Raw genomic sequence first — 112,172 nt, 5'->3', positions numbered from 1 at the left:
GCCCGCACCCGTGCAGGCGTCCGCGGACCCGCTGGTCGATACCACGCCCTTCGGCGTGGATGCGCCACCGCCTGCTACGGCCGCTGCCCCCGGCAGCACCGAAGACGGTGACGCCGCGCTCTTCGGCCTGCTGTGGCCGCTGGGCGAGTCCGTGAAACTGGATTCGACCATCGACCGCCGCACCCTGCGCGCGCAGATCGCCCGCCTGGGCGAGCTGGGCTACGCGCTGGACTTCAAGACGCAGGAGTGGAGCCGCCAGGCCGAACCAAAACCTGCGTGATCGCAGACGCCGCATGCGCGGTGTTCTTCATCCACCCGCCGGGGTTCCTTTCCCATGCGGGGGAGGCCCTGGCCATTTTCTGGAGGTCTCCATCATGTCCACCATCGCTTGCGATACCCCGCGTTCAACGCTGGATGAACCCGCGTGGCGGGACCTTTGCAAAGCGGCCGCCGCACACGCCCAGCGCGGTTGCGGCTTGTCCTACGACCACTACGTGACGCTCTTCAGTTCGGCGATCGACGCACAGGCCAATCGTTTGCCGGATGAGCAACGTGCTCAGGCTCTCGAAATCGCGGCCCAGGAATGGGACTACGCAACACCTGCCGAACGGCAGGAAACCCAGGACTGGAATGCGGAGCATGGCTATTGCTCGCACGGGATCGAGTTCGGCTACTGCCCGGCCGGTTGTGATCGAGACGATGACGACTGGGATTGAGGGCGACGCATAGGTTCCTTCGCCGCAGATGCGGCATTCCATCACCCGCTGGGGGTTCTTCCCCACGGGGAGGCCTTCAGCTCAACTTTTCGAGGAGGCCTCTCATGGGCTGGTATTTCTCAAACCAATCGCGGTCCGAACTGATCGCGGAACTGATCGCACCGCAAGAGACCGAGCGCGCCAGCGTCAAGGTCATCGCTCACACCCTGCGCGGCAACGTGCTGTGGTCCGTCGCCGAAGTGACCGCCAAGGTCGAAGGCGTGCATCGTGATCTCGCACCGGGCCAGTCCCTGCGCTACATCCGCTGCGATCTGCTTGAACGAAGCGGCGGCCAGTGGGGCTACAAGTCCTTGGACGAGTCCATGCACCCGTACTACTACACGTGCCCGCTGTCCTATCTGGACCTCGCACCGGAGCAGTCCGCCGACTGGCGTGCAGGCGTTCGCGCCTACCACGCCCGGCGGCGCACACCCACGGCATCCGCGGCATCCGCCGCGGCGTCGATGGCCTGAGCCAGGAGGAACCGACATGGACCCGATCCTGGCAACGCTTCCGCCCTCGTTGCTGGCACTCGTTGAAGGGAGTTTGTCCAACGACGAAGTGTCCTCCGACGAGGAAATGCTGGCGTACTTCATCGACAACGGCCTCACCGAGGACCAGGCACGGCAGGCACTGACCTACCGCGACCAGTACCTCAACAACATCTACCTGGAAGGCTTCACGCCGATCACTTCGGCGGACGAGCCGCTTCACTTCAACCCGCACACCCGGCAGTTCGAGCCGGACTGAGCGGTTTTCTTCCACCCCCTGGGGCAGTACTTGCCCCAGCGGGCGGTGCTGTTCCCGTTCATCCGAGGACACCACCATGCCCGCAAACACTTCTTCCACGCTGTACCGCATCGACGAATGCCCGGACGTGATGGCCGACGCCTGCGTCGGCGATGACCAGGGCAACCTGATCTTCCTGTCCATCTGGGCGCGGGACACCGCCGTCCAGCAGTTCCTCGCTCGCCTGACCCTCGGGCGCGACGAGCAGGGACTGGACCAGTTCCACGTCATCACCGACCAGGGCGGCAGCGTCCCGGTATTCATCGGCAACGTCGATCGCCTGGAAAAGCGCATCACGCGCGCGTACCGGCGGACGCTGTTCGGCTCGCTGTCCAACGTGTGGCTGTTCGACCGGCGCTGCGTCAAGCCCGACAAGGCCAACGCCAGCGCATTGGCACTGCTGCCACGCGACAGCGCCCACAGGCTTGACCGCCTGTGGATGCTGGTGCGGGACACCTGCCCGTTGCCGCTGCTCGATCACTGGCGCGAGACCGTGCTGGAACTGCTGCAAACCCGCGAGATGCTGGCCCGCCTTCCGTTCGCCCTCGGGCCGCTGGAAGGCCATCGGCTCGCCATCGACGTGCCGGCGCTGACCCTGGCGCTCGGCTCCCTGATCCGCAGCGACGCGCTCACCGCCTATCCGTATCCGGCCAAGATTTGGACGCCGGAAGCGGTAGCGGCTTGACCCACCCTCGGAGGCACGCCTTGGCGTACTTCCGTGTTTCATCCCCGCCAACCAGGAGACTTCCATGGCCCTCATGTTCCCGCGGCTCGCCCGCAATTTCGTCAAGAACGGATATTTCCCGACCGACGAACCCACGCTCGAAAGAGCGCTCAACGCACTGATGCCCAGCGACGGGCCGATGTGCATCCTCGATCCCTGCGCCGGCGAAGGCGTGGCGATCGCCGAAGCCGCCCATGCCCTCGGGCGCGAGCAGGCAAAGGCGTTCGCCGTCGAGTTCGACGCGGAGCGGGCGCGCCATGCCCGCGGCCTGGTCGATCACTGCCTGCACGCGGACCTGATGGACACGATGGTCTCCAAGCAGTCCTTCGGGCTGCTCTGGCTCAACCCGCCGTATGGGGACCTGTCCAAGGACGTCAACGGCAACATCGGCTATCAGGGCCAGGGCCGTGCCCGCCTTGAAAAGCTGTTCTACCAGCGCACGCTCTCGCTGCTGCAATACGGCGGCGTGCTGGTTTTCATCGTCCCCGGCTACGTGCTCGACGCGGAGTTGGTCGGCTGGCTGACGCGCCACTACACGGACCTGCGCATCTACCGAGCGGTGGAGACGCAGTTCAAGCAGGTGGTGATCTTCGGACGCCGGGTGCGCCAGCGCGAGCAGGTGCCCGATGGCGTCAAGGCCGTGCGCAATCTGCTGTTGCAGGTAGGGCAAGGCGAAGTCGAAGCCGAGGAACTGCCGAGCGAGTGGCCGTTCCTGCCGTACATCGTCCCCGCCAGCCCGGCCGAGCCAGAGCATTTCTTCCGCGTGACGATGGAGCCCGAGCAGTTCGCCGATGAGGTTGGCAGGCTGCAAGGCTTGTGGCCATCGCAGGACACGCACCTGGGGGCTGCGCAGCAATCGCTGCGTCCACCGGCGCGGGCCTTGTCCCGCTGGCATCTCGCCCTGGCTCTGGCCGCGGGTGCGATCTCGGGGGTTGTGCGCTCCAAGACCGGGCGCGTGCTCGTCGTCAAAGGTGACACCCACAAGGACAAGACGCTCCAGCGGGAGTTCACCGAACGCGAAGACGGCTCCATCGCCGAGACCCGCATCCTCACCGACAAGTTCGTTCCCGTCATCCGCGCGTGGGACATGACACCTGGCTCCGCGACACGGGGCGAGGTGTTGACCATTCGCTGATCCACCGGACGCGCTGCCGTCCTGCTGTACCAACTCGAAGGAGAAACACCATGATCCCCAATCCGTTCAAGCGGCCTGCGCCGCACAAGCAACCGTTGTTCGCACCGAGTACGTTGAAGTTGAGCGAGAAGGTGCATTGGCTGGCCCGGCGAGGCCTGATCGACCCCTTGGCCTATGTCCAGCGCCATGTGCGCGGGGACTGGGGCGAGATCGATGAGGCCACACGCCAAGCCAACGACGTGGCGATCCAACAGGACAACCTAATGATCTCGCAGTTCAGGATCACGCCGGACCTGGCGCTGATCGTCAAGACCAGCGAGGACCACCAGACCACGGTGGTCCAGCTTCCCGAAGAGCGGGACCTGATCTGAGGCCCCACATCGTCATCCTCATCCACCTGACGGAGCCACTTCACTCCGGCAGGGGTGTCGTGGCTCAATGACTCATCAAGGAGGAGCCCATGGCATCGCATCGCATCGAAACCTACTGCCAGCGGCTGGCGTTCCCCATCGGGGCGCTCATCTTCAGCAGAGGTGTAGACCGCCTGGTCCGCGCGGGTCGCCTGGACCCGATCCCGTACTTCAGGCGCCACACCCGTGGCGACTGGGGCGACGTCAACATCCAGCAATGGCAGACGAACAGCAGCGCGCTTCAATCGGGCGCGTCGCTGGAATCGCACTACGTGATCCATCCGGGGCTCGCCATTCGCATCGTCACCGATTCGCAGCGCTGCGCAACCGTCATCGTGCTTCCGTCCGAAGACTGAGCACGGTTCACCTGCGGGCCGCCCAGGCCAGCACCTTCAACCACCCTCAGCCACGCGTCGATTCTCTTCCCACCACGGGGCATGCCATTGCCCCGCTGGGGGTGGTGCATGCCCCATTTTTCTTTGGAGCATCACCATGTCCCTCGATCTCGAAACCACTGCCGCTGAATCCGCGCCCGTACAGGGCGAACTGCTCGACGCGGAATCTTCCCCTCTGACCCTGAGCCTTCAGGATTTTGTCGGCGAGTTCGGCGACGAACTACTCGACGCCCTCAACAGCGCTAATCCGCCGGTCTATACCGGCCAACCGCAGGCGCACCGGCAACTGGTGGTCGCCAGCCTCAAGCGCAAGCTGTTCCCAGCCCAGGCCGAAGTCGTCCACGCCGCCGCCGAGCTGCTGATCGACCGTGGCGAACGTGCTGCGATCGTCAATGGCGAGATGGGCTGCGGCAAGACGACCGTCGGCATTGCCACGGCCGCCGTGCTCAACGCCGAAGGCTATCGCCGCACTCTGGTGCTGTCGCCGCCCCACCTGGTTTACAAGTGGCGGCGCGAGATCCAGGAGACGGTGGCCGGTGCCAAGGTGTGGGTACTCAACGGGCCGGATACGCTCGTCAAGCTCATCAAGCTGCGCGAGCAGTTGGGCGTGCAGCCCACGGGCCAGGAGTTCTTCGTCCTGGGGCGCGTCAGGATGCGGATGGGCTTTCACTGGAAGCCTGTCTTCACCACGCGGCGCACCCGCCACGGCGACGTGGCGGCCTGCCCGGACTGCGGCACGGTCATCACCGACCTCGACGGCGAGCCGGTCAACCCGATCGCGCTCCAAGCCGAGGAGTGCCGCAGGAAGTGCGGCCACTGCGCCGCGCCCCTGTGGACACTGATCCGCCCGCGCAGTCTGTCCGGCAGCGACCAGTCCTCGGCCGTGCTCAAAGCCTTAAAGCGCATACCGACCATCGGAGAGGTCACCGCGCAGAAGCTGATGCAAAAGTTCGGTGACGGGTTCCTGGCGTCGATGCTCGGCGACAACATCCATGAGTTCATCAACCTCATGGATGGCAACGGCGAGCTGGTGTTTTCCGACCGTCAGGCCACGCGCATGGAACGTGCGATGGCCAACATGGAGTTCGGCTTTGGCGAGGGCGGCTATCAGCCGTCCGAGTTCATCAAACGCTACCTGCCGCAAGGCACGTTCGACCTGCTCATCGCCGATGAGGCACATGAGTACAAGAACGGGGGCAGTGCCCAGGGCCAGGCCATGGGCGTGCTGGCGGCGAAGGCTCGCAAGACCTTGCTGCTGACCGGCACGTTGATGGGCGGCTACGGGGACGACCTGTTCCACCTGCTGTTCCGAGCCCTTCCGGGGCGGATGATCGAAGACGGCTACCGCCCGACCACGAGCGGCAGCATGACCTCGGCTGCGATGGCGTTCATGCGCGATCACGGGGTGTTGAAGGACATCTACTCCGAGAGCACCGGCACGGCGCACAAGACGGCCAAGGGCACCAAGGTATCGGTGCGCACGGTCAAGGCCCCGGGGTTTGGCCCCAAGGGCGTGCTGCGCTGCATCCTGCCGTTCACGATCTTTCTCAAGCTCAAGGACATCGGTGGCAACGTCCTGCCGCCGTATGACGAGGAGTTCCGTGAAGTCGCGATGGACACGGCGCAAGCCGCGGCCTACCGCGATCTGGCGGGTCGGCTGACCGCGGAGCTGAAACAGGCTCTGGCGCGACGCGATACGACCTTGCTGGGTGTGGTCCTCAACGTGCTGCTGGCCTGGCCGGATTGCTGCTTCCGGTCGGAGACCGTGGTGCATCCGCGCACGCGCAACACCTTGGCGTTTGTCCCGGCTCAGTTCAACGAGTTCGAGATCAGCCCCAAGGAGCGTGAGCTGATCGACATCTGCAAAGAGGAGAAGGCGCAGGGCCGCAAGGTCCTGGCCTACACGGTCTATACCGGCACGCGCGACACCACGTCGCGCCTGAAGGTGTTGCTGGAGCAGGAAGGCTTCAAGGTGGCGGTGCTGCGCGCGAGCGTGGATGCCAGCCGCCGCGAAGACTGGATCGCCGAGCAACTGGACCGTGGCATCGACGTGCTCATCACCAACCCCGAGTTGGTCAAGACGGGGCTGGACCTGTTGGAGTTCCCGACGATCGTGTTCATGCAGTCGGGCTACAACGTGTACTCGCTCCAGCAGGCGGCACGCCGCTCCTGGCGCATCGGGCAGAAGCAGCCCGTGCGTGTGATCTACCTCGGCTACGCCGGTTCCTCGCAGATGACCTGCCTGGAGCTGATGGCCAAGAAGATCATGGTCTCGCAGTCCACCTCGGGCGACGTGCCCGAATCCGGGCTCGATGTCCTGAACCAGGACGGTGATTCCGTCGAGGTCGCACTGGCCCGGCAGCTTGTCGCCGCATGACACGTTCCACTTACGGCCCTTCGGGGCCGTTTTTTTTGCCGCTCCCGGTAAATCGGACGCTGCCTGGTTCGCATTGTTTGCTGCCGCTCGCGGCCTGAGCGGCGATGGTGAGGGCTGGATGTTTCAGGACGCCGAGCTATGTGCCCCTCTCCACCGTGGTTTCACTATCCCGAACGCCGCCTTCTGGCGGGATTTCTCGGCCTGCTGTGGTCGGTGCTGGCCGGTGGCTGCGCGACGACGACTGCGCCGGTCGCGCCCGACACCATCGCGGAAGTCTTGGCCGCGCCTGAACCCGAGGCTTCCGAGTACATCCCGGTCGTGCGCTACGCCCGCTACACACTGGTCGAACTGGCACCCATGGCGGCGCAGCGCGACCTGTTGTTGCAGACCATCGACGTGTCCATGCCCGAGGATGCCCGCGCCACGGTCGGGGATGGGCTTCGGCACGTGCTCAAACGCAGCGGCTATGGCCTGTGCCAGACCGCGCATGCCGTGATCGAGCTGTACGCGCTGCCGTTGCCGGCGGTACACCTGCACCTCGGCCCCATGACCTTGCGCGATGCGCTGCTCACGCTGGCTGGCCCGGCCTGGGAACTGCACGCGGATGACCGCGCACGGCAAATCTGCTTCGAGCGGCCCGGCGATCGCGCGGTCGCCGAGTCCCCATCCGAGCCACCCGCCACCGAGGCGGTGCAGACGTTCCCGCTGGCACCCATGGTTTCGGGAGGCCAGCCATGAACGCCCCGCAACCTGCCCAGCGATCGACCGCCGCCGTGGTGGTGCAGAGCCTGATGTGGCTCTGGTTGATCTTCCTCAGCGTCTTGGCGGCCCTGGGCTACCAGGCCCTCAGCGACCAGGCCGACCAGGAGCGGCTGGATTCCCGCCTGCAACGCCTGGAAGCGCAGGCAACTGGCTTGGCCGAGACGATCGAGGCCATCCAGCAGCGCCCGGCCGTCGCGACGGACGCTGACCTCAAAGACACCCGCCAGATTCTGGAAGCACGCGCGGCCCAGGTCGAGAAATCTCTCAGTGGCTACGCAGCGGCCGACGACCTCCAGGCGCTGCGCGCGGAGGTCGAGCAGATCAAGGCGCGCCAAGCCGCCGCGCGTGCCACCGCACCCGCCCAGCGGCGCGCATCGCGCACGTCCGCCGCCTCCAAGACCGAGCTGCCGCCGCTGCCATTCCGCGTCGTCGGCGCCGAACTGCGCGCCGGCCAGCGCAGCGTGTCCGTCGCGCCGAGCATCGGGGACTTCACGCCCGCCCAACTTCAGGTGCTGCTGCCCGGGGATGCGGTCGGCCCGTGGCGCCTGCAGGCGATCGAGGGCAACACCGCAGTGTTCCAGGCCGGCAACCAGACCCGCCGCGTGGCGATTCCCTGACCGGAGCACCCCATGAAGCCGTCGATCCTCCTTTTCGCGGTCCTGGTGGCGTCGTCGCAATGGCCCGCCTGGGCGCAGCAGCCCGCAACGACCTCGGCGCGCAACGCACAGAGCCAGGAGCGCCCGCTGGCCGCCCGCGTGCTGGACGACCGGGTGGCAACCGAATGGGGCTTGCAGCCACAAGAATGGGCACGCTACCGCGAGCTGATGGATGGGCCGCTGGGTATCTACTCGCCCAACCTGGACCCGCTGTCCGCCCTGGGCATCGAAGCTCGCACGGACGAAGAACGGCGCCGCTATGCGGAACTGCAGGTGCAGGTGGAAGCGCGCCGCGTCGAGAAGCTGCTCGCCTACCAGCGCGCCTACGACGAGGCCTGGCAGCGCCTGAATCCGGGGATGCAGCGCGTGAACCTGCCCGACGACAAGCCGGGCGCCGGCCCATCCAGCAGTCCCTTGCGCGGCAGCGGCCGCATGGCGGTGTTCGTCAAGGACGGCTGCGCAGCCTGCGGACAGCTCGTGCAGCGCCTGCAATCCTCGGGCGCGGAGTTCGACCTGTACATGGTGGGCAGCCGCCAGGATGACGCGCGCATCCGCGACTGGGCCAAGCGCGCGCAGATCGACCCGGCGCGCGTGCGCGCCGGCAGCATCACGCTCAACCACGACGGCGGCCGCTGGCTGTCACTGGGCCTGCCCGGCGATCTGCCCGCCGCCGTGCGCGAAGTGAACGGCCAATGGCAGCGCCAGCCGTAGCCATGCCCCTGCGCGCACTGGTGCTCACTGCCGGCCTGTATGCCGTTGCCGCCCTGGCCCAGGAGGTTCCGCCACCGGCTTACCAGCTTGCCGCCCAGCGCGCAGGCATCCCCTCGACCGTGCTCTACGCCGTGGCCTTGCAGGAGAGCGGCATCCGGCGCAACGGGCGCCTGGTGCCGTGGCCGTGGTCCCTCAACGTCGCCGGCCAGTCGCGCCGCTTCGCCACGCGCGCCGACGCCTGCGCTGGCCTGCAGCAGGCGATGCGCGCCACGCCGCACACGCGCATTGATGCGGGCCTGGGCCAGATCAACCTCGGCTACCACAAGCACCGCTTTACCGGCGCGTGCGACCTGCTGGATCCGTATCGCAACCTGGCCGTTGCCGCCGAGATCCTGAAGGAGCAGCACACCCCCGGCGAGGACTGGCTGCTGGCGATCGGCCGCTACCACCGCCCCGCAGGCGGCGAGCCCGCCGCCCGCTATCGGCGCAGCGTGTCGCGCCACCTTGCCCGCGTGCAGGGCACGCGACCAGCCGCCGCGGTCCTCGCGGCGCGCCAGGAGACCTCCCCATGACGAAACCCCATCCCGCCCATCTCGCGTTCACGGGCCTACTCATGCTGCTGTCAGGCCTGCCGCTGGCCTCGCGTGCCGGCGAGCCACTGATCGTTGTCGAGGACCGTGGCGGCACGTCGGCATTGCCGTACTACGAAGCCCTGAATCTCCAGCCGCGCGCCAACGCACCGGCGCGGCCGTCCATCCCGACGCCCCAGGTTCCTGCCACACGGGCGGACGAAGCCGCGATGCTGCCGGTGCGCAGCGCCAAGCTCACGCCCGGCACCGTCGCGCGACGGGTGATCGAAGCGCCCGGCCTGCGGCCGTTCGTGGTCATCGGCGACGACGAGGCTTCCCGGGCCTGGTTGCAGCGCCGCGCCGCCGCTTTGCGCGAACGTGGCGCGGTCGGCCTGGTCGTCAACGTCGAGACCGCGCAGGGCCTGGCGCGGCTGCGCGCCCTGGTGCCGGGCGTGCCGCTCGCGCCCGTGGCCGGCGACGACCTGGCCGATCGCCTGGGCCTGCGGCACTACCCGGCGCTGATCACGGCCACCGGCATCGAGCAATGAAGCCATGTCGGGCAAACAGCCGGTCGAGGTTCTGCTACGCCCAGCGGTGGAGCTATACACCGTCGCGGCGTGTGCAGGCGCCGCGTTTCTGTGCCTGGTGGCCCCATGGTCGCTCGCGCTGAGCCCGGCCATGGGCATCGGCAGCGCCTTGGCGTTCGGCGCCTACGGCGCGATCCGCTACCGCGATGCCCGCATCATCCTGCGCTACCGGCGCAACATCCGCCGTCTGCCGCGTTACGTGATGACCAGCAAGGACGTGCCGGTCAGCCAGCAGCGCCTATTCGTGGGGCGCGGCTTTCTCTGGGAGCAGAAGCACACGCATCGGCTGATGCAGACGTACCGGCCCGAGTTCCGCCGCTACGTCGAGCCGACGCCGGCCTACCGGCTGACCAGGCGCCTGGAGGAACGGCTGGAGTTCGCGCCATTGCCGCTCTCGCGCCTGCCGAAGCTCACCGGCTGGGACGCGCCTTTCAACCCCGTGCGCCCGTTGCCGCCTGTCGGCGGCCTGCCAAGGCTGCACGGCATCGAGCCCGACGAAGTGGACGTCAGCCTGCCGCTGGGCGAGCGCGTCGGGCACTCGCTGGTGCTGGGCACCACGCGGGTGGGCAAGACGCGCCTGGCCGAGTTGTTCGTCACGCAGGACATCCGTCGCAGGAATGCTGCCGGCGAGCATGAGGTCGTCATCGTCATCGACCCCAAGGGGGATGCCGATCTCTTGAAACGGATGTACGTCGAAGCCCAGCGCGCTGGCCGCGAAGGCGAGTTCTACATCTTCCACTTGGGCTGGCCGGAAATCAGCGCCCGCTACAACGCCGTGGGCCGCTTCGGTCGGATCTCGGAAGTGGCGACACGCATCGCGGGGCAGCTCTCCGGCGAAGGCAACAGCGCGGCGTTCCGCGAGTTCGCATGGCGCTTCGTGAACATCATCGCCCGCGCCCTGGTGGAACTGGGGCAGCGCCCGGACTACATGCTGATCCAGCGCCACGTCATCAACATCGACGCGCTGTTCATTGAGTACGCCCAGCACTACTTTGCCAAGACGGAGCCCAAGGCCTGGGAGGTGATCGTCCAGATCGAGGCCAAGCTCAACGAGAAGAACATCCCAAGGAACATGATCGGGCGCGAGAAGCGTGTGGTGGCGCTGGAGCAATACCTCTCCCAGGCGCGCAACTACGACCCTGTGCTCGATGGCCTGCGCTCGGCGGTGCGCTACGACAAGACCTACTTCGACAAGATCGTTGCATCGCTGCTGCCGCTGCTGGAAAAGCTCACGAGCGGCAAGATCGCCCAGCTCCTGGCGCCGAACTACTCCGACCTGGCCGACCCGCGCCCGATCTTCGACTGGATGCAGGTGATCAGGAAGCGCGCCGTCGTCTATGTCGGCTTGGACGCGCTGTCCGATGCGGAGGTCGCCGCAGCGGTCGGCAACTCGATGTTCAGCGATCTCGTCTCGGTGGCTGGGCACATCTACAAGCACGGAATCGACGATGGCCTGCCGGGCGCATCGGCTGGTGCGCGCGTGCCGATCAACGTGCATGCGGACGAGTTCAATGAATTGATGGGTGACGAGTTCATTCCGCTCATCAACAAGGGCGGTGGCGCGGGCCTGCAAGTCACCGCCTACACGCAAACGCTTTCGGACATCGAGGCCCGCATCGGCAACCGCGCGAAGGCCGGCCAAGTGATCGGGAATTTCAACAATTTATTCATGTTGCGCGTGCGCGAGACGGCCACCGCGGAACTGCTGACGAGGCAGTTGCCGAAGGTCGAGGTCTATACGACCACCATCGTCTCGGGCGCGACGGACAGCTCAGACATCCGCGGCGCGACGGACTTCACGTCGAACACCCAGGACCGCATCAGCATGGCCAGCGTGCCGATGATCGAGCCGTCACACGTCGTCGGTCTGCCCAAGGGCCAATGCTTCGCGCTGCTGCAGGGCGGCCAGCTTTGGAAGGTGCGCATGCCGCTTCCGGCGCCAGACCCCGATGAAGTGATGCCGACGGACTTGCAGCAACTGGCCGGGTATATGCGCCAGAGCTACAGCGAGGCCACGCAGTGGTGGGAGTTCACCAGTTCCGCAGCCTTGCCGCATGCAGCCTTGCCCGACGACCTGCTGGATGACGCCGCTCCAGCCGAGCCTGACGCGGTGGCCACCGGCGCCGACGACAGCACCGGCGAGGCCGCACCATGAAGGATGCCGCCTCGACCGCGCAGCGGGAGCAGAACCAGCGCCAGGGGCTGATCGTCGGCACCATCACCTTGCCGTTCCGGCTGCTCGGGGTGCTCATCGGCTCGCTGCTGTTCTCGATCGTGGTGGAGTGCGTCGGCATGCACCTGTTCTGGAAGGACCAGGGCTGGCGCCACTCCCAGCAGATGCTGCAGTACGAACTCGGGCACCTGTCCAACCACTTCACGCGCAGCGTGGTGGTGCAGGAGCCCGGGCGCACGGCGCACGAGCTGGTGGATACCGGGTACGAGTGGGTGTTCGTGCGCTCGGGGTTGCTGGAGCGCATGAGCCAGACCGCCGAGCGCGCCCGCGCGGCCAGCCACGGGCAGAGCCGCAACTTCCGCTACTACATCAGCCAAGTCTATGTCTGGGCCGAAAGCTACCTGATCGCTGCGGCCTTCACGACGCTCACCTTCCTGGTGCGCCTGCTGGTCCTGGTACTCACGCTGCCGCTGATCCTCACTGCAGCATTCGTCGGCCTGATCGACGGCCTGGTGCGACGGGATGTGCGCCGGTTCGGCGCGGGCCGCGAATCCGGCTTCATCTACCACCGCGCGAAGGCCAGCCTGATGCCGTTGGCCGTGCTGCCTTGGGTCACCTATCTCGCACTGCCCATAGCGGTGCATCCTCTGGTCATCCTGCTGCCCAGCGCGGCGTTGCTGGGGATGGCAGTCAGCCTGACCGCAGGCAGCTTCAAGAAGTATATATGAGCGCCTCCCTTTGCCAAGCAATCGTAGCGATGACGAACAGGATCGATTGCAGCTATATATCCGGCCTTGACGTGGTGAGTCCGTCCGCCACGGGCCCTAATGGAATCCGCTGACCCACACCTCATTACCTCTGCGAACTCAAGGTTCAATACTTCTTTCAGGTTTGGTGAGTCCCGGTCTGACCTGTTTTGCCATTACGTACGTTGCCTGTGCAACCTTCCTGCGTTCAACTCCCGATATCGTTCAAGCAGTCTTCACACACACATGTTCGCTGTCGTACGGCTGTCCATGAGCCAGCACAGCCCAGATTGTCCGTGCCATCTTGTTTGCCAAAGCCACCGCAACTACGTTGATCGGCTTTCGTTCTCTGAGCTGCGTTACCCACGCACTAGGCTTTTTGGCATGCAGCAAGACACTATGGGCGCCATTGACCAACAGTGTCCGCAGATATCGGTCGCCGCGCTTGCTGATCCCATGCAGGTTGATCTTGCCACCAGAGCCGACCTGTCGAGGCGCCAAGCCCGCCCATGCTGCAAACTCACGAGCGGAGCGGAATGCGGAGGCGTCGCCCATTGATGCCACTGCCGCCGTTGCGGTCAATAGCCCAACGCCAGGGATCTCGCTGATAGCTTTGACGGCCGGGTTGTTCTTGCTCAGTTCCCGTATCCGTCGTTCTAGAGCATCAATCCTCTGATTTACCGTGTCGATCTCGCTGAACTGCTCACGCAGGCTGTCGATCAACACGGTGGGTAACCGTTCCGTTAGCCGGGCGAGTATCTCGGGCATTGCCTTTGCAAGGCTCGCTGCGCCAGTTCCCATCACTTCGCCATACTCGGCCAACAGGCCGCGCAAGGCATTGGTCTGCATCAGCCTGAACTTCATCAGTTGCGAGCGCATGCGATGCAACGCCAGCATGGCTTGCTGCATCTCGGTCTTCACCGCCACGGCTTTGCTTGGCTGCTGAACCGCCCGCCATATTGCGTGGGCGTCGGCCATGTCGTTCTTGTTGCGGATATTGAAAGCCTTTACGAATTCGCCTGGCATCAGCTTCACTTCGTGCCCCATGGCCATGAGCCGCCTCGCCCAATGATGGGCGCCGCCGCTAGCTTCCATGCCGACCAGGCACGGTGTGCGATTAGCGAAGAACTCCAAGAACTTGGCCCGCTTGATGGCCTTGTTCACGACCTCTCCGGTTTCTTCGTCTACGTAATGAACCTGAATGATGCTCTTAGCGATATCGACACCGACTGGCATGGGCTTCATGTCCGCTCCTTGGGCTGAGTTCACAAATACCTGCGTAGTGGTTGAAGTTTCGCACTTTGATGCGAGCGAACCACAACACAACCCCCGCTTCCGTCGCGTGCGGGGTGGGAGGCGCTCATACCATTACTTATGAGGTGACACGGGCGGCACTGCTCTGCAAAGCCGTGTGCCGTTCATCGGTTCTGCAGGGTATCAAGAGCAGCATCCAACGCCGTAACCGCCTCGACGACCGTTCTTACCGTCGCCCGATCGAACTCATGATCGCGCTGAGCGTCGTGCACACCGCTATTGAGGTAACCCCATTCAATACTCGTACCGCTGACATTGAGCAGCCTGACCAACGCCCCTACGGCATCCGGCGCACCCGCATGTTGCGCCGCGATACGCTCGACGGCCGACCGCAACTTGGTGCATTTATTGTTCAGCTCCCAAGGCGCGCGGGGCCCGCTCAGCTTGATGTCGATCCGGCCGTCCGCCCGCCGACCCAGCCACGTCCACAGGCGGTCCGTCAGACTCTCCAGCGCCGGCCGGGCCTGGCGCAGTGCCTCGCGTTTCTCGTCAGCCGCCAACGCCTGCTGGGCCAGAAGAACATAGTTCTTCGCTGGCGGGTCGCTGTCGACCCGCAGTTCGTGCTCTCCCTGATGCGGGAGAAACTTGTAGCGCTTGATGGCCGCGGCGCGGCGCACGCCCAACTCCTGCTGGATGCGGTGCAGGAACTCCTCTGCGTGCGAGGTGAGGATAACCTGCTTGCCGTGGAGCAAACCGTCCTCGAAGAAGGTACGCCAGATGCCATCGCGATGGTCGTCGTCTATCGCATTGACGACGTCATCGAAGATGACCACGGGGCAGCCCTGCGCGAGGTTCTTGGCAAGCAGAATCGCCAGACCCAAGCATTTGATGTGCCCTTCGCTGAAGACGATCAACGCGTCGTAGCGCACGCCCGGCTCGCCGGCGAACTCCACCTCGATCTTGCCGTTCTCGGCCACGGGCAACCACAGCGCGTGCAGCAGATCGCCGGGCGGATCGGCCCGGTTGAATGCGTTGTAGAGATGGCGGGCTTGGTCTCCCAGCCCCTGTAGCAGAACCCCCGGCAGAGCGGTCAGGTATGCCTGAATCTCGGGTAGGAAGCCGTCGTAGGCGGCCTTGACCCGCTGATGGTGCACCACCACCGGCATTTCGTCCGTGGCCGCCTGGATCAGGCCGCGGTTCGCGTCGTCGAATTGGGCCACGGTTTGGCGGGCGGCCGCCAGCTCCTGATCCGCAGTCGTGCGCATGGTCCGCAGCCGTTCGATCTCCAGCTGATGCTGTTGCAGGCGGTCCCGCTCCTGGGCCATCGCGCCGCGCTGGGCATGCACGTCGCGCGCCTGCGCGTCGAAGCCTTCGATGATCTGTGCGATCCGTAAGAGGGCTTGCCAGGCGCGCTGGTCCCCATTCACCCAGCCGCCGAGCCAATTGCCCGCCGACGTGGGAGGCAGCAGTGGCAGGCCCGCGGCCTGCGATTCGGCAGGACAAGCGACCCCAGCCGCCGCCACCACGCGGCGCATTTCGTCCCACAGCGCTCGGACCGCCTCGCTCAACTGCGTCCGATGCCCGGCCTCTTGCTGCTGCAGGACGGCCAGTTGCGCGAGCTGCTCCAGGCCCATTCGCGCCCTGGCGAACGGGTCCTGTGCCACAGCGGCCAGTCCGGTTCCACATGCCGGACACGCGGTCGCCCCGTCCGCCAACGCTTGCACGGCCTCGTAGAGCTTCGCGTACGACACCTCGCCCGCGCGGGCCGCGAGTTGCGCGGAAGACGCTTGCCACAGTCCCTGGACGCGGTAGGCCTCTGCCAGCAACGCTTGCAGGCGGGCCTGGGTCACCTCGTGAATGGCAGGCGGGTTGGCGTCCAGCTGAGCCTGGACATACGGTAGCCGTCCTTGCTGCTGCGGCGTACCCAGCAGCCAGTCCACGCAGGCTTGATAGGTCGCGCCAGGTGACATGCGCTGCGCCAAAGCTTGTTCCAGGCCCTCGACCGCTGCGATCTTCTGCGGGTAGGCGGCGATGGTCTGTTCGGAGTTCGCCAACCGCAGGCGACGCTGCGCCAGCTGCGCCGCCTGCACGCCGGCAAGCATCAGGTCCTGATCGAGCGAGGGGTTGAAGCCGCGCACGAACTCGCTGAACTGGTCCACGCCGAACAGGGTGGCGATGAGCTGGCGCTGATCGCTCGGGGTCCGCGCGGCGATTCGGGCGAAATCGTCGAGGCGGTTCTTCTCGATGAAGCAGAAGCGATACTCAGCTTCGTCGGGCTGGACGGCCTGCGCTTCGCCTGCCGCCGTAGACGACAGGACTGGCGCGACGTGGCGGCGCAGGCGAGCGTTGTTGCAGTACGTCCGCTGGTCGACCCGCTTGGCCTGCGCTTCGCTGATCGAACCGAGCATCGCCACTTCCAAGGCTTCGCAGAAGCTGCTCTTGCCGGTGCCGTTGGCACCGTAGACCAAGGTGATGTCATGGCTGAGGTCGAACGTCTCCTGCCGCATGAATCCTCGAAACGGCCCGACTTCGAGCTGGTGCAGTCGCCCGAGCGCCGGCCCGTTTTCGGGGCCGCGCGCGTCCCCGTCGTAGGCGACAGGCATCTGCGCCAGATGCGCGATGGCCAGCGGCGCCAAGCGCGTGGAGCGCCCCCGGCGTGCAGCACCGACCTCGGCCAGTGGCTGCAGGTGATCGAGCACCAGGTGCGCCAGCCGGCGCACGTCGTCGTGCACGTGCCGCTGCGCCAAGTGCGCCAGGAACCGGTGGTACTCCGAACGTATGCTTGCCACAGCGCCCCCTCACTTGGTCAACCACTGACCGTAAGCCTCCACATCGATCATGGGGACCGTTCCACTGAACTGAAGCTGCGCGATCAGCTTGAAAAGAAACGCGGTCGCCGGCTTGTTTTCGTTGGTGTAGCTGTACGCGCCGCTGGCTTGGTCATAGAAAAAGTGCCCGTGGGCGGCAACGCATCCGATGTCCAGACGCCCCTCGGTGAGGTTTGCGTTCAGCGCCTTGTCCATGGATGGACCCAATGCAGGACTCCATTCGCTCTCGAAGGTGAGCAAGCCACCCAGAATCGGAATCAACGGCTTCGCTGGGTAGGTCCCGCCAGCGTGCGGGATCGGCAGGCTCGTGCGGTGCAGCCTGCGCACACTGGCGACCTTCTCCTGGGCATAGGCCACAAGCCCCGCGTCAGCCGTCTGCTTGGCCTCGAAAACGGCGTACACGCTTTCGGCTGGAATGATCGTCTCGTTCTCGTAGGTGAAGATAAAAGGCGAATATTGCCGATCAAACACCACCACATCGATCTGCTGGCTGAAGTTCCCCAGGCTGTCCACCACATGCGCCTTGGCCGCCTGGTACCGTTTGGGCAGATAGGTATCCAGCATGTCGATCCAGACGTTCTCGCTCGCATCCCCCTTCGTACCCGGGTGACCGAAGGTCTTGCGTACTACGGACAAGCGCTGCTGGATGTCCTCATGCAGGGACGACAGGAGCTGGGAAAGCGACCACTGGGACATGCTGTACCTCGATGGGACGTGTATGGAAGCCGATGGAATCAGGACAGTGGGAACTTGGGGCCAAACAGTGCGCGCCAGGCGCGAAGCGCTTCGATATTGCGACCACGACGCGCGTGGTCGATGGCGATGCTTGCGTCTTGGCTCGCCTGGAACAGCAGCTGCTGCGCGCGCTGCTTGCGCGCGGCATCCATATCGTTGCTGATCGCCGGGCCAAGTCCGGCGGGATCCGGCCACTCGTCATGAACTCGATCGGCAAGCGTGGCAAAGAACGACTGGATCTCGCGATCGAACGATCCTCCCCAGCCGCCGTAAAGACACTCAAGGGCCATTACCTCGATCAGGAACGAGGGCTTCACCGGCTTCAGATCGCCGTGCTTGGGATTGTTGTTCCAGTACTTCACCATGCGCACGAGACCTTTCCACTCATTGCCATAGGCTTGGTGCGCTGCGGTCGCCTTGTCCTTATGGATCTCCGGGTCCGTCTTGATCCACTTTCCGGACGCCGTATCGGGGATCTCATACTGGTCGCCGGTATCGAATGCGGGCACCGCATCCACGCTGACCACCCGGTAGTCCGTGTTGTCCTCCGCGTCGATGTGAACACCGAAATCCACGTTGATCGAGCGCGCCTGTTTGCGCACGGCCGCCGAACCGTATTTCTCCACCAATGCAGAGTGGAAATCATCCAGCACTACCGATGCGGCCTTGCCGTGGTAATGCTTCTCCGAGTCCTTCAGCACGAAGAAGATGTCGATATCCTTGAGCGGCTTCGTCTTCGTGTATCGAGCATAGGAACCGGTCAGGAAGCTGCGCGCAATGCCGAACTTGGTCTGCAGGTAGTCCCGCACTTCGTTCTGGCGTTGCGAGGCATTCTTCTGTTCGCGTTCGTTGAGTTCCAGACGCGACTTGAACTTGCGAAAAGCTTCATCGATCGACAGCATCAGCGTTGCCTCCAATATCCGGCCTGACCCGCCAGGCCGCTGTGTTCGACAGTCGAGCCTAGGCTCTGCTTGACCATTCCATCCGTCGAGCGATAACTTCCTTTGCTCCATCCCTCCACATCAGGTCGCCCTGGCTTTGTATCGAGCATTAACTTGTACTTGGCCTGCGATGGCAGCAGCCCAGCTTTCTTGATCGCGTACTTCAACTGCTCGGTATCTGTCCAGAAGCTGCCGTCGCCATCGGACCACCCATACACGATGTCGATATCCCATCGGGTCACGAGCTTGTCGGTTGCCGGGTTGTAGATCTCCAGAATCACCTTGCGCAGATCACCGGTCCCGAGCCACGTCTTGATGGCTCGGGTATTGCTCTCCCAGCGATCCGCAAAGTGCTCAGGGTCCAGCCCACTGAGCAGGATGATGTCTTTCAAGCTCTTGAGGATGTTGTCGGTCACATAGGTAACCGAGTGCGTGTACGAGTAGGTGGCGACGGTGCTCATGACTTGAGGAAACCTCCGAGGTCGAGCGACAGCGCTTGCCCAGCATCGGCCTGCGCCTGCGTGGCAATTCCTTGGCTCAAGTCCCGTGCAATGATGCGAGAACTGTGCTTTTTGAGCGCGCTTTGCACCCAGCCGAGCTGCTCCTTCGGACACGGCAGCGAGACTCCCCAGTCTCCCTTCAACGGCTCGAACCCCAAGACTTCTTCGTTGGCATCATCACCATAGATCGCGTCTTCGTCGAAGAGGCAGTAGATCCTGGTCCGTGGTCCATCGCATGTCGCAACGATGGGCGCGCTCTTGGGTGCCTGGTCGGCGATCAAGCTGGCGGCCACGCCCGTCACGGCCCTGAGTTCAGAGCGAGCCGTGCCGTCCTTGCCCTGAGTGAGCAGTTCGACAATGGCATCCCATGTCTGCAACGCATCGCGGTGCGGCGAGCTGCGAAACGTCCGGCTGACAACGGTGGTCATTTTTGCTTCCCTCCTTGAAGGCGCATTTGCTTTGCCTGTCGTATCGCACTGCGCAAGTGCTCTACGGAAAGCTTGTTCGGATCGATAGCCACTTGCGGGTCGGCCGCGAGGGCGTTGGCTACGACCTTGCGAATGGCCCGACCATCCAATCCGACGCACTCGCCAGCGCACGCGTCGAACTGGTGAGCCGAGGAAAGCTTGCCAATCCCCGGAAATGTCTTTGCCAGGCCATTCAGGCAGTCCACTAGGATCTGCTTGCAGGCATCCTTGCCGGGCAGTGGCACCTCCATCACCATGTCGCAACGAGATAGGAAGGCACTGTCGACGGCCTGTGGGAAGTTGCTGGTGGCCACGAACAGCAGATGCGGGTTGCGTTCGGCCAACATGTCCAACTGCACCAACACCGCGTCGGTGGCCCGGTGCACATCAACCGGGTTGGCTTCCAGGCTGAGCTTCGCTCGATCAGCCGCAAGCGTTTCGACCTCGTCCAGAAGGACGATCGTCGGGCCCGCCGCTGCGGATTCTGCGATCGATTGCGAGAACAGGTCTGCCACGGCGCGTTGAGTCTTTCCCATTGCAGAGCTCGTCAGCGTGTGAGGCTCCACTTCCAGCAATCGAAACTTCGCAGAAGAAAAAGATTCGGCCACACGATGCGCCAAGCCCCGTGCCAAGGAGGTCTTCCCAGTCCCCGGCGGGCCGACCAACAAGATCACGCCGTGCAGGGGGAGTACCGTGCGCTCCACCTTGGGGCGCACCGTGAAGTTGACGATCGCTTGTGACAGCAACTGTTTTTTGATGGCTTCGTCCATCACGATCGAATCCCACAAGTCACCCAGCGACTTATCCGGCAGCTTCCAGCTTCGATGGATGCCTTTCGGCAAAGTGGCGTCTGATGAAGGATTCTTGGTCATCCGTGGCTCTCGGCGGGTCAGAGAATGGTGCGATAGGTCGCCAGCACCTTGGTCGTTTGCACAAGGCCTTGGCGCAGCAGGATTTCGAGATAGCGGTCCACATCGATCGGCGGATGCTTGAGTTGGGCACGCTGGCGCTGCGCAGCCGACACTACGGCGGCCGCATCCAGATCCAGCAGGTTGTCCACAAACTCATCGGGGTGCTGCGATTCGATGCCGTACGGAGCCAGCAGATCGTTCGGGAAATCACGTTCGTTGAACGTCACAATCACGCTCGCACCGCAGCGAATCGCCGCAGCCAGGACGTGCCGATCGTTCGGATCGGGTAATGTCAGGCCTGCCACGAGCGCTTCGTAGCCCTCCACCAAGCCGTCCGGAATGGCCCTGTCCATGAGATCCGACGTCCTGTCGACCTGAACCCGGGTGAGATCGGGGCGGTTGATCAACAGATTGCGTTTCCACTCCTCATGAATGGCTTGGCTCCACCGCGCCCGGAAGCGGCCAGACAGGCCGAGCCACATCAGGAAATCCCGCAGTGGCGCGGGATATAGAACGCACGCGTCGTAGACGGCGGTGAATGGGGAATGCCTCATTCGTATCCCATTCCCAACTCTTGCGACTGCTGAGCGAGTTCGGCCATCGCCTGCTCACTGGCGCGCTCGCGCGCTTCCTTGTACTGCATCAGATCGGCGAACCTCACCCTGCGGTGCTTGCCGGTGCGATGAAATGCCAACACCCCATCTTCTAGCAGCTTGACGAAATGGGGACGGGACACGTTGAGCAAGTCCGCCGCCTCTTGGGTCGTCAGCTCTGCATGGACGGGCACCACCTTTACTGCATTGCCATCGGCCAACTCGGCCAGGATGTCGACCAGCAGGCGTAAAGCCGAGGTAGGCAGTTCCACCTGATGAGCCTGTTTGTGGTCATCAAAGATCTGGATGTGCTGCGTCTCGAACTGGGTTGCGAGGTAAGCCGCCAAGGCACGTTGACCCTGGACGGCTGCCTTAACCTCTCCCGCGGCGGGAAGGGTCATCTTGGATTGGGCAGTGGCGGTGGTCATGGGTAGCTCCTAAGCGAAAACGGTTGCAGAGCCGATCATATTCGAAACACTCGAAAAACGCAATAATCGAAACTCCACCCGGGCTTTTGTAGGTTCGCTCGCGGTATGCCCAATCCGGTCGTCCGCCAGTTCCTATTGTTTGCGGCCTAAAACAGCCCTGATCTCCACGATCACCCCATTGCTGATCACACAGGAATGGCGCGATGGTGGCTTCGATCTGGCTGCGCGCCGCGCATCGCGGCGTGCCCACTTTTCTCGTGACGGCCCTCCTGCTGGGTCAGTCCCAGATGGCCTTGGCCGAGTCTCCGGCACAGCGCCAGGAGCTGGTCGCCGCACTGCGCCAGCTCGACGCGCTGGAGCGCACCGTCGCGGACAGCGCCGCGCATGCCCCCATCCAGCCGGGCGAGCGCTACCACTTCGACTACCCGCGGCTGCTGGCTGACCTGGCGCGCGTTCGCGCCGGCATCCAGTTTCACCTGACGCCATCGCGCGCTCAGCCGCGCGACCCCTCCGAACTGGCCGGCGACTACCGCACCGAGCGGGCGGCCGAGCCGCTGCCGGCGACGACTGCGGGGGGCAAGCAATGAACGGCGCCCAGGTCTCGGCATTTCAAGCCAACAGCGGCATCGCGCCTTCGGCGATGGCGACCGTCCTGGTCGGCGCCGTGTTCGCGGTGCTCCTCGTCTGGGGCGTCTGGGCCATCCGAACGGCCTACGTGGGGTGGTCCGAGAGCCGCCTCAACCAGCGCCAGTTCCTCGGCGTCTGCATCCGCTTCGTCGCGATGTACCTCGTCCTGAGCTTCTTCCTCCTCTCCTGACCTGAAAGGCACGACCATGCAAAACCGCATCCTCCATTCCCGCCTTGCCCAGCGCGCCGCTGTGGCACTGGGCTCCGCCGCGCTGCCCGCGCTGTCGTTCGCGCAAGGCTTGCCGCAGTTGGAAAACCCGACCCGCGGCACCGGCAACGGCATCATGGAAACGATCAGGAACTACGGCTACGACATCATCATGCTCGTAGCCCTCCTGGTCGTGGCGTCGATGTTCATCGGCGTCTGCTACCACGCCTACGGCACCTACGCGGAAATCCACACCGGCCGCAAGACCTGGGGCCAGTTTGGCCTCACCGTCGCGATCGGTGCCGTGCTGCTCGTGATCGGCATCTGGCTGCTCACCGAAGCCACCGGCATCCTGTAAGGCGAGGCCGGTATGTCCGAGCAGCAGCACGTCCGTGCGGACGGGACGGTCACGTTCCTTCCGCATCGGCTCAACCGCCACCCTGTTGTCGTGCGCGGCCTCACCGCCGACGAACTGTGGATCTGCTGCGGCCTGTCCGGCGCCGCCGGCCTGCTGGTCGGCGCGCCGCTGTCCTGGGTGTTCCGCACGATCGCCATCGCGCCGACGTTCGTCGTCCTGGGCGTGGCCCTGGGCGTCTTCATCGGCGGCGGCATCCTGCGCCGGCTCAAGCGCGGGCGCCCCGACACCTGGCTGTACCGGCAACTGCAATGGCGCATCGCCACGCGCCATCCACTGATGGCGGGATGGGTAGGCGGCCACGTGCTGATCTCGCGCTCCGGCTTCTGGTCCACCCGAAGGTCCGTTGCAAGGGGGGCACGATGAGCCGCTTCAAGAACGAGATCACCCACCTGCAGGCGCACATCAAGACGCTTCGCCTGGGTGCTGGTGCGCTGGTCATCGTCGCCCTGGTCATGGGCGGTGGCTGGTGGAGCGCGCCGCGCGACCTGACCATCCACGTCCCGCCCGACCTGCGCTCGGGCAGTACCCGCAAGTGGTGGGAAGTGCCGCCCGAATCGGTCTATGCGTTCACGTTCTACGTGTTCCAGACCCTCAACCGCTGGCCGACGAACGGCGAAGAGGACTATCCGCGCAACCTCCACACGCTCTCGCCGTACCTTACCCCGTCCTGCCAGGCCTTCCTGCGCGCGGACTACGACTACCGCCGTTCCACGGGCGAGCTGCGCCAGCGCGTGCGCGGGATTTATGAGATCCCCGGCCGCGGCTACGGCGACGACCCCACGGCGCGCGTGCGCGTGGTCTCCGACCGCGACTGGGTGGTGACGCTCGACATCACCGCCGACGAGTACTACGGCGCCGAGCAGGTCAAGCGCGCGCTCGTGCGCTACCCGGTGAAGGTCACGCGGGTGGACGTCGATCCCGCCCGCAACCCCTTCGGCCTGGCGCTGGACTGCTACGACGGCGCGCCCCAGCGCATCAGCGCACCGGAGCCGACTCGCCCGGCACCTGGCGGCCTGTCTCCGCAAGCGCCCCAAGGAGGAAACACCCCATGAAGCATCCTGTACTCGTGCTGCTGGGGCTGCTGGCCGTGGCCGCGGCACCCGTCTCCCATGCTGTGGAGATTCTGCGGTGGGAACGCATGCCGCTGGCGGTGCCGCTGAAGGTCGGCCAGGAGCGCATCGTGTTCATCGACCGGAACGTCCGCGTGGGCGTGCCCGCAGGCGTGGGCGAACGCCTGCGCGTGCAGAGCGCAGGTGGCGCGGTGTACCTGCGCGCCAGCGAGCCGATCGAGCCCACGCGGCTGCAATTGCAGGACGCCGACACGGGCGCGCTGATCCTGCTCGACATTGCGGCCGAGCCGCCCAAAGACGGCGAAGCCGAGCTGGAGCCGGTGCGCATCGTCGAGGGCAGCAGCACCCCTGCGCGCTACGGCGATCAGCCAGGCGGTGCCGATGAGGCCCCGGCACGCGCCCAGGACCAAGCAGGTACGCGGGCGACCCGGCGCGAAACCCCGGTTCCGGTCGTCCTGACGCGCTTCGCCGCGCAGAACCTCTACGCGCCGCTGCGCACTGTGGAGTCGCTGCCTGGCGTCATGCGGGTGAACCTGCGCCGTGACCTCGACCTCGGCACGCTGATGCCGACGCTGCCGGTGCGCGCGGTCGCGCTCGCGTCGTGGCGTCTGGAAGACCAGTGGGTCACGGCCGTGCGCCTGACCAACAGCAGCAGCGGCTGGGTCACGCTCGACCCGCGCGTGCTGCAAGGCGATTTCCTCACCGCCACCTTCCAGCACGAAGCGCTCGGACCGCGCGGGACGCCCGAGGACACGACCGTCCTGTACCTGGTGACGCGCGGGCACGGCCTCGCGCAATCGCTGCTGCCGGCGATCCACCGCTTCGACCCGGCCGTGCATCTGCCGCAGCGGGAAGCTGAAGCCGACGATGGCAAGGAGGCCCGCCATGCGCAGTAACGGCTTGCTCAAGTGGCTGATGATCCCGGTCGCCTTGCTGGTGCTGTTCGTTGCCATCCGGCTGTTCTCCGGTGGAAGCACGTCGGCACCGCCCGCCGCGGATGCTGGCTCCAAGCTCACGCCCGAGGAAATGAAGGCGCTGGGCATCGAAGGCGATACCCCGCGCGATACCGTGGCAACGCTCGTCGCCCAGGTGAAACAGTTGCGCACCGAGCTTCAGACCGCGCTGACCGACAACAAGTCGCAGCGCGAGGAAAACCAGCGGCTGCGCCAGCGGGAGAACTCCATTGATCAGCGCATCAATTCGGCCCTCGAATCCGAGCGCTCCAACCTGCGCCGCGACCAGGAACAGGCGGCCAGCGCGCGCCAGCAGACCGAGGGGCTGCTCGCCGACCTGCAGCGGCGCCTGGACAGCATTGGCGGGCGCGGCGGCGGTCACGCTGATCTGCCGGTGGGCCTGGGGCTGCGCGGCGGCGACGAGGCCGGCATGGAAGGCGGCATGCGCTGGGTCGAACCGGACGACGCGAAGAAGGCCGAGGGCCGCAATGGCAGTCGTGGCGCAGGCAGCGGCATGAGCTTCCCGACGAGCTTCGGCCCGGCACAAAGCACACTGGAAACCACCGCGGAAACCGTGGCGAACGCCGGCGCAGGTGCGGCAGGCGTCAAGAGCGCCAAGCCGGTCTATACCGTGCCGACCAACTCGACACTGATGGGCTCCGTGGCGATGACGGCGCTGATTGGGCGCGTGCCGATCGACGGGACGGTGAACGATCCGTACCCCTTCAAGGTGCTGGTCGGGCCGGACAATCTGACTGCCAACGGCATCGACATTCCCGACGTGGCCGGCGCGGTGTTCTCCGGAACCGCATCGGGCGACTGGACGCTCTCGTGCGTGCGCGGCCAGGTTCGCAGCATCACCTTCGTCTTCAACGACGGCACGATCCGCACGATTCCCGAAGACCGCGAAGGCAACCAGCAGAACAACCAGCAGCGCGACGGCCTGGGCTGGATCAGCGACCCGCACGGCATCCCGTGCGTCAGCGGCGAACGGCGCAGCAACGCCCAGCAGTACCTCGGGTCGCAAGCTCTGATCACCGCGGCCGGAGCCGGCGTGGCCTCGCTCATCGAGAGCGACAGCGGCCGCATGTCCTACGTCGGCTCGGACGGCGCCATCGGCACCGTGGGCATCAGCGGCAAGGAAGCAGTCGGCCAGATCCTCGCGGGCGGCGTCCGGGACATGTCGACCTGGGTCAACAAGCTCTACGGACAGGCTTTCGCCGCCGTCTATGTGCAGCCAGGCGCCAAGGTCGCCGTCCACCTCGAAAAGCCGCTGGCCATCGATCACGACCCCGAAGGCCGGCGCGTCGATCACCGTGCAGGAGAAAGCCATGCGCTCGAACTCGATTAAGGGCCTCGCGCTGGCCGCGGCCGTCGCCGTGCTCAGCGGTTGCGCCACCAGCAAGGAAGAACTGCTGACCCATAGCGACCGCACCATGATGGACATCTGGCAGCAGGAAACGGGTGGCGGCGGCAGTGGCACCGGCCAGGTCGCGCGCCGGCAGTTGCTCGACGCGCGCCAGAGCCTGCGCCGGCCGCTGACCGACGCCGATGTGCAGGCTGCGCCCGTCGAGCAGATGCGCTACACGCGCACGGCGCGCAACGAGGTTTATCGCCAGTTCCAGCGCCTGCCCAACCCCGATCTCGTCATGTATGTGTACCCGCACCTGGCGGGCACGGACCCCGTGCCGGTTCCGGGCTACACGACGGTCTTCCCCCTGTACCAGCGCGTGCAGTACGCCATGCCCGGTGAACGGCTGGAGGACTATTGATGCGCTGGGAACTTCCCTGGCCGAAGCTGGCCGCATCCGGCACCGGCGACGAAGAGAAGCCGGACGGCTGGCAGCGCCACGTCGAGGCCTTGCGCCAGGCCGGCGTCCCTGAACCCGGCGCAGCGGTCCAGGGCCGCAGGCCGGCGACGGTAGCCGACGAGCAGGCGCTGTACGACGTCGCGCCGTCGTTCGCGGAACTGCTGCCTTGGGTGGAGTTCTTGCCGCAGTCGAAGTCCATGCTGCTGGAGGATGGGCAGTCGGTCGCTGCCTTCTACGAGCTGGTGCCGCTGGGCACCGAGGGGCGGGAGCCCGGCTGGCTCGCGCATGCCCGCGATGCCTTGGAGAACGCGCTCCAGGACTCGTTCGATGAGCTGGACGAAAACCCCTGGGTACTCCAGCTCTATGCCCAGGACGAGCCCAGCTTCGACCAGTACATGCAGACCCTGCGCGACTACGTGCAGCCGCGTGCCCGCGGCACCGCTTTCACCGAGTTCTACTTGCGCTTCTTCGGCCACCACCTGCGCGCGGTCGCCAAGCCGGGCGGCCTGTTCGAGGACACGGTGGTCACGCGGCTGCGCTGGCGCGGCCAGACGCGGCGGGTGCGCATGGTGATCTATCGCCGTGCAACTGGGCAGGCAAGCCGCCGCGGCCAGACGCCCGAGCAGATGCTGAACATCGTCTGCGACCGCCTGTGCGGCGGCCTGGCGAACGCCGGCATCCAGGCACGGCGCATGGTCGCAGCCGACGTCCACGACTGGCTGCTGCGGTGGTTCAATCCGCGCCCGGCGATGCTTGGACCGAGTGCAGAGGACCGGGAGCGCTTCTACGCGCTGGCGCGCTACCCCGACAGCACCGAAGAAAGCGAGGCCGGCGAAATCGAGCTGGCGAGCGGGCGGGATTTCAGCCAGCGGCTGTTCTTCGGCCAGCCACGCTCCGACGTGGAGCACGGCACCTGGTATTTCGACGGCATGCCGCACCGCGTGCTGATCACCGACCGGCTGCGCATGCCGCCCGGCACCGGACACCTGACCGGCGAGACCCGCAAAGGGGATGCCATCAACACGCTGTTCGACCAGATGCCGGAAGACACCTTGCTGTGTCTCACGATGGTCGCCACGCCGCAGGATGTCCTGGAAGCGGATCTCAACCACCTGGCGAAGAAGGCCGTGGGCGAGACGCTGGCGTCGGAGCAGACGTTGAAGGACGTGCAGGAAGCCCGCTCCCTCATCGGCAGCGCACACAAGCTCTACCGGGGGACGCTGGCATTCTACCTGCGCGGACGCGACGAAGCGGAACTGGACCGGCGCGGCCTGGACCTGGCGAACGTGATGCTCAATGCTGGCTTGCAGCCGGTGCGCGAGGACGACGAGGTGGCGCCGCTCAACAGCTACTTGCGGTGGCTGCCATGCTGCTACAACCCCGGCCAGGATCGGCGCAAGTGGTACACCCAACTGATGTTCGCTCAGCACGCGGCGAACCTGTCGCCGGTGTGGGGCCGCGCTCAAGGTACGGGGCACCCGGGCATCACGATGTTCAACCGCGGTGGCGGGCCGATCACCTTCGACCCGCTCAGCCGCCTGGATCGGCAGATGAACGCCCATCTGTTCCTGTTCGGCCCCACCGGCTCCGGCAAGAGCGCCACGCTCAACAACCTCTTGAATCAGGTCACGGCCATCTACCGACCGCGGCTGTTCATCGTGGAGGCTGGCAACAGCTTCGGCCTGTTCAGCGACTTCGCACGCATGCTCGGGCTGACGGTAAACCGGGTCAAGCTGGCCCCAGGTTCGGGCATCAGCCTCGCGCCATTCGCAGACGCGCGTCGGCTGATCGAGACGCCCAGCGACGTGCAGACGCTCGACGCCGACGCGCTGGATGAAGACCCGCCACCAGATGCCTCGGCCATGGAGGCGGACGAGCAGCGCGACGTGCTCGGCGAACTGGAGATCACGGCGCGGCTGATGATCACGGGCGGAGAGGACAAGGAGGAAGCCCGGATGACGCGGGCTGACCGCTCGCTGATCCGTCAGTGCATCCTCGACGCCGCCGAGCACTGCGTGGCCGACAAACGCACGGTGCTTACGCGCGACGTGCGCAACGCGTTGCGCGCCCGCGGCCAGGACCCGACGCTGCCCGAAATGCGCCGCGTGCGGCTGCTGGAGATGGCGGATGCGATGGACATGTTCTGTCAAGGCACGGACGGCGAAATGTTCGACCGCGACGGCACGCCGTGGCCCGAAGCCGACATCACCTTGGTTGACCTCGCGACATACGCCCGCGAGGGCTACAACGCGCAGCTCTCCATCGCTTACATCAGCCTGATCAGCACGGTGAACAACATCGCCGAGCGCGACCAATACCTGGGACGCCCGATCATCAACGTCACCGACGAAGGCCACATCATCACGAAGAACCCGCTGCTCGCGCCCTACGTCGTGAAAATTACAAAGATGTGGAGGAAATTGGGGGCCTGGTTCTGGCTCGCGACGCAGAACATCGACGACCTGCCGCGCGCCGCGGAGCCCATGCTCAACATGATCGAGTGGTGGATCTGTCTCAGCATGCCGCCCGATGAAGTTGAGAAGATCGCGCGGTTCCGCGAACTCTCGCCCGCGCAGAAGGCGCTGATGCTTTCGGCGCGCAAGGAAGCGGGGAAATTCACCGAAGGCGTCATCCTCTCCAAGAGCATGGAAGTGCTGTTCCGCGCCGTGCCGCCGTCCCTGTACCTCGCCCTCGCGCAGACAGAACCCGAGGAGAAGGCCGAACGCTACCAGCTCATGCAGCAGTACGGCTGCACCGAACTGGAAGCGGCTTTCAAGGTGGCCGAGAAGATCGACCAGGCCCGCGGCATCGAGTCGCCGGCCCTGGAACTGTCGTAAACCGGAGAACGCCATGGAACAGAAACGTCCTTCCATTCCGATGCAGGTCCAGGCGTTCCGCCGTCGCCGCTGGCGGCCTCGCTGGCCCTGGGTATTGGCTGCTGCGCTGGTCGCGCTGCTGCTGATCTGGCTGGTGTCCCGGACGCCCGGCGAATCCTCAGCGCCGTCGCGCGCGCCGGTCAGCACGGCGCAGGTCGCTGGGCCACCCTGGCAGATGGGCAACCCGGAAGGCCGTTTCACGCTGACGCTCTATGCCGACCTGGAATGCCCGTTCTGCCGGGAGTATTTCCCGCAGCTCAAGCGCTGGGTCGGCAACAACACCGACGTGGCGCTGCAATGGCATCACCAGCCGCTGGCCGCGCACGAGCCTGCCGCGTCGGCCGAGGCACGTCTGGCCGAGTGCGCCGCCGAAGCGGGCGGGCATGCGGCGTTCTGGCAGGCGGTCGAATGGGTCTATGCCCACACGCGCAGCGACGGCCAGGGCTTGCCCGATGGCTTGCGTTACCCCGAAACAACGTCAGCCATCGAACAGTGCATGGCTAGCGAGCGCCCCAACGTGGCCATCCGCGCGCAGGCCGCGGAAGCCACCAAGAGCGGCGTGACCGCCACGCCGTCGCTGCGACTGCTCGATCGCCAGACGGGCCAGGCCATCCTGTTGCAGGGGCCGATCGAGGGCGATGCCTTGCTCTCGGCCATGGACCTGCTGGTGGCCGGGGAAATGGCCAGCGACGCGCCGGGTTCGCCCGCCACCCCCACATCCGAAATGCCTGCCGACGTTGTCGGCGACATGCCCAGGTAGCCCTCGGTCTTGAAGGCTACGGCGCGGCTCGCCGCGCTGACCGCTACCCGTTCGCTTTCGCATCCTGGCCGCGAACAATCACCGCCGCGCGGTGATGGATGCACCTTGTTCCGCTGTTTCCATCCCCAGGAGGGCTTGCCCTCCCAGGGTGGCGCCCTCCGCTCACTTTCTGGAGGTCCGCCATGTCTCTCGTCGCCAACGACTCCTGCGTGGAGCCACGTTTTGCCCCCATGTCCCAATCCGATGACTGGATCATCCGGCAAGCCATCGCGCTGCTGGAGCAGCGGGTCTTCAAGAAGGGGCCATCCCTGGAGAGGCCTGCCGCCGTCAAGGACTACCTGCGCCTGAAACTGGCCGCCGAGCCCAATGAAGTCTTCGCCATCGTGTTCCTCAACAGCATGCACGAGGTGCTGGCCTACGAGCCGATGTTCAGAGGCACGATCCATTCGACCTCGGTGCATGCGCGTCCGATCGTGCAGCGTGCCTTGGAACTGAATGCGGCAGCGGTCATTTTTTCTCACCAACACCCTTCGGGCTGCACGGAGCCGTCGAGCGCGGACCGTGCGTTGACCCAAACGCTGAGGGCCGCGTTGTCGCTGATCGACGTGAGGGTGCTGGATCACCTCATCGTCGGCCAGGGCACGCCGTACTCGTTCGCGGAATCCGGCCTGCTGTAGCGACGGCATCGGCTCCCTGATCCACGCGGAGGCTTCGGCCTCCGCTTTTTCATGGGCGCGAGACAAGCAGGTATGCGGGCAGTGCGCGATGCGCATTGTTTGTTGGGGCCGCGTCGGCTTCGCGTTTGACTACTGCTCTGATCAACTTCAAGGGCACGCGACATGACAGCATCCCTTTCCAGGTTCGCGCCGGGCTGGCGAACCCTCGGCCGGGCCGTGGCGCTGCCGGCAGCCCTGGCCGTTTTCAGCCCGGCCACCTTCGCCGCCGACGTGGTGGTCGTCACCGACAGCCGCCACCCGGTCAAGACCATGGGCGGCGAGCGGCTGATCGAGCTGGACGAAGCCCACAGGATTGAAGCGGAGCTTTCCGCGGGACTGCCCACCGACCCCGAACAGGCGACGGCCATCGTCAAGCGCCGGCTGAATGGCGGCGGTGCCGATCTGCAGCGACGCATCGCTTCCGCATACCAAGGCGTTACCGACGCATGGAGCCTCGGCATCACCAGCCTCCCGGCCGTGGTGGTGGACAGGCGCTATGTGGTCTATGGCGAGCCGGATGTGGCTCGCGCTGTCGCGCGCATCGAGCAGCACCGGAGGACCCAGCCGTGACCCGACCATTCGACCTGATGCGCCGCCTGCGCGCTGGCGTGGCTTCGTTGCTGCTGCTCAGCGCCACGGGCAGCTACGCCCTCAATACAGCGACCATCATCGGCTCGGTGGCATCGCCCGATTGCCTCGAATACCGCGTCGTCGGCATCTGCTACTGGCTCTACTGCACATGGACGGGCTGCACCGTGCGCACGTCGATCAAGGTGCGCCACTACATCCCCGATGCAGTGGTGTCGTCGTACTCGAATACCGGAGAAAACCCCTGGGTCGAAGTCCAGGCAATGAGCACGCCCAACCCGTCCGCCCAAGCTGGCGGCGACGGAACGACGAACGAGGATCACGAAAACAGCCTCGCCAAATTCAAGAACGCGGATGTCATCGGTCACCCCGGCGCAGAGGTGTTCAACCAGTTCGTCTCTTCGTCAGGCTACTTCTGTGAGGGCGCGGGCACGGCGTTTATGCCGTACTTGCTCAGCACCCTGGATACGCTGGCCTGGCGCTACAACGTGCCCGAGATGGCCTACCCGGAAGCGCTGATTCCGGGCCGGCGCGAAGTCGGTGCCCGTACCACGATGAATCTCTGGGGCAACGTGTATCCCCGTGGCGGCTTCCTGCACCAGACCGACGACTTCAAGGCCGGCGCAGTGGTGGCCCAGCGTGCGGGCGATGTGGTCACGCGCCGCGGGCAGATCCACGTCTATCAGCCGTTGCTTGCCAACTCCCGTGACGGCTACTGGCCGGCCGGCGCGCTGATGGAGGGCGAGGCCTCGACCGGCAAGTGGCAAGAACTCACGCCCGTCCTGTCCTCGTCCTGCACGGTCTTCCCGCGCAGCGGCTTCCTTACCCAGGCCCAGCAAGGCGACTACGCATGGGCGCTGTGGCGGCCGTATGCCTGCTGCGAGCGCCGGGGCCAGGTGTTCCTGGGCAGCGTCGATTTCCTCTGAGGGGGTGCCATGAAGTTCCGTCCTGCATTCAATCCGTTCTCCCGCCGGGTACGTCGCACGGAGATCGTCCTGGCACTGGCCGGCGCGCTCGCGCTGGGCAGCGGCGTGGCCTGGGGTCAACTGGGATACCAGACCAGCGGCAGCGTCATCGGCGATGACGTCATGTACTCGATCGGTGGCGGCAACGCCGTGTCGATGGGACGTGCAGCCGGCATGCGCTCCATCGGTGTCGGCGTGGGTTGGAACAGCAACTTGATCTGCGGCGACATGAGCATCCAGACCACGTTGAAGAACCAACTTAACGGCATTACCAACGGCTTCCAGCAAATCATGTCGTCGGTGATCCAGAGTGCCACCAGTGCGGTGGCATCGTTGCCCGCACTGATCATCCAGCGGGCCGATCCCGGTCTGTACAACCTGCTCACCAATGGCGTGCTGCAGGCGCGGCTGGATTTCGACCGCAGCAAGCTGACGTGCCGTGCCATGGCCGAGAAGATGGCCGAAACGGCGGGCGGCCAACTCGGCTGGAGCCAGATGGCCGAAGGGCTGGCGCTGCGCGATGCCGTGTCGAGCACGGATGCGGTCTCGGCCATCGAGCAGGCCGAGACGCGCCGCGGCAATGACGGCGTGCCGTGGGTCGGGGGCAGCAACGCGGGCGGCTCCGGCCAGCCCGCGATCAAGGTCGTCGGCGATGTCACCCGCGCTGGCTACAACCTGGTCAACGGCCGCGGCGTGACCGACACCTCGTCCATTGCGCCGGCCAGTTGCAGCAGTCTCTCGTGCCAGACCTGGACCTCGCCGCAGGCTGCCGTCGAGTGGGCCACGCGCGTGCTCGGCGAGAAGGAGCAGCGCACGTGCGATGCCTGCACCAAGACCGAGACGACGCCGGGCGTCGGGCTCACGCCGCTGATCCAGGAGGAGTACGACGCCAAGCTGCAGGCGCTCCAGGACCTGGTAACCAAGGCCAAGAACACGACGCCGGAGAACCTGCGCGAAGCTGGCAGTGCGTCGCTGCCGATCACGCGCGGCGTGATCGAGGCGCTGCGCGACGAGCCCGACCAGCACCTGCTGTCGCAGCGCCTCGCGTCCGAGGTCGCGCTGGCATCCGTGCTGGAGAAAGCGCTGCTGCTGCAGCGCACGCTGCTCACGGGCAAGAAGGAGCCCAACGTCGCGGCGAACGAACTTGCCGTGGAGGCGGTGAACCACGAGAGCGACACGCTCGACCGTGAGATTCGCAACCTCAAGACCGAACTGGAGCTGCGGCGCGAACTGGCGAACAACTCGCCCATGGCGATCATCCAGCGCCACGGCGCGCGCGCGGCCGGTTCGCGCGGCATCTACGAGGGCGATCCTGTGCCGGACCGTCTCGACCAGCTCCAGAAGGGCAATCCGGGGAGTCGGCCATGAGCCCGGCGCGCATGGCCTGGCGGCCGCTGCGCTGGTTGTTCAGCCGGCGCGCGGCGAAGACGCTGCTGTGGCTGGTGCTTATCGTTGCCGCCGCAGTGGGGGCGAACGTCGCGGGCATCAACCTGGTCGGCAGCGTTGCAGGCTGGGAACGGTGGCTGGCGGCCTCCGCAGGGTATTTCTTCATCTGGCGGCTGTGCGTGTACGCGGCAACGGCCTATGGATGGTTCTGGATGCGCCGCCGGGTGCTGGCCCGCGAAGACCAAAGCGGGACAGATGGGCAGGCGCGGCGCCGGCTGATCCGTACCGAGGTCGCCGGCGTCGTCGCCATCGTCGCGCTGGAAGCCAGCCTGTTGATGCAGGCCGCTTGAGGGGAGATCGGGGCCATGACGCTCTTCACGACCGACTATCTGGAGTACTACCTCACCCTCGTGTCCTGGATCGTCAACAACGGTATCTGGGCCGTGCTGGTGTCCAGCGGGGTGTTCGCGCTGCCTTTCGTCGCCATCGTCGTGCAGGAGTGGCTGAAGGCCCGCGCGGAAGGCGCTGACGAGGGCAACAAAGGCGTTCTGAGTGCCGCCCGTATCGAGAACCGGGTGTTCGTCGCGATCGTGGTGGTGATGTTCGCGGGCATTCCGTTCATCGACGTGGACCTCAGCACCATCCAGTACGACAGCTCGCGCTCGGCGCAGTGCCAGGTCAGCGTGCCGCAGCCCACGGAAACCGGCTGGTCGCAGTCCTTCAGCACCATCAACAACCAGTCGGCGAAGGTGCCGGTCTGGTGGGCTTTCATGCACGCGCTCTCGCGCGCCGTCACGAGCGCCTCGGTAGCGGCGATCCCGTGCGGTACGGACCTGCGGCAGATGAGGATGGAGATCGACGCGACCCGCATTGACGACCCGGTACTGGCTCAGGAGGTCGCGGACTTCTCGCGGGATTGCTATGGGCCTGCGCGGGCCAAATTGTTCATGCAGCGCCCGGATCTCGATGAGCAGCAGATGCACGACGTAACCTGGATCGGCTCGCGCTTTTTCACGGACACGGGTGGCTACTACGACAGCTACCGCTCCAGCACGGCGCGCGAGGCATGGCCCTATGACGACACCCGCGATGCAGGCCTCGCGCAGGTTGCCAATGGTGGCGGCTACCCGACCTGCAGGCAGTGGTGGTCAGACGGCAGCAACGGCCTGCGCGCGCGGCTGCTGGGGCAAGTGGACCCGACCCTGCTGAATCGCCTGGCGGGCTGGGCCGGGTTCCTCAGCCGGGCCGAGGTGGACGATTCGGTGATCCGCGCCATCGCGTCACCGCGGCAGCAGAAACTGAACCAGGGCAGCGTCTATACGGACTACGGCGGCCAGATCGACAAGACCCTGCCGAACATCGTGACGCGCGCCACGGGCGACGTGGGGATGGCAGTCGGCGCGATTGCCGCGTTTCCTGCCATGGATGTCGTGCGCCAATCCCTGCCCATGATCCTCGCCTTACTGAAGATGGCGCTGGTCATCTGCATCCCGCTCGTGCTGGTTGTGGGCACCTACGACCTGAAGACGGTCGTCACCGTCAGCGTCGTGCAGTTCGCGCTGTTCTTCACGGACTTCTGGTTCCAGCTCGCACGCTGGATCGATTCAACGATTCTGGACGCGCTTTATGGCTGGGGCTTTGGCTGGAACCGGCCGCACACCAACTTTGACCCGCTGGTAGGGTTGAACAACGCCTTCGGCGACATGCTCCTGATGTTCGTCATGGGCACGATGTTCCTGGTTCTGCCGGGATTCTGGCTGGCGAGCCTTACCTGGGTTGGGATTCGGGCCGGGCACGTCATCCAGGGACTTTCCGATGGCAGCAAGAGCGCCGGCCAAGCTGGCGGCAAGGGTGCCGGGGCGCTCACCGGAGGAAAACTGAAATAGCGCGAGGCCGGTCAGTCGTCGGTGTACAACTCGTGCGACGTGTCGTTGTACAGGTTGGGATCGTAGCCCGGCGTCTTGCGCAGCTCGGTGAGGTCGGTGAAAGGCCACTCGTCCTCATCCGAAGTATTTGCAGCAGCAGCCCATCCCGCCGCCGCAACGCCCAGCATCACGAGTGCAAACCAAAACGCAACGTAGAGCAGCACCCCCAGTACAGCCAGCTTGGCTACCCACACGAGCGCGGTAGCGCCAGCTCGCGGCATGCCCTTGGACACCAACCAGTTCGACGCCCGCCGTTCGCGTCGCGCATAGGCACGCCATCCGCGGCCAAAGGCGCGGCCGAGGCGTTCTGCGGTGCTGGTGCGGGTCGTCGTGTTCATGGTCGTCTCCTGCTGTTGAGGAATGCCTATTCCAGTTTGCTCCACTTCATTCGGTTTGCGGCTTCAATGTGTTTTCTTGCTGCTTCAGGACGCTTCGTCATCCGGCCCCACCGGGCCGGGGTCGGGTTCAACGCCGATGCGGTAGGTAACAACGAAACGCGGCCAGTCCACATGGTCCACCAGGTCGATGTCCTCGATGACGCCAACCTTCGCTCCCGCACGCTCGAACAGGGCGATGCTCTTGGCGGGATAGTTGTTGCGCGACGGATAGAGCACCCCGTCGAACAGCGCCTGGCCATCATCTCCGAGCATCGCATGCACCTGGGCGGACACCCGCTGTGTGTGCGTGTAGTCGCGGCTGGCCAACTGCTCCAGGTTCAGGCCGAAGTAGCCCGCTATGACGCCCTGCGCCGTGAGATCGGCCAGAAACACGTCGTCCATCACGCCTACTGCGCGCACCATCCGGGCTTGGACTTCTTTCAGCGCGATCGAGCGTTGCGTGTCCGCAAGCCACTGGTGCTTGTGAAACACCGACTCCATCAGCGCCGTGGGCAGGTCGCGCCCCAGGTAGAGCACGCCGTAGGCCCCCGCTGGGTCATCGTAGCGATTCGTGCTGCTGCGGCCATAGTACAGCGGGCTGCCCCGATAGACGACGCGGCTCACATGCTGGAGCAGTTCACCGGCATCGATCAGGAACGAAGGCAGCTCGTGGCTCATGGCGGTCTCGCTTCAATGCACCTGGACGCCCAGCACGTTGAACACGGCCTCGGCCACGTCATCGATCGTGCCATGCGTCACCGCATCCACGGGCGAGCGACCACCCAGGCCTTCGAGGGGTTCGGACAGCGCGCGGTAGATCGTCCAGTGGTCGATGCCCTCGACCTCCTGGAGCACGGTTTGGGTCAACTGCTGCTTCACCGGGTCGAGCTGCCAGTCGGGCAGCTTCTGGCCGCGCGGCCCCACGTTCAGCGCCAGCAGCCGACGGGCGAGGATGTCCTTGTAGATTTGCTGGCGCGACTTGTCCGCCAGCTTGGCGAACTCGGCAGGCGGCAGGTTGTCCGGCTGGTTGAAGGCTTCCAGCAGCAAGGCGCGGCCTCGCTGGACATCGGTTTCAGCCGGTGTCCAGCGCGTGTCGGAGCGCAACGCGGCCGCCTTGCGCTGCAAGGCCTGCGCCACCGTTTCACCTTCCAGGTTGGCGGGCAGCGTCACCGCCTCCACGCGCTCGTGGATGAACGCCTGCAACTCAGCCGCGAACGCCGGTGCATCCCGGATTTCGACGGTATCGGCGAAGCGTCGCACATCCTCCACCGTGACTCGCGGCAGCCGGTCGGCAATGAATTCGATCGCAGTGGGCATGGTCAGCTCCCAGGTAGGTTTGAGACAGGATTCACTCTAGTCTCCTTTGTCGCATTTGTCAACTTAGTCGCCCGGGTGGGAGCCTACCTGGCGGTGTAGCGCCCCGGCAGCATAGGCCGGGGCCCAGCGCCAGGTCGCCGTCTAATCCATTCGTGCGGGTTCCGCATTGACGCTGGAGCCGCAGCCCAGGCCCCGCTATACCGAAACGGTTAAAGGCCAAAGGGTCGAAACGGCAAGGGAATGGGGTGCAAGGGGAAAGGCCCTACCTTGAAAAGGCCAAAAGGCCTCCCGCCCGGCCCGCCATCAGGACACCGACATGCTCTCCCTGTTCCAGCGAAAACGGCCCCCGGTCGCTGCCGCGCCGTCGCCAGCACCCGCCACCGACCTCCCGAAAGGGTTGATGCGGCCGGAGTCGGCCGCATCGTTGCTCGCCACCCCGCGCCGGCAGAAGCTGCTGGAACACATCTGGCAGCGCACCTCGCTTTCGCGCAAGCAGTTCGCCTCCCTGTACCGCGCGCCGCTGGAGCGCTACGCCGAGCTGGTCCAGGCCTTCCCGGCTTCCGAAGCGCATCACCATGCCTACCCGGGCGGCATGCTCGACCATGGCCTCGAAATCGTCGCCTACAGCCTAAAGCTGCGGCAGTCCCATCTGCTGCCCATCGGGGCCAGCCCCGAAGACCAGGCGGCGCAGGCCGAAGCCTGGACTGCGGCCGTCGCCTATGCCGCACTGCTCCATGACATCGGCAAGGTGGCCGTCGATCTGCACGTCGAGCTGGCCGACGGCAGCACCTGGCACCCATGGCACGGCCCGCTGCGCCAACCGTACCGCTTCCGCTACCGCGACGACCGCGAGTACCGGCTTCATAGCGCCGCGACAGGCTTGCTGTACCAGCAATTGCTCAATCGCGATCTGCTGGACTGGCTCAGTGGCTATCCATCCTTGTGGGCGCCGCTGCTCTACGTCTTGGCTGGGCAGTACGAGCACGCCGGGGTTCTGGGCGAGCTTGTCGTGCAGGCCGACCGCGCCTCCGTCGCCCAGGAGCTGGGCGGCGATCCCGCGCGCGCCATGGCCGCGCCCAAGCACTCGCTCCAACGCAAGCTGGTCAACGGGCTGCGCTACCTGCTCAAGGAAGAGCTGAAACTGAACCAGCCGGAGGCCTCCGATGGCTGGCTCACCGAGGACGCGCTGTGGCTGGTGAGCAAGACAGTCTCGGACAAGCTGCGCGCGCACCTGCTGTCCCAGGGGGTCGATGGCATCCCCGCGAACAACACGGCCGTGTTCAACGTGCTACAGGATCATGCCATGTTGCAGCCCACCGCCTCCGGCAAGGCCATCTGGCGCGCAACTATTACCAGTGAGAGTGGCTGGTCCCATGCCTTCACGCTCCTGCGCCTGGCCCCGGCGCTGATCTGGGAGCCCTCGGAGCGACCCAGCCCATTTGCGGGAACCGTGACCGTGGACAACGCCGGCGAGGCCGAGGACGGGCCGCGCCCGTCCGCACCCGACGCTGCATTGCTACCTGGAGCAGCGGTGGCAACGGAGAAGGAGCCCGCAGCAAGCAGCCGTCCAGATCAGTCGGGCGGAAGTCACGCCATACCTCCCAGCACGCAGCGCAATCCGGCCGACCCACTGGAAAGCATGCTGGCGATGTTCGAGACAACGCCTGAGCCGGAGCAGTCCGTCGAAGCCCCGCCAGAGGGTGCCGACGATGCAGCGGTGCCGCTCGACCCTCCCGCATCGGCCCCAGGTCCTTCGGCGCCGACCGCCGCGCCTGCGCCGCACGATTTCGCCTCATTTACCGGGCGGCCATCGGGCGAGCATTTCATGGCCTGGCTGAAACAGGCCGTCCAGACCCGCAAGCTCATCATCAATGACGCCAAGGCCCTGGTACATACCGTGTCCGACACGGTTTACCTGATCAGCCCTGGTGTTTTCCAGCGCTACGCACAAGAGCATCCAACCATTGGGCCGCTTGCGAAGGACGCGGCCCTGCAGGACTGGCAGTGGGTGCAGAAGCGCTTTGAAAAACTCGGACTCCACAGGAAACAGCCATCGGGTCTGAACATCAGGACGTGCGAGGTCATGGGACCGCGCAAAACGCGCCAGGTGCATGGCTATTTGCTCGAAGACCCATCGCACATATTCGATGCCGTTCCACCGAACAATCCTTATCTGTCGCTCAAATAGCCGACTAAGAGGGGAAGTGCCACACGTTCTGTTTGAACGGGTGGCAGGCTTCAGTCGATCCGAAGAGGCTCGAACGACTTGACGAGTTGGTCCACCGCCTTGACCTGCCGCAGCAGCGGTTCGAGCGTGTCCAGTGGCAGAGCGCTGGGTCCGTCACAACGTGCATGCGCCGGGTCGGCGTGTGCTTCGAGGAACAAACCGCCAATGCCGACCGCCATGCCGGCCCGCGCGAGTTCGGGCAACTGTTGGCGACGCCCACCCGAAGCCAACGCATCCGCTTCTCGCCGCTGCAGGCTATGGGTTACGTCGAACACCAGTGGCAGGCCACTGCTGGCAACGCTCATTTCGCGGAAGCCCAACATGTCCACGACGAGATTGTCGTAGCCGAACTGCGTGCCACGCTCGCACAGCAGGACGCGCGGGTTGCCAGCCTCGTGCAGTTTGTGGACGACATGCCTGATCTGGCCCGGGCTGAGGAACTGCGGCTTCTTGACATTCACTACCCGACCGGTGCGGGCAATGGCGGCCACCAGATCGGTCTGCCGGGCCAGGAAGGCCGGAACTTGCAGTACGTCGGCAACGGCAGCGACCTGCATGGCCTGCTCAACCTCATGCACGTCGGTCAAGACTGGGCATCCGAACCGCGACTTGACCGCATCGAGGACCCGCAGCCCTTCCTCCAGGCCGACACCTCGGAAAGAATGGATCGACGAGCGATTGGCCTTGTCGAACGACGCCTTGAAAACGAAGGGTATCCCCAGCTTGCGCGTCACCTCCGCGAAGTGCTCAGCCGCAGCCAGGGTCGTATCGAGATCCTCGATGACGTTGATGCCGCCGAACAGCACGAACGGCAGGTCGTTGGCGACTGTGATGCCCTCGGAAATGGCGACGTGCAGGGAGGTGGCTGATGATGTCGATCGCATAAAAATTCCTCTCGTGATGTCAACGACCGCAGGCGAAAGCGCCGAGCGTCGTCGGCGAAGAATGCCTCACGGTCTTGAGCTTTGCGTGCAGACGCGTCCACAACAGCGCTTACAGGGTCCGACCGGGGTCCGCACCGGCGACTCCGCCCGTGACCACGGTCTTCCTTCAGCGGCTCACTGAAGACCGAGCGCCTTCATCAGCCTCGGCTTCTGGCTCGCGAAGGTGCCATAGAAGACCTCGTCGCCGACGATCGTGATCGGGGCCACGCGCACGCCGGTTCGTGACTTGGCCTCCGCGGAAATCTTCGGGTCGGTCAGGTCGCGCTCTTCAAACGCGATGCCCTGCTGGGACAACCACTCCTTTAGTGCCCGGCAGTCCGGGCAAGTTGGAGTGCTATAGATGAGGATGCGCGGGGTGTTGGCTTGGTTCATGGTCGTGCCTTCACTTGCCCCGAGCGACAAGCCAACTCTTCATCATGGCGATCTCGCCTTCCTGCGCGGAGATGACCTCCTGAGCCAACTTGCGGACCTCCGGGTTCTTGCCGTACTGCAGCGCCACCTTGGCCATGTCGATCGCACCCTGGTGGTGCGGGATCATGCCGCGCATGAAGTCCACATCGGCGTCGCCGCTGAAGTCGATCATCATGTCCGCATGCATGCGGTCGTTGCCGGCACGGTAGGCGGCCGTCGAGGCATCGCCCGAGCTGCCGGCCGCCGCCTGCTGGCCGTTGTCGCCCAGCCACTTGTTCATCATGGCGATCTCGCCTTCCTGCACGGTGATGACCTCCTGGGCCAGCTTGTGAACCTCCGGGTCCTTGCCGTACTGCAGCGCCACCTTGGCCATGTCGATCGCGCCCTGGTGGTGCGGGATCATGCCACGCATGAAATCGACGTCGGCGTTGCCAGTGAACTGCGCTCCCATCCCGGCGTGCATCTGGTCGTTCACGGCGCGATACGCGGTCGTGGAAGGACTGTCATTGGCCGAGGCGCTGGAGGGCATCGCGTGCCCTTGGTGACCTCCGCCCGCACTGGCCTGCATCGCTTCACCCGACGGGACGACCACCTTCTTCTGGACGGCCATCAGGCCGGCGGCGACCACGACGGCGCCCGCAATGAACAAGAGGCTGAACTTGTTGACCTTCATGAAAAAACTCCTTGAATGAGGTTGATGGGTTCACTGTAGGGCCTCCCATTGTTGGAAGGTCAAGCCCTTATTTCGCCCGTCACTTGGCGCTGCACGGCGGTGTGCCCATGCCCATTTCAGTTGCAAGTAATTCTCAACAAAGGTAGGATGTTAGGACGTTAATAGCGAGAGTCCAGGATCATGTCCCAGCAACCGAAAGTTCACGACACCAGCGATTTCCCCATCGTCCGCTTCGACGGCGCAAGCATCTACAACGGATACAGCAGCGCCTGGTGCGCGGAAATGGATGAACTCGTCGCCTGCGGAAAGCCCTTCGTGCTTATCTACGTCGCGGGAGGGCCAGAAGAGACTCTCGACGATCGCGCTCAGCGCGGCGTCTGGCTGAAGACTCACAAGGAGACGCTTGGCGGCACATTGCTCGCGCTCATCCACGTCGAACCGGATTCGGATAAGCGAGCCCAGTTGGAGGCCATGCTGCCAAAGCTCGTCCAGGCTTTCGGTACACCGCAGTCCACCCGGGCCACCCACGCCGATGCCGAGGCGCTGGCCCGGTATGTCCTGGCGGGTGGTCGCGTCGAAGATTCGATATGAACAGCACCGTCCGGTCGCTGTAGCGCACCAAGGGCCTATCCATGAGGACCGGCTACCGCGTGCTCTCCGGGAAACAACCCGCGTTCCGATCAACGGGGCCGGCGACCGGCTGCTCGATGGAAAGCGGCATTGCCAGCGCGGGAGTCGCGCTCGGATCAACCCGATTTCTCAAGTGCCGCAATCAGCGGAGCGACCACGTTCCGCACAGCCGCCGCAGCTGCTTCTCCATCCTGGCGCTCGATAGCATCCACGATCGCCTCATGGGTCGCGAGACCCGGCTCGGGCAGTTCCTTGTCCTTCAGCGCAGTCAGCGTGTTCATGCGGACCGAGTTCGCGAAGTAGCGGTACAGCTCAGCCAGCGCGCCGTTGCCGCACATCCCGGCGATCGCGCAGTGGAAAGCCGTATCGGCCTCGGCAAAGGCCGCGCTCGATGCGTGTTGCTCCTGCTCGCCGCGGGCCTTCAACAGTCGGCGCAGCAGCCCAACGTCCGCCTTGGACCGATGCACCGCGGCCAACCTGGCCGCCTCGGTTTCCAGCATGCAGCGCAACGCGAAGTGCTCTCGCAAGCCGGAACGCCCGACACGGCGCATGACCTCGGCCGGATCGATATTGGTTCGCACGTAGGTGCCATCACCCTGGCGGACTTCCAGGACCTGGCCGTGCGAGAGCACGCGAATGGCTTCCCGCACCGTGTTGCGGCCAACCTCCAGCATCTCGGCCAGTTCCTGCTCCCTGGGGATGCGCTCGCCGACCTTCCAGGCGCCTCCCTCGATCTGGCCGCGGATCAGCTCAATCGTCGAATCGACGAGCGAACGCCGCGGCGCCTGTGGGAGTGTGAAGCGGTTATTCATCGCGGTTCTCAAATGACGTAGAGACGGGAGCCCATCGGACCTCGATTGTAGCAACTCAGGCCTTATACATAGGATGATTCTATGTATTTGACAAAAGAGCAATTGCCGACGGCCTGTGCTTCGTTGCGCGCGACATGCGATTTTCCACCACGCCCGTGCGAGCGGGATTTTTTTCAACACCTTTTGGAGTATTTCGACCATGAACAACATGCAGCACGCCCTGTCATTCAGGCCCCTTCGTTCTTCAGACGGCTTGCGCTGCCGTCCGGTGCAGGCTTTGGGAGCGATATTCCTCGGGCTGGTTTCACTCGCCTATAGCGTCACGTCGCAGGCGGCAGATGAGCCAGAGAACGTGAAGGTGGTCCAGCAATACCTTGACGCCTGGAATGGCGGGCGAACCGACGCGATGGAAAAAGTGCTCGATTCCAACGTCGTCTATTTCAATACCAGCAATGAAGCGTCCCGCACTGGGCCTCAAGCCATTACCGAAGTCTCGCAGTTTCTGATGAAAATCCTGCCCGACCGAAAAATGAAAATCCGTTCGCAGCCGGTTGCCTCCGGCGATGGTGTGGCGATCGAGTGGGAATTCACCGCCACCAAGAACAGCAATGGCGGGACGTCGCCCTCCAGTTCGACCATCAGTTATTTCGGCGCGAGCTTCTTCCGTGTTTCGAACGGAAAGATTGTCTATGCCAGCGACTACTACAACCACAACACCATGCAGAAGCAGCTTCAGCAGTAACGTAAATCCGCAAACAGGAAATCACCGACATGTCCCGCTTCATCATGCACAAGCCCTCGGCGCCGCCAGCGCAGCGGTGAGGCAAGCGCTTTTCCTCAATCCAAGGTAATTGCGCTGGTGACTTGATGAATATCTGACACGCCGGTTATCGAGCCTTGTCTCGATGAAATAGAAATCCCGAATGAAACTACCAACCACGAAGCAGGAACTCCTTGACAAGGTTCGCGCCAGCCACCGAAAGCTCGGGGTAGAAGCTGCCACCATTCCCGCCAGCCACTACCGGCACACGGCCATGATCTGGCAGGAGCCGCGCCTGCATACCAACGCTGCGATGGTCCTGGTGGACGTCATCGTCTGGAACACGATGATCCTGCAGTTCGCGCATGATCGGACGCCTGGACCTTCGGCGTCCTTTTACTCGCCGAGTGCGATGGCGCAGCGGGCCGAGCGTCTTTCTGCCGGCTTCCAGCGCCGTTTCGCGGGCAGAGACCTTCGCGAGCTGGAAGCCATGCTCACGGAGGGACAGGACCGGGTGCTCGACTGCGTGGCGCACCATTCGAACGCCTCGCTTTTCGATCCCGCGTTGAGCCCGATGAAGACCCTCGGGCGCAAGATCCAGTTCTTCACCTCCACCGCCTACGACGACGCGCTGTCGAGGCTGCGCCAGTGGAAGCAGGTGCTGTAGCGGCCGAGGCGACCCACTGCGCGGAGCGCCTCTTGCACCGCTCCGATCAGACCGGAGCTGGCAGCGCCGGCTTTCGCGCGGCCTGCCACAGCAGCGGCACCAGGATCAGCGCCAGGGCCGGGAAGATCATCCAGTTGACCGCCTGCCAGCCCGAGCTGTGCAGGATCGATCCCGCGAGGAACGACACGGCCGCCGTGGCGGCGAAGACGAAGAAATCGTTCATGCCCTGCGCCTTGCCCCGCTCGGCCGGGGTGTGGCAGTCGGTGACCATCGCCGTCGCGCCGATGAAGCTGAAGTTCCAGCCGATGCCCAGCAGCGCCAGCGAGCCCCAGAAGTGGGACAGGCCGAGCCCGCCCAGGGCCACCACCCCGGAGGCGGCGAGCAGCACCATGCCGACGGCGGTCACGCGCTCCTTGCCGTAGCGCACCATCAGTCGCCCGGTGAAGAAGCTCGGCCCGAACATCGCCAGCAGGTGCCACTGTATTCCTAGGGCGGCGTTGTCCACCGAATGCCCGTGGTTGACCATCGCCACCGGCGCGGCCGTCATCACGAACGCCATCACCCCATAGGACACCACGCCCGCAGCCACGGCCAGCAGATAGCGCGGCATCGCCAAGAGCTGCAGCACCGTCCGACCGCTATCGGCGACTGCTTCGGCCTGGGTCTGGCTCGGCGTGCGCAGCATCAGCAGGATCGGCAAGGCGATCAGCGGCAGCAGCGCCTGGCTGAGGAAGCTGCCAACGTAGGGCGTGCCCGCTACCGCATCGCGCGTGAAGATCACCAACTGCGGCCCGATGATGGCGCCCGCGAGACCGCCCACCATGACCCAGGAAATGGCCTTGGCCTTAAGCGCGTCCTCGGCGGTGTCGGCGGCTGCGAAGCGGTAGCTCTGCACATACGCGCCGTAGAAGCCCGCCAGGAAGGTGCCGGCGCAGAAGATCCAGAACGAGGCCAGCATGATGCCCAACGCGGCGATCAGGCCCGAGGCCACGCCGAAGCCGACCCCCACCACGTATCCGTTGCGGCGGCCATGGCGCCGCATGATGAAGGCGGCAGGCAAGGTGCCGATGGCAAGACCCAGGCCGAACAGACTCACGGGCAAGGTGATCCAGGCCGAATTCTTGGCAAGCTGCTGGCCGACCAGCCCACCCAGCGACATCACGATGGGCGCGCTGGCGCCGCCGAGCGCCTGCGCGGCGGTGAGAACGCCGATGTTTCGGCGCGTGATGCTCTGGTCGGTCATGGGCGTCTTTCTTATTCGTTTGTCTGGCCGGAAATATTACACGCATGAATATATATTCAGTTATATGGACATGCGATGCTCACGAACCATCGCGAGCCGGTCCATCCTCGGAAGCCCCGGCGGAAGCAGCACCGTGCAGGGCCAATGCGAGCAGGTGCTCTTTCACCTGGATCAGTTGCTCCATGCGTTCCTCAACACAGGCGAGATGGCCTTGGACAGCCTGCCTTAGCAGCTCAGGTTCCAGGAACCCCTCATGTGCCCAACCCAGTAGGCGGCGCACGTCATCCAGGCCGATTCCCGAGGCACGGTAGTTGCGAATCAGGTGAAGCCGTTCGACATGGGCCGGGCCATAGCGCCGATAGTTGTTGCGTGACCGCTCCGGGGCTTGCAACAGGCCCTCCCGCTCGTAGAACCGAATGTTCTCCGGGGGGTGCCCGTCAAGCGCGCAAGTTCACCGATCCTCATCCGGTTCTCCGTGCGCAACGATGGGGAACGCCGCCGTTGCGCATAGCCCTTATCCCGGCGACCGGGCGGATGGTTGCCCGGTGGCGCCCGATTGCACCGTGTGCTCAGTCCAGCCGCCACCCAGCGCCTTGTAGAGGTGGATGAGGTTGTTCAGCCGCGTCAGGCGCGTGCGCACCAGGGTCTGCTGCGCACCGTACTGTGTGCGTTGCGCATCGAGCAAGGTGAGGTTGTCGTCCACGCCTTCCTGGAAGCGTTGCTCGGCTAGTTGGTAGGCTTTCTGGCTAGCCGCTACCAGGAGCTGCTCCGAGCGGATCTGCTCATCAAGCGTGCGCTTGCCCGCCAAGCCGTCAGCCACCTCAGCAAAGGCCGCCTGGATAGACTTCTCGTAGTTGGCGATTTCGATCCTCTTTTGTACCTGTGCCACGTCCAGATTGGCTCGCAACGCGCCGCCGCGGAAGATGGGCAGCGTGATCTGCGGCAGGAAGCTCCAGGCCCGCGAGCCCGAATCGAACAGGCCGTCCAGCGAAGCGCTGGCCGTGCCCGCCGAGCCCGTGAGGCTAATCGTCGGGAAGAACGCGGCCCGCGCCGCGCCGATGTTGGCGTTGGCGCCGATCAGCATCTGCTCGGCGGCGCGGATGTCCGGCCGACGCGCGAGCAGTTCGGACGGCAGGCCGCTCGGCAGGTCGGTCGGCACGATGTCGTCCGGCAGCGCCACGGCCTCGTCAAGCTGCCGGGACAGCTCCGGCGTCAGCGGCTGGCCCAGCAGCAGCACCAGCGCGTTGCGGTCCTTGGCCGCCTGCCGCGTGTAGGCGGCGCGGTTGGCCTCGGCGGTGCGCAGCGCGATCTCCGCGCGGCGCAGGTCGAGCTGCGTGGAATTTCCCGCTTCCACCAGTTGGGTGGTCAGGTCATAGGAGCGCTTCTGTGTGGCGAGGGTGTCGCTCGTCAGGCGCAGCAGTTCCTGGTCGGCGCGCAGCGTGAGGTAGGCGCTGGCCACCTCGGACACCAGGCTCATCTGCGTGGCGATGCGGGTCTCGTCGAGGGCCAGGTAGGACGCCAGCGCCCGGTCGTTGAGGCTGCGGATGCGGCCCCACAGGTCCAGCTCCCAGGCGGCCGTCACCCCGGCCACGTCGTAGCGCCGGAGCACGTCGCTTTGCCCCGTGGTACTGAGGTCGGCCGGTACGCGCTCTGACGCGCCGCGGGCGGAAACGCCCAGGTTCGGCAGCATCTCGGCACGCTGGATACGGTACAGCGCCTGAGCCGCCTCCACGTTGAGCGCGGCTTTGTGCATGTCGCGGTTGTTCTCCAGCGAAATGCCGATCAACTGCTGCAGCAGCGGGTCGCGGAAGAAGTCCCGCCAACCGATCTCGGCCGTGATCGCGTCGTCGGGCGTCGCGGCCGCCAGTTCCACATAGGCCGCGCCCGAGGGATAGGCCGTGTCGATCGGCGCTGCGGGCCGGTCATACTTCGGTGCCATGGAGCAGCCAGCCAGCGCCGCCGCGAGGGCGAGCGGCGCCAGCGTCCTGGCGGGTCGTGTGAATGCGAAAGATGTTTTCATGTCGTATGTCCTCCTGGCCGTCATGCGTGCTGGTCGGTCATGCCGCCACGGGCATGGCGCGCTTCGCGGCGCAGCGCCAGCTTGCGCACCACAACGTAGAACACCGGCGTCAGCACCAGGCCGAATACCGTCACGCCCAGCATGCCGGCGAACACCGCGATGCCCATGGCGTGGCGCATCTCGGCGCCCGCACCGCTGGCCAGCACCAGCGGCACCACGCCAGCGATGAAGGCGAACGACGTCATCAAGATCGGGCGCAGCCGCAAGCGCGCGGCTTCGAGCACGGCTGCCAGCGGATCGGCCCCTTCGCTTTCCTTCGCGCGGGCGAACTCCACGATCAGGATCGCGTTCTTGGCAGCCAGGCCGACCAGCACCACGAAACCGATCTGCGTGAAGATGTTGTTGTCGCCCCCAGAGAGCCAGACGCCGGCGATCGCCGAGAGCAGCGCCATGGGTGCAATCAGCAGCACAGCGAACGGCAGCGACCAACTGTTGTACTGGGCCGCCAGGAACAGGAAGGCGAGCAGCACCGCCAGCGCGAAGATGTAGATCGCCGTGTTGCCAACCCGTTTTTCCTGGAAAGTCAGGTCCGTCCATTCGTAGGTCATACCGTCCGGCAGCGATTCGCTCACGATCTTCTCAATCGCGGCGGTGGCCTGGCCGGACGAGTAGCCCGGCGCTGGCCCGCCGCTGATGTCGGCCGAGGGAAAGCCGTTGTAATGCATCACCCGGTCGGGGCCGGAACTGCGCTCGATGGTCGCGATCGCGCTCAGCGGGATCATGTCGCCCGCTGCATTGCGCACCTTGAGCATGCCTATGTCCTCAGCCTGCATGCGGAACTGCGCATCGGCCTGGGCCATGACCCGGTAGGTGCGACCGAAGCGGTTGAAGTCGTTGACGTAGAGCGAGCCAAGGTTGACCTGCAGGGTGTCGAACACCTCGGTCAGCGATACGCCCTGCGACTTGGCCTTCACCCGGTCGATGTCCACCTGCAACTGCGGCGCATTGGTCTGGAAGCTGGCGAGCATGTTCGCCAGCTCGGGCGCCTGCATGGCCTTGCCCATGATCTGGCCCTGTGCCTGCGCAAGCGCCTCGGGACCCAGGCCCGCCCGGTCCTCGATCTGCAGCTTGAAGCCGCCCATCGAACCCAGGCCCGGCACCGGCGGCGGCGGGAAGATGCCAACGAAGCCGTCCGGGATCTGGCTGAACTTGCCCATGAGCTTGCCCTGGATGGCGAAGGCCGACAGCGACGGGTCCTTGCGCTCATCGAAGGGCTTGAGCATGGCGAACATCAGCGCGGTGTTCGGCTGGTTCACCGGTCCATTGACCGACAGGCCCGGGAAGGCCACCACGCTCTCGACGCCCGGCTCAGCCAGTGCGATCTTGGTCATCTCCTTGACGACCGCCTCGGTGCGATCCAGCGAGGCGCCGGTCGGAAGCTGGGCGATGCCCACGAGATAGTACTTGTCCTGGGCCGGCACGAAGCCCGCAGGCACCTTGTGGAAGCCCAGCCAGGTCAGGCCCAGGAAGCCGACGTAGAGCAGCAGCACGATGGCGCTGCCGCGCACCGCGCGGCGCACGCCCCCGACGTAGGAATTCGAGGCGCGATCGAAGAAGCGGTTGAAGCGGCGGAAGAAGCCGCCGAACACGCCGTCGATGATGCGCGTGAGACGATCGGGCTTGGCCGCGCCGTGGTGCGGCTTGAGCAGGATGGCGGCCAGCGCTGGCGACAGCGTAAGCGAGTTGATCGCCGACAGGATGGTCGAGAACGCGATGGTCAGCGCGAACTGGCGATAGAACTCGCCCTGCAGCCCCGACAGGAACGCCGAGGGGATGAAGACCGCTGCCAGCACCGAGGTGATGGCCAGGATCGGGCCAGTCACTTCATCCATCGCCTTGCGCGCCGCATCCTTGGGCGATTCGCCCAGCGCCATGTGGCGCTCCACGTTCTCCACCACCACGATGGCGTCATCCACCACGATGCCGATGGAGAGCACGAGGCCAAACAGCGACAGCGTGTTCAGCGAGAAGCCGAACATGTGCATCACCGCGAACGTGCCGACCAGCGAGACCGGCACGGCGATCAGTGGAATGATCGACGCGCGCCAAGATTGCAGGAACAGCACCACCACGATCACCACCAGGAGGATGGCCTCCAGCAGCGTGACGGCGACGGACTGGAGCGAGGCGCGCACGAAGACTGTGGGGTCGTAGGCGATCTTGTACTCGATGCCTTCGGGGAACTTGGCCTGCAGCCGCTCCATCGTCGCGCGCACCGCGCTGGACGTGTCCAGGGCATTGGAGCCGGGCGTCATCAGGATTTGCAGGCCGACCGCGTTCTCGCCGTCGAGCTGGCCGCGCATGGTGTAGTTGTCCGAGCCCAGTTCCGTTCCAGGCGTGCGACGTCGCGCAGGCGGGTCACCTGGCCGTTGGCGCCGGCCTTGATCACGATGTCGCCGAACTGCTCTTCGGTGGTCAGGCGCCCCAGCGCATTGACGCTGACCTGGAAGGCGGCCGACGCATTCGGCTGCTGGCCGATCGAGCCGGCTGCGACCTGCACGTTCTGCTCGCGGATGGCGGCGACCACATCGCTGGCGGTCATGCCCCGCGATGCGACCTTCTCGGGGTCGAGCCAGACGCGCATTGCGTACTCGCCTTCACCGCCGATGATCACGTTGGCGATGCCCGGCAGGCGCGCCAGTTCGTCGCGCACGTTGAGCATCGCGTAGTTGGACACGTACAGCGGGTCGTAGCGGTCCCCCGGCGAGAGCATATGCACCACCATGAGAATATCGGGCGCGGTCTTGTCGGTGACCACGCCGATGCGCTGGACCTCGGGCGGCAACCGGGGCAGCGCGCGTGAGACGCGGTTCTGCACCTGGATCTGCGCGACGTCGGGGTCGATGTGCTGCTCGAACGAGATGGTCAGCACCATCCGCCCGTCCGTGGACATCTGGGACTGCATGTACATCATGCCTTCCACGCCGTTGACCGCCTGCTCCAGCGGCGATGCCACGGTGTCGGCGATCACCTGCGGGTTGGCGCCGGGATAGCTGGCGGTGACCTGCACCGTCGGCGGCGTGACCTGGGGGTACTCGCTCAGGGGGAGCTGGAAATAGCTGATCGCGCCCGCGATCAGCATCAGCACCGACAGGACGATGGCGAAGATCGGCCGGTTGATGAAGAAGCGGGGGAAATTCATTTGCGGGCCTCCGCCGAGCCGGCCGCGCCGTCAGCCTTGGCGGGGTCCGCGCCACCGGCCTTGGCAGGCGCCGCAGCGGGAGCCGGAGCGTTTGCCGCAGCCTTGGTCGCGCCGGTCGCGCCGGCGGCCGGTGCCGCGGGCGCCTGCATGGGCACCATGCGCGGCGTGACCGCCATGCCGGGGCGCACGAGGCCCTTGATGATGATCTTCTCACCGGCCTGCAGGCCGCCGTTGATGACGCGCAGCCCGTCCACCACCGGCCCCAGTTCGATGGGCCGGTACTGGGCCTGGTTGTTCTCGCCCACGACCAGCACGTAGTTGCGCCCTTGGTCGGTGCCCACGGCCTGATCGTCGATCAGGACGGCCTCGCGCGCCGCGCCGGTGGACAGCTTGGCCCGGGCGAACATGCCGGGTGCCATGCGCCCATCCGGGTTGGGCACAACGGCGCGCGCGCGGATCGTGCCGGTGCTTCGGTCAATGGTGTTGCCCACGAAGTCGAGCGCGCCCCTGTGCGGGAAACCCTTGTCCGTGGTCAGCCCGACCTGCACGGGCAGCGAAGCCTTGCTACCGGCGCCCGCAGCGGGCCGCGAGCGGCTGACGACGTTGAGATAGGTGGCCTCATCAATGTCGAAGTACACGTGCAACGGGTCGATGGATACGATCGTGGTCAGCAGCGTGGCCGCGCCGGCGCCGCCACCGCTGACCAAGTTGCCCTCGGTCACGAGCACGCGGTCGACGCGCCCGGCGATGGGCGCAGTGACGCGGGCGTAGGACAGGTCCAGCTGAGCCGCAGCAACGGCGGCCTTAGCCGCCTGCACCTGAGCCTGGCGCGCGTTGCGTGCGGAGGCGGCATCGTCATAGGTCTTGCGCGCGACGGCGCCGGTCGCCACCAGGCGCTCGGCGCGGTCAAAGTCGGCCTGGGCCTGGCTGGCCAGCACCTCGGCCTGACGCAGTTGCGCCACGGCCGTGTCGAGCGCAACCTGGAACGGCCTCGGGTCGATCTGGAACAGCAGTTGGCCCTTGCGCACGAGGCTACCTTCGGGAACGCTCACCGCATCGACGGCGCCGCCGACCCGCGAGCGCAGCTCGACGGTCTTGGGCGCGGCCAGGAAGCCGGTGTACTCGGCCGATGGCGCGACCGTGCGGGTAATGACCTCGGCCACGGGCACCTGCGGCGCCATCGGCGCGCCCGCCGGGGGCGCCGCGGCCTTGCCCTCGTCCTTGGCGTCGCGGGCAGCGATCGCTATCCCCCCGACGGCTGCGATGACGCCTGCCACCACAATGATTCTGATTTTTTTACGCATGGAAGTGACCCTTTCTTGGATGCAGGACTCCGGCCCTTCCGAAGCGCTCTGCAGACATTTGTGTGGAGGCTAGGCGTTACAACGACGGCAAGGTCAAGCCCTCTTGTTGCCTCAGCGGGCAGACGGCACGGACAAGGTGGTGGGACGCCCGGCGTCGTCGCCGTGGTTGGCCTCCGGCGCGCCCTTGAAGCGCAGCAGGCGCAGTGCGTTCAGCGTGACCAGGGCCGTGGCGCCGGTGTCGGCCAGCACGGCAACCCACAAGCCGGTGATACCCAACACGGTGGTGACCAGGAACAAGCCCTTGAGGCCAATGGCGAATACGACGTTTTGGTGAATGTTGGCCATCGTCGCCCGCGACAGGGCCACCAGGTGGGCCACGTCCGTGACGCGGCTCTTGAGCAGCGCGGCATCGGCGGTTTCCAGCGCCACGTCCGTGCCGCCGCCCATGGCGATACCCACGTCGGCGGTCGCCAGGGCCGGCGCGTCGTTGATGCCGTCGCCGACCATCGCCACCTTGGCATCACGCTTCATCTCGTTGACCAAGCGCAGCTTGTCCTGCGGCAGCAGCTCGGCCTCCCACTCGATGCCCAGCTTGCCGGCGATCGCCTGCGCGGTGCGGCGGTTGTCGCCGGTCAGCATGACCGAGCGCACGCCCATGGCGTTGAGCTGGGCCACGCCTTCGCGCGCGTCGCGGCGGGGCTCGTCGCGCAGGGCCAGCAGGCCCAGAACGTTCTTGCTGGCTTCGTCGAACAGGACCACCACGGTCTTGCCGCCATCCTCCAGCTTGTCGATTTCCCTGCGGTGCGCGGCTGTCAGCGTGGCCGTCTGTTCCGCATGGGCGGGCGATCCGACAGCGAGCGCACTGCCGTTCACGGTGGCGCGCACCGCCTTGCCGGCAATGGCCGATGCGCCCGTGGCCTGGGGAATCGCCACGTCCAGGCTCTTGGCATGGGCGACAATGGCCTTCGCCAAGGGATGGTTTGAGCCGGACTCGACAGCGGCGGCAAGCGCAAGGACCTGTTGATGCTTGAACAGCCCGAAGGGCAGGACCTCGGTGATGCGCGGCTTGCCCTCGGTCAGCGTGCCAGTCTTGTCGAAGGCAATGGCGCGCACGCGGCCGATGGTTTCCAACGCGTTGCCACCCTTGATCAGCAGGCCCCGTCGCGTGGCCACCGCAAGGCCCGAGGCGATGGCCGCCGGTGTGGAGAGCACCAGCGCACATGGGCAGGCAATCAACAGCAGTGCGAGGCCGCGGTACAGCCAGGTACCCCAGTCGCCACCCATGGCAAGTGGCGGAACCACCACGATCAACGCCGCGATGGCCATGACGGCAGGGGTGTAGTAGCGGCTGAACTTTTCGATGAAGCGAGCCGTGGGCGCCTTGGAGGACTGCGCCTGCTCCACCAGTTGGATGATGCGAGAAATGGTGTTGTCCGATGCCGTCTTCTCGACTTGTACTTCGAGCACGCCATCGACGTTGATGGAGCCGGCGAACACGTCGGCACCGATAGCCTTTTGACGCGGTACGGACTCGCCGGTGATAGGCGACTCGTCCAGGCTGCTTTCACCGCGGAGGATCTTGCCGTCCGCAGGCACCCGGTCACCAGGGCGCACCAGCACGCGGTCGCTCACGCGCAGGGAAGCGGCGGGCACTTCGCGCTGCCCGCCCGCGGCATCGAGCAGTACCGCCGTCTTAGGCACCAGGGAGGCCAGCGCCTTGATGCCGGCGCGCGCGCGGCCGGCGGCCACGCTTTCCAGCAGCTCGCCGATCGCGAACAGGAACACCACGGCAGCAGCTTCCTCGGCCTCGCCTATCACGAGCGCGCCCAGCGAGGCGACGACCATCAGCGTTTCGATAGAGAACGGCGAGCCTGACACAGCCAGCGCGAAGGCTTTGCGAGCGAACGGCAGCACGCCCGCGATCACCGCAGCGGCGAAGATCCATTCAGCGTAGCCAGGAACGAACTGCGCGATCGCGTAGGCCGAGCCCATCAGGCCGCCCAGGCCCAGCACGTGCTTGCCTTTCTTCGTCTGCCACCAGCGCTGATGGCGCGCCGTCGATGCTGCTGCTGGGGCCGCGGGTGCTGAGCCATCATGGCGGCGCACGTCGGAGACGCCGAAGCCCAGGCTCTTGATGGTCTTCTCGATGTGGCCGAGCTGCGTGGGGCCGCCAGACGCGAGCGTCAATTCCAGCGTTTCTGCGGTGAAGTTTATGCGGGCATCGGACACGCCATCCATGCGAGCGAGCGCCGTTTCGATCTTGCCGACGCAACTGGCGCAGTCCATGCCCTCGACGCGCATGGACACGTTGGGGGGCGTGCTGGGTGCTCCACGGGAGGCAGAGGCCGGCGCATGGTCATGCCCGCTGCAGGCCCCGTGATCGTGACCGTGGTCATGGGCATGGCCGTGAGCATGGCCATGCCCATGGTCATCACCGCACGCTTTGCCGTGCGAATGATCGTGCCCGTGGTCGTGGGCATGCCCATGGTCATGGTGGCCGCCGCAGCCGGCGTGGTCATGCGCGTGGGCCGCATGGCACGGTGCAGGTGCTGCGGACATTTCGGACGCGGGCAGTGCCTGCACGTCGAAGCCCAGGGACCGGATTTTCTTGGCAATGTCGCGTGCAGTATTTCGGCTACTTGTGCTGCGCGTCAACGTCAGCGTCTCATTTGTAAAATTAACCTGTACATTTGATACGCCATCAATTCGACCAAGCGCTGTTTCAATCTTGCCGACGCAACTGGCGCAATCCATACCTTCGACCCGAAAGCCCAGTTGTTCGTCCTGCGCTCCTGTGCCGTCCAATGTTTCCAAAGACATATCAATCTCCTGGTTCTCTGAGTAATCGCCGTGGCAGGACGCACAAATCAGCGATCGGAATGTTATGCAAACAAATGAACACTTGTTTGTATGTTTATTCAAAAAAAAGAAAGAATCTCTTTCTGGCTGAACCATCCGACCGCTGCTTTATGCAGCTGCCATTAAGTCATTTTTTGTTGCGCAGCATCTGGTAGGTTTCAAATGCGGTGCGGTAGGCATCACTATAGGTATCAGGCGTCTGCTCACCAGCCCAGAATCCAGCCATTCCCGCAACCTGCCAATCTGCCAAATCACTCTTTACTTGAGCACGAGTCAATGCCACCGGAGCCTTGTAAGCCGCACCCAGCTTGAGCTGGAGATAGCTCTCGTAGGCTTGTTGGTAGGCTTGGGTGTGCGAAGCGGTGGTGATTCCGCGCGAGGTGAACGCGTGCATGCCGGAGATTTTCCACAGTTCCAAATCAGCCATCACTTCAGCACGAGTCTTTCCTGCTGAGGGCGCCTGATACATATCACCTTGGGTCAATTGCAAGTAGCGCTGAAAGGCAGCCTGGTATTGAGGGCTGAACGTATCCGGGCCGCTTTCGCCGCGAGACAACGCTTCCAACCCAGATTGCCTCCAAGCAGCCAGATCCTCCTGGACCTGTTGCCGTGTCATATCTGCGGCGAACGGTTGAGCGTTTACTCCAGCAGCAAAAAGTGCGGAAAGCAGAACAGCAAAGCGAATTTTCTTGGACATGGTCAATACTCCTTGACGTTAAAAATAATGGCGTGGTCCTTACGCCTTTCGGATACCCCGTAGACAAATAATAACACACATGAAGATATGTTCAAGTGTTTATTTTTAGAGTGCTTTTTGCTTGGGGTCTTCTAGGCATTCAGCAAGGCGCGCCGGTGTCTCTCTAGATTAATAGCCAAAAAAAGCCTACCCCTTGAAGGCGTAGGCCGGCGCGCACTCACATGTTCAGTCAATCGTCGTGTCTGTCCTCCGAAATGTGAACCGCCATGTCCTGGAGTACCTGGCTGACGTGCTGGTCGGCAATGCCGTAGAAGATGTGCTTGGCTTGGCGCTCGCCGCGCACGAGGCGCGCGCCGCGCAACAGGCGCAGGTGATGGCTGACCAAGGACTGCGACAGGTCTAGCGAGCCAGCAATGTCGCCCACTGCGACCGATCCGCGCATGCACTGCAACAGGATTTTCAATCGCGATTGGTCGCCCAGCAGGCGGAAGGTCTCTGCCAGAACAGCGACGTCACTTTGCGATAGTGCGAGGACATCAGTGGTCGTGCCGTGGTTAGAGGTCGAACATTGCACAATAGCGGCGCTGGTGGTTTTGCGGGATGTCATGGATTCAAACCCTCAAGTGAACTGCGAACCGTCTAGCACGGCCTCAATGCTTGTGACCGGGAGCGGAGTGGTCATGGTCATGATTGTGCTCACTGTGGTCGTGGCCGCTGTGGTCCTGACGGCCTGTCGTGGGTTGCAGGCTGCAGATGTTCTCGTCAGCCTCCGAGTTCCAGTCGATTCCGACTGTGGCGTGTTCGATGCTGAACTGCTCTCGCAGCACCGCCTCGACGCGCTTGACCACAGCTCGCGCCTCCTCGTCCACGTTGGGTCGAACGTGTAGCGTGGCCATCGTGCGACCGGAAGTGAGTTGCCACACGTGAACATGGCTGACAGCCGCCAGGCCGGGCACAGTGCTCATCAGGCCTTGTTCCACCTTTTCCGGCGAAGCGTCCTCTGGCGCACCCTCCAACAGGATATGGATCGACTTGGCCAGGAGCTTCCAGGCGCTGCGCAGAATCAACGCCGCTACTAGAACCGACAGGATGGGGTCGATCGGAGTCCAGCCGGTGAAGTAGATGACGATCGCTGCAACGATGGCGCCGACAGAGCCGAGCAGGTCACCCATCACGTGGAGGATGGCACCTTTCACATTGACGTGATCGGTTTCGCCGCGGGTCATGATCCACAGCACGAGGACGTTGATCAGTAAGCCGAGCACGGCGACGATCATCATCGGGCCGGCGAGGATGACGGGCGGCGCCTGCAGCCGCTCCCACGCCTCGTAGGCGATCCATGCGACGATCGCGAACAGGGTCACGGCGTTCAGGAAGCCGGCGATGACCTCGAAGCGCAGGTAACCGAATGTGCGTTTGCTGTCGGCTGCGCGGCGACCGAATCGGAAGGCAGCGTAAGCCAGGGCAAGTGCCACGGCGTCGGTCAGCATGTGGCCAGCATCGGCAAGTAGGGCTAGCGAGCCCGACAGCACGCCGCCGACAGCTTCCACGAGCATGAAGCCGAAGATCAGGAAGAAGGAAACCAGAACCTTGCGCTCGTTGGCGCTCGTCACTGTGGGGGTGTGGTCGTGATCATGGTCGTGACCATGGTCATGTGCATTGGATTGGGACATGGGCGCCTCTGCTGGTTGAGTGTTTGACTATGGCGAAATATAACACATGAATATGTGTTCATGTGATATATTTTCGCTCACCCTTCTCAGCCTCCGAAGCCATGCGTTGTGATGCCGCAACGAGAAAATGTGCCTATCCTTTCGGCCAGATACGGTGCAGGTCATCCAGAATCAGCTGGTGATGGTGCCTGCCTTGGTCTGCGTGTGTGCGTAAATGAGGGTGATCCGGCGGCAAGCTGGGGTGGTCATGCGCCACGTCAGAAGGGTCGCTGGCCGGCCACAGCCAGAGCGTCAGCGCCACGCCGGCCAAGCCGACCAGGGACATGACAATGAAGGTCGATGGCAAGCCCATGACCGCGCCGAAGCGGCCGGCAAGTGGGTAGCAGATGAGCCAACAGGCGTGCGACAGCGCGAAGTGTGCCGCGAAGATCGCAGGACGGTCCTCGGCATGGGCCGAGCGGCGCAGAAGACGGCCGGATGGCGTTTGCGCCACGCTGTAGCCAAAGCCGATGATCAACCACAGCGGCAGCAACAATGCATAGCTCGGCAGCAGTGCGCCGATCCCCGTGCCCACGACCAGTACGGTAGCGCCGGTGAGCATCGCGGTTCGGTCGGCCACCTTTTCCAGTAAGGATGGCAGAACGAAGGCTGCCACCATCGAACCGCCTCCGAATGCCGCCAGTGCCGACGCCACTTCGACCTCGCCTAGGCCAAAGCGCGCCTTCACGAGAACCACCGTGTTCACGATCACCATGGCGCCCGCCGCCGAGACGGCCAAGCTGATCGCCAGCAGGCCCCGCAGGCGTGGCGTAGCGAGATAGATGCGTGTGCCGCGGGTCGTGCGATCCCAAATGCCGCGGCGCGGTCCGGGAATAGTTGTGGGCAACCGCACGCTGACCACGAGCGCGGCTGAAACGAGGAAACCGAGCACTGTTCCCGCGAACAGGTTGTGAAAGCTGATGACGGTCAGCAGCGCAGCAGCCAGCATCGGGGAAATCAGGCTTTCCAGGTCATAGGCCAGCCGGGACAGCGACAGCGCCTTCGTGTAGTCCTCTTCATCGGGAAGGATGTCCGGGATAGTGGCTTGGAAAGTCGGCGTGAAGCCGGCGGATGCCGCTTGCAGGACAAAGATCAGCAGATAGATCTGCCAGACCTCGGTGACAAAGGGCAAACAGATCGCGACAACCGCTCGTACCAGGTCCAGCGCTACGAGCAATGACCGTCGCGGGAACTGGTCGGCGAAGGCCTGTGCGACTGGAGCGACTCCCACATAGGCCAGCATCTTGATAGCCAGCGCCGACCCGAGCACCGCACCTGCATCGGCCCCGGCCAGCTCGTAGGCAAGTAGGCCGAGCGCTACCGTCATCAGGCCTGTGCCGACGAGTGCGATCACCTGCGCGGTGAACAGGTGGCGGTAGGTGCGGTTCTTTAGGACGGAGAGCATCGAGAGACCTCAGAGCAGTCTGGTTAGCGCCTTCATTTCGGCTAGAACGGAGTCCTCATCATGAGATAGGCAGTGGTCGATGTGGTCATGGATCAGGACGCGCTTGGCCGCTGTGACGGCGCTCTCCACCGCAGCGAGCTGGCGAGCGATGTCCAGGCAGGTTTCTTCTCCTTCGATCATCCCGATGACGTGTCGCAGATGACCCTCGGCGCGCTTGAGCCGTTTCACGAGATCTGGGTGGCTGGTGTGCTTGTGCATCTCTTTCATGCAGCAATCATATCCCCCCCCGGGGGATATGCTCAAGGAGTCTGCATAGCTGTTTGCGCAGTGGATTAGCCCCACCTCGCCTCTCGATGTCTTGCGCCCGACGCCCTCTCTAAGGCGATTGGTGCTCAAAGGATGTAAGGTTTTCTTTCCCATTCATATGAATAGATATACAATTGTTCATATCTAAGCCAGTGAACAGTGGCTTTTCAACGACAAGCACTTGCTCGGAAAGAGAACACCCAGCCGGGGGTAAGTACTGATGCAACACCGATGGAGAATTGAATGCTTCGCAAAGACATACGCAAGGGATGGATCTGGGCGGTATCCACGCTTTGGGCCGGCACCGTGCTAGCCCAGCCAGTAGCCGCCCCTCACGTCCCATCCAGACCAGACAGCCACATGGTCGCCCAATTGTGGGAGTCAGCTTGGCAGCGGCAGCCAGAAGCCGCTGGAGAAGGCGCCTGGCAGCAGGCCGCCCAAGCACGCCAAGAGACGGCCGGCAGTTGGGTGGCAGGTCCGATGGCGCTGGAAGCCTCCACCAAAACTGATCGGTTCAACAACCGCAACGGACAGCGCGAATATGAAGTCGGGGTGGCTATTCCCCTTTGGATGCCTGGTGAGCGCGCCTCGTCGGCACGCTGGGCGGACGCGGAAAGCCTCGCGCTATCCAGCCGGATGCTGGCCGCCAAGCTACGCACGGCCGGACAGGTTCGCCAGGCATGGTGGGCATGGCAGCGTGCCCAGGCCGAATTGGTGGCGGCGCAGGATCGCACCCGCAGCGCGGACGAGTTGGCGCAAGATGTGGCTCGCCGGGTTCGCGCGGGCGACCTGGCGCAAGCCGACAGAAACCAGGCCGATGGCGCCTTGGCGTCGGCTCGTAGTGCCCTGGCCATTGCTCAGGCCGAAGAAATCACGCAGCGCGAGGCGTTGTTGGCACTGACCGGCATCGAGAGTATCCCGTCGCAGGCCGATTCCGCGCAGCCGGAGCAGTCAGGTGTCCGAGTTCAACCGGCATCGGCACAGCCGTCCGGCGCGTTGTTGGGTAACCACCCTGCGCTGCTGGAACTGCAGCACAAGGCGCTGGCGGCCCGCCGCTCTGCGGAACTGGTGTCCCATCAGAAGTACGCCAACCCCGAACTGACCCTGGCGACCACGCGGGATCGGGGCGGCTACGGCGAACGCTACAACCAGACGATCACGGTGGGTGTGCGCATTCCCTTCGGTACGGGTAGCCGTCATACCGAGCAATTGTCCAGCGCCAATGCGCAGGCACTGGAGGCTGAGTCGGCACTCGCGGCCCAGCGCACCCGGCTACTCTCGGAAATTCGAACTGCCCAATCGCGCGAACTGGCAACCAGCACCCAGATGCAGGCCGCTTCGGAGCGCCAGCGACTAGCCCAACAAACGCGCACCTTCTACCAAAAGTCGTTCGCGATGGGCGAGACGGACATGCCGACACGCCTTCGCATCGAGCAGGAGGCCACCGAGGCCGAGCGCGCGGCGCTGCTCGCCAAGGTGGAGCATGCCGCGGCCATCTCGTCCCTGTTGCAGGCACAAGGCACGCTGCCGCAGCCGACCGAGACTTTCACTGACATCTCCGGCACGCGCTGATCGGCGCGCGCTCAACCATCCTGGAACCTTAGAAATGTCGCAATCCTCTTTCTGGCGTGCAGCTGCCTTGTCCAGCCTCCTGCTTGGCAGTAGCGCAACGTGGGCCGGCGACGGCCATGACCATGGCGAAGCCGCTCCTGCCCCCGCAGCGGCCGCGCTTCCGCGCTTTGCCGCAGTTTCCGATGACTTCGAACTGGTGGGTGTGCTGAACGGCCAGCGTCTCACACTCTACCTCGACCATGCTGCCGACAACCGGCCGGTGACCGATGGCGAGCTGACCCTCGAGCTGGGTGGTCAACAGGTAAAGGTCAGCTCACACGGGGTTGGAGAGTTCGAGGCCGATCTGACTGAGCCGCTATCCGATGGCGAGACCTCAATCATGGCCACTATTACTGCGCAGGGCCAATCGGACCTGTTGACGGGCGTTCTCGATGTTCATAGCGAAGACGCCGAACACGAGCATGCCGTCGCATCCGGCCGTGTGGTCGTACTAGGTGGCGGTGCCGCAGTCCTCGGCGTCGGTGTCCTAGCGTGGGCGCTGCGCAGACGTACACGCACCAACGGTGCACTGCGAGGTGCAGCATGAAGCGCAACTTCCGTTTCCTAATGACGACGGCCATGGCGGCTGCATTGGCTCTGGCTGCTCCCGCGTTCGCTCACGACGGCCATGACCACGGCGACGAAGCGCCGGCTGCGTCTTCCAATGGCCCCCAGCGCCAGCCTGATGGCAGCGTGTTTCTTCCGAAACCGTCGCAACGTCAGATCGGTGTACGCACCCAGCTGATCAAGCAGGAGCCCTTGGCCCGCAGCCATGAACTGGCTGGCAAAGTAATCATGGACCCGACGACAGGCGGCAAGGTCCAGGCAATGGTAATGGGCCGGCTGGTGCCCGGGCCGGATGGTCTGCCGCAGATCGGCCAATCCGTGCGCAAGGGCCAGGTGCTGGCTTACATCGAACCGGCCAGCGGTGTGCTGGAGCGCTCAGGCCAGATGGCCCAGGTTGCCGAGCTGCGTGCGGGCCAAGCGCTCGCGCAGAAGCGCTTGGCCCGGCTGCGCGAGCTGTCGGAGACCGTGCCCCGCAAGGAGATCGAAGCAGCCGAAAGCGAAGTGAACAGCCTGACCGAACGCGCCCGCGCCTTGAGCGGGGGCCTCGCCGGCAGGGACGTACTGAAGGCCCCAGTCAGCGGCGTCATCGCATCCAGCCCCGCAGTTGCCGGGCAGGTCGTGGATGCGCGCGAACTGGTGTTTGAGGTGGTCGATCCGACCCAACTGCGCATCGAGGCGCTTGCCTACGATCCGGCAATGGCACAGAACCTGGCCGGTGCTGCACTCGCAGTAGGCGGTCAGAAGGTGCCGCTGAGCTTCGTCGGTGCCGCCAGCAGCCTGCGCGAGCAGGCCCTGCCCATGCTGTTCAAGGGCACCAGCGAAAGCCTCTCGCGCTTGGCGGTCGGTATGCCGGTGGTGGTCTTCGTGCAAGAGGCGACGACGGTACCTGGCTACCGCGTGCCTTCCGGTGCGCTGATGAAGAACCCTGCCAACCAGAACATCGTCTGGGTCAAAGACCAGGCCGAGCGCTTCGAGCCGCGTGTCGTGAACATCACTCCTTTGGATGGTGCATCCATCGCTGTCACTTCGGGCCTGGCGGACGGCGACCGCGTGGTTGTCGAGGGCGCGTCCCTGATCAATCAAGTTCGTTGAGGGGCACCATTCCATGTTCAAGTGGCTTCTCGAAAATAGCTTACGAAACCGGCTCCTGGTCATCATCGGGGCGCTGGTGCTGATGGCGTATGGCGCGTTCACCCTGACGCGCACGCCGGTAGATGTCTTTCCCGATCTCAACAAGCCGACCGTCACTCTCATGACGGAGGCTGGCGGCATGGCTGCCGAAGAAGTCGAGCAACTCATCACGTTCCCGCTCGAAACGGCCATGAACGGCCTGCCCAGCGTCGAAAGCGTGCGCTCGGTCTCCAGCGCCGGGCTTTCCTTCATCTACGTGACATTTGACTGGAAGACCGACATCTTCCGGGCGCGCCAGATGGTCTCCGAACGCCTGACGTCCATGGAGGAAGGGCTAGCCCCGGGCGTGACGCCCACTATGGGGCCAATCAGCTCAGTGATGGGCGAGATCATGCAGATTGCAATCCCCATCGGTGCCAAGCCCTCAGGGCAGAAGAACGCAGCCCCGCCGCTGTCGGCCATGGACACTCGCGAGTACGCGGACTGGGTGCTACGCCCCCGGCTGATGGCCATACCTGGTGTTGCCCAAGTCATCCCGATCGGAGGCGAGGTCCGTCAGTTCCAGGTCCAGCCCAACACCACGCGTATGTCAGAGCTGGGCGTGACTGCGTCCGATCTGGATGCGGCTCTCAAGGGCTTCTCCGCGAACACTTCCGGCGGCTTCCTGGAGATCAATGGCCGCGAGTACCTGATCCGCAACCTGGGCCGCACGTCCCGACTCGACGACCTGCGTAACCTGCCTCTCGCGGTGCGTGCGGGCCAACCCATCCTGCTCCACCAGGTCGCCGATGTTCAGTTTGCGCCAGCCATCAAGCGCGGCGATGCGGGCTTCGAGGGCCTGCCAGCCGTGATCCTGGGCATCCAAAAGCAGCCCACGGCCGATACGATTGCACTGACCCGCTCGATCGAGTCAGCGTTGGCGGACATGAAGGGCTCACTGCCGGCTGGCATGGCCGAGCCACAGGTGACCTTCCGACAAGCCAACTTCATCGAGGCGTCCATCAGCACGCTGCAAGGCAAGCTCATCGGCGCATCGGTCTTCGTGGCGGTGATCCTGTTCTTCTTCCTGGGCACTTTGCGCCCCCTGGTGATCGCGTTGACCGCGATTCCTGCCTCGATCTTCGTGACCGGGCTGGTGTTCCACTATTTCGGCCTATCAATCAACACCATGACGCTCGGTGGGCTGGCGATCGCCATCGGCGGTCTCGTGGACGATGCTGTGGTCGATGTGGAGAACATCATGCGGCGGCTCAAGGAGGACCGCACCCGCCACCCTGAGAACCGGCTGACGCCCCTGGTCATCGTTGCCAGGGCCTCGATGGAGGTTCGCTCGGCGATTCTCTACGCCACGATGATCATTGTGCTGGTGTTCCTGCCTCTGTTCGCGCTGCCGGGGATGGAGGGGCGCTTGTTCGTGCCGCTGGGCATCGCCTTCATCGTCTCCACGCTGGCCTCGCTGCTGGTCTCTGTGACGGTCACTCCGGTGCTTTCGTACTACCTGCTGCCCAAGATGAGGACGCTGGACCATGGCGACACTCGGCTTCTAGCCTGGTTGAAGACGCGCTATCAGGGCGGCCTGCAGCGGGTCTTGCAGCGGCCGCGTGCCGCCCTTGGCATGGCCGCTGTGGCTGTCACACTGGCTGTCGCCGCGGTGCCATTCTTCCCGACCACGTTCCTGCCCCCGTTCAATGAAGGAACGTTGCTGGTGGGCCTGCGCCTGAATCCCGGTGTGACGCTGGCCGAATCTTCGGCGCTTGCCCAGCAAGCCGAGCTGCTGGTCGCGCAGGTGCCAGAGGTGCAGCACGTGGGCCGGCGCAGCGGACGGGCCGAGCTGGACGAGCATGCCGAAGGCGTGCATGTCAGCGAGCTGGACGTGGGCCTGCTGCCCGCCTCGGAGCTAAAGCGCTCCATGGAGGAGATCACCGCCGACATCCGTTCGCGTCTGGCTCACTTGCCCGGCTCCATCGGCATTGGCCAGCCGATCTCGCACCGCATCGACCACATGTTGTCGGGGGTGCGCTCGCAGATCGCCATCAAGGTGTTCGGCGAGGACCTGGACGTCCTGCGCGGGCAGGCGGATCTGCTGCGCGCCAAGCTGGCCGGAATTCCGGGGCTTGCTGACCTGGAGATCGAAAAGCAGGTCCTTGCGCCGCAGATCAAAATCCGCGTGGATTATGCGGCGGCGGGACGCTACGGCGTGGCCGCACCGCAAATTCTGTCCACGCTACAAAGCCTGGTCGAAGGCGAAAAGATCACCGAGGTCATCGAGGGCAACCGCCGCTTCGCGCTGGTGGTTCGCCTGCCCGAGCAGGCGCGGTCGATTGAGGGCTTGAGCCGCATCCTCATCGACACGCCCATGGGTCGGGTCCCGTTGTCGCGCCTTGCCACCATCGAAGACAGCGACGGCCCCAACCAGGTCAGCCGCGACGATGGCCGTCGGCGCATAGTTTTGTCGGCCAACGCTCAGAGACGGCCGCTGTCCGAAGTAGTGGCCGACATACGCAGCGTCGTCCAAGAAGTGCGCTTGCCCGAAGGCTACTTCATCACGCTGGGCGGCCAGTTCCAGGCACAAGAGGAAGCCTCGCGACTGGTGGGCCTGCTGTCCATCGTCTCCCTGACGCTCATGTTCGTGGTGTTGTACACGCGCTACAAGTCGGTCGCCCTATCGGCGCTCATCATGGTGAACATTCCATTGGCCCTGGTCGGCGCCGTGCTGGGGCTGTGGCTGTCTGGCCAGCCGTTGTCCGTGGCCGCTCTGGTCGGCTTCATCACGCTCGCGGGTATTTCTGTGCGCAACGGCATCCTGAAGGTGAGCCACTACCTCAACCTCATGCGCATGGAGGGCGAGGACTTCGACCAGAAGATGATCGTGCGTGGCTCGCTCGAACGGCTTTCCCCGGTTCTGATGACCGCGCTGGTCACGGCCTTCGCACTGGCCCCGCTGTTGTTCGAGGCGTCACGACCCGGTACTGAGATCCTGCACCCCGTCGCGGTGGTGATCTTCTCGGGGCTGGTCAGCTCCACGCTGCTGGACACCTTCCTTACACCCGCCATGTTCTGGCTGTTCGGCCGCAAGCCTGCCGAACGCCTGCTGGACGACCGCGACGCGGGGGCATTCTGATGCAACGCCTTCTGTCACCCGATTTCAACCACCGTAACCCTATAGGAGCTTTCATGTCTGTTCGATTTCGTTCCCTCACGGCTGGCACCGCCCTCGCCCTGGCATCCGTCACCGCCTTCGCCGCAGGCGACCATGACCACGCGCATGACCACAAGCCGCTGCATGGTGGCGTCGTGACCGAAGTCCGGGACGTGGACTACGAGTTGGTCGTTCAGCCCGCAGCAGCGCAACTCTACCTGCGCGACCACGGCAAGCAGGTCAACGTAAGCAACACCAAAGCCAAGCTCACGCTGTTGACCGGCTCACAAAAGCAGGAGGTGCAACTCACGCCTGCCGCGGACGGAAGCCGCCTCGAAGGCAGCGGGACCTTCGCCGCAGCCAAGGGCACGAAGGCCGTTGTCCAAGTCGAACGTGGGGGCAATACCGCGAGCGCCCGGTTCGTTCTTCCGTAGTGTTCAACGTGATCGTCAGGGAACGAGCTGTAATCTGGCGACCACCTGACAAAAGGCGCGACATAGGCGCTCACTATTTCCTCAAAAACTTTGGAGATGTAAATCATGGACATGCATTTCGACGTCATTGTTATCGGTGCCGGCCCTGGCGGATACATCGCGGCCATTCGCGCTGCCCAATTAGGCATGAAGGTCGCTTGTGTAGATGCCTGGAAGAACAAGGACGGAAAGCCAGCACCTGGCGGTACCTGCAACAACATCGGTTGTATCCCTTCGAAAGCGCTACTGCAGTCGTCAGAGAACTTTGAACAAGCCAAGCACCACTTTGGCACGCACGGCATCTCCACGGGTGATCTGCGCATGGATGTGACCACGATGCTGGAACGTAAGAATCAGGTGGTGAAGTCCAGCAACGAAGGCATCCTTTATCTGTTCCGCAAAAACAAGGTCCAGTTCTTCAACGGCCTGGCGTCTTTCACCAGGACTGTCGATGGTGGCTTCGAGGTGAGCGTCGCCGCCGATGAGGCTGTTACCTTGGTGGGCAAGCAGATCATCGTTGCCACAGGCTCCAACGTGCGGCCGCTCCCCAACCTACCGTTCGATGAGCGGGTCGTGCTCTCCAACGACGGCGCGCTGAACATCGCGGCCGTGCCCAATCGGTTGACCGTCATCGGTGCCGGCGTGATCGGCCTGGAGCTGGGCTCCGTTTGGCGCCGCCTGGGGGCGGATGTCACGATCCTCGAAGGCTTGCCCAGCTTCCTGCCAATCGTCGACCAAGCCATCGCCAAGGAGGCGAAGAAGGCGTTCGACAAGCAAGCCCTGAAGATCGAACTAGGTGCGAAGGTTCGCGAAGTCAATGCAACCGAGGCCGGCGTGACTATTCACTACACCGACAGCCAGGGCCAGACGCAGTCCTTGCAGGCAGACAAAGTGATCGTGGCTATCGGCCGTGTGCCCAACACCGAAGGCCTGAATCCGGCCGCCGTGGGACTCCAACTGGATGAGCGCGGCGCCGTGGTGGTGGACGATGCATGCCGCACCAGTGTGCCCGGCATCTGGGCCATCGGTGACGTGGTGCGTGGCCCGATGTTGGCGCACAAGGCGGAAGAGGAAGGTGTCGCAGTGGCCGAGCGCATTGCCGGCCAGCACGGTCACGTCGATTTCAACACGATCCCCAACGTCATCTACACCAGCCCGGAGATTGCCTGGGTAGGCCGCACCGAGCAGCAGCTCAAAGAGCAGGGCACCGCCTATCGAATCGGTTCCTTCCCGTTCATGGCCAATGGCCGCGCGCGTGCACTGGGCGACACGACGGGCCTCGTCAAGGTGATCGCCGATTCTGCCACGGACGAGATACTCGGCGTGCATGTAGTCGGCCCGCAGGCCAGCGAACTGGTGGCCGAGGCCGTGATCGCCATGGCGTTCAAGGCCAGCAGCGAAGACATCGCCCGCATCTGCTTTGCCCATCCGACCCTCTCCGAGACGTTCAAAGAGGCCTCGCTGGCAGTGGACAAGCGCGCGCTCAACTTCTGATTGATCGGAAGCGGCATCCAAACCGCCTCACCGAACGCAGCTGCGGGCGGTGGGGCGCATATCGCCATGGAACGTAGGCCACGCTGCAACGGCATGCTATGCCCAACAGTTACTCGTCGTTGTGGTCTTCCGCGATGTGGGTGGCCATATCCAGCAGCACCTGGTTCACGTGCTTGTCCGCCACCTCATAGAAGATCTGTTTGGCCTGGCGCACGCCCTTGACCAGGCGAGCACCGCGCAGCAGCCGCAGGTGGTGGCTCACCAGCGACTGCGAGAGTTCGAGGGTTTCAGCGATATCCCCGACCGAGGATGAGCCCTTCATGCAGCACAGCATGATTCTCAGCCGGGACGGGTCACCCAGGAGGCGGAATGTCTCAGCCAAGATGGTCACGTCATTCTGTGACAGCGATTCCAAATTGGCGCTGGGATCCTTCGGTGGGGTACTGAATGGCTTACTTGTATTCATTTTTAAAATATTTCCTAACCTCGAATGGCTGTTTTCGCCCTTCAGAATTAACAAGGCAGCAGCCGCTTAGGCGCGCGCAGCAAAGAACCAGTGCGAGCCTGGCAGGCAAGGCCTCCGCTCCCCGTGCACCGGGTCATTTCTGAAACCTGACAGCATCCGAAAAAGCGCTTGACCTTCCCACGATGGTAAACCCTAAGCTCCCTCCATGTCGAATTTCAACTATGGGAAGCACACCATGAGCATGGCAACAACGAGTAGTGCTGGCGGCCAAGCAGCGGCAATCAGCCTGCCCATCGAGGGCATGACCTGCGCAAGCTGCGTCGGCCGAGTCGAGGCCGCCCTTGCCAAGGTCGAGGGCGTGGCAAGCGTGTCTGTCAATCTCGCCACCGAGCGAGCGGACATTCGCCTGAACCGTGCTGTCGATCGCATGGCGCTGATCCAGGCGATCGAGAAGGTAGGGTACGACGTGCCTCAGGGCACCATCGAGCTGGCGATCGGAGGCATGACCTGCGCTTCGTGCGTGGGCCGCGTCGAGAAGGCGCTCAAGGCGGTGCCGGGCGTCACTGAGGCTGTGGTCAATCTGGCGACCGAGCGCGCTACCGTGCGTGGTGTGGCATCCGTGCAGGATCTAATCGCGGCTGTCGATAAGGTCGGCTACGAGGCCAGCCCTGTCGATACCAGCATGCAGGCCGACGAGGAAGCCGCCGAGAAAAAGGACGCCGAGCGCGCCGAACTCAAGCGCGACCTGACCCTGGCCGCCGTGCTGGCGCTGCCTGTGTTCGTGCTCGAAATGGGCTCGCACATGATTCCCGGCATGCACGAGTGGGTGGCTTCCACCATCGGCATCCAGCAGAGCTGGTATCTGCAGTTCGTGCTGACCCTGCTGGTGCTCGCCATTCCGGGCTGGCGCTTCTACGAGAAGGGCTTCCCGGCGCTGTTCCGCCTGGGTCCCGACATGAACTCGCTGGTCGCGGTCGGCACGGCCGCGGCCTTCGGCTATTCGATGGTCGCCACGTTCGCGCCCAGTCTGCTGCCGGCCGGCACGGTGAACGTGTACTACGAGGCGGCCGCCGTCATCGTGGCGCTGATCCTGCTGGGCCGCTTTCTTGAGGCACGGGCCAAGGGCCGCACCTCCGAGGCCATCAAGCGCCTGGTCGGCCTACAGGCCAAGGAGGCGCACGTGCTGCGCGACGGCCGCATCGTGGACATCCCGATCAACGACGTGGCGCAGGGCGACATCGTGGAAGTGCGCCCCGGCGAGCGCGTGCCGGTCGATGGTGAAGTGACCGAGGGCCGCAGCTTCGTGGACGAGTCGATGATCACCGGCGAGCCGATTCCCGTCGAAAAGGCGGAAGGCAGCACCGTGGTCGGCGGCACCGTCAACCAGAAGGGTGCGCTGACGCTGCGTGCCACCGCCGTGGGCGGTCAGACCATGCTGGCGCAGATCATCCGCATGGTCGAGCAGGCGCAAGGTTCCAAGCTGCCGATCCAGGCCGTGGTGGACAAGGTGACGCTGTGGTTCGTGCCCGCCGTCATGCTGGCCGCCGTGCTGACCTTCCTGGTCTGGCTGGTGTTCGGCCCGTCGCCCGCGCTGTCCTTCGCGCTGGTCAATGCCGTGGCGGTGCTGATCATTGCCTGCCCGTGCGCCATGGGTCTGGCGACGCCGACCTCCATCATGGTCGGCACGGGCCGGGGCGCTGAGATGGGCGTGCTGTTCCGCAAGGGTGAAGCCCTGCAACTGCTCAAGGACGCCAAGGTGGTGGCCGTGGACAAGACCGGCACGCTGACCGAGGGCCGCCCGGTCCTGACCGACCTGGAGATTGCCGACGGCTTTGACCGCAACCAGGTGCTGGCGAAGGTCGCCGCCGTGGAATCGCGCTCGGAGCATCCGATCGCACGCGCCATCGTCGAGTCGGCCGTGGAAGGTGGCATCGCGCTGCCGACGATGACAGACTTCGATTCGGTCACGGGCATGGGCGTGCGCGCCACCGTGGACGGCGCGCGTGTCGAGGTCGGTGCCGATCGCTTCATGCGTGAGCTGGGGTTGGACGTGGGCGGCTTCGCTCGCACGGCCGAGCGCCTAGGCAACGAGGGCAAGTCGCCGCTGTACGCCTCGATCGACGGCCGGCTGGCCGCCATCATCGCGGTGGCCGATCCGATCAAGTCCAGCACGCCCGCGGCCATTGCCGCGCTGCACCAGCTCGGCCTGAAGGTGGCGATGATCACCGGCGACAACGCGCGTACCGCGCAGGCCATCGCCAAGCAACTGGGCATCGACGAGGTGGTGGCCGAAGTGCTGCCCGAGGGCAAGGTCGAAGCCGTGCGCCGGCTGAAAGCCAGCCACGGCCAGATCGCCTACGTGGGCGACGGCATCAACGACGCCCCGGCGCTGGCCGAGGCCGACGTGGGCCTGGCCATCGGCACCGGCACCGACGTGGCGGTGGAGTCGGCCGACGTAGTGCTGATGTCGGGCAACCTGCAGGGCGTGCCCAACGCCATCGCGCTGTCCAAGGCGACCATCGGCAACATCCGCCAGAACCTGTTCTGGGCGTTTGGCTACAACACGGCCCTGATCCCGGTGGCCGCTGGCGTCCTGTACCCCGCATACGGTGTGCTGTTGTCGCCGATCTTCGCGGCTGGCGCGATGGCGCTGTCCAGCGTGTTCGTGCTCGGAAACGCGCTGCGCCTGCGCCGCTTCCAGCCGCCGCTGGCGGCGGATACCGCTCATTGAGAAAGGAGGAACACCATGAACATCGGTGAAGCATCCAAGGCCTCGAAGGTCTCGGCCAAAATGATCCGCTACTACGAGCAAATCGGTCTGATCCCTCCGGCTGACCGCACCGATTCGGGCTACCGCGCCTATACCCAGGACGACGTTCACCGGTTGCATTTCATCCGGCGTTCGCGCGACCTCGGCTTCTCGGTAGCCGAGATCACGGACTTGCTGGGACTGTGGAATGACAAGTCGCGCCAGAGTGCTGATGTAAAGCGTCTGGCCCAGCAACACATCGACGAGTTGGACCGGCGCATCGAGAGCATGCTGGAGATGGCCGCGACGCTCAAGGCGCTGATCCGGTGTTGCGCCGGCGACGAACGGCCCGACTGCCCGATCCTGCACACGCTGGAGCAGCCCGATACCAGTGACAACAAGCCCGAAGCGCGCACTGGCGCAGTGCCGCGCCGCGCGCGAGCCAACGCAGCAGGAAAAAAGCCGCGTGCGCACTGAGCAGCCAGGAGAGATATGCCCAAAATCACAGTCTTGCCCCATCCTGAACTGGCTCCCGAGGGAGCCGAACTGAACGTGCCAGCAGGCACTTCGATCTGCGAGGCCCTGCTGGACAACGGCATCGAGATCGAGCATGCCTGCGACATGAGCTGTGCCTGCACGACCTGTCACTGCATCGTGCGCAAGGGGTTTAATTCTCTAAACGAAGTCGAGGAGTGCGAGGATGATCTGCTCGACCGGGCCTGGGGACTGGAGGCGCAGTCGCGGCTGAGCTGCCAGGCCATCGTTGCGACCGAAGACCTGACCGTCGAGATCCCCAAGTACACGATCAACCATGCCAAGGAGAACCACTAGGAGCCTGCGTGCTGCCTCAGGCGCACCGGCCTGCGGCAGGGTTGCTCTGGCAGATGGAGGACTGACGGCATTGCAGCCAGATAACCAACCCGTGGGCCAGACCAACCCGCGAGCCAGGTGTCTACACTCCCTTTGCACGGTCGTCGGTTAGGCTGGAAAGGTCATCAACGTCCTTAAATCCGTGACGGCCGGCCCATGGAAAGTCACACAGGAGAAGTCCTGCATGTCTGCGCCCAAGCTAGCCACGCTCTACCGAATGGTCATGCCCGGCCATACCTGCCCCTACGGGCTGAAGTCGCTCGATCTGCTCAAACGCAAGGGCTACGAGGTCGAGGACAAACACTTGGCGAGCCGCGAGCAGACGGATGCGTTCAAGAAGGAGCATGGCGTCGAGACCACGCCCCAGGTCTTCATAAACGGGCGGCGCGTGGGCGGCTACGACGACCTACGCAAATTCTTCGGCATGTCCGTGAAGGACAAGAACGCCGTGACCTACACCCCTGTGATCGCGCTGTTCGCCATGGCGGCCGCGATGGCGCTGGCGGCGAGCTGGGCGGCCTTCGGCCAGCTCTGGAGCATTCAGGCGGCAGAGTGGCTCGTGGCCTTTGCCATGTGTCTCCTGGCGCTGCAGAAGCTCAAGGACGTGGACGGCTTCGCGACGATGTTCCTCAACTACGACCTGCTGGCCAAGCGCTGGGTTCGGTATGCCTATTTCTACCCGTTCGCGGAGGCCATCGCAGGCGTCCTGATGGTCGCGGGCGTGGGGATGTGGGTGTCGATTCCGTTGGCGCTGTTCATCGGGACCGTCGGGGCCGTGTCGGTTTTCAAGGCGGTCTATGTCGATCGCCGGGAACTCAAGTGCGCCTGCGTGGGCGGGGACAGCAACGTGCCGCTGGACTTCGTGTCCCTGACCGAGAACCTGATGATGGTGGCGATGGCCCTGTGGATGTGGGCCAAGGTCGCCTACCTTGGGATGCACTGAGCGCCGCGCCAGATATGGCGCAGCGCACGTGCTCGCATCGGCCGTCCTGTGTGCATGCCGGCCACGACGCGGTGTTACTGCGCGCGCGGCGGGAAGCCAGCTTCGCTCAGGGCCGCGGCGATCTGCTCTTGCGAGGCCGAGGTCTGGACCTCGACACGGCGGGTCGGCGGGTCCGTAACGATCTTGGCGTTGGGGTCGATCGTTTGGATCGTTTTCGTCACAGTGCGGGCGCAGCCGCCGCAGGTCATGTCTTCGAGATGGAATTGCATGGAAAACTCCTTTCGGGTTGGGATGCTTAAAGTTTGATCCTTGCCACGGTTGGAAGGTCAAGCGCTATTTGCATCCCCGCCACACCAACCTGCCGAATGTTCATAGGGGCAAGGCCGTGGTGCTCTTCACGCGGTCCAGCACGAAGCTGGTCTTGCAGTCTTGCACGCTGGGGTGCTTGAGCAGCGTATCGAGCACGAAGCGGGAGTAGTGGGCCATATCTCTGACGACCACCCGCAACAGGTAGTCCATGTCGCCGGTCAGCGCGTGGCACTCCACCACCTCGGGCCAGTTCTGAACCGACGCGCGGAACACGTCCATGGGGTTGCGCTTGTGCGAATCAGAGTGCTTTTCGAGGCGCACGTTCAGGTAGGCCGTGAGGGTGAGGCCGATGCGTTCGGGGTGCACCAGGGCCACATAGCCGGCGATGACGCCAGCCTCTTCGAGGCGGCGCACCCGCCTCAGCGTGGCCGAGGACGACAGGCTTGCGTGTTCGGCCAGTTCGTCGAAGGTGGACCTTCCATTGCGTTGCAATGCATCAATAAGGCGTCTATCCGTACCATCAAGGACTATTTCTGTGCTCATTTCTTTCACCACGCAGGAATCAGGCATCAAGAAGTCTATTTGCAATTGATTTTGCAGAAATGATGTGCGGGCTTTTTCTTACCATCTAGGGTGTCCAGATTTCCACCCCAAACCCAAGAGAGACACCCCTGATGACCGACCTTTTTGACAACCCGATGGGCCTGTGCGGCTTTGAATTCGTCGAGTTCGCCTCGCCGACGCCCGGCGTGCTGGAGCCGCTGTTCGAGAAGCTCGGCTTCACCGAGGTGGCCCGGCATCGCTCCAAGGACGTATCGCTCTACCGCCAGGGCGACATCAACTTCATCGTCAACCGCGAGCCTAAAAGCCAGGCGGCGTATTTCGCGGGCGAGCACGGCCCCAGCCCCTGCGGGCTGGCGTTCCGCGTCAAGGATTCGCACAAGGCCTACCACCGCGCGCTGGAGCTGGGCGCGCAGCCGATGGACATTCCCACTGGCCCGATGGAGTTGCGCCTACCGGCGATCAAGGGCATCGGCGGCGCGCCGCTGTACCTGATCGATCGCTTCGAGGACGGCAAGTCCATCTACGACATCGACTTCGAATTCCTACCCGGTGTGGATCGCCGTCCCAAAGGCCACGGCTTCTCGATCGTCGATCACCTCACACACAACGTCTATCGCGGCCGCATGACGTACTGGGCCGACTTCTACACGAAGTTCTTCAACTTCCAGGAGATCCGCTACTTCGACATCAACGGCGAGTACACCGGCCTGGCTTCCAAGGCGATGAGCGCGCCGGACGGCCTGATCCGCATCCCGCTGAACGAGGAAGCACGCCAGGGCGGCGGCCAGATTGAGGAATTCTTGATGCAGTTCAGCGGCGAGGGCATCCAGCACATCGCCCTGCTGTGCGACAACCTACTCGATGCGCTCGACCGCGTGCAGATGGCCGGTATCCCGCTGCTGACCGCCCCCAACGACATCTATTACGCAAACTTGGAAAAGCGCCTGCCCGGCCATGGCCAGCCCGTGCCCGAGTTGCAGGCGCGCGGCATTCTGCTCGACGGCACGACCGAAGGCGGCCAGCCCCGCCTGCTGCTGCAGATATTCTCCGAGCCGCTGCTTGGCCCGGTGTTCTTCGAGTTCATCGAGCGCAAGGGCAACTACCGCGAGGGCTTCGGCGAAGGAAACTTCGGCGCCTTGTTCGAGTCGATGGAACGCGACCAGATCAACCGTGGCTCGTTGGAAATCAACCCGGCCTGATTTGGGCTTTTCCATGAAGGCAGAGCGCCTTCGGTCCTACATCTCGCGAGCCCCTCTGTGGGCTCGCGCTACTTTGGCGTCAGTACGGCCTTAGCCGCTCAAGCATTGAGCGGGTTGGGTTCGGCGTCACGTTCCGAAACAGTTGCTACCACTCTTGACTTGAGTTAATACATGAACATATGTATTCTTATTCAGATACACCGATGGCCTTTTTCCTCGCCCTGAAGAGGGACCCAGCACTACCTCGCCCCCTCTAAGCGCACTTCGGCAGCAATGCGCCGTGGCCAACCCAATGACCAGGATTGCTGAAGGACGTGCCCATGGAACTTCGTCATTTGCGCTGCTTCGTGGCTCTCGCCGAAGAGCTGCATTTCACCCGTGCTGCGGAGCGCTTGCACATCGAGCAGCCGCCGCTGTCCCGCACGATCAAGGAATTGGAAGACGAACTGGGGGTGCTGCTCTTTGACCGCGATCGGCGGGGAACGCGGTTGACGCCAGCGGGTACCACCTTCCTTCAGGACATTCGCCGGCTGTTCACCAACCTGGAGCAGGCACGAGAAAACGTCAGGGCGATCGCCGCAGGCCTAAGAGGCAGCGTGCGCATCGCCATCTCCGATGGCGCCATCGACCCGCGGCTGTCTGCACTTCTTGCCCTGTGCCGCCAGGAGGAGCCGGAGATCGAAATACGGCTCTCCGAGGTCACCCTGGCGGAACAGTTGCGGGGGCTGCGATCCGGCGACTTCGCGATCGGTTTCGCACACACTGCGGACGTCGGCGACGGACTGGTGACGGAGCCCATCTGGCAGGACCCGCTGGTGGTGACCTTGCCGATCCGGCACCCGTTGCTGGCCCACAAGGAAGTGTCGCTACGTGAACTCGTGAGTTACCCGCTGGTGATGTGCGATCCGCAGCTTTGCGAGGGCTACTGCCGCGAATTGACCCGGCTGCTACATCCCCTGGAGCGCGAGTCCACCATCGTTGAGCATGTCTCGTCGCTGGACATGATGCTCACGTTGGTCGGAGCTGGTTACGGCATCGGCTTCGCAACGGCGACCCGAATCGCGGTATGCCAACGTCCCGACGTGGTGATCCGGCCGTTGGCGCTCGATTCGGCCGTCATCATCACCTACCTGCTTCGGCCCGAAGGCGGTAGCGGACTATCCGTTCCCGTAGAGCGCTTCATCGAGCGTTTGCGTTCGCCAAAGAGCGATTAGCTACGGCGCCTGCGCCACACCCGGCGTCACGCATCGCCCTGAAGGTAGAGGTTGCGCTCCGTGGCCGTCATCAGTTCGGCCGAGCTGATCTTGAGAGCCAGGGAAATTTTTAGAATGAGAGCGAGTGTCGGCATGTGCTCGCCGCGCTCAATCTTGCCCATGTGCGAACGCGCGATCCCCGCCAAGCCCGCGAACTCATCCTGAGCAATCCCCTGATCCAGGCGAGCGGCTCGCACCGCTTGCCCGAACGCCAACGCCGGTGCGGACTCATAGGTGGTTACTCCGGCGGGCCGTCCAGGCCGAATAGTGCGCTTCTGCATTCGCAGAAGCGTCATGGAATCACTGATCTTTAACCACGTTAAAGATATCTCTTTAGTATGATGTCGGTAGATCTTTTCGATCCCCTCCCGCCGCCTCTTTGGGGGTATCCATGCATGACGTCATCAGTCCGCCCCCGAATTTCACACTCGCCATAGCGCCAGGTGTACCGTCTTCACGGCTGTCGGCGCTGCTTGCACTGCAGCGAGCGCAGGAGCCGGGCGTCGCGATGGCCGTGCGTGAAGTTTCGGATCAAGAGTTGATGACGGGCCTGCAGGAGGGCCGCTACGACGCGGGACTATCTCTTAGCGGTGCGGGGGATCACCTGACGAGTAGCCGGAGGCTATGGTGCGAAAGCATGGCCGTTGCGATACCACCGCGGTCCCGCTTAGTTAACCAGGCGAAGCTCACCATCTCAGATCTTCAGGATTATCCAATCTATCGCTGGCGGGTGGAGGCTTGCCCCTTGCTGGACGAGAGGTTGGCCTCCCTCATGCCAGTGGACCAAGAGAACATCCTGTCTGCAACTTCATTCGAGATGATGGCGCTGTGGGTCTCATCCGGCTACGGCATCGGCGTATGCGCGCAATCGCGCATCGAGCGTGCCCATCAATGGGGGATCGGCATGCGACCGCTCGCCGATGGCCCCTACAATATCGTGACGTACCTCCAACGGCCCCACGCGCAAGCCGATTCTGCTGCCAAGCGGTTCGAGCGTAGAGCGCTACAGATTGCTGGGGAAGGTGCAAGGTGATGGGCCTACGGCCGGAAGCGTCATCCCGGCCATAGGCTGACCCGTGGATTAGGTTCCCTCGATCACCACAGCGCTGTCCACTAGCCTACGAACGCTCTGCCGCACATCTTCCGGGACGGGCTGCGGGGCGACGGCCTTGGGCACATCCTCGTGATGCTGGTAGTCGCCCATGATGACCCGTACGATCGCCGGCACGTTGGTCGGCGTGACCGCATCGATGGCGGCGCGATCGCCCAGGTCAGGGTGCGGCTGGGTCAGCATGCGGTAAAGTCCCCAAGAATCCGCGTGCGGGCACTGGTTCATGAGCACCTGGGCCAGCCTGTGTTTGAGCGGCACCAGTTGCCAGTCCGGAACACGCTGTCCCCGATTGCCAAGGCTGATAGCCAGCAACTTTCCGGCTTTCAGTTCGCGGTTGATCTGGTCCTTGGACTTCCCGGCCAGCTTGCCGAACAACGGGACCGGCAGGCTGTTCGGCGACTCATAGATAGCCAGCATTTCCTCGCGCTCGCGCTGGATCGCGGACACTTCCGGCTCTGGGACATGCACCGGAGGCGGCGGCAGATGCGACAGTCTCCGGAACGTGATTCCGCCGCTGCTCGAAGTGACGACAATGGGCGTTGCGACAAGGGACTGCACGCCGGGCACAGGGGGCTCGGCCACGATGGGGGCCGCACCCACCGCCTCTTCCACTTCTGCCATCGCAGGCACCCCATCGATGCGGATGGTCAGGTGTGCGCTCGCAGCTTCTACCTCGCCCTGTTCGAGCAGGTCGAGGCGATCGGCCCAGTCCTGCATCATCCGGCGCCTCGGCTCCACGTATTTGGCGTGGTTGTAGGCCGAGCTGACCTTGTTGGGGTCGGAGTGCGATAGCTGTGCATCCACCCAAATTTTCGGATAGCCGATTTCGTTGAGCGCCGTCGAGATGGTGCCGCGGATGCCGTGCCCGGTCAGGCGCCCCTCGTAACCCATGAGCTGCAAGGCCTTGTTCAGCGTATTTTCGCTGATGCGCTTCTTGAGTTCGCTGGTATGAGCCAACAAGTACTTCTGCGCCGGCCGCATCGCGCTCAGAAGATAGCGCACGATCTCGATGGCCTGCAGAGAGAGGGGCACGATGTAGGGCGGCACGTCCTGCGGCCGCTTACCGGCCTTGCGCATTTCGTCCTGGAGCTGCTTGACGAATTGTGGCGGGATGATCCACAAGCCGCGGTCGAGGTCGAACTGCTCAGGCTCGGCCAGCCGCAATTCGCCCGTCCGCACCCCAGTTAACAACAGCAGCCGCACACCAAGCTGGGTCTGCCAGCCGCGGGGGGTGTAGAGCCGAAGCTTCTGAAGGAACTCGGGCATCTCGGGCAGGTGCAGATAGGGATTGTGGGTCACCGGGGGCTTGGGTTCGGCCACCACATCCAGGTCAGCAGCAGGGTTGACCTCCAAGCCCTCGGCAACGACCAAGGCATAGCGGAACATCTGGTTGAACCAGGTGCGAACCTTCTCGGCGGTGGTGAACGCTTTGCGCTTCTCGATCGCCGCCAGAACTCCCAGGAGCTGAGGGCGGCGAATGTCGTAGATCGACATCTTCCCTAAGGCGGGCAGCACGTCCTTGTTGAAGATGCGCAGAATCTGCGACAGGGTGCTCTGGCGGCCTTCCTTGAGTTCCTTGCGGCGATGCTCGACCCAGGCATCAAAAACGTTCCTAAAGGTGTATTCACCCGCCAATTTGGCCGCGTGCCGGCGCTGGTCACGCTCGATTTGCGGATCAACCCCCCTGGCAAGCAGGGCTTGGGCCTTATCCCGCTCGGCGCGGGCCTCGCGCAAGCTGAGGGCAGGATATCCGCCCAGGGACATACGTTTTTGCTTGCCCAGCCAGTAGTAGCGAAACATCCACGACTTACCGCCTGCAGCAGAGACCATCAGGCCCAGGCAGTCATTATCGGAGAGGGTGTAGCGTTTTCCGGTGGTTCTTGCCTGCCGGACGGTCAGATCAGAGAGTGCCATTTCGAGGCTCCTAAGTAATGACTTAGGCCCTATGCTCGTCATGGTTCCCGCTCAGCCCCAGCAACTATCCGGTAGCCGTCCCACCCGTATTCTTGTGCCTCAATTGGTCACTCAAAAACGGTAGCTGTGGGTGGATTTCCGTGGCGCTCGCTGGAATGGAAAAAGGGGCCGAAGCCCCTTTTTTCAATGACTTACAGACGTCAGTAGAAGTCTGTAGATCATAATTTGGAGCGGGAAACGAGGCTCGAACTCGCGACCTCAACCTTGGCAAGGTTGCGCTCTACCAACTGAGCTATTCCCGCAAGACAGGCGCGCATTATAGGCCTGCCGAAAAAGCTGTCAACACTTCGCGCCGAAGATTTTTGCGGCGCGCTCAGATCGCCTTGCGCGCACGCAGTTCGGGCCATGCCTTTCGCATGTAGTACACCATGGACCACACGGTCAGCACCGCCGCGATCCAGATCAGCTTGCCGCCGATGAACCCGACGTCGATCCCGAACAGCGGATCGAAGTACAGCAGCATCGGTATCGCGATCATCTGCGCTGTCGTCTTCACCTTGCCTATCATCGACACGGCGACGCTGCGCGCGGCCCCCACCTTGGCCATCCATTCGCGCAACGCGGAAATGGTGATTTCGCGACCAATGATGATGAGGGCGATGACGGTGCTGGTGCGGTCGAGCTCGACAAGCATGATCAAGGCCGCCGCCACCATCAGCTTGTCGGCCACCGGGTCGAGGAAGGCACCGAAGGCGGATGTCTGGTTCAGCGTGCGGGCGAGGTAGCCGTCGAGCCAGTCGGTGATGGCCGCGATGACGAACACCACGGTGGCGATCAGGTTCTTGTCCGGCATGACCAGCGTCTGGTCAGGCAGGAAGAAAACGCCGACGAACAGCGGAATGAGCAGGATGCGCGCCCAGGTCAGCGCGGTTGGCAGCGTAAACATGTGCCCTAGTTTAACTGCCGCTGTATCTGTTCGGCGAGCTTGCGGCTGATGCCTTCGACCCGGCACAGATCCTCGACCGTGGCATTGCGCACGCCAGCCAGCCCGCCGAAGGTCGTGAGCAGTCGCTTGCGGCGCGCCGGACCGATGCCCGGAATGTCTTCCAGCGTCGAAGTGAGGCGCTTCTTCGCGCGCTTGGCACGGTGCCCCGCGATGGCGAAGCGGTGCGCTTCGTCGCGGATCTCGGCGATCAGGTGCAGCGCCGGATGGTCGGGCCCGAGCACCAGACCGGCCGCAACACCGGGGCGTATCAGTTCTTCCGCCCCCATCTTGCGCTCTTCGCCCTTGGCCACGCCGACCAGCGGCAGGTCGAGTCCGAGTTCGGCCATCACCTCGACCGCGATACCGAGCTGGCCCTTGCCGCCGTCGATCAGCACCAGGTCGGGCCGCGCGCCCTCGCCGCTCGCCACCTTCTCGTAGCGCCGCGTCAGCACCTGGCGCATTGCCGCGTAGTCGTCACCCGGCGTGATGCCGTCGATGTTGTAGCGGCGGTACTCGCCGTTGCGCATCGCGCCATGGGCCCACACGACGCAGGAGGCGACCGTCGCCTCCCCCATCGTGTGACTGATGTCGAAACATTCGATGCGCTCGGGCGCGACGTCGAGCTGGAGCACATCGACCAGTGCCGCTACACGATGCGAGGCGCGCGCGCCGGCGTCGATCTTCGCGCGCAGCGCGATCTCGGCGTTCTTCAGTGCCATGTCGGCCCACGCGCGCTCGCGCTCGTTGCGCGCGAGCGCCAGCGTCGAGCCCGGCAGCGGTGCTTCGACCTCGTCTTCCGGCAGCACGTTGACGACGATGCGCTTGGGCGCATTACCGCTTGCGTAGTGCTGGCTCAGGAAGGCCACCAGCATGTCGGCGGCACTGCCCTGCCCGGCCGCCGGGAAGTGGGCGTGATCGCCGAGGTGGCGCCCGCCGCGCACCATCGCGTGATTGACGCAGGCGGCGCCGTCACGCTCGATGGCCACGACGATGTCGAGGTCCTCGTCGCGCGCGCTGTCGGCGAACTGCTTGTGCAGCACCTTGGACAGCGCCCGTATCTGGTCGCGTATCTGCGCCGCCTTCTCGAAGGCGAGCGCTTCGGCGGCAGCGTTCATCTGCGCCGACAGCTTGTCGATCACCTCGGAATGACGGCCGTTCAGGAAAAGCGCGGTCAGCCGCACGTCCTCGTCGTAGTCCTCCTTCGACACGAGGTCGACGCAGGGCGCAGAACAGCGGTGGATCTGGTGCAGCAGACAGGGCCGCGAGCGGTTGGCGAACACGCTGTTCTCGCAGGTGCGCAGCAGGAAGGCGCGCTGCACCAGCTGTATCGTGTCGCGCACCGCCCACACGTTCGGCAGCGGCCCGAAGTAGCGTGCGTCGCGCCCAACGGTGCCGCGGAAGAAGCCGATGCGCGGAAAGCGGTCGTTGCTGATCCGGATATAGGGATAGGACTTGTCGTCCCGGAACAGGATGTTGTACTTCGGCCGCAGGCTCTTGATCAGGTTGTTTTCGAGGATGAGCGCCTCGGCTTCCGACCTGACGACGGTGATGTCCACCCGCGCGACCTGCGCCACCATGATGCCGATGCGCGGACTCGACGGCGTGCGCTGGAAGTAGGACGACACGCGCCGGCGCAGGTTCTTCGCCTTGCCGACGTAGAGCACGTCCTCCTCGGCGCCTATCATGCGATAGACACCGGGGTCTTCCGGCACCGTCGGCAGCCAGGCCTTCGCGTCGAAACCCATGCCTCGGAGTGTCCTCTGTCAGGCGATCAGGCGCTGCACCGTGCCGAGGGCATCGCGGTAGCGCGCGTCCTGCGCCAGCACCGTGCGGTCGCCGTAGGGCTGGCGGGGCATCAGCGACTCGACACGCGCGCTGCGCACGCTGTCGAAAGCAGGCCGCCAGCCGTCGATCAGCTTCACCGTCTGGTCGCGCGCATTGCACACCAGCACCATATCGCAACCGGCATCCCACGCCGCTTCGGCGCGCGCCACCACGTCGCCGGCCACCGACGCCCCCTCCATCGACAGGTCGTCGCTGAACACGACGCCGTCGAAGGCGAGCTTGTCACGCAGGATGCCCTGCACCCATGCACGCGAAAAACCGGCCGGCATGCGGTCGACCGCCGGATAGATCACGTGCGCCGGCATCACGGCGTCGATCTGTTTGCCGAGGTCGATGTAGGGGCGGATGTCGTCGGCCCAGAGGGTGTCGAAATCACGCTCGTCGACCGGAATCGCGACGTGCGAATCCGCTTCGACGAAACCGTGGCCGGGGAAGTGCTTGCCGACCGACTTCATGCCCGCCGCACGCAGGCCTTCCGCCAGTGCGCCGGCCAGCGGTGCGACGATGGCCGGGTCGCGATGGAAGGCGCGATCACCGATCACGCCGCTGCGGCCGAAGTCGAGATCGAGCACCGGCGTGAAGGACAGGTCCACACCCAGCGCACGCAGTTCGGCCGCCAGCACATAGCCGGCGGCGCGCGCATCGGCCAGCGCGCGCTGCGCGTCGACCTCGTAGCGCTCGCCCAGCGTGCGCATCGACGGCAGATGGGTGAAACCATCGGTCTTGAAGCGCTGCACCCGCCCGCCCTCGTGATCGACCGCGATCAGCAGTGGCGGTCTGCGCACAGCGTGGATGGCTTCGGTCAGCGCTGCCAGCTGTTGCGCATCATGGAAGTTGCGGGCGAACAGGATGAGCCCGCCGACCGACGGGTGAGCCAGCAGTTCGCGGTCTTCGGCATCCAGTTCGAAACCGGCCACGTCGATCATGACCGGTCCGGGCGGGGTCGTTCTCATGCAATGTTCTCCGTGCGCTCGACCACCACGAAGGCGAGCGCGTGTTCGGTTTCGTCGGACAGCGAAAGATGGGCACGCAGGCCGCGCGCGTTCATCCACGCCGTCAGCGTGTCGTCGTAGGCGAAGGCCGGTTTGCCGAGATCGTCGTGCGTCACGGCGATCGAGCGCAGCAGCACCGGCGTCCGGATGCCGGTGCCCAGCGCCTTGCCCAGCGCCTCCTTGGCCGCGAAGCGCTTGGCCAGGAAGTGCGCCGGCTGCTTCGCCGATTCGTACTCGGACACTTCGGCGGCGGCCAGGATGCGCCGCGCGATGCCGTCACCGTCCTCCGCCAGCATGCGCTCGAAACGCGCGATGCTGCACAGATCGGTGCCGATGCCGAAGATCACGCAGCCCTCCCGGCCGCCTCGCGCATCAGTGCCTTCATTTCGCGCACGGCCTCGCGCAGGCCGACGAACACCGAGCGGCTGACGATGGCGTGGCCGATGTGCAGTTCGCGCACGCCCGGCAGTTCGGCCACCGGTTGCACGTTGGCGTAGTTCAGCGCATGACCGGCGTTGAAGCGCATGCCGAGGTCGCGGATCATCTTGCCGCCGGCACGCACCTTGTCCAGTTCGACCACCACGGCCTGCGATTCGCGGTCGCGGCCCAGACCGTGGAAAGCGTGCGCGTAGGGGCCGGTGTGTACTTCGCACACCTGGGCACCGATGCGGGCGGCCGCCTCGATCTGCGCCGGCTCGGCATCGATGAATACGCTGGTGACGATGCCGGCGTCGCGCAGGCGTCCGACCACGCCGGTCAGCCTCTCTTCCTGCGACACGATGTCCAGCCCGCCCTCGGTCGTCACCTCGTGCCGGCCTTCCGGCACCAGCATGGCCATTTCCGGCTTCAGTGCGCAGGCGATGCCCACCATTTCCTCGGTGGCCGCCATTTCGAGATTGAGTTTGATGTGCACCAGATCGCGCAGCCGACGCACGTCGTCATCCTGGATGTGGCGGCGGTCTTCGCGCAGATGCACGGTGATGCCGTCGGCACCGCCCAGATGGGCCTCGACCGCCGCCCACACCGGATCCGGTTCGTAGGTGCGGCGCGCCTGCCGTATCGTGGCCACGTGGTCGATATTGACGCCCAGTTCGATCATGTTCAGAGATCCTGTAGTTCGATGAAAACGCGCCGCGTGCGCAGCTCCTGTCCCTGCAGATAATGCGCGATCAGCACGCGCATCAATGTCTTCGCCAGCCGCGCGACCTGCGTGTCGGCGTAGTCGTCGGCGTGGATGGCCAGCGCCTGCGCGCCGCTCAGGCTGACGTCGTCCACGCCCCCCTCGCCTTCGAGCAGACCGAGTTCGGGCTTGTACATGTAGTGCGCCGCCGGATCGATCGCGTCGCCGTTGGCGTCGTGATCGAGCGTCAGCCCGTAGCCCAGTTCGCGCAGCAGCGCCTTTTCGAAACCGCGCAGCAGGGCTTCGTGGCGCACCGTTTCGGCCGGCGCCAGCGCGAGCTTCTGAACGGCTTCGGCATAGAGGTCGAACAGCGCCGGATGCGCGTCGTCGCGCGCCAGCAGGCGCTGCAGCAATTCGTTCAGATAGTAGCCCAGCAGCAGGCGCGGACCGGACAGCATGGGCCATGCACGCTGCCATTCGGCACGCGCCAGCGTGCGCAGTTCGCCGGCACCGAACCAGCCCAGATCCAGCGGCTGGAATTCGACCAGCACGCCACGCAGCTGCGAACGCGGCCGCTTGGCACCGCGCGCGACCAGACCAATGCGGCCAAAGTCGCGGCTGAACACGTCAACCACCAGGCTTGTTTCGCGATAGGGGTGGGACTGCAGCAGGAAGGCCGGCTGGCCGTCCACCCGCTGCTTGCCGGAGCTCACGGCACGGCCTTCCCGGCAGTGGGCCCGTCAGTGCAGATGGCGCGCATCGCCGACGAAGTCATGGCTCGAAGCCCAGGCTCTTCAGCGCACGCTCGTCGTCGGCCCAGCCGCTGCGGACCTTCACGTGCAGTTCGAGGAAAACCTTGGAACCGAACACCTTCTCCATGTCGCTGCGCGCGGCCGAGCCGACCGACTTCAGTACCTCGCCGCCCTGCCCGATCACGATGCCCTTGTGCGCCTCGCGACTGACGATGACACAGGCGGCGATGCGGCGCAGATTGCCTTCCGCCTCGAAGCGCTCGATCTCGACCGCCAGACCGTAAGGCAGTTCGTCACCCAGTTGCCGGAACAGTTTTTCGCGGATGTATTCGGCAGCGAGGAAGCGCTCGCTGCGGTCGGTGAAGTCGTCGGCGTCGAACATCGCCTGACCTTCCGGCAGCAGTTCGCCGGCCACCTTCAGCAATGCATCGAGCCCGTCGCCGCGCTGCGCGCTGACCGGCATGATGGCGTGGAAGTCGTGCAGCTTCGCGATGCGCTCGACGAAGGGCAGCAGCTTGGCGCGATCACCGGTCTTGTCCGTCTTGTTCAGCAGCAGCAGCACCGGACGGTCCTTGGGCAGCAGCGCGATCACTTCTTCGTCGGCCTCGGTCAGACGACCGGCCTCGATCACGAACAGGATCACGTCCACGTCGGCCAGCGCCTGCGTGACCGCGCGATTCATCACGCGGTTGAGCGCATTGCGGTGCTTGGTCTGGAAACCGGGCGTGTCCACGAACACGAACTGGTGCGCGTCACGCGTCAGCACACCGTGGATGCGGTGACGCGTGGTCTGCGCCTTGGCCGAGGTGATGCTCACCTTCTGGCCGATCAGCCGGTTCATCAGCGTGGACTTGCCGACGTTGGGCCGACCGACGATGGCGATGAAGCCGCAATGAGTGATGTCGGTCATGACTGCCCCTGAAGTTGTTCGAGTGCGCGCGTGGCGGCGGCCTGCTCAGCGTGACGGCGGCTGCGCCCTTCGCCTTCGGTGCGCAGACCGTAGGCTTCGACGATGCAGGCGGCGCAGAACACCGGTGCGTGCGCCGGGCCGGAGGTGGAGGCGATTTCGTAGCGCGGTGGCTTCTTCGCGCGTGCGTGCAGCCATTCCTGCAGCGCCGTCTTCGGGTCGCGGGCGTCGCGCTCGGGGTTCAGCGCATTCAGGCGGGCATCGAGCAGCCGCGCGACCACCTTGCGTGCCGCCTCGTAGCCACCTTCGAGAAAGACAGCGCCGATCAGCGCTTCGAGCGCATTGGCCAGCAGCGCCGGGCGGCTGCGACCACCGGTCTTCAGCTCACCCGCGCTGAGCCGCAGCGCGTCGCCGACAGCGATGGCGGCTGCGATTTCGGCGAGCGTGTCTTCCTTCACCAGCGATGCGCGCAGCCGCGACAGCAGACCTTCGGGCACATCCGGAAAGCGGCGGAACAGCAGATCGGTGGCGGCGCAGTCGAGCACCGCATCGCCCAGCAGTTCGAGCCGCTCGTTGTGAGTGGAGGAGAAGCTGCTGTGCGTCAGCGCCTGAGCGAGCAGTGCGCGCGATGCGAAAACGTGGCCGAGCGCCTGCTCGATCTGGGCATCCGGGTTCAACGCGTCAGTTCGACCCCGAGGCCGACCCTTCGAAGTCGAACAGCAGGCTCACTGGCCCGAACAGCGGCACCTTGCGCTGGTAGGCGAAGGAAATCTCGACGCCCTGAGTGTCCTTGACGATGTCGAGATCGGCCGGCGTGACACTGGACATTTCGTCCATGATCGCGCGCTTGGCGTAGGCATTGCGGTAGTCGGCGACGGTACCGCCCTTGACCTCGCCGCTCTTCACGATGGCTTTCACGTTCTTCAGGATGGTGTAGTACTCGATCACCGCCGGCACCGACTTCATGCCGAGAATGACGACGATGGCGATCAGACCCGCCACCAGAATGAATCCCACCATGCTCAGACCGGACTGCTTGCGCTGCATCGCTGTCTCCCTGTTGCCTGTTCTGATTGTCTGACGCTGCCGGATCAACGGAAGCTGCCGATGCGGCCGAAATCGATGCCCTTCGGCGGCACGATGGCATCCGCGTGGAACCAGACGAAGAAGGCCTTGCCGACAATGTTGGCGTCAGGCACGAAGCCCCACACGCGGCTGTCCGCACTCTGGTCGCGGTTGTCGCCCAGCACGAAATAGTGGCCGGCCGGCACCTCGCAGCGCACCCCTTCGTGATTGTAGACACAGTTCTCGCGCCCCGGAAAATCGAGCGCCATCGGTACGTCGGCGCGCGCGTCGCGGTCGTTCAGGATGGAATGTTCGACCTCGCCCAGCGTTTCCGAGTAACGGTTGGAATAGTAGGCACGTTCCTTGTGGAAGTAGTCCTCCTGCGCCTTCACCGGCACCTCGACGCCGTTGATGGTGAGCCGCTTGTTCTGGTAGGCGATCTTGTCGCCCGGCAGGCCGACCACGCGCTTGATGTAGTCGACCGACGGATCGGCCGGGTAGCGGAACACCATCACATCGCCGCGCTGCGGATCATTCATGTCGACGATCTTGGTGTTGAGCACCGGCAGCCGCACGCCGTAGGTGTACTTGTTCACCAGGATGAAGTCGCCCACCAGCAAAGTCGGAATCATCGAGCCTGACGGAATGCGGAAGGGCTCGACGACGAAGCTGCGCAGCGTGAATACGACGATGATGACGGGGAAGAAGCTGGCACCGTATTCGACCCACCACGGGTCAGGGGTGCCGGCCGGGCGCTGCTTGGCAAACACCGCCTTGTCCATCACCCACAGAATGCCCGTGAGCACACACAGCACAAAAAGAATCAGTGCGAAATTCAAGATGGAAATCCAGTCGTATTGTCGGGCGTCCGGGCGGACGCCTCGTTTGTCGTCCGAGCCTGTTGGTCCTTACTTGTCGTCAACGCGCAGCACGGCAAGGAAGGCTTCCTGCGGAATTTCTACATTGCCCACCTGCTTCATGCGCTTCTTGCCGGCCTTCTGCTTTTCCAGCAGCTTCTTCTTCCGCGTGATGTCGCCGCCGTAGCACTTGGCCAGCACGTTCTTGCGCAGCGCCTTGATCGTTTCGCGCGCGATGATGTGGGCGCCGATCGCCGCCTGCACCGGCACGTCGAACATCTGGCGCGGAATCAGTTCGCGCATCTTCGCCGCCACCTCGCGGCCGCGGAACTGCGCGTTGGCTCGGTGCACGATGACGGACAGCGCATCGACCTTCTCGCCGGCCACCATCAGATCGAGCTTCACCACGTCGGCGGCGCGGTACTCCTTGAATTCGTAATCGAGCGAGGCGTATCCGCGTGACACTGACTTCAGCTTGTCGAAAAAGTCGAACACCACTTCGGCCATCGGCAGGTCATAGGTCAGCTGCACCTGGCGACCGTGGTAGAGCATGTTCACCTGCTGACCGCGCTTCTGCTCGCACAGCGTGATCACCGCGCCCAGGTAATCCTGCGGCATGAAGATGACCGCCTTGATGATGGGCTCGCGGATTTCAGCAACCTTGGACGTTTCCGGCAGCTTGGACGGGTTTTCCACCATGACGACGCTGCCGTCGTTCATCAGCACCTCGTACACCACGGTTGGCGCCGTCGTGATGAGGTCCATGTCGAATTCGCGCTCGAGCCGCTCCTGCACGATTTCCATGTGCAGCATGCCGAGGAAGCCACAGCGGAAACCGAAGCCCAGCGCCTGCGACACTTCCGGCTCGTACTGCAGCGAGGCGTCGTTCAGCTTGAGCTTTTCCAGCGACTCGCGCAGCTGGTCGTACTCGCTGGCCTCGACCGGATACAGACCGGCGAACACCTGCGGCTTGATTTCCTTGAAGCCGGGCAGCGGCGCGTCGGCGCGGCGGTCGGCCAGGGTAATGGTGTCACCGACCTTGGCGGCCTGCAGTTCCTTGATGCCGGAAATGATGAAACCCACCTCGCCGGCCGACAGACTGGTCTTCTGCACCGATTTCGGCGTGAACACGCCGACCTGGTCGCACTGGTACTGGGCACCGGTCGACATCAGCAGCATCTTGTCCTTGGGCTTCAGCGCGCCATCGACCACACGCACCAGCATCACCACGCCGACGTAATTGTCGAACCAGGAATCGATGATGAGCGCCTTCAGCGGCGCGTCCGGGTCGCCCTTGGGCGCCGGAATGCGCGCGATCACCGCTTCGAGGATGTCGTCGATGCCCATGCCGGTCTTGGCCGAACACGGAATGGCGTCGGTCGCGTCGATGCCGATCACGTCCTCCACTTCCTGCTTCGCGTTGTCCGGATCGGCCTGCGGCAGGTCCATCTTGTTCAGCACCGGCACCACCTCGACGCCGAGGTCGAGCGCGGTGTAGCAGTTCGCCACCGTCTGCGCCTCGACACCCTGCGAGGCATCGACCACCAGCAGCGCGCCTTCGCAGGCGGACAGCGAGCGGCTCACCTCGTAGGAAAAGTCGACGTGCCCCGGAGTGTCGATCAGGTTCAGGTTATAGACCTGACCGTCCTTGGCCTTGTACGACAGCGCAGCGGTCTGCGCCTTGATGGTGATGCCGCGCTCGCGCTCCAGATCCATCGAGTCAAGCACCTGCGCCTCCATCTCACGGTCGGACAGGCCGCCGCAGCGCTGGATCAGCCGGTCCGCCAGCGTGGACTTGCCGTGATCGATGTGGGCGATGATGGAAAAATTTCGGATGTGCTGCATCAGTCGAATGGAATCGGGAACGGAATCAAAAAAGGGCGGCGGAAAACAAAAAAGGGCGCCGTGGCGGGCACCCCTGTGCGGTCAGCCGGACCGGGCCTGCAGTCAAGCGCGCGATTCTAGCAGATAGGCCCGTACAGCCCCCTCGTCCAGCCGGTGCCGGCACAGTTCGCGATCGCCCGCACAGAGCACCGGAATGTGCTCGCCATAGGCGTCCTCGAATTCCTCGTGCTCGTCGATATCGATTTCGCGCACGCTGATCCCCTGGCCGGCGATCAGCGGCTCAAGCGCCTCGATCAGCTCGTCACACAGGTGGCACCAGCGCCGCAGGTAGAGCGTCAGTTCGCGCTGAGCGCCGCTCACTTGCCGTCGCCCTGCCCGTTCGGCGCGCGCAGCGTCAGGAAGGTCTGGCTGTCACCGCGGCGTACAAGCACCGTCAGCCCGACCTTGGGTTCGATGCTGGAGAGGATCTTGTTGAACTGCTCCAGCGTGCCGACCGGTGTCTGCTTGCCGCGGGCGATCACCGCCAGGATGACGTCGCCGGCACGCAGGTCGGATCGCTGGTTGCCCGCGACTTCCTCCACCTTCAGCCCGCCCTCGACCTTCAGTTCGCGCTTCTGCTGCGGCGTCAGCTCGGACAGCACCAGACCCAGCCGGTTGGGTGCGGGTGCCGCCTCGGGCGCCGCGCCCCGGCGGGCCTTGCGCGGGTCGATGCGTTCGTCGCTCAGTTCGGCCACGGTGACGCGGATATCACGCGTCGCACCGTTGCGCCAGATCTGCGCGACCGACGCCGTGCCCGGCTTCGTTCCACCCACCAGCCGCGGCAGATCGCCCGACTTCTCGACCTGCTTGCCGTCGAAACGCAGGATCACGTCGCCCGGTTCGATGCCCGCCTTTTCCGCCGGGCCACGCGGCTCGACCGAACTGACCAGTGCACCTTCGGCGTTCGGCAGGCCAAAGGAGTCGGCCAGTTCCTTCGTCACTTCCTGGATGACCACGCCGATGCGCCCGCGCTGCACGCGGCCGGTGGCGCGCAGCTGCGACTGCACATCCATCGCGACGTCGATCGGAATGGCGAAGGACAGGCCCATGAAGCCGCCGTTGCGACTGTAGATCTGCGAGTTGATGCCCACCACCTCGCCGCGCAGGTTGAACAGCGGCCCACCCGAATTGCCGGGGTTGATGGCGACGTCGGTCTGGATGAAAGGAACGAAGTTCTCCTGCGGCAGCGAGCGGCCCTTGGCCGACACGATGCCGGCCGTGACCGAGCTCTCGAAACCGAAGGGCGAACCGATGGCAACGACCCACTCACCCACCTTGAGCTTGCTGGCGTCGCCGAAACGGACGACCGGCAGGCCGGAGGCGTCGATCTTGAGCACGGCGACGTCGGTGCGCTTGTCGGCACCGATCACGCGCGCCCTGAACTCGCGCTTGTCCGACAGGCGGACGGTGATCTCATCGGCTTCATCGACCACGTGCGCGTTGGTCATCAGATAGCCGTCGGCCGAGATGATGAAGCCGGAACCGAGCGAGCGCGCGTCCTGCGAGCCCGGTACGCCCGGCTGCTGCGGAATGAAGCGGCGGAAGAAATCGAACATCGGGTCGTCTTCGTCCAGACCCGGCGGAAGCTGCGGCATTGCACGCGTACTGACCTTCTGCGTCGTGCTGATATTGACCACCGCCCGTCCCTGCTGCTCGACCAGCTGAGAAAAATCCGGCAGTTCGCGTTGCGCGCTGGCCGGGGGAACGAGGGCAAACAGGCAACTCAGGCTGAACACCGCAGCCGCGAACAGGGATTTCATGATCTGGGCGAAAGGTCGCGACCGGAAAGGATGCGTACGGAAGGAATGAGCGTGCTGCGCGAGCGGCTGCCACGCAGCCAGCCCGCTGCCGCGATCAGACCGACCAGGGCTCCTGCGGCCACCGAAAGGTCCGAATCGCCAGCCAGCAGCATGGCCAGTGCAACGCCCACGAACAGCGCGAGCAGCGCAACGCCGTAGGTCAGCAGCGCGGCGATCAGCGGCGCCCGCTGCGACACGACGACATCGACGCGTTCGCCTGGCCGCACGGCGACGTCAAGGGGTATCACGTAGGTCGCCGCGGCCGATTCACAGGCCCGACCGCAGCCACCGCTTTCGGCACATCGACCACACCCGCTCTGCCGCTCGACATCGACCCAGGCGAAACCATCGGCGACGCGGCGGACCTGACCCGAACGGACGTTCATCAACGCTTCTGTCCCACCGCGTCCGCCATGCGCTGCAGACTGTGCGGCGGCACCTCGCCGAGCGCGGTGATGACGTAGCCCGCCAGCCGTCGCTTGTACACATTCACGGCGCCATGCTTCATCGGCCCGACGACGTTTCCGTCTTCCTTGCGGTAGGGCTCGATGAATACCGAGATTGCAGCGAGGCCGTCGGAGAACACCATGTGGACCATGTCGGGGCGGTCCGGGCCAAGCGACCGCTTCATGCCGGCGATCTGGCGGAAGCCCGGCACGTCGCCATTCATCGTCCAGCCGAGGTCGGCATTCTGGGCCTGGGTCGAATTCGCCGTGTGCACCTTCCAGCCGGACGACGAGGCAGCCAGTCTGGATTGCACGTCCTCACGCGTCAGCGCCGGGCCGAGCTGCAGTTGGGCGAAGGCGAACTGCTCTATCGGTTCGCTGCGCTCGTTCACCATGCGTGCCTTCAGCAACAGGCCGGTCTGCGCCTCGATCCAGAACATGTGACCGTAACGGTAACCGTCCTTCGGCTCGAGCAGCACGGACTGGGTATCGAAGCCTGCGACGCGGCCGGGCGGGCCTTTGCGAACCGTGTAGTAATCGCTGAGCGCACCGACCGACTCCGGCAACAGCGACGGGAAAGTCTTCCGCGCGCCACGCCGGTCCTCGATGATGATCTTTTCCTTCGGCAGGTAGCAACGCACCTCGTCATTGACGCGGATGACCTCGCGCGGGCTGCCGTCGAGCACTTCCAGCCGTTCGACCGAATTGCCCTCGGTGTCGACGTAATGTGCGACGCGCGAGGTTTCAACATTCGAACCGCTCTGATAGACGAAAGTGCCGATGTAGGAGGTGCGCTGCGAGGCGCTCACCGCTCGCCCGAGGAGGGACAGCGCTTCAGGCTGCCCCTGGGCCAGCGCGCCCTGCGCAAACAGCAAGGACGCAAACAGCCAGACTGCCCGCACGATCATCGACGGTCGTCGGTCTGCGGATCCGAAACGCCGCGCGCGTAGAGCGCGACGCCCTGCATGCTGCCGGTCGGCGAGTAACCCTGATGCGCGACCAGATAGGCGCGAAGGGGCGATTCGGTCTGTGCAAGCTGCACCGGCACGACCACCGGGGCAACCGCCAGTTGCGGCTGCACGTCGGGTGCAGACATGAAGTCGAGCCCCAGCCAGGACACCAGCGCGACGCCGGCAACGGCTGCCGCTGCGGGCATCCACAGCCGCTTGGCTTCGGGCTGGACGCGGAAGGCGACCGGCGCAAGCACCGTGGGCTCGTCGTCGAGCCTGCTCATGACCGACGCCGTGAAACGCGCGTCGAAACCATCGTCGCCGCGCAGCACATCACCGATCATCACCTGCAATGCAAACTCATCGCGCAGATCGCCGTCCGCGTGCAGGCGATCCAGCACCTGCTGCGACGTGCGCTCATCGAGCTCGTCGTCGATGAATGCGCTCAGATTCTCTTTCATGCCTGTTACCACCTCTTGTCGGGAGCCGTGTCGAGCAGCGGCCGTAGCTTCTCGGCGATCGCCTCCCGGGCACGGAAAATGCGCGAACGCACCGTCCCGATCGGACAATCCATCACTGTCGCGATCTCCTCGTAGGCCATGCCTTCGAGCTCACGCAGCATGATGGCTGTGCGCAGTTCTTCGGGCAGTGCTTCCATTGCGGAGGTCACCGTCTGTCCGATCTGCTTGGTCAGCAGCAGCCGCTCGGGGGTGTTGATGTCCCGGAGGTTGTCGCTGTCGTCAAAGTTTTCCGCCTCTTCGGAATCGAACTCCGTGCTGGTCGGGGCTCTGCGCCCCTGCGACACGAGGTAGTTCTTCGCCGTATTGACGCCTATCCTGTACAGCCACGTGTAAAACGCGCTCTCACCGCGGAACGAGGGCAGCGCACGGTAAGCCTTGATGAAGGCCTCCTGTGCCACGTCCTCTACTTCGGCCGGGTCGCGTATCAGGCGCGACAGCAGCCGTCCGAGCTTGCGCTGATACTTGCTGACCAACAGACCGAAGGCCTGCTTGTCGCCGCGCTGCGCACGCTCGACAAGCAGCTGGTCAACCTCTCGCTCGCTCATCTGGGCCGATGTTGTGCCACCCGGGTCTTTCACCGGCGCGGGTTTTGAACTGGCGCGCAGTATATCCGAGCGCGCAGGCCTGGGTACCACTTGAAGGGTGTGTAGTGTCGCGTCCATGCCAGCACAGACCGGGGGCTGACGACAAAGTTCATTGCCGTCGGCACGTCCGCAGCCGGTATCCTCTCGCTGCGCTGCGATATAGTGCAGCCCTCCCATTGAAGTGCTGATCGCCGTGCAGACATTCGACGTGCTGGTACTCGGAAGCGGCCTGGCTGGACAGGCGCTCGCTTTGCGACTGGCGGAAGCCGGTCGCCAGGTCGCCCTGGTCACCAAGCAGAAGCTGGAGGACTCCGCCTCCAGCTGGGCCCAGGGTGGCGTGGCTGCCGTGCTCGACAGCGAGGACTCGGTCGAGGCGCATCTGCGCGACACGCTGGTCGCCGGTGCCGGACTGTGCGACCCGGAAGCCAGCCGCTTCGTGGTCGAGAACGGCCGACGCGCGATCGAGTGGCTGATCGGCCGCGGCGTCCCCTTCACGCGCGACGACCAGACCTCGCTCGGTTACCACCTGACTCGCGAGGGCGGCCACAGCCACCGCCGCATCGTGCATGTGGCCGATGCGACCGGCTCGGCCATCCAGATGACGCTGACCGGTCAGGTCAAGGCGCACCCGAACATCCATATCTTCGAACGCCATCTGGCGGTCGATCTAATCGTCGGCTGGAAGATCGGTCGCCCCGAACTGGGCTGCGCCGGCGCCTACGTCCTCGACATCGAGAACGACCGCGTCGATACCTTTGCGGCGCCAGTGGTCGTGCTGGCAACCGGCGGTGCCGGCAAGGTCTATCTGTACACGACCAATCCGGATACTGCGACCGGCGACGGCATCGCGATGGCCTGGCGCGCCGGTTGCAGGGTGGGAAACATGGAATTCATCCAGTTTCACCCGACCTGCCTCTACCACCCGCACGCCAAGTCCTTCCTGATCACCGAGGCGATGCGCGGCGAAGGCGGCCTGCTGCGGCTGCCCGACGGCGAACGCTTCATGCCGGCGCACGACGAACGCGCCGAACTGGCGCCGCGCGACGTCGTGGCACGGGCGATCGACTACGAAATGAAGAAGCGCGGTCTCGACTGCGTCTATCTTGACGTGTCGCACAAGCCGGCCGACTTCCTGATCAGCCATTTCCCGAACATCCACGCACGCTGCCTCGAACTCGGCATAGACATCACGCGGCAGCCGATTCCGGTGGTGCCGGCGGCGCATTACACCTGCGGCGGCGTCAAGGTCGACCAGCGTGCGCATACCGATGTCGATGGCCTGTACGCGATCGGCGAGACCAGCTACACCGGCCTGCACGGCGCCAACCGGCTGGCGAGCAATTCGCTGCTGGAATGCCTCGTCTATGCGGAGTCTGCGGCACAGGACATCCTCGCCCGACCCGGCTCTTCCCTGCCCGACCTGCCGGCCTGGGACGAAAGCCGCGTGACCGACGCAGACGAAGAGGTGGTGATCGCGCACAACTGGGACGAGCTGCGCCGCTTCATGTGGGACTACGTCGGTATCGTTCGTACCAACAAGCGCCTTGAACGCGCACTGCACCGCATCCGCCTGCTGGAACGCGAGATCGACGAGTACTACGCGCACTTCCGCATCAGCAATGACCTGATCGAATTGCGCAATCTGGTCATGACCGCCCATCTCATCGTGCGCAGCGCGATGCAGCGGCACGAGAGTCGCGGCCTGCATTTCAGTCGTGACTACCCCGATACCAGCGACGCAGCCAGCCCGACCATCCTGCGTCCGCGTCGCTCGCGTCAGCCAGAAGAACTGCACGCAACCACAGTCTGAAGCGCCGGTAATCGTCGACGCTGTCGAACTGGTCCGCAAACAGCAGCAGGTGCTGTCGCCCGCCCTCGCCTTCCAACGTGACCGAAGTCCATGCACGCCCCATTCTCGCAGCGCAGGGGCGACCGCTCAGCGCCTCGCCGACGGACTGTACGCAAGTGAGGGATTCGCCATCCTCGCTCGCCAGCCCGCACAGGCGCCCCGCCCGCACGCGCGCCGCTGCGGTCAGCAGCAGCGAGGGTGCACAGAGCGCGATGGCGAGAGGACCCAGCAGTACCGATGCGACGACAGCGGCAAGCGAGGCGAAAAAAAGGGCCACGTCGCGAAGACGTGACCCTTTCAGATGCATCTGCCGGAAGCCCTGAAGCCGCTCGCGGTTCAAGGCCGGTCGCTCACATGCGACGGAAGACCAGCGTCGCGTTCGTACCGCCGAAACCGAAGGAATTCGACAGCGCGGAACGGATGTTGATCTCGCGCGGCACCAGCGGCACGTAATCGAGATCGCAGGCCGGATCCTGGTCGCGCAGATTGGCGGTCGGCGGCGCGATCTGCTTGTGGATCGCCATCACCGTCACCACCGCCTCGATACCCGCGGCCGCGCCCAGTGCGTGACCGGTCATGGACTTGGTCGAGCTGACGCACAGCGTTTTAGCGTGCTCACCAAAACAGCGCTTGATCGCCACCGTTTCGGCAATGTCGCCCAGCGGCGTGGATGTGCCGTGAGCGTTGATGTAGTCGACCTCGTCCAGCGCCACCCCACCGTTGCGCAGCGCATTCGCCATGCTGCGCGATGCACCTTCACCGTCCTCGCAGGGCGCAGTGATGTGATGCGCGTCGGCACTCATGCCGTAGCCAGCGAGTTCGCAGTAGATGCGGGCGCCGCGGGCCTTCGCGTGCTCGTACTCCTCGAGCACCAGCACGCCAGCACCTTCACCCAGTACGAAGCCGTCACGACCGCTGTCCCACGGACGGCTGGCGGTCTCCGGATCATCGTTACGGCCCGACAGCGCCTTGGCAGCCGCGAAGCCGGCCACGCCCAGCGGGCACATCGTCGATTCGGCACCACCGGCAATCATCACGTCGGCATCGCCATACTCGATCAGGCGCATCGCTTCGCCAATCGAATGGTTGGCCGTCGCGCAGGCACTGACGGTTGCAAAGTTCGGGCCCTTGAAACCGTAGTTGATCGCCACGATGCCGGAGATCATGTTGATGATCGAGCCCGGCACGAAGAACGGCGACACCTTGCGCACGCCGCCTGCCAGCATGGCGTTGTGGGTTTCCTCGATCATCGGCAGACCGCCGATGCCCGAGCCGACGCAGACGCCGATGCGCTCGGCGTTGGCCGGATTCGCTTCGAGTCCGGCATCGCGGATGGCATCCATCGAGGCAGCGATGCCGAAATGGATGAAGGTGTCGAAACGCCGTGCCTCTTTCGGAGACAGGTAGTTGGCGACGTCGAAATCGCGCACTTCGCCCGCGATCTGGACAGGCAATTCGGACGGATCGAAACGCGTGATGCGACGGATCCCCGACTTCGCCGCCAGGATGTTCTCCCAGGCTTGTCCGACCGTGTTCCCGACCGGGGAGATGATGCCCAGGCCGGTGACAACTATTCTTTTACGTGCCAAAACGTACTCCGCTCGATGAAACGATCAGGCCTTGCTGGCCAGATGACGGTTCACGTAATCGATGGCCTGTTGCACCGAGGTGATCTTCTCGGCTTCTTCGTCGGGGATTTCGCATTCGAACTCTTCTTCGAGCGCCATGACCAGTTCAACCGTGTCGAGCGAGTCAGCGCCCAGATCGTCGACGAAAGACGATTCGTTCTTGATCTCGGCTTCGTTGACGCCCAGTTGTTCGGCAACGATCTTCTTGACGCGTTGTTCGATGTTTTCCATTGCGGTACTCCTTCCCTGTGTATGCCCTGACTAGAGCGTGAGAGCGCGAAAAAAAAGTGGCGCGAGTGTAACAGAAAGCCTGGTCCACTTCGCCTTTGGAGGTGTATGGCGCTTGCGCGCCGCACACCGCCGAATATCAATGCATGAACATCCCGCCGTTCACATGCAAGGTACTGCCGGTCACGTAGGCAGCGAGCGGCGACGCGAGGAACACGACGGCAGCGGCCACTTCGTCAGCCGAGCCGAGGCGACCCAGCGGAATCTGGCCCAGCAACGCGTCACGGGCGGCGTCGCCCAGCGCCTCGGTCATGTCGGTGGCGATGAAGCCCGGCGCCACGCAATTCACGGTGATGTTGCGCGAACCCAGTTCGCGCGCCAGCGCCATGCTCATCCCGGCGACGCCGGCCTTGGCGGCGGCGTAGTTGGCCTGTCCGGGATTACCGGTTTCGCCGACCACCGACGTGATGTTGATGATGCGGCCGCTGCGCGCCTTCATCATGCCCTTCATCACGGCGCGCGACATCGTGAATACCGCCTTCAGGTTGGTGTCGATGACCGCCTGCCACTCGTCGTCCTTCATCCGCATTGCGAGGTTGTCGCGCGTGATGCCGGCGTTGTTCACCAGCACGGAAACGGTGCCGAAGTCCTTCTCAATCGCGCTGATCGTGGCGGGAATCGCCGCAGTATCGGTCACGTCGAGCACGATGCCCCGCCCCCGGACGCCAGCAGTCTCGAAGGACTGCTGTATGCCTGCAGCGCCGGCTTCACTGGTCGCGGTGCCGATCACCGTGGCTCCCGCCTGGCCGAGCGCCAGCGCAATCGCGCGGCCGATGCCCCGGCTGGCGCCGGTCACCAGCGCAATCTGTCCGTCGAGAACACCCATCAATTCACTCCGATCTGTTGAGCAAGCTGTTCCAGCGCAGCACCGTCGGACAGCGCCACACCATTCAGGTTGCGGTCGATGCGCTTGGTCAGGCCGGCCAGCACCTTACCCGGGCCGCACTCGGCGACCGTGACGACGCCCAGTTCGGCCATCCGCTGGATCACCTCGACCCAGCGCACCGGCGCCGCCGCCTGACGGACCAGGGCATCGCGGATCGCGTCCGGCTCTTCCGGCGAAGCGACATCGACGTTATTGACCAGCATGATCTGCGGCCGGCGGAATTCGACGTCGGGCAGCGCCTGGGCCAGCTTTTCGGCCGCCGGCTGCATCAGGCTGCAATGAAAGGGGGCACTGACCGGCAGCGCGACCGTGCGCTTGGCGCCGCGCTCCGACAGCAGCGCCATCGCGCGCTGGACGGCGGCGGCATGGCCGGCAATCACCGTCTGCTCAGGCGAGTTGAAATTCACCGCAGCGACCACTTCACCTTGTGCAGCGTCGTCGCAGCAGGCCTGCACTGCGGCAGCGTCCAGGCCCAGCACGGCGGCCATCGCGCCGGTACCGGCCGGCACGGCGTCCTGCATCGCCTGCGCGCGCAGACGAACCAGCGGCACGGCGTCCTTCAGTCTGAGCACGCCGGCAGCAACCAGCGCTGCGTACTCGCCGAGACTGTGTCCGGCGACGACATCAGGGGTGCGACCGGTACGCTTGACCCAGCTGCGGAACACGGCGACGCCGGCGGTCAGCATCAGCGGCTGCGTGTTGGTTGTCAGCGACAGGCGCTCGGCGGGACCGTCGGCCGCCATCGCCCACAGATCTTCACCGAGCGCGAGCGAAGCCTCGTCAAAAGCCGCGCGGATTTCGGCGTCGTCGCCATAGGCGGCCATCATGCCGACCGATTGCGAACCTTGGCCCGGGAAAACGAATGCGAATTTCTGCATGGAAGACATCTGAAAATCGGTGGATCAGAAGCGCAGCAACACGCCGCCCCAGGTGAAACCGCCGCCCACACCCTCGAGCATCACGTTCTGGCCACGCTTGATGCGGCCGTCACGGACAGCGATATCCAGCGCCAGCGGCACCGACGCAGCCGACGTATTGCCGTGCTCGGCCACCGTGGTAACGACCTTGTCCATCGACATGTCGAGTCGCTTGGCGGTCGACTGCAGGATGCGGATATTGGCCTGGTGAGGCACCAGCCAGTCGAGCGCAGTCATCGGCAGTTCGGCCGCCTGCATCAGTTCGACCGCGGTATCACCCAGCACGCGCACGGCGAACTTGAAAACCGCCTGCCCGTCCATCTGCAGCAAGGGCTTGCCGGCGACAGCGCCATTGCAGACCTGGCCCGGCACCGACAGGATGTCGTGATAGTGGCCATCGGCATGCAATGCCGACGACAGGATGCCCGGCTCGCTCGATGCTTCGAGCACCACCGCGCCCGCACCGTCACCGAACAGCACGCAGGTGCCACGATCGTTCCAGTCGAGGATGCGCGAGAACACCTCGGCACCGACGACCAGCGCACACTTGTGCGAACCCGAACGGATGAACTTCTCGGCGATGGTCAGCGCATAGACGAAACCCGAGCACACCGCCTGCACGTCGAACGCGGTCGCCGCGCGGTTACCCAGCTTGTGCTGCAGCAGGCAGGCGGTGCTCGGGAAAACCTGATCGGGCGTCGACGTGGCGACGATGATCAGATCGACCTCGCTCGCCTCGCGACCTGCCATTTCGAGCGCCCGACGGCTGGCATTCAGCGCGAGGTCGCTGGAATGCTCGTGCTCGGCGGCAAAGTGACGGAAGCGGATGCCGGTACGATCGGCGATCCACTCGTCCGACGTTTCGATGCCCCGTGCGACCAGATCATGGTTCGACACCGGCGCGCCGGGCAGATAGCCGCCCGTGCCGGTGATGCGGCAAAAACTCATGCAGCTACCTCGGTACGTGTCATGCATTCGGTAATGCGGGCGATCAGATCATTGCGCACTGCGTCTGCTGCGCGGGCGATGGCCTGCTCGAATCCGTAAGCATCGCTGGAGCCGTGGCTCTTCACGACGACACCGCGCAGGCCGAGCAGACTGGCGCCATTGTAACGACGATGATCGACACGGCGGCGGAAGGCGGCAATGACCGGCCGGGCAACCAGGTACATCAGCTTGCGCAGCGGTCCGCGGCTGAATTCCTCCCGCAGGAAGGTGCCTATCATCTGCGCCAGACCTTCCGACGTCTTCAGCGCGACATTGCCGACGAATCCATCGCAGACCACGACGTCGGTCGTGCCCTTGTAGATGTCGTTACCCTCGACATTGCCGTAGAAGTTGAGATCGCTGGCGCGCAGCAAATCGGCTGCACCCTTCACCGCTTCGTTACCCTTGATCGCTTCCTCGCCGATGTTGAGCAACCCTACGCTCGGGCGCTCGCGCGACTCGAGCGCCGACACCAGCATCGCGCCCATCAGGCCGAACTGGAACAGGTGCTCGGAGGTGCAATCGACATTGGCGCCGAGGTCCAGCACGTAAGTGTGGCCCTTTACGGTCGGCAGGATGGAGGCAATCGCTGGCCGGTCGATGCCGGGCAGCGTCTTCAGGACGAACTTGGAGATCGCCATCAGCGCGCCGGTGTTGCCGGCGGACACCGCGGCCTGCGCGCGACCTTCCTTCACCAGGTCGATCGCCACACGCATTGATGAATCCTTCTTGCCGCGCATGGCTTGCGCGGGCGGCTCGTCCATGCCCACCACTTCGGACGCATGGACGACAGAAATCCGCGGCTCGTCGCTCACACCGAGGCGCTTCAATTCAGCGTCGAGCACATCCTTGAGCCCGACGAGCAGCAGACTGCAGGCAGGATCCCTGCGCAGATAGGCAAGGGATGCCGGCAGGGTGACAGACGGACCATGATCCCCGCCCATGCAATCGATGGCCAGGGTATAGCTCATGCCGCGCATCCGATCAATTCAAAGTCGCCCGGGGAGGCCGCACAGGTGCGGCGTGCCGGAAAAAACGACAAAGCGATGATCACTCGCCCTTGGTCTTGAGCACCTTCTTGCCGCGGTAGAAACCGCTCGGCGAGATGTGATGACGCAGGTGGACTTCACCCGTGGTCGACTCGACGGCGGTGGCCGGCGCGGTCAGAAAATCATGCGCACGGTGCATGCCGCGCTTCGACGGCGACTTCTTGTTTTGCTGGACAGCCATGAACAACTCCCCCGGATAACCGGATAAAAAACCACACAACCGCGCCCGCCAGATCGGATGATCCAGCCAGCCTCATTCAATTCCGTTTCAGCTGCCCGAGCACCGCGAACGGTGACGGCTTAACCGAAGTCGTTTCCTGCTCGTTCACACCTGCTACCGCCGGCGCCTCGCACTGCTCGTGCAGCGGCACCGCGGGCAATGCAAGCAGCACTTCGTCCTCGACCAGTGCTGCCAGATCGAGCGGCCCGTCGAGTTCCAGCGCCTCGAAACTGTCGTCGTCGAGATCTTCGTCGCCCCATGCCTCGCCGGCAAATACCAGGCGGAAGCGGGACTCGCTATGCACATCGATCTGCACGTCGCCGAGACAGCGCTGGCATTGCACCACCACATCAGCCGCCACCGCGAGGGTCAGCCAGCAGGCGCCCTCGACATCCACGGAACCCGTGAGCGACCACTCGATTCCATCGGCACTGCGGCATTCCGCCGCCAGTCGCCCGAACGATGCCAACGCGACACGTCCGGTCAGACGCTGCTGCGCACGCGCCAGCTGCTGTGCGTCGAGCCGGACGCGTACCTCGTCGCCGCTCGATTCATTGCCGGCCGACACATTACCAGTCGACTTTCCGGCTCCGGCTGCTTCGGTCATGAACGTCTGCTTGCCCGATGATGCAATGGGCGGAGAAACAAACCCAAAATGATACTATCCCCTTGAAGCTGCTGTCAAAGCACGTTCAGACTTTCGGCCTGCGAAGACGCGGGCCGGCACTCCGTTTCCCTCGTCCGCACATGTCCCCAGATCTTCCTCCACTGGTCCTCGGCTCGTCCTCACGCTATCGCCAGGAGCTGCTGTCCCGGCTTCGCGTTCCCTTCACCACTGCGTCACCGGACATCGACGAGTCGATGCTCGGCGACGAAACGCCACGCGAACAGGCCATACGCCTCGCGCGCAGCAAGGCCGAAGCGATCGCGGCGCGCTTTCCCGGCGCCTGTGTCATCGGCTCCGATCAGGTGGCCTCCTGCGGCGGACGTCGCTACGGCAAGCCGGGCAGCCGCGACGCCGCCATCGCCCAGCTGGCGGAGTTGAGCGGCCAAACCGTCGTGTTCGACACTGCGCTGTGCGTGATCGATGGCCGCAACGGCACACGGCATGAAGCCCTTGTGCCGACCGAAGTCGTGTTCCGCCCGCTGTCTCGACCGGAAATCGAGCGCTATGTCGATCTCGACGACCCGCTGGACTGCGCTGGCGCCGCCAAATCCGAATCGCTGGGCATTGCTTTGCTGGAGCGGCTGAGCGGCGACGACCCGACAGCGCTGGTCGGCCTGCCGCTGATCCGTCTCAGCGCCTTGCTGCGTGACATCGGTTACCCGCTGCCATGAGCACGATGACCTCGTCGGGCACGCTCTACATGCTGCCCAGCCCGCTCGATGCAGGCGCCGCATGCGCGCTCGACACGCCGGCCGCGGTGCGCGACTGCGCACACCACCTCGACTACTTCCTGGTGGAGAGCGCCAAGTCGGCCCGCGCCACGCTGAAGCGTCTCGAGCACCCGACGCCGCTGCGCGAGCTCGAAATCGTCGAGTTGCCGCCGGAAAAGGACGGCCGTCTGCTGCGCGAGCTGCTGGCGCCCGTACTCGCCGGCCGCAGCGCCGGCGTGATTTCGGACGCAGGCTGCCCCGGCGTTGCCGACCCGGGTGGGCTGGCGGCACGTACCGCCCACACGATGGGCGTCCCGGTCATGCCGCTTGTCGGCCCATCCTCGATCCTGCTCGGACTGATGGCGTCCGGCCTGAACGGGCAATCATTCGCTTTTCACGGCTATCTGCCGGTCGAGGACGGCGCGCGGGCAAAGACACTGGCGGAGCTGGAGAAGCAGTCGGCGCGACTGAGACAGACCCAACTGTTCATCGAGACACCCTATCGCAACCTGAAAATGTTCGACGCCATTCGCTCGCATTGCCGCGGCAGCACCTTGCTGTGCGTGGCGGCAGCGCTGACGGCGCCCGATCAGTTCGTGCGGACGAAGCCGGTGTCGAAGTGGACGGTGGAGGAGATCGGACGCATCGACCGCCGCCCGACACTTTTCCTCCTGCTGGCCGATTGAGGCGTCGCCAAACGCCTCAGCGCATCCCTACGCGGTTCAGCACGCCGGTCACGCTCTCCCCCAGATCGGCGCCCAGTTGCTTGGCAAAACGCTCGGCGATGTTCTGACGCTGCGTGAAATCGACGATGTCGGCAGCCTTGACGACGTCGCGCGCAACGTACTCGACGCTGCCCAGGTCGTCGGCCAGACCCAGTTCGATACTGCGCGAGCCGCTCCACATCAGGCCGGAGAACATGTCCGGCGATTCCTTCAGCCGCTCGCCGCGGCCCTTGCGCACCACCTCGATGAACTGCTGGTGCACGTCACCGAGAAGCTGACGCGCATGGTCCTTGTGCCGTTCATCCTGTGGCGAAAACGGATCGAGAAAACCCTTGTTCTCGCCAGCCGTCAGCAGCCGGCGCTCGATCCCCACCTTGTCCATCAGCCCGGTGAAACCGAAGCCATCCATCAGCACGCCGATCGAACCCACGATGCTCGCCTTGTCCACGTAGATGCGGTCAGCAGCCACGGCGACGTAATAGCCGCCGGATGCACAGATGTCCTCGACCACGGCGTACAGCGGCGTGTCCGGATAAAGCGCACGCAGCCGGCCGATCTCGTCGTTGATGATGCCGCTCTGCACCGGACTGCCGCCCGGGCTGTTGATCTTCAGGATGACGCCCTGAGTGTTCTTGTCGTCGAAGGCCGACTGCAGCGAGGACACGATGCGCTCGGCGCTCGCTTCGCCGTTCGGCGCGATGACACCGCTGAGCTCGACCAGCGCCGTGTGCTTGCGGTGTTCGGCCTGACTGAACAGGGAACTCCAGTCGATCAGCGCAAAGGTGAGCACGCCAAGGTAGGCGAAGCCGATCATCCGGAAGAAGATGCTCCAGCGCCGACGACGGCGCTGTTCGGTGACCGATTCGAGCGCGAGACGCTCGATCAGCTTGCGCTCCCAGGTGGCGTCAGGTCGTTTATCTGAAGAATTGTCGGGTTCGGACATGATGTTTTGCTTACTCGCTGCGTGCTTCGGACAGCCACACCTGTCCATCGGATTCTTCGAGCTTCACCGGTTCCAGTCGTGCGCCGCGGCAGGGACCGCCGACACACAGCCCGGTGTCCGGTGCATAAAGGGCGCCGTGAGTGGAGCAGATCAAGTATAACTTTGAAGTATCGAAGAACTCGCCGTGATTCCAGTCGAGTTCTATCGGCACATGGCGACAGCTATTTATATAGCCGTGCACCCGCCCGTGGAAACGTACGGCGAAGGCCTGCCGCGACTTGTCGCCAGCGCCCGCGATCTCGAACCGCACCCCTGCTCCGCCTTCCTCCAGCGCGTCCGACGCGCAGACGCTCATGCGTGACATCGCAGCCATTCCGTCAGCTCGGCCACGCTGGCAGCGTGCGCACGCGGCGCCGCGTCGAGCAGTTCGTGCAGGGGATGCGCACCGTAACTCACGGCAACCGCCTCGCAACCGGCGTGACGCGCCATCAGCAGATCGTGCGTCGTATCGCCGATGACCAGTGTGCGCTCAGGCGCGTGCGACAGTTCGTCCATCAGTTCCAGCACCATGTCGGGCGCCGGTTTCGACACCGATTCGTCGGCACAGCGGGTGGACGCGAACATCGGCCCCAGGCCGGTGTGACCGAGCGCGCGATTCAGGCCGACGCGGCTCTTGCCGGTGGCCACCGCGAGCGTGTGACCACGCCCGCGCAACTCGTCGAGCAGTTCAGGCACGCCGTCGAACAGTGTCAATTCGTGGTCGCGCGCCAGGTAGTGATAGCGATAGCGGCCGGCCAGTTCCTGGTGGCGTGAAGCGGGCAGTGCGGGGACGGCACGCGCCAGCGCGTCGATCAGCCCGAGGCCGATCACCGAACGCGCGGTCGCGTCGTCCGGCGGCACAACGCCCAGGTCGTCACAGGCGTGCTGGATGGCATGGACGATGGCCGCCGCCGAATCGAGCAGCGTACCGTCCCAGTCGAAAACGATGAGGTCAAACTGTGCGGGCATGGTCTTGGTCAGTGTTGCGGGCTGCGCGATCGAAATCGCGCGGATGCTTTGCGTCGAGCCGGCGCACGAAGCCAGCCAGATCGTCGGGCAGCTGCGCCTCGATCTGCAGGCGTTCGCCGGTGAGGGGGTGGTTGAGAGCCAGACTGTGCGCGTGCAGGAACATGCGCGGCAGCCCCTCCTTGCGCAAAGCCTTGTTCAGCGGGAAATCACCGTACTTCTCGTCGCCGGCGATGGGAAAGCCACTGGACGCCAGGTGCACACGGATCTGGTGCGTGCGGCCGGTCTTGATGCGCACGCCGAGCAGGCTGTAGCCGGGCCAGCGTGCTTCCAGCTCGACGATGGAGTGGGCCGCCTTGCCGTCCGGATCGACCGATACGCGGCGCTCGCCGGATTCGGTCAGGTACTTGGTCAGCGCCAGCTTGATGTGCTGCAGCGGATTGAGCCAGCGGCCCTTCACCAGCGCAAAGTAGCGCTTGTCCATGCCGCCGTCGCGGAAGGCATCGTGCAGTGCGGTCAGCGCCGAGCGCTTCTTCGCCACCAGCAGGATGCCCGAGGTTTCACGGTCCAGCCGGTGCGCCAGCTCGAGCAGCTTCGCCTGCGGGCGCGCCCGGCGCAGGCTTTCGATGACGCCGAAACTGACGCCGGACCCCCCATGCACGGCAATACCGGCCGGCTTGTTGATAGCCAGGAAGGCGTCGTCCTCGTACAGGATGTCGAATTCCAGCGCCGGAATGGCGACCGGCGTACCCGGATCCGCCATGCGGACAGGCGGAATGCGCACCTCGTCGCGCTCGGCCAGACGGTAGGTCTGATCGACCCGCTTGCTGTTAACACGCACTTCGCCGGAGCGCAGGATGCGATAGACGTGACTCTTCGGCACACCCTTGCACACCCGCAACAGGAAGTTGTCGATGCGCTGCCCGGCCTCCTCCGCATCCACGACATGCCGCACAACTTTCGGAGCTTTACCCAACTCCTTCATTTCAAATATACTGCGTCGGGTTTTCGGTCTGATTTCGAAGCAGACGCAGTGTGGAGCACATCCAGCTCGAAGTGGCGGACGCCGGGTGACAGATTGACGGTGAAGTGCTTCCTCATGCAGTCCTTCTTGGCAGACGAAAACCGGATCACGGGTTAATCCCGCTCACCCAAAGTAGCGAGTGTACTGAGTAGCGCGAGTACCGTACAGGCAGAATCCCCCAGGCAGTCGCGAAAGCGCGGCTGCATTGAGAGTTGGCAGACCCCTCCACGTCCCCCAGTCCGTTCCCATCGAAAAAACCCGATTGCAGCCGACACGATAGACGTTATTTACTGACGAGCGGTTTGTCCTGCCCGTGTGCGGTGCGCGCGGGAGAAGTTGATGAAACGAATGCTCTTCAACGCGACGCAGGCCGAAGAGCTGCGCGTCGCGATTGTCGATGGCCAGAAGCTTGTTGACCTCGACATTGAGTCATCCAGCAAGGAACAGCGCAAAAGCAACATCTACAAGGCAGTCATTACCCGCATCGAGCCCAGCCTCGAAGCATGCTTTGTCGATTACGGCGCAGACCGCCACGGCTTCCTGCCGTTCAAGGAAGTTTCCAAATCCTATTTCAAGCCCGATCTCGAACCCGGCCGCGCCCGCATCCAGGACGCACTGTCGGTGGGTCAGGAACTGATCGTCCAGATCGACAAGGACGAACGCGGCAACAAGGGCGCCGCACTCACCACCTTCATTTCGCTGGCCGGCCGCTACTTGGTGCTGATGCCGAACAACCCGCGCGGCGGCGGTGTTTCGCGCCGCGTCGAAGGTGACGACCGCGCCGAACTGCGCGAAACCATGGATCAGCTCGAAGTGCCTGGCGGCATGAGCCTGATCGCTCGCACTGCCGGCATCGGTCGCAACGCCGAAGAACTGCAGTGGGACCTGAACTACCTGCTGCAACTGTGGACCGCCATCGAAGGCGCCGCCCAGTCGCAGTCCGGTGCCTTCCTGATCTACCAGGAAGGCAGTCTGGTGATCCGCGCGATCCGCGACTATTTCCAGCCTGACATCGGCGAAATCCTGATCGACACCGACGAGGTGTATGACCAGGCCTACACCTTCATGGAACACGTGATGCCCGGCAACGTGGCGCGCGTGAAGCGTTACCGCGACGACGTGCCGCTGTTCTCGCGCTTCCAGATCGAACACCAGATCGAATCGGCGTACTCGCGCCAGGTCAACCTGCCGTCCGGCGGCGCCATCGTGATCGACCACACCGAAGCACTGGTGGCGGTGGACGTGAACTCCGGCCGCTCGACCAAGGGCAGCGACATCGAGGAAACCGCGCTGCGCACCAACTGCGAAGCGGCCGACGAAATCGCCCGCCAGCTGCGTCTGCGCGACCTCGGCGGCCTGATCGTCATCGACTTCATCGACATGGAAAACCCGCGCGCCCAGCGCGAGGTCGAAACCCGCCTGCGCGATGCTTTGCATCACGACCGTGCGCGCGTGCAGATGGGCAAGATCAGCCGCTTTGGCCTGCTCGAACTGTCGCGCCAGCGTCTGCGCCCGGCGCTGGCCGAAACCAGCTACATCCCGTGCCCGCGCTGCAGCGGCACCGGCCACATCCGCTCGACCGAATCGGCTGCGCTGCACATCCTGCGCATCCTCGAAGAGGAAGCGATGAAGGAAAACACGGGTGCAGTGCACACCCAGGTGCCGGTCGACGTCGCCACCTTCCTGCTGAACGAGAAGCGCGCCGACATCAACGCGATCGAACTGCGGCACAAGGTCAACATCGTCCTGATTCCGAACAAGTATCTGGAAACGCCGGCGCACGAAATCACCCGTCTGCGCCACGACCAGCTGAACCTCGAAGGCGTGGCCCAGCCGTCCTACCAGATGGCCGTGAACCCGTCGGCCGAGAGCTATCAGCCGCCGTCCGCCATCCCGGCCGACGAGCGTCCGAAGCGCCAGGAAGCGGCGATCAAGCACATCACGCCGGACCAGCCTGCACCGGTGGTCGCCGAGGTCGCAACGCCCGCGCCGGTCGCTGCTGCGCCGGCGGCTGCACCCGCGGCGAAGGGCGGCTTCTTCGGCTGGATCGCCGGGCTGTTCGGCGGTGGCGCTGCCGCGCCTGCCCCGGCGCCCGCTCCGGCCCCGGAAGCGAAGCCCGCGCAAACGCGCGAGCGCGGTCCGCGTGGGGAGGGCGAACGCGGTCGCAACCGCAACCGTCGCGACAACCGCGAAGGACGTGAAGGCCGCGAAGGTCGTGAAGGTCGAGAACAACGCGAGCCGCGAGAGCCACGCGAAGCGCAGAGCAAGGGCGAAGGCCGCGACGGTCAGCGCAAGCAGCGCGAACCCCGTGAGCCGCGCGAGCCGCGTAACGAGCAGGAAGCTGCCGCGCCGCGCGAACCGCGTCCGCCGCGCGAGCCGCGCCCGCCGCGTGAGCCGCGCGAGCGTGCCGCCAATGACGCACGCGAACAGCAGCAGGCACAGACCGATCTGCCGCTGGCCGCTGCAACCGGCACTCAGCCCGAGAATGTCGCGCCGGCCGAGGGTGGCGAAGGCGCAGCACCGCGCAGCCGCCGCCGCCGTGGTGGCCGCCGCGAACGTGGCGAACGCCGTCCGGACGGCGTGGAAGGCGCAGTTGCCGATGTCGCCGCAGTCGAGGGCGATCTGACGGTGACCGACTCCGCCGCCAATGAGGTGCCGGCTGCCGCCGCCGAAGCCCAGGCCGCTTTGCCGCTGGATGTCCCCGCAGCGGCACCGATCCCCGCCGAGCAGGCCCCGTTGGCCGACGCCGCACCGGCGACCGAAGTCGCCGCTGTGGCCGAAGCGCCGGCAGAGCCTGTTGTGCCGGCACCGGTGGTGTCTGCACCGGCAGCCCCCGAGCCGGCTGTGATCGAACCCGTCGCAGTGGAAACACCGGTGACCGAGCCCGTTGCGGCTGAAGTGGCTGCACTGCCGGTCGTCGAAGTGGCTGCCGAACCGGTGGCCGCACCGGCACCCATCGTCGATCAACCGGCGCAGATCGCGGCCTCGTTGAACGATGCCGGCGAATCGACCCTGGTGCGCGCAATGGAAAGCTTCGGCTCGACGCCGCAGCCGCCCGCGCCCGCCCCCGTAGTCGCACCGGCGGCCGATCTGCAGAGCACGCTGGCCGACAGCGGCCTGGTCATGGTGGAAACCTCGGCCGAGCGCGCTGCCGGCATCGAACCCGTCATCGTCGAGCAGCCGCAACTGGGCCGTCGTCGTCGCCCGGCGCCGGTGATCGCCAACGAGCCGATGCAGCAGGTGGAAACGCGCAACGAATGAGGCGCTGACACCACCCAAAGGGCCCGGCATTGTCCGGGCCCTTTTTGCGTGGCGGTCAGTAAGCTCGCCCGGCACCGGGTGATTTTCCCGTGCCGGAGCCGCCCGTTTTCACCGACACTGCGCACGCTTTTTTCAATCACAACAAACGAGGAGAACACCCCATGCGTCTTTTTGCAGCCCTGCTCGCCATTGTCGCCAGCACCACCGTGTTCGCGCACGGCCCGTCGCGCCTGAAGGCCAACGAAACGATCACGCTGAAGGCCAGCCCGGACGCCGTGTGGGCCAAGGTGAAGGACTTCACGCAGCTGCAGTCCTGGCACCCGGCCGTCGAGAGCAGCACCGCCACTGCCGGCAGTGATGTCGGTTCGGTGCGCACGCTGAAGATCAAGGGCGGCGGCGAAGTGGTCGAGAAGCTGGAAGCGATTTCGGATGCCGACCGCAGCCTGACCTATACCGCCCAGGACGGCGGTGCGCTGCCGGTGAGCAAGTACAAGTCGACGATCAGCGTGAAGCCGGCCGACGGTGGCGGCTCGACGGTGGAGTGGAAAGGCGTGTTCTTCCGCGCCGACGCGAGCGAGCATCCCGCCGCCGGCAAGGACGACGAGGCGGCCACCGGCACCATCAAGGCGGTCTATACCGACGGCCTGAAGAACCTGAAGGCGCTGCTGGACAAGTAATCGTCGCGACTGCGAAAGCGGAACGGGCGGCCATGGCCGCCCGTTTTCATTTGAGCCGCTGCTGCAGTTCGCGGACCAAGCCGTCGGCCGCGTCCTCGATCAGATCGAGCACCCGCTCGAAGCCCGCCGGACCACCATAGTAGGGATCGGGTACCTCGTCCTCGTCGAAGCGCTCGGCGTGCTGCAGGAACAGCGCCAGCTTGTGACGCAGCGGCTCCGGGCAGTTGCGTTCGAGATTGCGCAGGTTGTCGCGGTCCATCGCGTAGATCAGGTCGAACTGCATGAAATCGGCCACATCGACACGACGCGCGCGGATGCCTCTCAGATCGACGCCGCGCGAAGCCGCCGCCGCGGCCGCACGCGGATCAGGCTTGCTGCCGACGTGGTGGGCGTGCGTACCGGCCGATGCGACCTCGACGCGTTCGTGCAGACCCGCGGCTTCGAGCCGCGCGCGCACCACGCCCTCGGCGGTCGGCGAACGACAGATGTTGCCCATGCAGCAGAACAGTATCTTCATGTCGGGATCCCGTGCGACACGCAGCGGCCGGCGCATCCAGCGCTCAAGCACAGCCACTTCCCGCAGCTATATCGAGGCGGACCGGGATGCCGCTCATCGCGTCTTCGTCGCCCCATGAACGGACGGGCAGCTCGGGCGGATCGAAGGCGGTATCCCCCTCCTCCACCACGCTGCCCGGCTTCAGGCCGGCGAAATCGAACAGCTTCTGATCGGCCAGGTGCGACGGCACGACGTTGCGCATCGCCGTGGCCATCGATTCGATGCGTCCCGGATACAGCCGCGCCCACTCCTGCAGCATGGCCTTCACCTGCTTGCGCTGCGCGTTCTCCTGCGAGCCGCACAGATTGCAGGGAATGATGGGGTAGTCCATCACGCGGGCGAAGCGCTCGATGTCGCGCTCGGTGCAGTAAGCCAACGGGCGGATCACGATGTGGCGGCCATCGTCGCTGACCAGCTTGGGCGGCATGGACTTGATCTTGCCGCCGAAGAACATGTTCAGGAACAGTGTTTCCAGCAGGTCGTCGCGGTGGTGGCCCAGCGCGATCTTGGTCGCGCCCAGTTCGGACGCCACACGGTAGATGATGCCGCGACGCAGGCGTGAACACAGTCCGCAGGTGGTCTTGCCCTCGGGAATCTTGTCCTTGACGATGGAGTAGGTGTCTTCGGTCTCGATGCGGTACTCGACGCCGATCGACTCGAAATAGGCCGGCAGGATGTGATCCGGAAAACCCGGCTGCTTCTGGTCGAGATTGAAGGCGATCAGCCGGAAGCGCACCGGTGCCCGCTCCTGCAGGCCACGCAGCAGTTCCAGCATCGTGTACGAATCCTTGCCGCCGGACATGCACACCATGATCACATCGCCGTCCTCGATCATCGAGTAATCGCCGATGGCCTGCCCCACGGCGCGTTCGAGGCGCTTGCGGAATTTCAGGAAGGTGTTGGACAGCGGCTCGGCAGCGGCCGGGACGGGAGCGAGGACCTGCGACATGGTGAGCGACGCAGCG

Annotated in this window: 115 protein-coding genes, 1 tRNA gene and 2 pseudogenes (1 of these 118 running past the window's edge); 54 read left to right on the top strand and 64 right to left on the bottom strand. The window is 64.6% G+C overall.

What is annotated here, in order from left to right:
* The 16 genes from IV112_RS16455 to IV112_RS16380 form a co-directional block, all read left to right on the top strand.
* Positions 1–280, top strand: the 3' end of a protein-coding gene (locus IV112_RS16455) for a DUF3275 family protein (RefSeq protein WP_304005198.1). 410 nt of this gene lie to the left of the window's left edge; 280 of the gene's 690 nt are visible here — the last part of the coding sequence; its start codon lies off the left edge, out of view; its stop codon occupies positions 278–280.
* 94 nt (positions 281–374) lie between these two features.
* Positions 375–716 (top strand): hypothetical protein, encoded by a 342-nt coding sequence (locus IV112_RS16450; RefSeq protein ID WP_003116822.1) that lies wholly within the window; start codon positions 375–377, stop codon positions 714–716.
* A 104-nt stretch (positions 717–820) separates the two neighbouring features.
* Positions 821–1,228, top strand: a complete 408-nt coding sequence (locus tag IV112_RS16445) for a hypothetical protein (protein ID WP_003116821.1) — start codon at positions 821–823, stop codon at positions 1,226–1,228.
* A 16-nt stretch (positions 1,229–1,244) separates the two neighbouring features.
* Positions 1,245–1,505, top strand: coding sequence for a hypothetical protein (locus IV112_RS16440; RefSeq protein WP_003090124.1), 261 nt, complete (start codon positions 1,245–1,247; stop codon positions 1,503–1,505).
* Positions 1,506–1,581: 76 nt separating this feature from the next.
* Positions 1,582–2,229, top strand: coding sequence for a hypothetical protein (locus tag IV112_RS16435; RefSeq protein ID WP_003116820.1), 648 nt, complete (start codon positions 1,582–1,584; stop codon positions 2,227–2,229).
* A gap of 40 nt (positions 2,230–2,269) precedes the next feature.
* Entirely contained in the window at positions 2,270–3,403 is a 1,134-nt protein-coding gene (locus IV112_RS16430; protein ID WP_223224654.1) for a DUF6094 domain-containing protein, read from the top strand.
* A gap of 50 nt (positions 3,404–3,453) precedes the next feature.
* Positions 3,454–3,774, top strand: a complete 321-nt coding sequence (locus IV112_RS16425) for a hypothetical protein (RefSeq protein WP_003116818.1) — start codon at positions 3,454–3,456, stop codon at positions 3,772–3,774.
* 89 nt (positions 3,775–3,863) lie between these two features.
* Complete coding sequence (locus IV112_RS16420) at positions 3,864–4,169, top strand: hypothetical protein (RefSeq protein ID WP_003116817.1); 306 nt, start codon at positions 3,864–3,866, stop codon at positions 4,167–4,169.
* A gap of 136 nt (positions 4,170–4,305) precedes the next feature.
* Positions 4,306–6,585 carry a helicase-related protein gene (locus tag IV112_RS16415; protein WP_004350563.1) on the top strand — a complete coding sequence of 760 codons (2,280 nt, stop codon included), beginning with the start codon at positions 4,306–4,308 and terminating at the stop codon, positions 6,583–6,585.
* A 138-nt stretch (positions 6,586–6,723) separates the two neighbouring features.
* Complete coding sequence (locus IV112_RS16410; protein WP_003098890.1) at positions 6,724–7,323, top strand: PilL N-terminal domain-containing protein; 600 nt, start codon at positions 6,724–6,726, stop codon at positions 7,321–7,323.
* Entirely contained in the window at positions 7,320–7,964 is a 645-nt protein-coding gene (locus tag IV112_RS16405; RefSeq protein WP_003098888.1) for a hypothetical protein, read from the top strand. The genes IV112_RS16410 and IV112_RS16405 overlap by 4 nt, the downstream gene beginning before the upstream one ends.
* Positions 7,965–7,976: 12 nt before the next feature.
* Positions 7,977–8,714 carry a TIGR03759 family integrating conjugative element protein gene (locus IV112_RS16400; RefSeq protein WP_003098886.1) on the top strand — a complete coding sequence of 246 codons (738 nt, stop codon included), beginning with the start codon at positions 7,977–7,979 and terminating at the stop codon, positions 8,712–8,714.
* Positions 8,715–8,716: 2 nt separating this feature from the next.
* Complete coding sequence (locus tag IV112_RS16395) at positions 8,717–9,286, top strand: transglycosylase SLT domain-containing protein (RefSeq protein ID WP_003050289.1); 570 nt, start codon at positions 8,717–8,719, stop codon at positions 9,284–9,286.
* Positions 9,283–9,831, top strand: a complete 549-nt coding sequence (locus IV112_RS16390; RefSeq protein ID WP_003109779.1) for an integrating conjugative element protein — start codon at positions 9,283–9,285, stop codon at positions 9,829–9,831. The genes IV112_RS16395 and IV112_RS16390 overlap by 4 nt, the downstream gene beginning before the upstream one ends.
* A 4-nt stretch (positions 9,832–9,835) precedes the next feature.
* Positions 9,836–12,025, top strand: coding sequence for a type IV conjugative transfer system coupling protein TraD (traD, locus tag IV112_RS16385; RefSeq protein ID WP_004350569.1), 2,190 nt, complete (start codon positions 9,836–9,838; stop codon positions 12,023–12,025).
* Entirely contained in the window at positions 12,022–12,771 is a 750-nt protein-coding gene (locus IV112_RS16380; protein ID WP_304005186.1) for a TIGR03747 family integrating conjugative element membrane protein, read from the top strand. The genes traD and IV112_RS16380 overlap by 4 nt, the downstream gene beginning before the upstream one ends.
* A 243-nt stretch (positions 12,772–13,014) precedes the next feature.
* Here IV112_RS16380 and IV112_RS16375 read toward each other — a convergent pair whose 3' ends face one another.
* The 9 genes from IV112_RS16375 to IV112_RS16335 form a co-directional block, all read right to left on the bottom strand.
* Entirely contained in the window at positions 13,015–14,034 is a 1,020-nt protein-coding gene (locus tag IV112_RS16375; protein WP_304005183.1) for an IS110 family transposase, read from the bottom strand.
* A 173-nt stretch (positions 14,035–14,207) separates the two neighbouring features.
* Entirely contained in the window at positions 14,208–16,775 is a 2,568-nt protein-coding gene (locus tag IV112_RS16370) for an AAA family ATPase (protein WP_425505335.1), read from the bottom strand.
* A gap of 66 nt (positions 16,776–16,841) precedes the next feature.
* Positions 16,842–17,567, bottom strand: coding sequence for a CBASS effector endonuclease NucC (gene nucC, locus IV112_RS16365; protein ID WP_003050273.1), 726 nt, complete (start codon positions 17,565–17,567; stop codon positions 16,842–16,844).
* 38 nt (positions 17,568–17,605) lie between these two features.
* The gene (locus IV112_RS16360; RefSeq protein WP_003153640.1) at positions 17,606–18,508 is read right to left on the bottom strand and encodes a CBASS oligonucleotide cyclase; all 903 of its coding nucleotides are present in this window, start codon (positions 18,506–18,508) and stop codon (positions 17,606–17,608) included.
* Positions 18,508–19,008, bottom strand: a complete 501-nt coding sequence (gene cap7, locus IV112_RS16355) for a type III CBASS phage resistance system CD-NTase-associated protein Cap7 (RefSeq protein ID WP_003090159.1) — start codon at positions 19,006–19,008, stop codon at positions 18,508–18,510. The genes IV112_RS16360 and cap7 overlap by 1 nt, the downstream gene beginning before the upstream one ends.
* Complete coding sequence (gene cap8, locus IV112_RS16350; protein ID WP_003153638.1) at positions 19,005–19,475, bottom strand: type III CBASS phage resistance system CD-NTase-associated protein Cap8; 471 nt, start codon at positions 19,473–19,475, stop codon at positions 19,005–19,007. Before cap8 ends, cap7 begins: the two co-directional genes overlap by 4 nt.
* On the bottom strand, positions 19,472–20,386 hold the full coding sequence (gene cap6, locus IV112_RS16345) for a CBASS system CD-NTase-associated protein Cap6 (RefSeq protein WP_003050256.1): 915 nt from the start codon (positions 20,384–20,386) through the stop codon (positions 19,472–19,474). The genes cap8 and cap6 overlap by 4 nt, the downstream gene beginning before the upstream one ends.
* A gap of 17 nt (positions 20,387–20,403) precedes the next feature.
* A complete protein-coding gene (locus IV112_RS16340; protein ID WP_003153636.1) occupies positions 20,404–20,979 on the bottom strand; it encodes a PIN domain-containing protein in 576 nt (191 codons plus the stop codon).
* Positions 20,976–21,446: a helix-turn-helix domain-containing protein gene (locus IV112_RS16335; protein WP_003050245.1), complete on the bottom strand. Its 471-nt coding sequence runs from the start codon at positions 21,444–21,446 to the stop codon at positions 20,976–20,978. The genes IV112_RS16340 and IV112_RS16335 overlap by 4 nt, the downstream gene beginning before the upstream one ends.
* Positions 21,447–21,649: 203 nt before the next feature.
* On the opposite strand from IV112_RS16335, the gene IV112_RS16330 reads away from it, so the two are divergent.
* From IV112_RS16330 to IV112_RS16255, 16 genes are all read left to right on the top strand, one after another.
* Positions 21,650–22,033: an RAQPRD family integrative conjugative element protein gene (locus IV112_RS16330; RefSeq protein WP_003090167.1), complete on the top strand. Its 384-nt coding sequence runs from the start codon at positions 21,650–21,652 to the stop codon at positions 22,031–22,033.
* Positions 22,030–22,263 (top strand): TIGR03758 family integrating conjugative element protein, encoded by a 234-nt coding sequence (locus IV112_RS16325; protein WP_003821106.1) that lies wholly within the window; start codon positions 22,030–22,032, stop codon positions 22,261–22,263. The genes IV112_RS16330 and IV112_RS16325 overlap by 4 nt, the downstream gene beginning before the upstream one ends.
* 61 nt (positions 22,264–22,324) lie before the next feature.
* Complete coding sequence (locus IV112_RS16320) at positions 22,325–22,639, top strand: TIGR03745 family integrating conjugative element membrane protein (RefSeq protein ID WP_425279593.1); 315 nt, start codon at positions 22,325–22,327, stop codon at positions 22,637–22,639.
* 12 nt (positions 22,640–22,651) lie between these two features.
* Positions 22,652–23,062 (top strand): TIGR03750 family conjugal transfer protein, encoded by a 411-nt coding sequence (locus IV112_RS16315; RefSeq protein WP_003821108.1) that lies wholly within the window; start codon positions 22,652–22,654, stop codon positions 23,060–23,062.
* Positions 23,059–23,751 (top strand): PFL_4703 family integrating conjugative element protein, encoded by a 693-nt coding sequence (locus IV112_RS16310; protein ID WP_003821110.1) that lies wholly within the window; start codon positions 23,059–23,061, stop codon positions 23,749–23,751. The genes IV112_RS16315 and IV112_RS16310 overlap by 4 nt, the downstream gene beginning before the upstream one ends.
* The gene (locus IV112_RS16305) at positions 23,748–24,665 is read left to right on the top strand and encodes a TIGR03749 family integrating conjugative element protein (RefSeq protein ID WP_003821112.1); all 918 of its coding nucleotides are present in this window, start codon (positions 23,748–23,750) and stop codon (positions 24,663–24,665) included. The genes IV112_RS16310 and IV112_RS16305 overlap by 4 nt, the downstream gene beginning before the upstream one ends.
* A gap of 40 nt (positions 24,666–24,705) precedes the next feature.
* Positions 24,706–26,073, top strand: a complete 1,368-nt coding sequence (locus IV112_RS16300) for a TIGR03752 family integrating conjugative element protein (protein WP_438362251.1) — start codon at positions 24,706–24,708, stop codon at positions 26,071–26,073.
* Positions 26,054–26,494, top strand: a complete 441-nt coding sequence (locus tag IV112_RS16295) for a TIGR03751 family conjugal transfer lipoprotein (protein ID WP_003821115.1) — start codon at positions 26,054–26,056, stop codon at positions 26,492–26,494. Before IV112_RS16300 ends, IV112_RS16295 begins: the two co-directional genes overlap by 20 nt.
* Positions 26,494–29,370, top strand: a complete 2,877-nt coding sequence (locus IV112_RS16290) for a conjugative transfer ATPase (RefSeq protein ID WP_003821116.1) — start codon at positions 26,494–26,496, stop codon at positions 29,368–29,370. Before IV112_RS16295 ends, IV112_RS16290 begins: the two co-directional genes overlap by 1 nt.
* 13 nt (positions 29,371–29,383) lie before the next feature.
* On the top strand, positions 29,384–30,169 hold the full coding sequence (locus IV112_RS16285) for a DsbA family protein (RefSeq protein WP_003821117.1): 786 nt from the start codon (positions 29,384–29,386) through the stop codon (positions 30,167–30,169).
* 182 nt (positions 30,170–30,351) lie between these two features.
* A complete protein-coding gene (locus IV112_RS16280) occupies positions 30,352–30,846 on the top strand; it encodes a JAB domain-containing protein (RefSeq protein WP_003821118.1) in 495 nt (164 codons plus the stop codon).
* Between the two features lie 162 nt (positions 30,847–31,008).
* Positions 31,009–31,455 carry a TIGR03757 family integrating conjugative element protein gene (locus IV112_RS16275; RefSeq protein WP_003821119.1) on the top strand — a complete coding sequence of 149 codons (447 nt, stop codon included), beginning with the start codon at positions 31,009–31,011 and terminating at the stop codon, positions 31,453–31,455.
* Complete coding sequence (locus tag IV112_RS16270; RefSeq protein WP_003821122.1) at positions 31,452–32,399, top strand: TIGR03756 family integrating conjugative element protein; 948 nt, start codon at positions 31,452–31,454, stop codon at positions 32,397–32,399. Before IV112_RS16275 ends, IV112_RS16270 begins: the two co-directional genes overlap by 4 nt.
* Positions 32,400–32,408: 9 nt before the next feature.
* Positions 32,409–33,806, top strand: a complete 1,398-nt coding sequence (locus IV112_RS16265) for an integrating conjugative element protein (protein ID WP_003821123.1) — start codon at positions 32,409–32,411, stop codon at positions 33,804–33,806.
* Positions 33,803–34,174 carry a hypothetical protein gene (locus IV112_RS16260; protein ID WP_003821125.1) on the top strand — a complete coding sequence of 124 codons (372 nt, stop codon included), beginning with the start codon at positions 33,803–33,805 and terminating at the stop codon, positions 34,172–34,174. Before IV112_RS16265 ends, IV112_RS16260 begins: the two co-directional genes overlap by 4 nt.
* Before the next feature lie 15 nt (positions 34,175–34,189).
* A complete protein-coding gene (locus tag IV112_RS16255) occupies positions 34,190–35,710 on the top strand; it encodes a conjugal transfer protein TraG N-terminal domain-containing protein (RefSeq protein ID WP_003821126.1) in 1,521 nt (506 codons plus the stop codon).
* An 11-nt stretch (positions 35,711–35,721) separates the two neighbouring features.
* Here the strand turns inward: IV112_RS16255 and IV112_RS16250 are convergent, their stop codons facing one another.
* The 3 genes from IV112_RS16250 to IV112_RS16240 form a co-directional block, all read right to left on the bottom strand.
* The gene (locus IV112_RS16250; RefSeq protein ID WP_003821127.1) at positions 35,722–36,087 is read right to left on the bottom strand and encodes a DUF3742 family protein; all 366 of its coding nucleotides are present in this window, start codon (positions 36,085–36,087) and stop codon (positions 35,722–35,724) included.
* A gap of 84 nt (positions 36,088–36,171) precedes the next feature.
* Positions 36,172–36,804 carry an RES family NAD+ phosphorylase gene (locus IV112_RS16245; RefSeq protein ID WP_003821128.1) on the bottom strand — a complete coding sequence of 211 codons (633 nt, stop codon included), beginning with the start codon at positions 36,802–36,804 and terminating at the stop codon, positions 36,172–36,174.
* 12 nt (positions 36,805–36,816) lie between these two features.
* Positions 36,817–37,443 carry an integrase gene (locus IV112_RS16240; protein ID WP_003821129.1) on the bottom strand — a complete coding sequence of 209 codons (627 nt, stop codon included), beginning with the start codon at positions 37,441–37,443 and terminating at the stop codon, positions 36,817–36,819.
* 316 nt (positions 37,444–37,759) lie between these two features.
* On the opposite strand from IV112_RS16240, the gene mobH reads away from it, so the two are divergent.
* Complete coding sequence (mobH, locus tag IV112_RS16235) at positions 37,760–39,631, top strand: MobH family relaxase (protein WP_003821130.1); 1,872 nt, start codon at positions 37,760–37,762, stop codon at positions 39,629–39,631.
* Between the two features lie 50 nt (positions 39,632–39,681).
* On the opposite strand, the gene kdsA is transcribed toward mobH, so the two are convergent.
* From kdsA to copM, 3 genes are all read right to left on the bottom strand, one after another.
* Positions 39,682–40,554 carry a 3-deoxy-8-phosphooctulonate synthase gene (gene kdsA / locus IV112_RS16230; RefSeq protein ID WP_003821131.1) on the bottom strand — a complete coding sequence of 291 codons (873 nt, stop codon included), beginning with the start codon at positions 40,552–40,554 and terminating at the stop codon, positions 39,682–39,684.
* 174 nt (positions 40,555–40,728) lie between these two features.
* Positions 40,729–40,986: a glutaredoxin family protein gene (locus IV112_RS16225; protein WP_003821132.1), complete on the bottom strand. Its 258-nt coding sequence runs from the start codon at positions 40,984–40,986 to the stop codon at positions 40,729–40,731.
* A 10-nt stretch (positions 40,987–40,996) separates the two neighbouring features.
* Positions 40,997–41,698 carry a CopM family metallochaperone gene (copM, locus tag IV112_RS16220; RefSeq protein ID WP_003821133.1) on the bottom strand — a complete coding sequence of 234 codons (702 nt, stop codon included), beginning with the start codon at positions 41,696–41,698 and terminating at the stop codon, positions 40,997–40,999.
* A 180-nt stretch (positions 41,699–41,878) separates the two neighbouring features.
* Between copM and IV112_RS16215 the strand changes: the two genes are divergently transcribed.
* Entirely contained in the window at positions 41,879–42,289 is a 411-nt protein-coding gene (locus IV112_RS16215) for a hypothetical protein (protein WP_012614065.1), read from the top strand.
* A gap of 155 nt (positions 42,290–42,444) precedes the next feature.
* Here the strand turns inward: IV112_RS16215 and IV112_RS16210 are convergent, their stop codons facing one another.
* Positions 42,445–43,140, bottom strand: a complete 696-nt coding sequence (locus tag IV112_RS16210; protein WP_003821135.1) for a FadR/GntR family transcriptional regulator — start codon at positions 43,138–43,140, stop codon at positions 42,445–42,447.
* Between the two features lie 199 nt (positions 43,141–43,339).
* Here IV112_RS16210 and IV112_RS16205 point away from each other — a divergent pair, with 199 nt between their 5' ends.
* Entirely contained in the window at positions 43,340–43,882 is a 543-nt protein-coding gene (locus tag IV112_RS16205) for a nuclear transport factor 2 family protein (protein WP_003821137.1), read from the top strand.
* A gap of 181 nt (positions 43,883–44,063) precedes the next feature.
* Positions 44,064–44,567, top strand: coding sequence for a ClbS/DfsB family four-helix bundle protein (locus IV112_RS16200; protein ID WP_003821138.1), 504 nt, complete (start codon positions 44,064–44,066; stop codon positions 44,565–44,567).
* A 46-nt stretch (positions 44,568–44,613) separates the two neighbouring features.
* Here the strand turns inward: IV112_RS16200 and IV112_RS16195 are convergent, their stop codons facing one another.
* The 11 genes and pseudogenes from IV112_RS16195 to IV112_RS16145 form a co-directional block, all read right to left on the bottom strand.
* Positions 44,614–45,810 (bottom strand): MFS transporter, encoded by a 1,197-nt coding sequence (locus IV112_RS16195; protein ID WP_304005158.1) that lies wholly within the window; start codon positions 45,808–45,810, stop codon positions 44,614–44,616.
* A 79-nt stretch (positions 45,811–45,889) separates the two neighbouring features.
* Positions 45,890–46,234, bottom strand: a pseudogene (locus tag IV112_RS16190) (MerR family transcriptional regulator); the annotation flags it as partial.
* A 90-nt stretch (positions 46,235–46,324) separates the two neighbouring features.
* Positions 46,325–47,830 (bottom strand): efflux transporter outer membrane subunit, encoded by a 1,506-nt coding sequence (locus tag IV112_RS16185; RefSeq protein ID WP_003821143.1) that lies wholly within the window; start codon positions 47,828–47,830, stop codon positions 46,325–46,327.
* Between the two features lie 20 nt (positions 47,831–47,850).
* Positions 47,851–51,032, bottom strand: a pseudogene (locus tag IV112_RS16180) (efflux RND transporter permease subunit).
* Positions 51,029–52,336 carry an efflux RND transporter periplasmic adaptor subunit gene (locus IV112_RS16175; RefSeq protein WP_003821145.1) on the bottom strand — a complete coding sequence of 436 codons (1,308 nt, stop codon included), beginning with the start codon at positions 52,334–52,336 and terminating at the stop codon, positions 51,029–51,031. The pseudogene IV112_RS16180 and the gene IV112_RS16175 overlap by 4 nt, the downstream one beginning before the upstream one ends.
* A 111-nt stretch (positions 52,337–52,447) precedes the next feature.
* Positions 52,448–55,156: a heavy metal translocating P-type ATPase gene (locus IV112_RS16170; protein WP_003821148.1), complete on the bottom strand. Its 2,709-nt coding sequence runs from the start codon at positions 55,154–55,156 to the stop codon at positions 52,448–52,450.
* A gap of 166 nt (positions 55,157–55,322) precedes the next feature.
* On the bottom strand, positions 55,323–55,892 hold the full coding sequence (locus IV112_RS16165; RefSeq protein ID WP_003821150.1) for a DUF4148 domain-containing protein: 570 nt from the start codon (positions 55,890–55,892) through the stop codon (positions 55,323–55,325).
* A 229-nt stretch (positions 55,893–56,121) separates the two neighbouring features.
* Entirely contained in the window at positions 56,122–56,499 is a 378-nt protein-coding gene (locus IV112_RS16160) for an ArsR/SmtB family transcription factor (RefSeq protein ID WP_003821152.1), read from the bottom strand.
* Positions 56,500–56,542: 43 nt separating this feature from the next.
* Complete coding sequence (locus IV112_RS16155; protein WP_003821153.1) at positions 56,543–57,565, bottom strand: cation diffusion facilitator family transporter; 1,023 nt, start codon at positions 57,563–57,565, stop codon at positions 56,543–56,545.
* 133 nt (positions 57,566–57,698) lie between these two features.
* The gene (locus IV112_RS16150) at positions 57,699–59,009 is read right to left on the bottom strand and encodes an MFS transporter (RefSeq protein WP_003821155.1); all 1,311 of its coding nucleotides are present in this window, start codon (positions 59,007–59,009) and stop codon (positions 57,699–57,701) included.
* Between the two features lie 9 nt (positions 59,010–59,018).
* Positions 59,019–59,276: a metal-sensing transcriptional repressor gene (locus tag IV112_RS16145; protein ID WP_003821156.1), complete on the bottom strand. Its 258-nt coding sequence runs from the start codon at positions 59,274–59,276 to the stop codon at positions 59,019–59,021.
* Between the two features lie 399 nt (positions 59,277–59,675).
* On the opposite strand from IV112_RS16145, the gene IV112_RS16140 reads away from it, so the two are divergent.
* From IV112_RS16140 to lpdA, 6 genes are all read left to right on the top strand, one after another.
* Positions 59,676–60,887 carry a TolC family protein gene (locus IV112_RS16140; RefSeq protein WP_223656232.1) on the top strand — a complete coding sequence of 404 codons (1,212 nt, stop codon included), beginning with the start codon at positions 59,676–59,678 and terminating at the stop codon, positions 60,885–60,887.
* 34 nt (positions 60,888–60,921) lie between these two features.
* Positions 60,922–61,473, top strand: coding sequence for a hypothetical protein (locus IV112_RS16135; protein ID WP_015912829.1), 552 nt, complete (start codon positions 60,922–60,924; stop codon positions 61,471–61,473).
* A complete protein-coding gene (locus IV112_RS16130) occupies positions 61,470–62,585 on the top strand; it encodes an efflux RND transporter periplasmic adaptor subunit (RefSeq protein ID WP_003821159.1) in 1,116 nt (371 codons plus the stop codon). The genes IV112_RS16135 and IV112_RS16130 overlap by 4 nt, the downstream gene beginning before the upstream one ends.
* Before the next feature lie 13 nt (positions 62,586–62,598).
* A complete protein-coding gene (locus tag IV112_RS16125) occupies positions 62,599–65,745 on the top strand; it encodes an efflux RND transporter permease subunit (protein ID WP_003821160.1) in 3,147 nt (1,048 codons plus the stop codon).
* Between the two features lie 53 nt (positions 65,746–65,798).
* Positions 65,799–66,197, top strand: a complete 399-nt coding sequence (locus IV112_RS16120; RefSeq protein WP_015912828.1) for a hypothetical protein — start codon at positions 65,799–65,801, stop codon at positions 66,195–66,197.
* A gap of 105 nt (positions 66,198–66,302) precedes the next feature.
* Positions 66,303–67,730, top strand: coding sequence for a dihydrolipoyl dehydrogenase (lpdA, locus tag IV112_RS16115; protein ID WP_003821161.1), 1,428 nt, complete (start codon positions 66,303–66,305; stop codon positions 67,728–67,730).
* Positions 67,731–67,839: 109 nt separating this feature from the next.
* Here the strand turns inward: lpdA and IV112_RS16110 are convergent, their stop codons facing one another.
* Positions 67,840–68,196 carry an ArsR/SmtB family transcription factor gene (locus tag IV112_RS16110; RefSeq protein WP_003821162.1) on the bottom strand — a complete coding sequence of 119 codons (357 nt, stop codon included), beginning with the start codon at positions 68,194–68,196 and terminating at the stop codon, positions 67,840–67,842.
* Positions 68,197–68,437: 241 nt separating this feature from the next.
* On the opposite strand from IV112_RS16110, the gene IV112_RS16105 reads away from it, so the two are divergent.
* From IV112_RS16105 to IV112_RS16090, 4 genes are all read left to right on the top strand, one after another.
* Positions 68,438–70,927, top strand: coding sequence for a heavy metal translocating P-type ATPase (locus IV112_RS16105; protein ID WP_085967106.1), 2,490 nt, complete (start codon positions 68,438–68,440; stop codon positions 70,925–70,927).
* Between the two features lie 15 nt (positions 70,928–70,942).
* On the top strand, positions 70,943–71,422 hold the full coding sequence (cueR, locus tag IV112_RS16100) for a Cu(I)-responsive transcriptional regulator (protein WP_003821164.1): 480 nt from the start codon (positions 70,943–70,945) through the stop codon (positions 71,420–71,422).
* Positions 71,423–71,437: 15 nt separating this feature from the next.
* A complete protein-coding gene (gene fdx, locus IV112_RS16095) occupies positions 71,438–71,776 on the top strand; it encodes an ISC system 2Fe-2S type ferredoxin (protein WP_003821165.1) in 339 nt (112 codons plus the stop codon).
* A gap of 223 nt (positions 71,777–71,999) precedes the next feature.
* Positions 72,000–72,758: a MauE/DoxX family redox-associated membrane protein gene (locus tag IV112_RS16090; RefSeq protein WP_017642570.1), complete on the top strand. Its 759-nt coding sequence runs from the start codon at positions 72,000–72,002 to the stop codon at positions 72,756–72,758.
* 74 nt (positions 72,759–72,832) lie between these two features.
* Here IV112_RS16090 and IV112_RS16085 read toward each other — a convergent pair whose 3' ends face one another.
* Complete coding sequence (locus IV112_RS16085) at positions 72,833–73,027, bottom strand: heavy-metal-associated domain-containing protein (protein WP_003821167.1); 195 nt, start codon at positions 73,025–73,027, stop codon at positions 72,833–72,835.
* A 100-nt stretch (positions 73,028–73,127) separates the two neighbouring features.
* Positions 73,128–73,610 carry an Lrp/AsnC family transcriptional regulator gene (locus tag IV112_RS16080; protein WP_033471055.1) on the bottom strand — a complete coding sequence of 161 codons (483 nt, stop codon included), beginning with the start codon at positions 73,608–73,610 and terminating at the stop codon, positions 73,128–73,130.
* Between the two features lie 131 nt (positions 73,611–73,741).
* On the opposite strand from IV112_RS16080, the gene hppD reads away from it, so the two are divergent.
* A complete protein-coding gene (hppD, locus tag IV112_RS16075; RefSeq protein ID WP_003821169.1) occupies positions 73,742–74,830 on the top strand; it encodes a 4-hydroxyphenylpyruvate dioxygenase in 1,089 nt (362 codons plus the stop codon).
* Positions 74,831–75,150: 320 nt separating this feature from the next.
* Positions 75,151–76,044: a LysR family transcriptional regulator gene (locus IV112_RS16070; RefSeq protein WP_003821171.1), complete on the top strand. Its 894-nt coding sequence runs from the start codon at positions 75,151–75,153 to the stop codon at positions 76,042–76,044.
* 26 nt (positions 76,045–76,070) lie between these two features.
* Here IV112_RS16070 and IV112_RS16065 read toward each other — a convergent pair whose 3' ends face one another.
* Entirely contained in the window at positions 76,071–76,379 is a 309-nt protein-coding gene (locus tag IV112_RS16065; protein ID WP_017642573.1) for a helix-turn-helix domain-containing protein, read from the bottom strand.
* Between the two features lie 95 nt (positions 76,380–76,474).
* Here IV112_RS16065 and IV112_RS16060 point away from each other — a divergent pair, with 95 nt between their 5' ends.
* Positions 76,475–77,116, top strand: coding sequence for a substrate-binding domain-containing protein (locus IV112_RS16060; protein ID WP_023110687.1), 642 nt, complete (start codon positions 76,475–76,477; stop codon positions 77,114–77,116).
* 48 nt (positions 77,117–77,164) lie between these two features.
* On the opposite strand, the gene IV112_RS16055 is transcribed toward IV112_RS16060, so the two are convergent.
* From IV112_RS16055 to rpoE, 19 genes are all read right to left on the bottom strand, one after another.
* A complete protein-coding gene (locus IV112_RS16055; protein ID WP_017642575.1) occupies positions 77,165–79,108 on the bottom strand; it encodes a tyrosine-type recombinase/integrase in 1,944 nt (647 codons plus the stop codon).
* Between the two features lie 226 nt (positions 79,109–79,334).
* Positions 79,335–79,410: transfer RNA gene (locus tag IV112_RS16050), tRNA-Gly, on the bottom strand.
* Positions 79,411–79,481: 71 nt separating this feature from the next.
* Positions 79,482–80,054, bottom strand: a complete 573-nt coding sequence (pgsA, locus tag IV112_RS16045; RefSeq protein WP_019917827.1) for a CDP-diacylglycerol--glycerol-3-phosphate 3-phosphatidyltransferase — start codon at positions 80,052–80,054, stop codon at positions 79,482–79,484.
* A 5-nt stretch (positions 80,055–80,059) separates the two neighbouring features.
* Positions 80,060–81,838 (bottom strand): excinuclease ABC subunit UvrC, encoded by a 1,779-nt coding sequence (uvrC, locus tag IV112_RS16040; RefSeq protein WP_304005130.1) that lies wholly within the window; start codon positions 81,836–81,838, stop codon positions 80,060–80,062.
* Between the two features lie 18 nt (positions 81,839–81,856).
* Positions 81,857–82,891: a beta-N-acetylhexosaminidase gene (nagZ, locus tag IV112_RS16035; protein ID WP_304005127.1), complete on the bottom strand. Its 1,035-nt coding sequence runs from the start codon at positions 82,889–82,891 to the stop codon at positions 81,857–81,859.
* Positions 82,888–83,277, bottom strand: coding sequence for a holo-ACP synthase (gene acpS, locus IV112_RS16030; RefSeq protein ID WP_304005124.1), 390 nt, complete (start codon positions 83,275–83,277; stop codon positions 82,888–82,890). Before acpS ends, nagZ begins: the two co-directional genes overlap by 4 nt.
* Positions 83,274–84,029, bottom strand: coding sequence for a pyridoxine 5'-phosphate synthase (locus tag IV112_RS16025; RefSeq protein ID WP_304005122.1), 756 nt, complete (start codon positions 84,027–84,029; stop codon positions 83,274–83,276). The genes acpS and IV112_RS16025 overlap by 4 nt, the downstream gene beginning before the upstream one ends.
* Before the next feature lie 2 nt (positions 84,030–84,031).
* Complete coding sequence (gene recO, locus IV112_RS16020) at positions 84,032–84,763, bottom strand: DNA repair protein RecO (RefSeq protein WP_304005119.1); 732 nt, start codon at positions 84,761–84,763, stop codon at positions 84,032–84,034.
* Positions 84,764–84,821: 58 nt separating this feature from the next.
* Positions 84,822–85,712, bottom strand: coding sequence for a GTPase Era (gene era, locus IV112_RS16015; RefSeq protein WP_020165055.1), 891 nt, complete (start codon positions 85,710–85,712; stop codon positions 84,822–84,824).
* Positions 85,709–86,386 carry a ribonuclease III gene (rnc, locus tag IV112_RS16010; RefSeq protein ID WP_304005116.1) on the bottom strand — a complete coding sequence of 226 codons (678 nt, stop codon included), beginning with the start codon at positions 86,384–86,386 and terminating at the stop codon, positions 85,709–85,711. The genes era and rnc overlap by 4 nt, the downstream gene beginning before the upstream one ends.
* Before the next feature lie 4 nt (positions 86,387–86,390).
* Positions 86,391–86,756 carry a DUF4845 domain-containing protein gene (locus tag IV112_RS16005; protein WP_304005113.1) on the bottom strand — a complete coding sequence of 122 codons (366 nt, stop codon included), beginning with the start codon at positions 86,754–86,756 and terminating at the stop codon, positions 86,391–86,393.
* Positions 86,757–86,800: 44 nt separating this feature from the next.
* Positions 86,801–87,613, bottom strand: a complete 813-nt coding sequence (gene lepB / locus IV112_RS16000) for a signal peptidase I (RefSeq protein ID WP_304005110.1) — start codon at positions 87,611–87,613, stop codon at positions 86,801–86,803.
* A 69-nt stretch (positions 87,614–87,682) separates the two neighbouring features.
* Positions 87,683–89,476 carry a translation elongation factor 4 gene (gene lepA, locus IV112_RS15995; RefSeq protein WP_304005106.1) on the bottom strand — a complete coding sequence of 598 codons (1,794 nt, stop codon included), beginning with the start codon at positions 89,474–89,476 and terminating at the stop codon, positions 87,683–87,685.
* Positions 89,477–89,578: 102 nt separating this feature from the next.
* A complete protein-coding gene (locus IV112_RS15990; RefSeq protein WP_019917815.1) occupies positions 89,579–89,836 on the bottom strand; it encodes a glutaredoxin family protein in 258 nt (85 codons plus the stop codon).
* The gene (locus IV112_RS15985; protein ID WP_304005102.1) at positions 89,833–91,275 is read right to left on the bottom strand and encodes a DegQ family serine endoprotease; all 1,443 of its coding nucleotides are present in this window, start codon (positions 91,273–91,275) and stop codon (positions 89,833–89,835) included. The genes IV112_RS15990 and IV112_RS15985 overlap by 4 nt, the downstream gene beginning before the upstream one ends.
* The gene (locus IV112_RS15980) at positions 91,272–91,700 is read right to left on the bottom strand and encodes a SoxR reducing system RseC family protein (RefSeq protein ID WP_304005099.1); all 429 of its coding nucleotides are present in this window, start codon (positions 91,698–91,700) and stop codon (positions 91,272–91,274) included. The genes IV112_RS15985 and IV112_RS15980 overlap by 4 nt, the downstream gene beginning before the upstream one ends.
* On the bottom strand, positions 91,700–92,668 hold the full coding sequence (locus IV112_RS15975; RefSeq protein WP_019917811.1) for a MucB/RseB C-terminal domain-containing protein: 969 nt from the start codon (positions 92,666–92,668) through the stop codon (positions 91,700–91,702). Before IV112_RS15975 ends, IV112_RS15980 begins: the two co-directional genes overlap by 1 nt.
* Positions 92,665–93,171, bottom strand: a complete 507-nt coding sequence (locus IV112_RS15970) for a sigma-E factor negative regulatory protein (protein ID WP_304005095.1) — start codon at positions 93,169–93,171, stop codon at positions 92,665–92,667. Before IV112_RS15970 ends, IV112_RS15975 begins: the two co-directional genes overlap by 4 nt.
* Positions 93,172–93,176: 5 nt before the next feature.
* Positions 93,177–93,776, bottom strand: coding sequence for an RNA polymerase sigma factor RpoE (gene rpoE / locus IV112_RS15965; protein WP_019917809.1), 600 nt, complete (start codon positions 93,774–93,776; stop codon positions 93,177–93,179).
* A 232-nt stretch (positions 93,777–94,008) separates the two neighbouring features.
* Between rpoE and nadB the strand changes: the two genes are divergently transcribed.
* Complete coding sequence (gene nadB, locus IV112_RS15960) at positions 94,009–95,625, top strand: L-aspartate oxidase (RefSeq protein WP_304005093.1); 1,617 nt, start codon at positions 94,009–94,011, stop codon at positions 95,623–95,625.
* A gap of 389 nt (positions 95,626–96,014) precedes the next feature.
* Here the strand turns inward: nadB and fabF are convergent, their stop codons facing one another.
* The 8 genes from fabF to IV112_RS15920 form a co-directional block, all read right to left on the bottom strand.
* Complete coding sequence (gene fabF / locus IV112_RS15955) at positions 96,015–97,253, bottom strand: beta-ketoacyl-ACP synthase II (RefSeq protein WP_024300379.1); 1,239 nt, start codon at positions 97,251–97,253, stop codon at positions 96,015–96,017.
* Positions 97,254–97,277: 24 nt separating this feature from the next.
* The gene (gene acpP / locus IV112_RS15950; RefSeq protein WP_019917806.1) at positions 97,278–97,523 is read right to left on the bottom strand and encodes an acyl carrier protein; all 246 of its coding nucleotides are present in this window, start codon (positions 97,521–97,523) and stop codon (positions 97,278–97,280) included.
* A 136-nt stretch (positions 97,524–97,659) separates the two neighbouring features.
* A complete protein-coding gene (gene fabG / locus IV112_RS15945) occupies positions 97,660–98,406 on the bottom strand; it encodes a 3-oxoacyl-ACP reductase FabG (RefSeq protein WP_304005088.1) in 747 nt (248 codons plus the stop codon).
* Entirely contained in the window at positions 98,406–99,344 is a 939-nt protein-coding gene (gene fabD, locus IV112_RS15940; protein WP_304005085.1) for an ACP S-malonyltransferase, read from the bottom strand. Before fabD ends, fabG begins: the two co-directional genes overlap by 1 nt.
* A gap of 24 nt (positions 99,345–99,368) precedes the next feature.
* Positions 99,369–100,331 (bottom strand): beta-ketoacyl-ACP synthase III, encoded by a 963-nt coding sequence (locus tag IV112_RS15935; protein ID WP_304005083.1) that lies wholly within the window; start codon positions 100,329–100,331, stop codon positions 99,369–99,371.
* Complete coding sequence (plsX, locus tag IV112_RS15930) at positions 100,328–101,341, bottom strand: phosphate acyltransferase PlsX (protein WP_304005204.1); 1,014 nt, start codon at positions 101,339–101,341, stop codon at positions 100,328–100,330. Before plsX ends, IV112_RS15935 begins: the two co-directional genes overlap by 4 nt.
* 79 nt (positions 101,342–101,420) lie before the next feature.
* Complete coding sequence (rpmF, locus tag IV112_RS15925; RefSeq protein WP_019917801.1) at positions 101,421–101,600, bottom strand: 50S ribosomal protein L32; 180 nt, start codon at positions 101,598–101,600, stop codon at positions 101,421–101,423.
* Positions 101,601–101,676: 76 nt separating this feature from the next.
* The gene (locus IV112_RS15920; RefSeq protein ID WP_304005078.1) at positions 101,677–102,246 is read right to left on the bottom strand and encodes a YceD family protein; all 570 of its coding nucleotides are present in this window, start codon (positions 102,244–102,246) and stop codon (positions 101,677–101,679) included.
* Between the two features lie 140 nt (positions 102,247–102,386).
* Here IV112_RS15920 and IV112_RS15915 point away from each other — a divergent pair, with 140 nt between their 5' ends.
* Positions 102,387–102,977 (top strand): Maf family protein, encoded by a 591-nt coding sequence (locus IV112_RS15915; protein ID WP_304005075.1) that lies wholly within the window; start codon positions 102,387–102,389, stop codon positions 102,975–102,977.
* Complete coding sequence (locus IV112_RS15910; protein WP_304005073.1) at positions 102,974–103,702, top strand: SAM-dependent methyltransferase; 729 nt, start codon at positions 102,974–102,976, stop codon at positions 103,700–103,702. Before IV112_RS15915 ends, IV112_RS15910 begins: the two co-directional genes overlap by 4 nt.
* 16 nt (positions 103,703–103,718) lie before the next feature.
* On the opposite strand, the gene IV112_RS15905 is transcribed toward IV112_RS15910, so the two are convergent.
* The 4 genes from IV112_RS15905 to IV112_RS15890 are packed head-to-tail and all read right to left on the bottom strand — an operon-like array spanning position 103,719 to position 106,674.
* Positions 103,719–104,684, bottom strand: coding sequence for a S49 family peptidase (locus IV112_RS15905; RefSeq protein WP_304005071.1), 966 nt, complete (start codon positions 104,682–104,684; stop codon positions 103,719–103,721).
* Between the two features lie 10 nt (positions 104,685–104,694).
* Positions 104,695–105,048 carry a Rieske (2Fe-2S) protein gene (locus tag IV112_RS15900; RefSeq protein WP_304005068.1) on the bottom strand — a complete coding sequence of 118 codons (354 nt, stop codon included), beginning with the start codon at positions 105,046–105,048 and terminating at the stop codon, positions 104,695–104,697.
* Positions 105,036–105,692, bottom strand: coding sequence for an HAD family hydrolase (locus tag IV112_RS15895; protein WP_304005065.1), 657 nt, complete (start codon positions 105,690–105,692; stop codon positions 105,036–105,038). The genes IV112_RS15900 and IV112_RS15895 overlap by 13 nt, the downstream gene beginning before the upstream one ends.
* Positions 105,676–106,674, bottom strand: coding sequence for an RluA family pseudouridine synthase (locus tag IV112_RS15890; protein WP_304005062.1), 999 nt, complete (start codon positions 106,672–106,674; stop codon positions 105,676–105,678). The genes IV112_RS15895 and IV112_RS15890 overlap by 17 nt, the downstream gene beginning before the upstream one ends.
* Before the next feature lie 378 nt (positions 106,675–107,052).
* Between IV112_RS15890 and IV112_RS15885 the strand changes: the two genes are divergently transcribed.
* Together IV112_RS15885 and IV112_RS15880 are read left to right on the top strand one after the other, a co-directional pair.
* Positions 107,053–109,974, top strand: coding sequence for an Rne/Rng family ribonuclease (locus IV112_RS15885; protein WP_304005059.1), 2,922 nt, complete (start codon positions 107,053–107,055; stop codon positions 109,972–109,974).
* Between the two features lie 161 nt (positions 109,975–110,135).
* Positions 110,136–110,651, top strand: a complete 516-nt coding sequence (locus IV112_RS15880; protein WP_304005057.1) for an SRPBCC family protein — start codon at positions 110,136–110,138, stop codon at positions 110,649–110,651.
* 46 nt (positions 110,652–110,697) lie between these two features.
* Here the strand turns inward: IV112_RS15880 and IV112_RS15875 are convergent, their stop codons facing one another.
* A complete protein-coding gene (locus IV112_RS15875) occupies positions 110,698–111,204 on the bottom strand; it encodes a low molecular weight protein-tyrosine-phosphatase (protein WP_438362249.1) in 507 nt (168 codons plus the stop codon).
* A gap of 7 nt (positions 111,205–111,211) precedes the next feature.
* Complete coding sequence (ttcA, locus tag IV112_RS15870) at positions 111,212–112,156, bottom strand: tRNA 2-thiocytidine(32) synthetase TtcA (RefSeq protein ID WP_304005050.1); 945 nt, start codon at positions 112,154–112,156, stop codon at positions 111,212–111,214.
* Positions 112,157–112,172 lie beyond the last annotated feature (16 nt).

This window comes from Methyloversatilis discipulorum, assembly GCF_018780585.1.
GTDB classification, from domain to species: domain Bacteria; phylum Pseudomonadota; class Gammaproteobacteria; order Burkholderiales; family Rhodocyclaceae; genus Methyloversatilis; species Methyloversatilis discipulorum_B.
The sequence above is the reverse complement of the archived record's forward strand: the minus strand, read 5'-3'. Positions and strand labels throughout refer to the sequence as shown.

Coding starts and splice junctions, on each gene's coding strand:
- IV112_RS15975 (WP_019917811.1), bottom strand. CDS start 92,668: ATGATCGTGCGGGCAGTCTGGCTGTTTGCGTCCTTGCTGTTTGCGCAG.
- IV112_RS16160 (WP_003821152.1), bottom strand. CDS start 56,499: ATGACATCCCGCAAAACCACCAGCGCCGCTATTGTGCAATGTTCGACC.
- IV112_RS15885 (WP_304005059.1), top strand. CDS start 107,053: ATGAAACGAATGCTCTTCAACGCGACGCAGGCCGAAGAGCTGCGCGTC.
- pgsA (WP_019917827.1), bottom strand. CDS start 80,054: ATGTTTACGCTGCCAACCGCGCTGACCTGGGCGCGCATCCTGCTCATT.
- IV112_RS16380 (WP_304005186.1), top strand. CDS start 12,022: ATGAAGGATGCCGCCTCGACCGCGCAGCGGGAGCAGAACCAGCGCCAG.
- IV112_RS16340 (WP_003153636.1), bottom strand. CDS start 20,979: ATGAGGCATTCCCCATTCACCGCCGTCTACGACGCGTGCGTTCTATAT.
- lpdA (WP_003821161.1), top strand. CDS start 66,303: ATGGACATGCATTTCGACGTCATTGTTATCGGTGCCGGCCCTGGCGGA.
- IV112_RS16090 (WP_017642570.1), top strand. CDS start 72,000: ATGTCTGCGCCCAAGCTAGCCACGCTCTACCGAATGGTCATGCCCGGC.
- rpmF (WP_019917801.1), bottom strand. CDS start 101,600: ATGGCTGTCCAGCAAAACAAGAAGTCGCCGTCGAAGCGCGGCATGCAC.
- copM (WP_003821133.1), bottom strand. CDS start 41,698: ATGAAGGTCAACAAGTTCAGCCTCTTGTTCATTGCGGGCGCCGTCGTG.
- IV112_RS16440 (WP_003090124.1), top strand. CDS start 1,245: ATGGACCCGATCCTGGCAACGCTTCCGCCCTCGTTGCTGGCACTCGTT.
- IV112_RS15900 (WP_304005068.1), bottom strand. CDS start 105,048: ATGTCACGCATGAGCGTCTGCGCGTCGGACGCGCTGGAGGAAGGCGGA.
- IV112_RS16415 (WP_004350563.1), top strand. CDS start 4,306: ATGTCCCTCGATCTCGAAACCACTGCCGCTGAATCCGCGCCCGTACAG.
- fdx (WP_003821165.1), top strand. CDS start 71,438: ATGCCCAAAATCACAGTCTTGCCCCATCCTGAACTGGCTCCCGAGGGA.
- IV112_RS16305 (WP_003821112.1), top strand. CDS start 23,748: ATGAAGCATCCTGTACTCGTGCTGCTGGGGCTGCTGGCCGTGGCCGCG.
- IV112_RS16290 (WP_003821116.1), top strand. CDS start 26,494: ATGCGCTGGGAACTTCCCTGGCCGAAGCTGGCCGCATCCGGCACCGGC.
- IV112_RS15915 (WP_304005075.1), top strand. CDS start 102,387: ATGTCCCCAGATCTTCCTCCACTGGTCCTCGGCTCGTCCTCACGCTAT.
- IV112_RS16080 (WP_033471055.1), bottom strand. CDS start 73,610: ATGAGCACAGAAATAGTCCTTGATGGTACGGATAGACGCCTTATTGAT.
- cap6 (WP_003050256.1), bottom strand. CDS start 20,386: ATGACCAAGAATCCTTCATCAGACGCCACTTTGCCGAAAGGCATCCAT.
- IV112_RS16330 (WP_003090167.1), top strand. CDS start 21,650: ATGGTGGCTTCGATCTGGCTGCGCGCCGCGCATCGCGGCGTGCCCACT.
- mobH (WP_003821130.1), top strand. CDS start 37,760: ATGCTCTCCCTGTTCCAGCGAAAACGGCCCCCGGTCGCTGCCGCGCCG.
- traD (WP_004350569.1), top strand. CDS start 9,836: ATGTCGGGCAAACAGCCGGTCGAGGTTCTGCTACGCCCAGCGGTGGAG.
- ttcA (WP_304005050.1), bottom strand. CDS start 112,156: ATGTCGCAGGTCCTCGCTCCCGTCCCGGCCGCTGCCGAGCCGCTGTCC.
- IV112_RS16445 (WP_003116821.1), top strand. CDS start 821: ATGGGCTGGTATTTCTCAAACCAATCGCGGTCCGAACTGATCGCGGAA.
- IV112_RS16315 (WP_003821108.1), top strand. CDS start 22,652: ATGTCCGAGCAGCAGCACGTCCGTGCGGACGGGACGGTCACGTTCCTT.
- IV112_RS16335 (WP_003050245.1), bottom strand. CDS start 21,446: ATGACCACCGCCACTGCCCAATCCAAGATGACCCTTCCCGCCGCGGGA.
- IV112_RS15875 (WP_438362249.1), bottom strand. CDS start 111,204: ATGCGCCGGCCGCTGCGTGTCGCACGGGATCCCGACATGAAGATACTG.
- IV112_RS16285 (WP_003821117.1), top strand. CDS start 29,384: ATGGAACAGAAACGTCCTTCCATTCCGATGCAGGTCCAGGCGTTCCGC.
- IV112_RS16405 (WP_003098888.1), top strand. CDS start 7,320: ATGAACGCCCCGCAACCTGCCCAGCGATCGACCGCCGCCGTGGTGGTG.
- IV112_RS16325 (WP_003821106.1), top strand. CDS start 22,030: ATGAACGGCGCCCAGGTCTCGGCATTTCAAGCCAACAGCGGCATCGCG.
- IV112_RS16195 (WP_304005158.1), bottom strand. CDS start 45,810: ATGACCGACCAGAGCATCACGCGCCGAAACATCGGCGTTCTCACCGCC.
- IV112_RS16400 (WP_003098886.1), top strand. CDS start 7,977: ATGAAGCCGTCGATCCTCCTTTTCGCGGTCCTGGTGGCGTCGTCGCAA.
- IV112_RS16150 (WP_003821155.1), bottom strand. CDS start 59,009: ATGCTCTCCGTCCTAAAGAACCGCACCTACCGCCACCTGTTCACCGCG.
- IV112_RS16435 (WP_003116820.1), top strand. CDS start 1,582: ATGCCCGCAAACACTTCTTCCACGCTGTACCGCATCGACGAATGCCCG.
- rpoE (WP_019917809.1), bottom strand. CDS start 93,776: ATGAGCGAGCGAGAGGTTGACCAGCTGCTTGTCGAGCGTGCGCAGCGC.
- IV112_RS15935 (WP_304005083.1), bottom strand. CDS start 100,331: ATGAGTTTTTGCCGCATCACCGGCACGGGCGGCTATCTGCCCGGCGCG.
- IV112_RS15890 (WP_304005062.1), bottom strand. CDS start 106,674: ATGAAGGAGTTGGGTAAAGCTCCGAAAGTTGTGCGGCATGTCGTGGAT.
- IV112_RS15910 (WP_304005073.1), top strand. CDS start 102,974: ATGAGCACGATGACCTCGTCGGGCACGCTCTACATGCTGCCCAGCCCG.
- IV112_RS16125 (WP_003821160.1), top strand. CDS start 62,599: ATGTTCAAGTGGCTTCTCGAAAATAGCTTACGAAACCGGCTCCTGGTC.
- IV112_RS16390 (WP_003109779.1), top strand. CDS start 9,283: ATGACGAAACCCCATCCCGCCCATCTCGCGTTCACGGGCCTACTCATG.
- IV112_RS16070 (WP_003821171.1), top strand. CDS start 75,151: ATGGAACTTCGTCATTTGCGCTGCTTCGTGGCTCTCGCCGAAGAGCTG.
- IV112_RS16295 (WP_003821115.1), top strand. CDS start 26,054: ATGCGCTCGAACTCGATTAAGGGCCTCGCGCTGGCCGCGGCCGTCGCC.
- IV112_RS16255 (WP_003821126.1), top strand. CDS start 34,190: ATGACGCTCTTCACGACCGACTATCTGGAGTACTACCTCACCCTCGTG.
- cap8 (WP_003153638.1), bottom strand. CDS start 19,475: ATGACCACCGTTGTCAGCCGGACGTTTCGCAGCTCGCCGCACCGCGAT.
- IV112_RS16135 (WP_015912829.1), top strand. CDS start 60,922: ATGTCGCAATCCTCTTTCTGGCGTGCAGCTGCCTTGTCCAGCCTCCTG.
- acpP (WP_019917806.1), bottom strand. CDS start 97,523: ATGGAAAACATCGAACAACGCGTCAAGAAGATCGTTGCCGAACAACTG.
- IV112_RS16205 (WP_003821137.1), top strand. CDS start 43,340: ATGAACAACATGCAGCACGCCCTGTCATTCAGGCCCCTTCGTTCTTCA.
- IV112_RS16060 (WP_023110687.1), top strand. CDS start 76,475: ATGCATGACGTCATCAGTCCGCCCCCGAATTTCACACTCGCCATAGCG.
- IV112_RS16225 (WP_003821132.1), bottom strand. CDS start 40,986: ATGAACCAAGCCAACACCCCGCGCATCCTCATCTATAGCACTCCAACT.
- IV112_RS16250 (WP_003821127.1), bottom strand. CDS start 36,087: ATGAACACGACGACCCGCACCAGCACCGCAGAACGCCTCGGCCGCGCC.
- IV112_RS16245 (WP_003821128.1), bottom strand. CDS start 36,804: ATGAGCCACGAGCTGCCTTCGTTCCTGATCGATGCCGGTGAACTGCTC.
- kdsA (WP_003821131.1), bottom strand. CDS start 40,554: ATGCGATCGACATCATCAGCCACCTCCCTGCACGTCGCCATTTCCGAG.
- cap7 (WP_003090159.1), bottom strand. CDS start 19,008: ATGAGCACCGTCGCCACCTACTCGTACACGCACTCGGTTACCTATGTG.
- IV112_RS16420 (WP_003116817.1), top strand. CDS start 3,864: ATGGCATCGCATCGCATCGAAACCTACTGCCAGCGGCTGGCGTTCCCC.
- fabG (WP_304005088.1), bottom strand. CDS start 98,406: ATGGGTGTTCTCGACGGACAGATTGCGCTGGTGACCGGCGCCAGCCGG.
- IV112_RS15895 (WP_304005065.1), bottom strand. CDS start 105,692: ATGCCCGCACAGTTTGACCTCATCGTTTTCGACTGGGACGGTACGCTG.
- IV112_RS16310 (WP_003821110.1), top strand. CDS start 23,059: ATGAGCCGCTTCAAGAACGAGATCACCCACCTGCAGGCGCACATCAAG.
- IV112_RS15985 (WP_304005102.1), bottom strand. CDS start 91,275: ATGAAATCCCTGTTCGCGGCTGCGGTGTTCAGCCTGAGTTGCCTGTTT.
- IV112_RS16145 (WP_003821156.1), bottom strand. CDS start 59,276: ATGAAAGAGATGCACAAGCACACCAGCCACCCAGATCTCGTGAAACGG.
- IV112_RS16130 (WP_003821159.1), top strand. CDS start 61,470: ATGAAGCGCAACTTCCGTTTCCTAATGACGACGGCCATGGCGGCTGCA.
- IV112_RS16140 (WP_223656232.1), top strand. CDS start 59,676: ATGGTCGCCCAATTGTGGGAGTCAGCTTGGCAGCGGCAGCCAGAAGCC.
- IV112_RS16280 (WP_003821118.1), top strand. CDS start 30,352: ATGTCTCTCGTCGCCAACGACTCCTGCGTGGAGCCACGTTTTGCCCCC.
- IV112_RS16185 (WP_003821143.1), bottom strand. CDS start 47,830: ATGAAAACATCTTTCGCATTCACACGACCCGCCAGGACGCTGGCGCCG.
- lepA (WP_304005106.1), bottom strand. CDS start 89,476: ATGCAGCACATCCGAAATTTTTCCATCATCGCCCACATCGATCACGGC.
- IV112_RS16395 (WP_003050289.1), top strand. CDS start 8,717: ATGCCCCTGCGCGCACTGGTGCTCACTGCCGGCCTGTATGCCGTTGCC.
- IV112_RS16240 (WP_003821129.1), bottom strand. CDS start 37,443: ATGCCCACTGCGATCGAATTCATTGCCGACCGGCTGCCGCGAGTCACG.
- IV112_RS15920 (WP_304005078.1), bottom strand. CDS start 102,246: ATGACCGAAGCAGCCGGAGCCGGAAAGTCGACTGGTAATGTGTCGGCC.
- IV112_RS16410 (WP_003098890.1), top strand. CDS start 6,724: ATGTGCCCCTCTCCACCGTGGTTTCACTATCCCGAACGCCGCCTTCTG.
- IV112_RS16425 (WP_003116818.1), top strand. CDS start 3,454: ATGATCCCCAATCCGTTCAAGCGGCCTGCGCCGCACAAGCAACCGTTG.
- IV112_RS16155 (WP_003821153.1), bottom strand. CDS start 57,565: ATGTCCCAATCCAATGCACATGACCATGGTCACGACCATGATCACGAC.
- IV112_RS16025 (WP_304005122.1), bottom strand. CDS start 84,029: ATGATCGAACTGGGCGTCAATATCGACCACGTGGCCACGATACGGCAG.
- cueR (WP_003821164.1), top strand. CDS start 70,943: ATGAACATCGGTGAAGCATCCAAGGCCTCGAAGGTCTCGGCCAAAATG.
- IV112_RS15905 (WP_304005071.1), bottom strand. CDS start 104,684: ATGTCCGAACCCGACAATTCTTCAGATAAACGACCTGACGCCACCTGG.
- IV112_RS16265 (WP_003821123.1), top strand. CDS start 32,409: ATGAAGTTCCGTCCTGCATTCAATCCGTTCTCCCGCCGGGTACGTCGC.
- nagZ (WP_304005127.1), bottom strand. CDS start 82,891: ATGAGAACGACCCCGCCCGGACCGGTCATGATCGACGTGGCCGGTTTC.
- IV112_RS16375 (WP_304005183.1), bottom strand. CDS start 14,034: ATGAAGCCCATGCCAGTCGGTGTCGATATCGCTAAGAGCATCATTCAG.
- IV112_RS16450 (WP_003116822.1), top strand. CDS start 375: ATGTCCACCATCGCTTGCGATACCCCGCGTTCAACGCTGGATGAACCC.
- IV112_RS16215 (WP_012614065.1), top strand. CDS start 41,879: ATGTCCCAGCAACCGAAAGTTCACGACACCAGCGATTTCCCCATCGTC.
- IV112_RS15970 (WP_304005095.1), bottom strand. CDS start 93,171: ATGAAAGAGAATCTGAGCGCATTCATCGACGACGAGCTCGATGAGCGC.
- IV112_RS16360 (WP_003153640.1), bottom strand. CDS start 18,508: ATGCTGTCGATCGATGAAGCTTTTCGCAAGTTCAAGTCGCGTCTGGAA.
- hppD (WP_003821169.1), top strand. CDS start 73,742: ATGACCGACCTTTTTGACAACCCGATGGGCCTGTGCGGCTTTGAATTC.
- IV112_RS16055 (WP_017642575.1), bottom strand. CDS start 79,108: ATGGCACTCTCTGATCTGACCGTCCGGCAGGCAAGAACCACCGGAAAA.
- IV112_RS16170 (WP_003821148.1), bottom strand. CDS start 55,156: ATGTCTTTGGAAACATTGGACGGCACAGGAGCGCAGGACGAACAACTG.
- IV112_RS16110 (WP_003821162.1), bottom strand. CDS start 68,196: ATGAATACAAGTAAGCCATTCAGTACCCCACCGAAGGATCCCAGCGCC.
- IV112_RS16085 (WP_003821167.1), bottom strand. CDS start 73,027: ATGCAATTCCATCTCGAAGACATGACCTGCGGCGGCTGCGCCCGCACT.
- IV112_RS16065 (WP_017642573.1), bottom strand. CDS start 76,379: ATGACGCTTCTGCGAATGCAGAAGCGCACTATTCGGCCTGGACGGCCC.
- IV112_RS16005 (WP_304005113.1), bottom strand. CDS start 86,756: ATGCAGCGCAAGCAGTCCGGTCTGAGCATGGTGGGATTCATTCTGGTG.
- fabD (WP_304005085.1), bottom strand. CDS start 99,344: ATGCAGAAATTCGCATTCGTTTTCCCGGGCCAAGGTTCGCAATCGGTC.
- IV112_RS16105 (WP_085967106.1), top strand. CDS start 68,438: ATGGCAACAACGAGTAGTGCTGGCGGCCAAGCAGCGGCAATCAGCCTG.
- plsX (WP_304005204.1), bottom strand. CDS start 101,341: ATGAGCTATACCCTGGCCATCGATTGCATGGGCGGGGATCATGGTCCG.
- IV112_RS16165 (WP_003821150.1), bottom strand. CDS start 55,892: ATGTCCAAGAAAATTCGCTTTGCTGTTCTGCTTTCCGCACTTTTTGCT.
- IV112_RS15980 (WP_304005099.1), bottom strand. CDS start 91,700: ATGAACGTCCGTTCGGGTCAGGTCCGCCGCGTCGCCGATGGTTTCGCC.
- IV112_RS15880 (WP_304005057.1), top strand. CDS start 110,136: ATGCGTCTTTTTGCAGCCCTGCTCGCCATTGTCGCCAGCACCACCGTG.
- IV112_RS16175 (WP_003821145.1), bottom strand. CDS start 52,336: ATGCGTAAAAAAATCAGAATCATTGTGGTGGCAGGCGTCATCGCAGCC.
- uvrC (WP_304005130.1), bottom strand. CDS start 81,838: ATGGGTTTCGACGCGAAGGCCTGGCTGCCGACGGTGCCGGAAGACCCC.
- IV112_RS16260 (WP_003821125.1), top strand. CDS start 33,803: ATGAGCCCGGCGCGCATGGCCTGGCGGCCGCTGCGCTGGTTGTTCAGC.
- IV112_RS16275 (WP_003821119.1), top strand. CDS start 31,009: ATGACAGCATCCCTTTCCAGGTTCGCGCCGGGCTGGCGAACCCTCGGC.
- nucC (WP_003050273.1), bottom strand. CDS start 17,567: ATGTCCCAGTGGTCGCTTTCCCAGCTCCTGTCGTCCCTGCATGAGGAC.
- IV112_RS16200 (WP_003821138.1), top strand. CDS start 44,064: ATGAAACTACCAACCACGAAGCAGGAACTCCTTGACAAGGTTCGCGCC.
- IV112_RS16120 (WP_015912828.1), top strand. CDS start 65,799: ATGTCTGTTCGATTTCGTTCCCTCACGGCTGGCACCGCCCTCGCCCTG.
- era (WP_020165055.1), bottom strand. CDS start 85,712: ATGACCGACATCACTCATTGCGGCTTCATCGCCATCGTCGGTCGGCCC.
- IV112_RS16210 (WP_003821135.1), bottom strand. CDS start 43,140: ATGAATAACCGCTTCACACTCCCACAGGCGCCGCGGCGTTCGCTCGTC.